Origin of the sequence: Devosia sp. YIM 151766 (assembly GCF_030285925.1) — a bacterium.
GTDB lineage: Bacteria > Pseudomonadota > Alphaproteobacteria > Rhizobiales > Devosiaceae > Devosia.
In genome coordinates this window covers 964106-1079448 of record NZ_CP127251.1, presented here as the reverse complement: position 1 = coordinate 1079448, position 115343 = coordinate 964106, and the positions used below count along the sequence as shown (strand labels likewise).

The 115343-nt window shown below is 61.0% G+C and carries 100 protein-coding genes and 8 pseudogenes (1 of these 108 cut by a window edge); 54 read left to right on the top strand and 54 right to left on the bottom strand.

The window, feature by feature from the left end; all coding sequences use genetic code 11:
• The 12 genes from O9Z70_RS05155 to O9Z70_RS05100 form a co-directional block, all read right to left on the bottom strand.
• A protein-coding gene (locus tag O9Z70_RS05155) for a DUF6538 domain-containing protein (RefSeq protein ID WP_286021416.1) crosses the window boundary here: on the bottom strand, positions 1-798 show its 5' portion. Its footprint begins 615 nt before the window's first position; only the first 798 of its 1413 coding nucleotides appear in the window; its start codon is at positions 796-798; its stop codon lies beyond the left edge, outside the window.
• A 382-nt stretch (positions 799-1180) separates the two neighbouring features.
• The gene (locus O9Z70_RS05150; RefSeq protein ID WP_286021415.1) at positions 1181-4120 is read right to left on the bottom strand and encodes a type I restriction endonuclease subunit R; all 2940 of its coding nucleotides are present in this window, start codon (positions 4118-4120) and stop codon (positions 1181-1183) included.
• Positions 4120-5184: a type II toxin-antitoxin system antitoxin DNA ADP-ribosyl glycohydrolase DarG gene (gene darG, locus O9Z70_RS05145; protein WP_286021414.1), complete on the bottom strand. Its 1065-nt coding sequence runs from the start codon at positions 5182-5184 to the stop codon at positions 4120-4122. The genes O9Z70_RS05150 and darG overlap by 1 nt, the downstream gene beginning before the upstream one ends.
• A 17-nt stretch (positions 5185-5201) precedes the next feature.
• Positions 5202-5873, bottom strand: a complete 672-nt coding sequence (darT, locus tag O9Z70_RS05140; protein ID WP_286021413.1) for a type II toxin-antitoxin system toxin DNA ADP-ribosyl transferase DarT — start codon at positions 5871-5873, stop codon at positions 5202-5204.
• 2 nt (positions 5874-5875) lie between these two features.
• Positions 5876-7294, bottom strand: coding sequence for a restriction endonuclease subunit S (locus O9Z70_RS05135; protein ID WP_286021412.1), 1419 nt, complete (start codon positions 7292-7294; stop codon positions 5876-5878).
• Complete coding sequence (locus O9Z70_RS05130; RefSeq protein ID WP_286021411.1) at positions 7291-9429, bottom strand: type I restriction-modification system subunit M; 2139 nt, start codon at positions 9427-9429, stop codon at positions 7291-7293. Before O9Z70_RS05130 ends, O9Z70_RS05135 begins: the two co-directional genes overlap by 4 nt.
• On the bottom strand, positions 9426-9629 hold the full coding sequence (locus O9Z70_RS05125; protein WP_286021410.1) for a helix-turn-helix domain-containing protein: 204 nt from the start codon (positions 9627-9629) through the stop codon (positions 9426-9428). The genes O9Z70_RS05130 and O9Z70_RS05125 overlap by 4 nt, the downstream gene beginning before the upstream one ends.
• An 83-nt stretch (positions 9630-9712) precedes the next feature.
• Entirely contained in the window at positions 9713-10102 is a 390-nt protein-coding gene (locus O9Z70_RS05120; RefSeq protein WP_286021409.1) for a hypothetical protein, read from the bottom strand.
• Complete coding sequence (locus O9Z70_RS05115) at positions 10099-11421, bottom strand: recombinase family protein (RefSeq protein WP_286021408.1); 1323 nt, start codon at positions 11419-11421, stop codon at positions 10099-10101. Before O9Z70_RS05115 ends, O9Z70_RS05120 begins: the two co-directional genes overlap by 4 nt.
• Positions 11418-11867, bottom strand: coding sequence for a DUF2924 domain-containing protein (locus O9Z70_RS05110; protein ID WP_502870184.1), 450 nt, complete (start codon positions 11865-11867; stop codon positions 11418-11420). The genes O9Z70_RS05115 and O9Z70_RS05110 overlap by 4 nt, the downstream gene beginning before the upstream one ends.
• A 477-nt stretch (positions 11868-12344) precedes the next feature.
• Complete coding sequence (locus O9Z70_RS05105; RefSeq protein WP_286021406.1) at positions 12345-13073, bottom strand: helix-turn-helix domain-containing protein; 729 nt, start codon at positions 13071-13073, stop codon at positions 12345-12347.
• Positions 13070-13261: a helix-turn-helix transcriptional regulator gene (locus tag O9Z70_RS05100; protein ID WP_286019241.1), complete on the bottom strand. Its 192-nt coding sequence runs from the start codon at positions 13259-13261 to the stop codon at positions 13070-13072. The genes O9Z70_RS05105 and O9Z70_RS05100 overlap by 4 nt, the downstream gene beginning before the upstream one ends.
• Positions 13262-13478: 217 nt before the next feature.
• Here O9Z70_RS05100 and O9Z70_RS05095 point away from each other — a divergent pair.
• The 9 genes and pseudogenes from O9Z70_RS05095 to O9Z70_RS16315 form a co-directional block, all read left to right on the top strand.
• Positions 13479-13742: pseudogene (locus tag O9Z70_RS05095) on the top strand (transposase); the annotation flags it as partial.
• A gap of 110 nt (positions 13743-13852) precedes the next feature.
• Positions 13853-15355 (top strand): annotated as a pseudogene (istA, locus tag O9Z70_RS05090) (IS21 family transposase).
• A complete protein-coding gene (istB, locus tag O9Z70_RS05085) occupies positions 15355-16083 on the top strand; it encodes an IS21-like element helper ATPase IstB (protein WP_286021957.1) in 729 nt (242 codons plus the stop codon). The pseudogene istA (O9Z70_RS05090) and the gene istB (O9Z70_RS05085) overlap by 1 nt, the downstream one beginning before the upstream one ends.
• Before the next feature lie 124 nt (positions 16084-16207).
• Complete coding sequence (folE, locus tag O9Z70_RS05080) at positions 16208-16909, top strand: GTP cyclohydrolase I (RefSeq protein ID WP_286021405.1); 702 nt, start codon at positions 16208-16210, stop codon at positions 16907-16909.
• Positions 16910-17034: 125 nt separating this feature from the next.
• Positions 17035-17748: an RNA polymerase sigma factor gene (locus O9Z70_RS05075; RefSeq protein WP_286021404.1), complete on the top strand. Its 714-nt coding sequence runs from the start codon at positions 17035-17037 to the stop codon at positions 17746-17748.
• 59 nt (positions 17749-17807) lie between these two features.
• Complete coding sequence (locus O9Z70_RS05070) at positions 17808-19331, top strand: FAD-dependent oxidoreductase (protein WP_286021403.1); 1524 nt, start codon at positions 17808-17810, stop codon at positions 19329-19331.
• Complete coding sequence (locus O9Z70_RS05065; protein WP_286021402.1) at positions 19328-19738, top strand: hypothetical protein; 411 nt, start codon at positions 19328-19330, stop codon at positions 19736-19738. The genes O9Z70_RS05070 and O9Z70_RS05065 overlap by 4 nt, the downstream gene beginning before the upstream one ends.
• A 657-nt stretch (positions 19739-20395) precedes the next feature.
• A pseudogene (locus O9Z70_RS05060) lies at positions 20396-20693 on the top strand (transposase); the annotation flags it as partial.
• A 67-nt stretch (positions 20694-20760) separates the two neighbouring features.
• Positions 20761-20856 (top strand): annotated as a pseudogene (locus tag O9Z70_RS16315) (transposase); the annotation flags it as partial.
• A 278-nt stretch (positions 20857-21134) separates the two neighbouring features.
• Here the strand turns inward: O9Z70_RS16315 and O9Z70_RS05050 are convergent.
• The 6 genes from O9Z70_RS05050 to O9Z70_RS05025 form a co-directional block, all read right to left on the bottom strand.
• Positions 21135-21887, bottom strand: coding sequence for an HpcH/HpaI aldolase family protein (locus O9Z70_RS05050; RefSeq protein WP_286021399.1), 753 nt, complete (start codon positions 21885-21887; stop codon positions 21135-21137).
• A gap of 83 nt (positions 21888-21970) precedes the next feature.
• Complete coding sequence (locus O9Z70_RS05045; protein WP_286021398.1) at positions 21971-22771, bottom strand: HpcH/HpaI aldolase family protein; 801 nt, start codon at positions 22769-22771, stop codon at positions 21971-21973.
• A gap of 29 nt (positions 22772-22800) precedes the next feature.
• Positions 22801-23568: an ABC transporter ATP-binding protein gene (locus tag O9Z70_RS05040; protein WP_286021397.1), complete on the bottom strand. Its 768-nt coding sequence runs from the start codon at positions 23566-23568 to the stop codon at positions 22801-22803.
• A 49-nt stretch (positions 23569-23617) separates the two neighbouring features.
• Positions 23618-24445: an ABC transporter permease gene (locus tag O9Z70_RS05035; protein WP_286021396.1), complete on the bottom strand. Its 828-nt coding sequence runs from the start codon at positions 24443-24445 to the stop codon at positions 23618-23620.
• Positions 24442-25257, bottom strand: a complete 816-nt coding sequence (locus tag O9Z70_RS05030) for an ABC transporter permease (protein ID WP_286021395.1) — start codon at positions 25255-25257, stop codon at positions 24442-24444. Before O9Z70_RS05030 ends, O9Z70_RS05035 begins: the two co-directional genes overlap by 4 nt.
• A gap of 84 nt (positions 25258-25341) precedes the next feature.
• Positions 25342-26337, bottom strand: coding sequence for an ABC transporter substrate-binding protein (locus tag O9Z70_RS05025; RefSeq protein WP_286021394.1), 996 nt, complete (start codon positions 26335-26337; stop codon positions 25342-25344).
• A 167-nt stretch (positions 26338-26504) separates the two neighbouring features.
• Between O9Z70_RS05025 and O9Z70_RS05020 the strand changes: the two genes are divergently transcribed.
• From O9Z70_RS05020 to O9Z70_RS05010, 3 genes are read left to right on the top strand one after another with little or no spacing between them, the layout of a single operon-like run.
• On the top strand, positions 26505-27317 hold the full coding sequence (locus O9Z70_RS05020; RefSeq protein WP_286021393.1) for an SDR family oxidoreductase: 813 nt from the start codon (positions 26505-26507) through the stop codon (positions 27315-27317).
• Between the two features lie 18 nt (positions 27318-27335).
• Positions 27336-28067 carry a transcriptional regulator NanR gene (gene nanR, locus O9Z70_RS05015; RefSeq protein WP_286021392.1) on the top strand — a complete coding sequence of 244 codons (732 nt, stop codon included), beginning with the start codon at positions 27336-27338 and terminating at the stop codon, positions 28065-28067.
• Positions 28068-28088: 21 nt separating this feature from the next.
• Positions 28089-28976: an N-acetylneuraminate lyase gene (locus tag O9Z70_RS05010; protein ID WP_286021391.1), complete on the top strand. Its 888-nt coding sequence runs from the start codon at positions 28089-28091 to the stop codon at positions 28974-28976.
• A gap of 276 nt (positions 28977-29252) precedes the next feature.
• Here O9Z70_RS05010 and O9Z70_RS16260 read toward each other — a convergent pair whose 3' ends face one another.
• The 8 genes and pseudogenes from O9Z70_RS16260 to O9Z70_RS04970 all read right to left on the bottom strand — a co-directional run bounded on the left by O9Z70_RS16260 (position 29253) and on the right by O9Z70_RS04970 (position 38296).
• The gene (locus tag O9Z70_RS16260) at positions 29253-29450 is read right to left on the bottom strand and encodes a hypothetical protein (RefSeq protein ID WP_353057814.1); all 198 of its coding nucleotides are present in this window, start codon (positions 29448-29450) and stop codon (positions 29253-29255) included.
• A 552-nt stretch (positions 29451-30002) separates the two neighbouring features.
• Positions 30003-30974: a LysR family transcriptional regulator gene (locus O9Z70_RS05000; RefSeq protein WP_286021390.1), complete on the bottom strand. Its 972-nt coding sequence runs from the start codon at positions 30972-30974 to the stop codon at positions 30003-30005.
• 54 nt (positions 30975-31028) lie between these two features.
• Positions 31029-32363 carry a class-II fumarase/aspartase family protein gene (locus O9Z70_RS04995; protein ID WP_286021389.1) on the bottom strand — a complete coding sequence of 445 codons (1335 nt, stop codon included), beginning with the start codon at positions 32361-32363 and terminating at the stop codon, positions 31029-31031.
• 30 nt (positions 32364-32393) lie between these two features.
• Complete coding sequence (locus O9Z70_RS04990; protein WP_286021388.1) at positions 32394-33242, bottom strand: carbohydrate ABC transporter permease; 849 nt, start codon at positions 33240-33242, stop codon at positions 32394-32396.
• Positions 33235-34098 carry a carbohydrate ABC transporter permease gene (locus O9Z70_RS04985; RefSeq protein ID WP_286021387.1) on the bottom strand — a complete coding sequence of 288 codons (864 nt, stop codon included), beginning with the start codon at positions 34096-34098 and terminating at the stop codon, positions 33235-33237. Before O9Z70_RS04985 ends, O9Z70_RS04990 begins: the two co-directional genes overlap by 8 nt.
• A gap of 82 nt (positions 34099-34180) precedes the next feature.
• Complete coding sequence (locus tag O9Z70_RS04980) at positions 34181-35449, bottom strand: extracellular solute-binding protein (RefSeq protein WP_286021386.1); 1269 nt, start codon at positions 35447-35449, stop codon at positions 34181-34183.
• Positions 35450-35496: 47 nt separating this feature from the next.
• Positions 35497-36543 (bottom strand): ABC transporter ATP-binding protein, encoded by a 1047-nt coding sequence (locus O9Z70_RS04975; RefSeq protein WP_286021385.1) that lies wholly within the window; start codon positions 36541-36543, stop codon positions 35497-35499.
• Positions 36544-36945: 402 nt separating this feature from the next.
• Positions 36946-38296, bottom strand: a pseudogene (locus O9Z70_RS04970) (IS3 family transposase).
• 114 nt (positions 38297-38410) lie between these two features.
• Here O9Z70_RS04970 and O9Z70_RS16310 point away from each other — a divergent pair.
• Positions 38411-38500: pseudogene (locus O9Z70_RS16310) on the top strand (glutathione S-transferase family protein); the annotation flags it as partial.
• 191 nt (positions 38501-38691) lie between these two features.
• A pseudogene (locus tag O9Z70_RS04960) lies at positions 38692-39053 on the top strand (integrase core domain-containing protein); the annotation flags it as partial.
• Between the two features lie 164 nt (positions 39054-39217).
• On the opposite strand, the gene hutC reads toward O9Z70_RS04960, so the two are convergent.
• The 4 genes from hutC to O9Z70_RS04940 all read right to left on the bottom strand — a co-directional run bounded on the left by hutC (position 39218) and on the right by O9Z70_RS04940 (position 43190).
• Positions 39218-39988 carry a histidine utilization transcriptional repressor HutC gene (hutC, locus tag O9Z70_RS04955; protein ID WP_286021384.1) on the bottom strand — a complete coding sequence of 257 codons (771 nt, stop codon included), beginning with the start codon at positions 39986-39988 and terminating at the stop codon, positions 39218-39220.
• A gap of 68 nt (positions 39989-40056) precedes the next feature.
• Positions 40057-40395, bottom strand: coding sequence for a GNAT family N-acetyltransferase (locus O9Z70_RS04950; protein WP_502870161.1), 339 nt, complete (start codon positions 40393-40395; stop codon positions 40057-40059).
• 174 nt (positions 40396-40569) lie between these two features.
• Positions 40570-42117, bottom strand: a complete 1548-nt coding sequence (gene hutH, locus O9Z70_RS04945) for a histidine ammonia-lyase (protein ID WP_286021382.1) — start codon at positions 42115-42117, stop codon at positions 40570-40572.
• Positions 42118-42227: 110 nt separating this feature from the next.
• Positions 42228-43190 carry a cucumopine synthase-related protein gene (locus O9Z70_RS04940; RefSeq protein WP_286021381.1) on the bottom strand — a complete coding sequence of 321 codons (963 nt, stop codon included), beginning with the start codon at positions 43188-43190 and terminating at the stop codon, positions 42228-42230.
• A gap of 361 nt (positions 43191-43551) precedes the next feature.
• Here O9Z70_RS04940 and O9Z70_RS04935 point away from each other — a divergent pair, with 361 nt between their 5' ends.
• The 5 genes from O9Z70_RS04935 to O9Z70_RS04915 all read left to right on the top strand — a co-directional run bounded on the left by O9Z70_RS04935 (position 43552) and on the right by O9Z70_RS04915 (position 48543).
• Entirely contained in the window at positions 43552-44505 is a 954-nt protein-coding gene (locus tag O9Z70_RS04935; protein ID WP_286021380.1) for a cucumopine synthase-related protein, read from the top strand.
• Between the two features lie 186 nt (positions 44506-44691).
• On the top strand, positions 44692-45771 hold the full coding sequence (locus O9Z70_RS04930) for an ABC transporter substrate-binding protein (protein ID WP_286021379.1): 1080 nt from the start codon (positions 44692-44694) through the stop codon (positions 45769-45771).
• On the top strand, positions 45771-46847 hold the full coding sequence (locus O9Z70_RS04925; RefSeq protein WP_286021378.1) for an ABC transporter ATP-binding protein: 1077 nt from the start codon (positions 45771-45773) through the stop codon (positions 46845-46847). The genes O9Z70_RS04930 and O9Z70_RS04925 overlap by 1 nt, the downstream gene beginning before the upstream one ends.
• A 55-nt stretch (positions 46848-46902) precedes the next feature.
• The gene (locus tag O9Z70_RS04920; protein WP_286021377.1) at positions 46903-47715 is read left to right on the top strand and encodes an ABC transporter permease; all 813 of its coding nucleotides are present in this window, start codon (positions 46903-46905) and stop codon (positions 47713-47715) included.
• Positions 47716-47721: 6 nt separating this feature from the next.
• Positions 47722-48543 (top strand): ABC transporter permease, encoded by an 822-nt coding sequence (locus tag O9Z70_RS04915; protein WP_286021376.1) that lies wholly within the window; start codon positions 47722-47724, stop codon positions 48541-48543.
• A gap of 66 nt (positions 48544-48609) precedes the next feature.
• On the opposite strand, the gene O9Z70_RS04910 is transcribed toward O9Z70_RS04915, so the two are convergent.
• The gene (locus O9Z70_RS04910) at positions 48610-49953 is read right to left on the bottom strand and encodes a formimidoylglutamate deiminase (protein WP_286021375.1); all 1344 of its coding nucleotides are present in this window, start codon (positions 49951-49953) and stop codon (positions 48610-48612) included.
• A 163-nt stretch (positions 49954-50116) separates the two neighbouring features.
• Here O9Z70_RS04910 and hutI point away from each other — a divergent pair, with 163 nt between their 5' ends.
• The 4 genes from hutI to O9Z70_RS04890 are packed head-to-tail and all read left to right on the top strand — an operon-like array spanning position 50117 to position 54407.
• On the top strand, positions 50117-51334 hold the full coding sequence (gene hutI / locus O9Z70_RS04905; protein WP_286021374.1) for an imidazolonepropionase: 1218 nt from the start codon (positions 50117-50119) through the stop codon (positions 51332-51334).
• Position 51335: 1 nt separating this feature from the next.
• The gene (hutG, locus tag O9Z70_RS04900; RefSeq protein WP_286021373.1) at positions 51336-52136 is read left to right on the top strand and encodes an N-formylglutamate deformylase; all 801 of its coding nucleotides are present in this window, start codon (positions 51336-51338) and stop codon (positions 52134-52136) included.
• A gap of 15 nt (positions 52137-52151) precedes the next feature.
• Positions 52152-53837, top strand: a complete 1686-nt coding sequence (gene hutU, locus O9Z70_RS04895) for a urocanate hydratase (RefSeq protein WP_286021372.1) — start codon at positions 52152-52154, stop codon at positions 53835-53837.
• Positions 53838-53840: 3 nt separating this feature from the next.
• Positions 53841-54407: a HutD/Ves family protein gene (locus tag O9Z70_RS04890; protein ID WP_286021371.1), complete on the top strand. Its 567-nt coding sequence runs from the start codon at positions 53841-53843 to the stop codon at positions 54405-54407.
• A 456-nt stretch (positions 54408-54863) separates the two neighbouring features.
• Here O9Z70_RS04890 and O9Z70_RS04885 read toward each other — a convergent pair.
• Together O9Z70_RS04885 and O9Z70_RS04880 are read right to left on the bottom strand one after the other, a co-directional pair.
• A pseudogene (locus tag O9Z70_RS04885) lies at positions 54864-56036 on the bottom strand (IS91 family transposase); the annotation flags it as partial.
• A 75-nt stretch (positions 56037-56111) separates the two neighbouring features.
• On the bottom strand, positions 56112-56429 hold the full coding sequence (locus O9Z70_RS04880) for a hypothetical protein (RefSeq protein ID WP_286021370.1): 318 nt from the start codon (positions 56427-56429) through the stop codon (positions 56112-56114).
• Between the two features lie 715 nt (positions 56430-57144).
• On the opposite strand from O9Z70_RS04880, the gene O9Z70_RS04875 reads away from it, so the two are divergent.
• Positions 57145-57881, top strand: a protein-coding gene (locus O9Z70_RS04875; protein ID WP_286021369.1) for an IS5 family transposase whose coding sequence is annotated in 2 segments (ribosomal slippage) — positions 57145-57448 and positions 57448-57881 — 738 coding nt in all. Because the reading frame shifts where the segments join, the coding sequence is not laid out codon by codon here.
• A gap of 92 nt (positions 57882-57973) precedes the next feature.
• Here O9Z70_RS04875 and O9Z70_RS04870 read toward each other — a convergent pair.
• Genes O9Z70_RS04870 through O9Z70_RS04855 form a run of 4 tightly spaced genes read right to left on the bottom strand, consistent with a single transcriptional unit; the run spans position 57974 to position 62386 of the window.
• Positions 57974-58918: an ROK family protein gene (locus O9Z70_RS04870; RefSeq protein WP_286021368.1), complete on the bottom strand. Its 945-nt coding sequence runs from the start codon at positions 58916-58918 to the stop codon at positions 57974-57976.
• Positions 58915-60288 carry an allantoinase AllB gene (allB, locus tag O9Z70_RS04865; RefSeq protein WP_286021367.1) on the bottom strand — a complete coding sequence of 458 codons (1374 nt, stop codon included), beginning with the start codon at positions 60286-60288 and terminating at the stop codon, positions 58915-58917. Before allB ends, O9Z70_RS04870 begins: the two co-directional genes overlap by 4 nt.
• Positions 60285-61205 carry a sugar phosphate isomerase/epimerase family protein gene (locus O9Z70_RS04860; protein WP_286021366.1) on the bottom strand — a complete coding sequence of 307 codons (921 nt, stop codon included), beginning with the start codon at positions 61203-61205 and terminating at the stop codon, positions 60285-60287. Before O9Z70_RS04860 ends, allB begins: the two co-directional genes overlap by 4 nt.
• Entirely contained in the window at positions 61202-62386 is a 1185-nt protein-coding gene (locus O9Z70_RS04855; protein WP_286021365.1) for a M24 family metallopeptidase, read from the bottom strand. The genes O9Z70_RS04860 and O9Z70_RS04855 overlap by 4 nt, the downstream gene beginning before the upstream one ends.
• A 73-nt stretch (positions 62387-62459) precedes the next feature.
• On the opposite strand from O9Z70_RS04855, the gene O9Z70_RS04850 reads away from it, so the two are divergent.
• The 9 genes from O9Z70_RS04850 to istB (O9Z70_RS04810) all read left to right on the top strand — a co-directional run bounded on the left by O9Z70_RS04850 (position 62460) and on the right by istB (O9Z70_RS04810) (position 73418).
• On the top strand, positions 62460-63650 hold the full coding sequence (locus O9Z70_RS04850) for an ROK family transcriptional regulator (RefSeq protein ID WP_286021364.1): 1191 nt from the start codon (positions 62460-62462) through the stop codon (positions 63648-63650).
• A 48-nt stretch (positions 63651-63698) separates the two neighbouring features.
• Entirely contained in the window at positions 63699-65405 is a 1707-nt protein-coding gene (locus O9Z70_RS04845; protein WP_286021363.1) for an ABC transporter substrate-binding protein, read from the top strand.
• Positions 65406-65484: 79 nt separating this feature from the next.
• Positions 65485-66471 (top strand): ABC transporter permease, encoded by a 987-nt coding sequence (locus tag O9Z70_RS04840; RefSeq protein WP_286021362.1) that lies wholly within the window; start codon positions 65485-65487, stop codon positions 66469-66471.
• Positions 66472-66473: 2 nt separating this feature from the next.
• Entirely contained in the window at positions 66474-67397 is a 924-nt protein-coding gene (locus O9Z70_RS04835; protein WP_286021361.1) for an ABC transporter permease, read from the top strand.
• Positions 67394-69019 carry an ABC transporter ATP-binding protein gene (locus O9Z70_RS04830; RefSeq protein ID WP_286021360.1) on the top strand — a complete coding sequence of 542 codons (1626 nt, stop codon included), beginning with the start codon at positions 67394-67396 and terminating at the stop codon, positions 69017-69019. Before O9Z70_RS04835 ends, O9Z70_RS04830 begins: the two co-directional genes overlap by 4 nt.
• Entirely contained in the window at positions 69006-70061 is a 1056-nt protein-coding gene (locus O9Z70_RS04825) for a sugar phosphate isomerase/epimerase family protein (protein ID WP_286021359.1), read from the top strand. The genes O9Z70_RS04830 and O9Z70_RS04825 overlap by 14 nt, the downstream gene beginning before the upstream one ends.
• Positions 70062-70083: 22 nt before the next feature.
• Positions 70084-70893 carry a PIG-L deacetylase family protein gene (locus tag O9Z70_RS04820; protein ID WP_286021358.1) on the top strand — a complete coding sequence of 270 codons (810 nt, stop codon included), beginning with the start codon at positions 70084-70086 and terminating at the stop codon, positions 70891-70893.
• Positions 70894-71187: 294 nt separating this feature from the next.
• Complete coding sequence (istA, locus tag O9Z70_RS04815) at positions 71188-72690, top strand: IS21 family transposase (RefSeq protein ID WP_286018323.1); 1503 nt, start codon at positions 71188-71190, stop codon at positions 72688-72690.
• A complete protein-coding gene (istB, locus tag O9Z70_RS04810) occupies positions 72690-73418 on the top strand; it encodes an IS21-like element helper ATPase IstB (protein ID WP_286021956.1) in 729 nt (242 codons plus the stop codon). Before istA (O9Z70_RS04815) ends, istB (O9Z70_RS04810) begins: the two co-directional genes overlap by 1 nt.
• Before the next feature lie 139 nt (positions 73419-73557).
• Here istB (O9Z70_RS04810) and O9Z70_RS04805 read toward each other — a convergent pair whose 3' ends face one another.
• On the bottom strand, positions 73558-74268 hold the full coding sequence (locus O9Z70_RS04805; protein WP_286021357.1) for a sulfite exporter TauE/SafE family protein: 711 nt from the start codon (positions 74266-74268) through the stop codon (positions 73558-73560).
• Between the two features lie 323 nt (positions 74269-74591).
• On the opposite strand from O9Z70_RS04805, the gene O9Z70_RS16255 reads away from it, so the two are divergent.
• From O9Z70_RS16255 to O9Z70_RS04795, 3 genes are all read left to right on the top strand, one after another.
• The gene (locus O9Z70_RS16255; protein ID WP_353057826.1) at positions 74592-74771 is read left to right on the top strand and encodes a cupin domain-containing protein; all 180 of its coding nucleotides are present in this window, start codon (positions 74592-74594) and stop codon (positions 74769-74771) included.
• 518 nt (positions 74772-75289) lie between these two features.
• Positions 75290-75526, top strand: a complete 237-nt coding sequence (locus O9Z70_RS04800) for a ribbon-helix-helix domain-containing protein (protein WP_286021356.1) — start codon at positions 75290-75292, stop codon at positions 75524-75526.
• Positions 75526-75840, top strand: a complete 315-nt coding sequence (locus O9Z70_RS04795; protein WP_286021955.1) for a type II toxin-antitoxin system RelE/ParE family toxin — start codon at positions 75526-75528, stop codon at positions 75838-75840. Before O9Z70_RS04800 ends, O9Z70_RS04795 begins: the two co-directional genes overlap by 1 nt.
• Positions 75841-76397: 557 nt before the next feature.
• Here the strand turns inward: O9Z70_RS04795 and O9Z70_RS04790 are convergent.
• Together O9Z70_RS04790 and O9Z70_RS04785 are read right to left on the bottom strand one after the other, a co-directional pair.
• Positions 76398-77858, bottom strand: a complete 1461-nt coding sequence (locus O9Z70_RS04790) for an N-acyl-D-amino-acid deacylase family protein (RefSeq protein WP_286021355.1) — start codon at positions 77856-77858, stop codon at positions 76398-76400.
• 4 nt (positions 77859-77862) lie between these two features.
• Complete coding sequence (locus tag O9Z70_RS04785; RefSeq protein WP_286021354.1) at positions 77863-78744, bottom strand: MurR/RpiR family transcriptional regulator; 882 nt, start codon at positions 78742-78744, stop codon at positions 77863-77865.
• 350 nt (positions 78745-79094) lie between these two features.
• On the opposite strand from O9Z70_RS04785, the gene O9Z70_RS04780 reads away from it, so the two are divergent.
• The 8 genes from O9Z70_RS04780 to O9Z70_RS04745 all read left to right on the top strand — a co-directional run bounded on the left by O9Z70_RS04780 (position 79095) and on the right by O9Z70_RS04745 (position 86366).
• On the top strand, positions 79095-79892 hold the full coding sequence (locus O9Z70_RS04780; protein ID WP_286021353.1) for an ABC transporter ATP-binding protein: 798 nt from the start codon (positions 79095-79097) through the stop codon (positions 79890-79892).
• A 19-nt stretch (positions 79893-79911) separates the two neighbouring features.
• On the top strand, positions 79912-80760 hold the full coding sequence (locus O9Z70_RS04775; protein WP_286021352.1) for an ABC transporter permease: 849 nt from the start codon (positions 79912-79914) through the stop codon (positions 80758-80760).
• A gap of 61 nt (positions 80761-80821) precedes the next feature.
• On the top strand, positions 80822-81949 hold the full coding sequence (locus O9Z70_RS04770; RefSeq protein WP_286021351.1) for an ABC transporter substrate-binding protein: 1128 nt from the start codon (positions 80822-80824) through the stop codon (positions 81947-81949).
• Positions 81950-82005: 56 nt separating this feature from the next.
• Complete coding sequence (locus tag O9Z70_RS04765) at positions 82006-82344, top strand: hypothetical protein (RefSeq protein WP_286021350.1); 339 nt, start codon at positions 82006-82008, stop codon at positions 82342-82344.
• Positions 82341-83519 (top strand): glycoside hydrolase family protein, encoded by a 1179-nt coding sequence (locus O9Z70_RS04760; protein WP_286021349.1) that lies wholly within the window; start codon positions 82341-82343, stop codon positions 83517-83519. The genes O9Z70_RS04765 and O9Z70_RS04760 overlap by 4 nt, the downstream gene beginning before the upstream one ends.
• Positions 83519-84295 (top strand): SDR family oxidoreductase, encoded by a 777-nt coding sequence (locus tag O9Z70_RS04755; protein ID WP_286021348.1) that lies wholly within the window; start codon positions 83519-83521, stop codon positions 84293-84295. Before O9Z70_RS04760 ends, O9Z70_RS04755 begins: the two co-directional genes overlap by 1 nt.
• A 14-nt stretch (positions 84296-84309) precedes the next feature.
• Positions 84310-85311, top strand: a complete 1002-nt coding sequence (locus O9Z70_RS04750; RefSeq protein ID WP_286021347.1) for a Gfo/Idh/MocA family protein — start codon at positions 84310-84312, stop codon at positions 85309-85311.
• An 11-nt stretch (positions 85312-85322) separates the two neighbouring features.
• Positions 85323-86366: a Gfo/Idh/MocA family protein gene (locus O9Z70_RS04745; protein WP_286021346.1), complete on the top strand. Its 1044-nt coding sequence runs from the start codon at positions 85323-85325 to the stop codon at positions 86364-86366.
• A gap of 79 nt (positions 86367-86445) precedes the next feature.
• Here the strand turns inward: O9Z70_RS04745 and O9Z70_RS04740 are convergent, their stop codons facing one another.
• From O9Z70_RS04740 to O9Z70_RS04730, 3 genes are read right to left on the bottom strand one after another with little or no spacing between them, the layout of a single operon-like run.
• Positions 86446-89073, bottom strand: a complete 2628-nt coding sequence (locus O9Z70_RS04740) for a glycoside hydrolase family 38 N-terminal domain-containing protein (protein WP_286021345.1) — start codon at positions 89071-89073, stop codon at positions 86446-86448.
• 57 nt (positions 89074-89130) lie between these two features.
• Positions 89131-91794: a glycoside hydrolase family 38 N-terminal domain-containing protein gene (locus O9Z70_RS04735; RefSeq protein WP_286021344.1), complete on the bottom strand. Its 2664-nt coding sequence runs from the start codon at positions 91792-91794 to the stop codon at positions 89131-89133.
• Between the two features lie 43 nt (positions 91795-91837).
• Positions 91838-92938, bottom strand: coding sequence for a lactonase family protein (locus tag O9Z70_RS04730; protein WP_286021343.1), 1101 nt, complete (start codon positions 92936-92938; stop codon positions 91838-91840).
• Between the two features lie 85 nt (positions 92939-93023).
• On the opposite strand from O9Z70_RS04730, the gene O9Z70_RS04725 reads away from it, so the two are divergent.
• From O9Z70_RS04725 to O9Z70_RS04690, 8 genes are read left to right on the top strand one after another with little or no spacing between them, the layout of a single operon-like run.
• On the top strand, positions 93024-93803 hold the full coding sequence (locus tag O9Z70_RS04725) for an SDR family NAD(P)-dependent oxidoreductase (protein WP_286021342.1): 780 nt from the start codon (positions 93024-93026) through the stop codon (positions 93801-93803).
• Positions 93800-95029, top strand: a complete 1230-nt coding sequence (locus O9Z70_RS04720) for an enolase C-terminal domain-like protein (RefSeq protein WP_286021341.1) — start codon at positions 93800-93802, stop codon at positions 95027-95029. Before O9Z70_RS04725 ends, O9Z70_RS04720 begins: the two co-directional genes overlap by 4 nt.
• The gene (locus tag O9Z70_RS04715) at positions 95029-96129 is read left to right on the top strand and encodes an ABC transporter ATP-binding protein (protein WP_286021340.1); all 1101 of its coding nucleotides are present in this window, start codon (positions 95029-95031) and stop codon (positions 96127-96129) included. The genes O9Z70_RS04720 and O9Z70_RS04715 overlap by 1 nt, the downstream gene beginning before the upstream one ends.
• 49 nt (positions 96130-96178) lie before the next feature.
• Positions 96179-97414, top strand: coding sequence for an ABC transporter substrate-binding protein (locus O9Z70_RS04710; RefSeq protein ID WP_286021339.1), 1236 nt, complete (start codon positions 96179-96181; stop codon positions 97412-97414).
• A gap of 60 nt (positions 97415-97474) precedes the next feature.
• The gene (locus O9Z70_RS04705; protein ID WP_286021338.1) at positions 97475-98419 is read left to right on the top strand and encodes a carbohydrate ABC transporter permease; all 945 of its coding nucleotides are present in this window, start codon (positions 97475-97477) and stop codon (positions 98417-98419) included.
• A 10-nt stretch (positions 98420-98429) separates the two neighbouring features.
• The gene (locus tag O9Z70_RS04700; protein WP_286021337.1) at positions 98430-99311 is read left to right on the top strand and encodes a carbohydrate ABC transporter permease; all 882 of its coding nucleotides are present in this window, start codon (positions 98430-98432) and stop codon (positions 99309-99311) included.
• A gap of 19 nt (positions 99312-99330) precedes the next feature.
• Positions 99331-100062, top strand: a complete 732-nt coding sequence (locus O9Z70_RS04695) for a GntR family transcriptional regulator (RefSeq protein WP_286021336.1) — start codon at positions 99331-99333, stop codon at positions 100060-100062.
• Positions 100059-101069, top strand: a complete 1011-nt coding sequence (locus tag O9Z70_RS04690; RefSeq protein WP_286021335.1) for an aldose epimerase family protein — start codon at positions 100059-100061, stop codon at positions 101067-101069. The genes O9Z70_RS04695 and O9Z70_RS04690 overlap by 4 nt, the downstream gene beginning before the upstream one ends.
• On the opposite strand, the gene O9Z70_RS04685 is transcribed toward O9Z70_RS04690, so the two are convergent.
• The 8 genes from O9Z70_RS04685 to O9Z70_RS04650 all read right to left on the bottom strand — a co-directional run bounded on the left by O9Z70_RS04685 (position 101070) and on the right by O9Z70_RS04650 (position 108776).
• Positions 101070-101753 (bottom strand): RraA family protein, encoded by a 684-nt coding sequence (locus O9Z70_RS04685; protein WP_286021334.1) that lies wholly within the window; start codon positions 101751-101753, stop codon positions 101070-101072.
• A gap of 10 nt (positions 101754-101763) precedes the next feature.
• The gene (locus O9Z70_RS04680; protein ID WP_286021333.1) at positions 101764-102549 is read right to left on the bottom strand and encodes an SDR family NAD(P)-dependent oxidoreductase; all 786 of its coding nucleotides are present in this window, start codon (positions 102547-102549) and stop codon (positions 101764-101766) included.
• A gap of 2 nt (positions 102550-102551) precedes the next feature.
• Complete coding sequence (locus O9Z70_RS04675; protein WP_286021332.1) at positions 102552-103814, bottom strand: AGE family epimerase/isomerase; 1263 nt, start codon at positions 103812-103814, stop codon at positions 102552-102554.
• Between the two features lie 9 nt (positions 103815-103823).
• The gene (locus O9Z70_RS04670) at positions 103824-104885 is read right to left on the bottom strand and encodes a mannonate dehydratase (protein ID WP_286021954.1); all 1062 of its coding nucleotides are present in this window, start codon (positions 104883-104885) and stop codon (positions 103824-103826) included.
• Between the two features lie 2 nt (positions 104886-104887).
• Entirely contained in the window at positions 104888-105712 is an 825-nt protein-coding gene (locus tag O9Z70_RS04665; protein ID WP_286021331.1) for a FadR/GntR family transcriptional regulator, read from the bottom strand.
• Between the two features lie 282 nt (positions 105713-105994).
• Positions 105995-107203 (bottom strand): MFS transporter, encoded by a 1209-nt coding sequence (locus O9Z70_RS04660; RefSeq protein ID WP_286021330.1) that lies wholly within the window; start codon positions 107201-107203, stop codon positions 105995-105997.
• Between the two features lie 269 nt (positions 107204-107472).
• A complete protein-coding gene (locus O9Z70_RS04655; protein ID WP_286021329.1) occupies positions 107473-108183 on the bottom strand; it encodes a DUF1428 domain-containing protein in 711 nt (236 codons plus the stop codon).
• Between the two features lie 152 nt (positions 108184-108335).
• Complete coding sequence (locus O9Z70_RS04650; RefSeq protein WP_286021328.1) at positions 108336-108776, bottom strand: glyoxalase superfamily protein; 441 nt, start codon at positions 108774-108776, stop codon at positions 108336-108338.
• A gap of 281 nt (positions 108777-109057) precedes the next feature.
• On the opposite strand from O9Z70_RS04650, the gene O9Z70_RS04645 reads away from it, so the two are divergent.
• The gene (locus O9Z70_RS04645) at positions 109058-109825 is read left to right on the top strand and encodes a sulfite exporter TauE/SafE family protein (RefSeq protein ID WP_286021327.1); all 768 of its coding nucleotides are present in this window, start codon (positions 109058-109060) and stop codon (positions 109823-109825) included.
• A gap of 75 nt (positions 109826-109900) precedes the next feature.
• Here O9Z70_RS04645 and O9Z70_RS04640 read toward each other — a convergent pair whose 3' ends face one another.
• The 3 genes from O9Z70_RS04640 to O9Z70_RS04630 all read right to left on the bottom strand — a co-directional run bounded on the left by O9Z70_RS04640 (position 109901) and on the right by O9Z70_RS04630 (position 114556).
• Complete coding sequence (locus O9Z70_RS04640) at positions 109901-111994, bottom strand: molybdopterin-containing oxidoreductase family protein (RefSeq protein WP_286021326.1); 2094 nt, start codon at positions 111992-111994, stop codon at positions 109901-109903.
• A gap of 99 nt (positions 111995-112093) precedes the next feature.
• Positions 112094-112684: a hypothetical protein gene (locus O9Z70_RS04635; RefSeq protein ID WP_286021325.1), complete on the bottom strand. Its 591-nt coding sequence runs from the start codon at positions 112682-112684 to the stop codon at positions 112094-112096.
• A 294-nt stretch (positions 112685-112978) separates the two neighbouring features.
• On the bottom strand, positions 112979-114556 hold the full coding sequence (locus O9Z70_RS04630) for an MDR family MFS transporter (RefSeq protein ID WP_286021324.1): 1578 nt from the start codon (positions 114554-114556) through the stop codon (positions 112979-112981).
• Positions 114557-114696: 140 nt separating this feature from the next.
• Here O9Z70_RS04630 and O9Z70_RS04625 point away from each other — a divergent pair, with 140 nt between their 5' ends.
• Positions 114697-115308 (top strand): MarR family winged helix-turn-helix transcriptional regulator, encoded by a 612-nt coding sequence (locus O9Z70_RS04625; RefSeq protein ID WP_286021323.1) that lies wholly within the window; start codon positions 114697-114699, stop codon positions 115306-115308.
• Positions 115309-115343 lie beyond the last annotated feature (35 nt).

Here is a 115343-nt window from a genome sequence, read left to right as displayed (position 1 = left end):
ATGCTCCTTTGGTGTCCCGCCGAGTAGCTTCCGCATTTCGGCCTCTGCGAAAGCCCGCTTGCCGCCATCAGGCTCAAGAACGATCCCACGACCTGGACCCTTGGCCTCGGGAAGTTTGCCAAGCCACGGGCTGGAGTTGCGCGGGCGATGACCCTGTTCCTCCATCCATCCCCAGTAGGATCGCAGAAAGGATATGTACTTTCCGGCGTTCTTTCGGTCGAGCTGACGCGTAACCACGAGATGACGCATGAAGTCCCCAGCTACCGGCTGGGTTACAGCCTCAAGCGTGAGCGGCAGGTGCTTCTTGGCCATCCAATCGGCCAGCCACTTCATGCCACGCCTGAGGTCCAACACAGACTTCGGCCTATAAGGCTTATCTCCTATGAAGTCTTCTAGGTGGTCGGAGAGAGGGGTGGTGCGTCCGAACGCGGTGTCCGCAAACGCCTTTGCCGTCTCAAGACCCTGAGACCGGACCAATTGCTCAGCCCTTTGGACAATCTCGTACGCCGTATCAACAGTTGGACTTGTGGTGGGAACGCGGTGCCGGGTGCGGAGAACCTTTGCTTCCTCCCACATTGTCGCTCCCGGTTGGACGCTATCTACGGCCTGAGCAATCTGGAGCTTGAAGCGGGATACGTGCTCGCCCTTCAAGACGTTGGCGGTCTTGAGGTTTCCAGTGCCTAGTGACTGCTTGAGGTATCGCTTGCCGCCGAAAAGATGGCGTACGGCATCGGGGACCCGGATACGCACCCGGTACTTCCCCCTATGAAGCTCAAGATACTCCTTGCTCTCCGTCATTGTGCCCCCGCTTTGTGCCCCCATAAGTGGAGGGAGGAGACTGGAAATCAAGAGGTCTGTGCACTTTTATCTCTGAGCCGCGAGTGTCCCTTCCTCTCCGCCACTCGCCCTCGCGAAAGCGTTCTCCCGATCCGGCTCCGGCCGGATTTTCCCGTTGTATTCGAGGGTTATGCAGGAGGGGCTGAGCACTGGCCTCGACGCCAAGAGGCCCGAAAGCGCTCTCTCGGGGTCGATATTCTCCGGACCTGTTGACTGTCCGGTTTCGGTGAACAGCTTATAAGCATCTGTATATTAACGATTATATTTCGTACCGGTGCGGACTCCGATCCCGGTTCCCTTCGCTTCCTGTCGCCCCTCACGTCGAACTTTTTTGGTCGCACCGTTACGATGCGTCGGCGTATGTCGCTGTGAAGATCGTTTCGGACAGCCACTTCTTGAACGACGGATTGTCGGAGAACTGCTTGAACAACTCGGTGTGGTCGGATAGCAGCTCGATCACTGCGCGTTCAAGCGCCTTGTCATGCTCGATCCGGGCGTTCTGCTTGTCGGAATTCTTCATGGCGTTCTGATACGCTCTGTCCGCTGAGACTTTCGCAGGCAGTTCCTCTGCAATCACCTTCCCGATCTTGTCTTTGTCCTTCCACTCGATGTTGCCGAACATCTCGTTGAAGATCTTGAGGATGTTACTCAGCAGGTCGAGCTCTGGCTCTGGCCTGCCGCCGCCCCCGCTTGTTGGCACGGGGCCAATCTCAGCATCCGCATCCGGCAGCACGATGGCCATGGTTGCCTGAGCTTCGACCCGATAGCTGTCCATGTCGATTGCCTCGAGAATGCCCTTCGACAGGTCCTGCTCCTCGGGAGCCGGCAACTTCGGCGTCAGGAAGTTCAGGAAGATCGACAGCTTCTCCCAAGCGGCATTGCTGTAGGGAAGGATCGCGGCCAGGAAGCCGTAGGTCCTCGTGAACGCCTTCGCCTTGCCCTTGAAGTCGACCTGCCCATCCTCGTCGAGATCCGCCTTGTAGACGGCGACGCAGGCGTCGAGAATCGGGTCGAGCTTGTCCCGGTCTGCGCCGCCGAGATAGAGCGCCACCAGGTCTTCCACCTGATCCCACCCGTAGACTTGGTAACCGTCCAGTGCGGCCCTCAGGTCGTGCAGCTTGTCGGGGTCGGTTTCCTCGCTGAGGATCGTGGTGCGATAATACGGCTCGAACGACGTCTTGATCGCGTCAAAGTCATTCATGAAGTCGAGAACAAAGGTGTCGTGCTTCTGCGGATGCGCCCGGTTCAATCGAGACAGGGTCTGCACCGCCTTCACCCCGGACAGCGTCTTGTCCACGTACATGGTGTGCAGCAGCGGCTCGTCGTAGCCGGTCTGGAATTTGTCCGCGACGATCAGGAAGCGGTACGGATCCTTCTGGATCAGTTGCTCGATCTGGCTGCTCGGAAAACCGTTCAGCGTCGCCTCGGTGACCTTGTGGCCGCCATACTCATGTTCGCCCGAAAAGGCGACGATGGCTTGGTGCGGGCTCTTGCGCTCCTTCAGATACGCTTGAAAGGCATGGAAGTACTGGATCGCGCGCTGAATCCCGTTGGTGATGACCATTGCACGGGCTGCTCCGCCGATCTTGCGGTGCGCCATGACCTGGTCGTGGAAGTGATCGACCATAATCTCGGCCTTCTTGCGGATCGCATGGTCATGGGATTCGACATACTTGCGCAGCTTCTTCTGCGCCCGTTTGGTATCGAACCTTGGATCATCCTCGACCGTCTTCATTAGCCGATAGAAGCTGTCGACCGGCGTATAATGCTTCAGCACATCGAGGATGAAGCCCTCCTGGATCGCCTGCTTCATCGTGTAGCTGTGGAACGGCACGTGCTTGACCTTGTCCCCCTGCGGGACCGGGGCGCCGAACACCTCCAGCGTCTTATTCTTGGGCGTCGCGGTGAACGCAAAATAGCTGGCGTTCGGCAGCACCTTCCGCGCTTCCATCAGACGGTTGATGGCGTCCTCAACGGTCTCTTCTTCCTCTTCGGCCCCATTCGCGGCGAGCGCGATGTTCATCTTCGCGGCGGTGCGGCCGCCTTGGCTTGAATGCGCCTCGTCGATGATGATGGCGAAGGTTCGCCCGCGGTGCTCGTCGCCAATTTCGTCGAGGATGAAGGGAAACTTCTGCACCGTTGTGATGATGATCTTCTTGCCGGCCGTGAGGAAAGCCCGCAGGTCACCGGACTTCTCGGCGTGGCCCACCACCGACGACACCTGCGCGAACTGCTTGATCGTGTCGCGGATCTGCTTGTCCAGCACCCGCCGGTCGGTGACCACTATGACCGAGTCGAAGGTCATCCGTCCGCCGGTCTCCAGGCCGATCAACTGATGAGCGAGCCAGGCAATCGAGTTGCTCTTTCCTGATCCGGCCGAGTGCTGGATCAGGTAACGCTTCCCGGCGCCCTTCGCTTCGGCGTCGGCCAGCAGCTTGCGCACCACGTCCAGCTGATGGAATCGCGGGAAGACCTGCTTCGGCGGCTTCTTCTTGCCGCGCTCGTCGACCTCTTCGACCACCTGGGCATAGTTTTCCAGGATGTCGGTGAGGTTCCGCTTCGTCAGGTACTCCTTCCACAGGTAGTCGGTCTTCAGCCCATGGGGGTTCGGTGGGTTGCCTGCGCCATCGTTCCAGCCCTTGTTGAAGGGCAGGAACCAGGACGTCTTGCCCTTCAGCTGCGTGCACATCCGCACCTCGTGATCGTCCACGGCGAAGTGGACGACGCAGCGGCCGAACTGGAACAGTAACTCCTTCGGATTGCGGTCGCGCTTGTATTGCTCGATCGCGTCCTCGACCGTCTGCTTGGTCAGGCTGTTCTTCAACTCGAAGGTGGCCACGGGCAGGCCGTTGATGAAGACGGCTACATCGAGCGACAGCTTGGTCGCGTCCTTGGAATAATGCAGCTGGCGGGTGACGCTGAAGATGTTGGCGGCGAACAGCGCCTCGGCCCTCGCGTTGCCCGGGGTTGGTGTACCGAAGAACAACTCCACGGAGCCGGGGCCGTGCTTCACACCATTGCGCAACACGTCGATGACGCCGCGCTTGGCGATCTCGCCCTGCAGCCGGTGCAGGAACTGCAGCCGCTTCGGTCCATCCTCGCCGATGCCGAGCGCCTCGACAGCCTCGGGCTGTGTCGCGTTGAGGAAGTCGAACAGCTTCGTCAGATCAACGGCGTGGTCCCGGTCGAAATCCTTCGAAGCCCCGGCGACGTAACCCGCCTCGTCAATGAGCGAGCGGACGATGAGGGCTTCGAGGCCTTTCTCGCTGGTGTCCGTCGTCATCAGCCCGCCTGCAATGCACCGGCATCGATCCAGCCCTTCTTCTGAAGGACCTCCGCCGCCAGTGCGACTTGCCTCGGCGAGAACTGTTTCTTGCGATCATTCCACCCGTAGACCTTGGAGACCGCCTCGTTGATCGAGTGCGGGGACTCGTGCGTGATCACCCAGTGGACCGTTGACAAAAGCTCAAGCCCGAATGGCGTCTCGAAGCCTTCGACGAGGCTGGCCACCTTGTCGAAACGGGCCCGCGTGTCCGGATGCTCTCCGAGGAATTCGTCGGCGTCCTTCACCGCTCCCGGCACAAGCTCGAGCTGCTTGTTGGGCGCATCGCCCCCGTCGCGGTAGCCGGAGACGAAATATCCTTCGATCTCGCGCAGGACGTGGGTCAGGTTCTCCGAATACGGGCCGTATGGGCCCTTCACTACCCGGAGCCGCTCCATCGACGGCTCGCCGCTGACTTTCATGAAGTACATGAGCTTGTGCACTTCAAGCAGCGTCACGAACGGGTCCAGCAGCCCGCTGAGGTACCGGTCCATCAGGCCGACCAGCGCCGCACGGCCGGGGGTCATGTTCGGTGCCGTCTGCCGCCTTGCCATCTGGGCCGGTTCCGGTGCGCCATTCGGCTGGTAGATGATGACATGCAGGTCGTTGAAGCCGCGCAGCGCCTCTTCGATCCTTGGCCGGACCTCATTCCAGTCGAGCCCCCCCAGCCCGCTGCCAAGCGGGGGGATGGCGATCGAGCGAATCTTCTTCTCCCGGATCACCCGTTGCAGATCCTTCAGCCCCGCGTCGATGTCCTCCATACGGCTCTTGCCGCGCCAGTGGCGCTTGGTCGGGAAGTTGACGATGTATCGCGGGCTGGTCAGCTGGCCGGTCTCGAAGACGAACATATGGCCGGGCCGGACTTCCTCGCGCTTGCAGGCTTGCTCGTAGGCGCGGAAATTCTCCGGAAACGCGTTCTTGAACTGAAGCGCGATCCCCCGGCCCATCACGCCAACGCAATTCACCGTATTCACCAGGGCGTCAGCATCTGCGGCCAGAATATCGCCCGTCTTGTATTCGAACATCGCTGCCTCCCTCCCCATCAATAGTACCAATCCGGCTTGATTTCGACATGCGGTTTATGGATGGCCGCCTGCAACGCCGCCCTGACTTGCCCGTAGACCTGCTGCGACCTTACCCCGATCCTGGTCACAAGCTGCCATGGAAAAGCCCGTTCCACGAGAAATTCCGCCTGCTTGCCTTCCTTGACCGAGCGCGAGATGCCGTTCCCCGCCCAGCGGTTCGTCTGGACCGCGTCCCAGTTGATCGCATCAAGCTGCCCGAGGTCGGCCCTGTCCTCGAAGTAATAGGCCCCGGCGTTCGACAGGGTGAAGGCCCAGCGGGACCGGTTGCGCTCCGCCCAGGCGACGCTGTCGCGCAGGTCGGCCTCCAGATGGACGATCGGCCCCTGACCGCCGCGATAGGCAAGCTCGGCATGGTTCGCGCAATGGATCAGATAGAGCATGATCGAGCGCGGGCAGAAGTAGAAGGGCACGCAGCCGCCGACCCGCAGGCCGGGGTGGCTGGACAGTTCGAGCTCGTTCAGCCGCCGTTCCTTGATGCTGGTCATCCCGATGGTGGTGCCCATGGCCGGGTTGGCGGCCGCGCGCCGGACGATCTCGGCATCGCACAGCAGACCGCCCGCGGCGATGATCGAGGACAGCCGGTCCACATGCACGATGTGATAGATCTTCGGGGCGGCGGGCGGCGGCATGGTCAGTCCTCGGCCTCCGCCAGGTCTTCCGTGTCCGCGGCGTCCAGGTCCTCGTCCAGCGCGTCGTCCTCGTCGATGGCCGGCTCGTCGCCGGGCGCCGCGATTTCGATGTGGCGCAGGTCCAGCTTGCCGGTGACGACATCGGCAATCAGGCGCTCGCGGTACTCACTAATCAGCGTAATCTCGTTCTCGGTTCTGCTGATTGCAGTGCTGACCGCACGAGTCTCCGACGCAATGGAATCGAGAATTTCAGCCTGTTCCTCCTGGCTGGGCGGATATGCAAAGCGGAGATTGCCGATAAAGCCCCATTCGGCTCGGGGCATCTTGGCCCCGAAGGTCGAGCTGTTCACGATATCGACTATGGTCTTCGAGCGAAGCTTCACCTCAAGGAACTCCGCCATGGGCGCTTCCTTCGTGGACCTTAGCACCAGAAACTCGCCAACACACACACCAGCTTGTTCGGGTCGGGTTACCTTGGCGAGGTAAGGACGGAGTTTGCCGAAGAGTACATCACCAGACGCGAAACGCTTCACTTGGCTATCGAAAGCAATGTCATCGCCCGGAGGGGTAATCTCACCCGTCCAGCTCTTCACATGCTCAAGCGCGATGTAGGTTTCACCCTCGTGCAATGCGTTCGTTTGTTCTGTGACGTTACGGACCAGCGTCTTCAGTCGCTTCACTTCCCAATGCGCCGGAACCTCGGGCATCCAGTCGATGCCGGTGGGCTTCATCGGGGCGTCGAGGTTCACGCCGCGTGTGACGGCGCGGTTGATGATCGCCTGCTTCTGCTCGTTCAACAGCCCGATCAGCCGCCGCTTGTTGCGGATCAGGCGGGCCGTCAGACGGCCATGGGCATCAAGGGAATCCGCGATCCGGGTCTGCTCCCCGGTCGGAGGAAAGGCAGACGGCATCTGCTTGAACTCGTCCCAATAGAGCCGGTTGCGATCCGAGACAATGCCCCGCGAGAACTTGTTCACCTCGCGCATGTAGGCGGGGGTGCGGAAAAGATAGGTGAAGTAGCGCGGATCGACCTCGGGGAACGGTCGCGCGACGACATAGGCCGGGCTGATCAGGCCGTCCTCGGGTGCCACGCCCACCGCGCCCTGCCACATGCGCATCATGTTGTAGGCGATGTCACCTTTGGCGGCACGCTTGTACTTGCTGCGGTCCGCCATCTGCTGTTTCCGCGCGCCATTCTCCATGTCGCGGACCCGGACGCCCGTGCGCAGCGAAACCTCCAGGATCGGCAGATCCTCGAAGCCGGTCTCGACGCGCTCGGCAAACAGGCGGCCGTTGCGCCGCACGTCCCAATGGGACGGGATCGCGCCGAGCCAGGGCAATCCGCTGTCGCGATAGGAGGCGTAGGGGGCAAGCCCCTTACATTCCGCCGACGGTGCCACGGTGAGCGCGCGTGCCGTCATGCGCCCCGGCCTCCGACCAGCACGTCCTCTAGCAGGCCCTCCGTTTCCTGCTCCAGTGCGCGGATATCCGCCTCAATCTGGTCGAGCGTTCGCAGCGGCTGCGGCTTGTAGAAGTGCCGCGTGAAGCTGATCTCGTAGCCGATCACCGTCTTCGATGCGTCGATCCAGGCGTCGGGCGCATGGGGCAGCACCTCGCACCGGACGAAGGCCTCGATCCCGCCATCTTCAAGGAACGGCACCTGCTCGGTGTCCCGCAGCTCCGAATCCGGCTCGTATTCCACCACCACCTGCTTGCCGTCGATGGTGGTGCGATAGCTGCCGTGAAGCGCGTCGTGGTCGACGTCAGTGCCGGGTTTCGGCTTCGAGACCTTCCGGATGACCGGCGCCGCCTCGGCCGCCTTCACCCCCAGCACCGACATCAGCACCTTCTGCCGCTTGGCTGTCATCCGGATGCCAAGCCCGGCGGCCGCCGCCTCGACCTGCTCGGCGAACAGGTTGAAGTCGAGATGCGGGCCGGCGCCCGCATGCTCGGCCACGGCCTCGACAGCGCGCGCCAGATCGGCCTCGCCCACATCGGCGCAGGCCTTGCGGAAGCGGCGCAGCGCGACCTCCGACAGTTCGACCTTCAGGCGCAACGGGCGTTCGATGGTGACCTTCCAGTAGCCGAACGTAGCGTTGGGGAAGATTTTCGACGTCTCGTCCTCACGGCCCTGCATGAAGGCGTCGGTGATCCGGCGAACATCGTCGGGCCCCAGTTCACAGTTCTTCTTGCCAAGGTTCTTGCGCAACGGCCTGAACCAGGAGGTGGCGTCGATGAGCTGCACCTTGCCGCGGCGCTGGTCTGCCTTTCGGTTGCTGAGCACCCAGATGTAGGTCGCAATGCCGGTGTTGTAGAAGATGTTCAGCGGCAGGGCGACGATGGCCTCCAGCCAGTCATTCTCGATGATCCAGCGCCGAACGTTGCTTTCGCCCGATCCGGCGTCGCCGGTGAAGAGCGACGATCCGTTGTGGACTTCGGCAATGCGGCTGCCGAGGGACGAAGTCGTCTTCATCTTGCTGAGCATGTTGGCCAGAAACACCATCTGGCCGTCACTAGAGCGGGTGATAAGGCTGAATTCCGGATCGCCGCCATGTTCGATCAGGAAGCGGGGATCGCGAATGTCCTTCTTCCCGCCCATGCGTTCGAGGTCCGTCTTCCACGATTTGCCGTAGGGCGGGTTCGACAGCATGAAGTCGAACTCGTGGGACGGGAACGCATCCGACGAGAGCGTGGAGCCGAATTTCATGTTCTCGGCTTCGAGCCCTTCGCCCTTCAGGATCAGGTCGGCCTTGCTGATGGCGAAGGTCTCGGGGTTGACCTCCTGGCCATACAGATGAACCGAGACCTCCTTGCCGTGTTCGGTTGCGAGCCTGGTGAATGTTTCCTCCGCCACGGTCAGCATGCCGCCGGTGCCGCATGCCCCGTCATAGACGAGGTATGTGCCCGACTGGATGTCGTCGGCGATCGGCATGAAGATGAGATGGGACATGAGCTCCACCACGTCGCGCGGGGTGAAGTGCTCGCCAGCTTCCTCGTTGTTCTCTTCGTTGAAGCGCCGGATCAGTTCCTCAAAGATCGTGCCCATGGAATGGTTGTCGAGGCCCGGCAGACGAACGGCGCCATCGGCATGCAGCACGGGCTTCGGGCTGAGGTTGACCGACGGATCGAGGAACTTCTCGAGCAGGAACCCGAGCGCATCGGCTTCGACCAAGGTCGGGATCTGATTGCGGAACTTGAACTTTTCCAGGACCTCCTGGACATTCGGGGAGAAACCGTCGAGGTATGCCTCGAAGTCCGCCTTCAGCTGTTGCCGGCGCGCGCGGGATGTGAGGTCTCGCAGGCGGAACTGCGAGGTGTTGTAGAACGCTTCTCCGGAGGCTTGGCACAACGCGGCGTGCTGATTGGCAACGCCGGCCTTGTCGAGCTGGGCCTTCATTGCGAGCACGGCGTCCTTGGTCGGCTCTAGGACGGCGTCGAGACGCCGGATAACCGTCATTGGCAGAATGACGTCACGATACTTTCCCCGGACATAAACGTCGCGCAGGATATCGTCGGCGATGTTCCAGATGAAATTGCTGATGTTCAGTTCGCTCACTGCCCGCCCTCGGAACTATTTTGTGCAACCTGCTTCTGTTGATCGATCCATGCATCCAGATCGGCCCTCTTGAAGCGCCACGAGCCTGCAACCTTGAAGCCTGGCAGTTCACCCCGCTTGGCCAGACGGTAGACGGTCTTTTCGTCGACGTTCAGGTAGCCAGCAACGTCGCGAACAGTCATCGCGGATTCAGTCTGCATAACCCCATCCCTGTCTTCTCGAAGATTTCGGAGATCCTAGCAGGGGAAGCCAGGGTAAGCCAGTCCATCAGTGCCCATTTCGGTCATTGCTTGTCATCACGGGGCACTTGCGCTTCCCACTCCACCGGGAACGGCTCCATCAACCGCGCCAGCGTCACCTCCGGCCCCTGCCGCCCGTCGAGAATGGTCTCCACGATGTCCGGTGCGAGGAGTGTCAGTCGCAGAAGCCGGGTGACGTAGGACACCGCGATTCCTTCACGCTCGGCCAATTCGGCGATGGTGGTAGCCTCGCCCGATTCGAGCATGCGCTTCCATCGGAAGGCGCGGGCGAGCGCCTTGACCAGCGTGTTGTCGTTCTTCCGCTGTTGCGAGACGCCTGCTGGCAACACCATCTCCTTCCGCCCGCCGCGCTTGATGATGCGGAACGGGACATGGATGGTGACGATATCGGGGATCGGGGTGGTGCGGGTCATGCGGCAACTCCAACATCGGTGATGATTTCGCGTGCCAGCCCGACCAGCCCGTCCATGCGCAGGCGAACGTTCAGGTCTTCGGTGCTGATCTGGACGCGCTCGACCAGCAGCCCGACGATGCGCGCCTGTTCGGCGGGGAACAGTTCGTCCCACAGCGGATCGAGCCGGGTCAGCGCCTCACGGGCCTCGGCCTCGGTGATCTCGCCATCCTGCGCGCGCGCCGCCTTCCACGTCCCCGCCACGATTTCCGGCTGGCGGAACACGGCGCGGAGCTGGTCGATGACGGCGGCCTCGATCTCGCCCGCGGGCACCCGGCCGATGGGACACGCCCCGGCGCCATGCTTCAGCACGGTCTGGCTGACATAGTAGCGGTAGAGCCTGCCACCCTTGCGGGTGTGCGTCGGCGAGAAGGCCGCGCCATCGGGGCCGTAGAGCAGCCCCTTCAACAGTGCGGGCGTGTCGGCCCGGGTGCGGGCGGCGCGCTTGCGCGGGCTTTCGGTCAGGATGGCGTGGACCCGGTCCCACATCTCGCGGTCGATGATGGCGTCGTGCTCGCCGGGATAGCTCTCGCCCTTGTGCACCGCCTCGCCGATATAGGCGCGGTTCGACAGCATCCGGTATAGGTATTTCTTGTCGACCCGGTTGCCGCGCGGGGTGCTGATGCCGCGCGTGCCGACCTCCCGCGCCAGTTCCGTGCAGGAGCCGATTTCGAGGAAGCGGGCGAAGATCCATCGCACATGCGCGGCGGCTTCCTCGTCGACCAACAACTTGCGGCTCTCGACGCGGTAGCCGTAGGGCGGTACCCCGCCCATCCACATGCCCTTGCGGCGAGAGGCGGCGACCTTGTCGCGGATGCGCTCCGCCGTGACCTCGCGTTCGAACTGGGCGAAGGAGAGCAGGATGTTTAGCGTCAGTCGCCCCATGGAAGTCGTCGTGTTGAAAGACTGCGTCACCGAAACGAAGGTCACGCCGTTCCGGTCGAACACCTCGACCAGCTTTGCGAAGTCGGCGAGCGAGCGGCTGAGGCGGTCGATCTTGTAGACCACGACCACATCGACCAACCCGTCCTCGATGTCCTCCAGCAACCGCTTCAGGCCCGGCCTTTCCAGCGTGCCGCCCGAGATGCCACCATCGTCATACTGATCGCGCACCAGCACCCAGCCTTCGGACCGCTGGCTGGCGATGTACGCCTCGCAGGCTTCGCGCTGGGCGTGGAGGCTGTTGAACTCCTGCTCCAGCCCTTCCTCGGAGGATTTCCGAGTGTAGACAGCACACCGCAGCTTGCGGACGACCTTCGATTTATCCGGCGGCTTCGTCACTTCCGCCCCCTGTGGTTCTTGAGGCCGAAGAACACCCAGCCGTTCCAGCGCGTGCCGGTGATAGCGCGGGCGATGGCCGACAGCGACTTGTAGGGCCGCCCCTGCCATTCGAAGCCGTCGGCGGTGACGGTGACGATCTGCTCGACGCCCTGCCATTCGCGCAGGAGGCGCGTGCCCGTGATGGGGCGGTCGCGGTCCGCGCGGATGCTCCGCTTCTTTCTGTCGCCGCCGTCCAATTCCTCGCCCAGCCGTTCCAGCCGCCGGATGGTTTCGGGATTCAACCCGCCATAGGCGAGTTCCTGGATGCGGTAGGCCAGGCGGGATTCAAGGTAACGGCGGTTGAAGGGCGGCGGCTCGCTGTCGAACAGATCGCGCCACTGCTGCTTGAGATCGGTAATCGAGGCGGTCTTGAGCGCGGCCAGGCGCACGGGAATGGGGTCATGCATCGTCATGCGGGCCTCCTGTGATCGTCACGATGACGTCCGCATGGTCTCGGGCGAATGTGTAGTCGAAATTTCTCCTCTACCGAATTGTTTTCACTGTGTTTTATTTCTCTTGATCGAAGACGCAGCAGTCCGGCCGCCAATAGTTCGCAAAGCGCCCGCCTGCGCTCGAGGGACGACATGAGGTTCGGTGGCAGTGGATTGGGACCAGCCTTCAACATGGGACCAGCCCATCGCGACCTGACACTGCGTACCCATTGCCGGAACGAGGTGCGTACCCTGCGAACCCGAAGGTGCGCACCTTGGGTGCGAACCCGGAAAAATTCTTTGCTGCTAGCGGTTTAGCGGGCAAAGCCACCCCGCATACGTCCATCGCCCGGAAGGACCCGAAGCGGGGGGGAGAGGCCTTGCGGGCTGACTTGGTGGCAATCGTGGCGCTGCTCACCTGTTCATCAGGACGGAGGGTGCTCGCGCACGACATCACCCCTTGCCCCCCATTTTGGTTTCGATACCGCCGCGAGCCGTAAGTGTCCGCCGGTAATGAGCCTCGGCAATTGCCTTGGTAAAGTAGGCCCAGGTCCTGATTTCCTTTGTCCGTGGCCGGCTCGTCCGCTTCCGCAGCGTCGGGAGAATGTCCTTTTGGAGGCTGTATCCCGCTTTCAGCCAACCGATGACCAGGTCGTTCGTGTCAGTGATCATCCGGCGCGATGCTGTGCACAGGCCTGGGCCACATGCATCGAGGCAATGCGCAACAAACTGGTCGGGATGAAAGATTTCCTTTCTTTCAGTATGATTTCTGAAACTTGCGTCCAATTCCTGCACTGTAGGCGGTACAAATGCTGCACCGTCCGATGTTTTCATGACTCGGCCCACATGGCATGCGCCTCCGAGGACCGCCGGAGGGCGCTTGAAGCGCTCGAATGAGGGTTCGAAGGGAAAGTGATAGCGCGTAGTCTGCATCACGCCTCGCGCCGGTGAACCTCTGCGCTCACGTGCAATAAGCCCCTCACGTTCGAGGACGTTCAGGCAGTTGTTGACGGTGCCCCTCGACACCACCGCTTCATTGGCCAAACGCGCCTGCGAGATGTAACACCCTGTCTCATGGCGGTGATGCAGTGCCAGGCATTCGAGAAGACGTCTGGCGGTTGGCTTGAGCCGCACTTCGCCTTTAGGCAGTCCGTTAAGCCAGATCAACGCTTCCTGACTCATCGATTGCCCTCCTTGCGGACACGGCCCCCCAACCAGTTTTCCACCTCCGAGCGGCGCCAGCCGATGGCGCGTTGGCCAAGCTGCAGGGGAGCGGGGAAACGGCCAGCCGCGACTTCCTCGTAGAGCCAGCTCCGGCTCATCCCGATTACCGCCATGACGCGGCGGAGCCTCCAGATCTCATCGGTCATTGTCGAATTACTTCCACTCGGATCGTTCACCAACGGACGTAGCTGGATCGGACCGGGGCTGTCACACGCAGTAAATCAGGGGGCGTTTCTTGCGTGTCTTGCGGAGCAGGTTCGCACCCTTCAAGAGGGCGAGTTGCTGCCGATACAGCTTGTCATTGGAACGCACCCCATTTTGACCGGACAGGCGGCCTAGCCGATAAGGCATAGGCATGCGCCTATGAGTACGACTATGTCCAAGAGTTCCGATGAGCCGTTTCGACGGGTCGAAGTCATCACCTCCGTGCAGCGCCGCTGGCGCTGGTCAGTCGCCGAGAAGGTGCGGCTGGTGGAGGAAGCCATGCAGCCAGGCATGAGCGTTTCCTATGTGGCCCGCCAGGCCGGCATTTCCCCCTCCCAACTCTTCGCCTGGAAGCGGCGCATGCTCGAAGGCGGCCACGCAGCCGTTCAGGCCGATGAAGATGTTGTTGGCGCTTCCCAGGTGTGTTTCGGCGTGCAAAATTGACCCCGTTATGGGGGTAATCGGCATCTAATTTTGACCCCCTGGATTTGTTGATCAGACTGCCTGTTTTGGATTTGACGGGCGGTTGGGGGATGAAGGGCGTGGATACGATTGCACGGGTTCGTCGGGCATATTTTGTGCAAGGCAAGTCCATCAAGCAGATCGAGCGGGAACTGCATGTTGCGCGTAACACAGTGCGCAAGATCATCCGGTCGGGCGAGACGAGCTTTTCCTATGAACGTGAGAAGCAGCCGCTGCCGCGGATCGGCCCGTGGCAGGCTGAGCTGGACCGGCTGCTGCTGGCCAACGAAGGGAAGGCGGCACGCGAGCGGCTGACGCTGATCCGGGTCTTCGAGGAACTGGCGGGCCTCGGTTACGAGGGGAGCTATGATGCGGTCCGGCGCTATGCCCGGAGCTGGAGCCGGGATCGCTCGGCCAGTGTGGCCTCGGCGTTTGTGCCGCTGAGTTTTGCGCCCGGAGAAGCCTACCAGTTCGACTAGAGCCACGAGATCGTGCTGCTCAACGGCACGACGGTGACGGTCAAGGTTGCCCATGTGCGGCTTTGCCATAGCCGGATGATGTTCGTTCGGGCCTATCCGCGCGAGACCCAGGAGATGGTGTTCGACGCCCACGACCGGGCGTTTGCCTTCTTCAAGGGTGCCTGCACGCGCGGCATCTACGACAACATGAAGACGGCGGTCGAGACCATCTTCGTGGGCAAGGAGCGGGCCTATAATCGGCGCTTCCTGCAGATGTGCGGCCATCATCTGGTTGACCCCGTCGCTTGCACGCCGGCCTCCGGTTGGGAGAAGGGTCAGGTCGAGAACCAGGTCGGCCTGGTGCGGGAACGCTTCTTCACGCCGCGTCTGCGGTTCCGGAGCTATGACGAGCTCAATGCCTGGCTGCTGGACAAGACCATTGCCTATGCCCGGGCACACCGGCATCCCGAGTTCCGCGATCGGACCATCTGGGAGGTGTTCGAAGCCGAACGCCCCAGCCTGGTGCCCTATACCGGCGCCTTCGACGGCTTCCATGCCGTGACCGCCTCGGTCAGCAAGACCTGCCTGGTGCGGTTCGACAACAACAGATACTCGGTCGCGGCTCATGGCGTCGGTCGGCCGGTCGAGATCCGGGCCTATGCTGACCGCATCGAGCTGCGCCAGGATGGCCTCGTGGTGGGTGAGCATGCCCGTTCCTTCGGGCGCGACCAGACCATCTACGATCCCTGGCATTACGTGCCGGTGCTGGCCCGCAAGCCCGGTGCCTGGCGCAATGGCGCTCCGTTCAAGAACTGGGTGCTGCCGGTCAGCATCGAGAAGATCCGGCGCCGGCTGCGCTCTGCAGACGATGGCGACCGGCAGATGGTGAGCATCCTCACCGCCGTGCTCAGCGATGGTCTGCCCGTGGTCGAGGCGGCCTGCGCAGAAGCGGTGCGCGAGGGGGTCTGTTCCGCCGATATCGTGCTCAATATCCTGGCCCGGCAACGCGAACCGCGCAGCCCGGTCACCATCCTCAATACCCCACAGGCCCTCCGGCTCCGCATCGAGCCAACGGCCGATTGTTCCCGCTATGACAGCCTGAGGAGGGCAATATGATGGAACGCTCCGAGATCCTGGCCACGATGAACGCGCTCAAGCTTTACGGCATGAAGAGCGCCTATGACGAGATCATCGCCACAGCCATCAAGCGCGAACATCAACCCGAACGGATCGTCTCGGACCTGCTCACCTCCGAGATCGCCGAGAAGCAGGCGCGGTCCATCAAATACCAGATGACCATCGCCAAGCTGCCCTTGGCCAAGGACGTGGATGACTTCGTGTTCGATGATACCGGCATCAACGAGACCCTGGTGCGCGACCTGGCCGTCGGCAACTTCCTGACCACCCAGCGCAACATCGTGCTGGTCGGGGGTACCGGAACAGGCAAGACCCATCTGGCCATCGCCATTGCTCGGGCCTGTATCCGCAATGGTGCGCGGGGCCGCTTCTTCAACGTCGTCGATCTGGTCAACAGGCTCGAGACCGAGACCCGGGCTGGCAAGCAAGGCCGTCTGGCCGAGTATATGGGCCGCAAGGACTTCATCATCCTCGATGAACTGGGCTATCTGCCCTTCGCCCAGTCAGGCGGCCAACTGCTCTTCCACCTGGTCAGCCGCCTCTATGAGCAGACCTCGGTCATCGTCACCACCAATCTCACCTTCGGGGAATGGCCCTCGGTCTTCGGCGATGCCAAAATGACCACAGCGCTGCTCGACCGACTGACCCACCACTGCGACATCGTCGAGACCGGCAACGACAGCTGGCGCTTCAAGAACAGAGCTTGACCATCGCGCCTCGCGGGCCGAACGCCTGCGCAACCCTGACCAGCTCCGACGTCCGGCCCGCCCCCACAATCATCATCAGGGGGTCAATATTGGATGCCGATAGGGGGTCAATGTTCCGCGCCGATTGACAACTTATCCCCTTGATGACACCTCCACATCGAAACGGATCCGGGCGCGGCTCACCAAGATCGGACAGACGTTCCGGGCCAACGACAATATCGCTGCTTTCATCGAAGAGGGCGAGTTGGACGAGCTGCGTCTTGAGGTCGAGGATCGGATGCGCAAGGTACTGGACGCGCTGGTGATCGACACCGACAATGATCACAACACCGTTGACACGGCGCGCCGCGTCGCGAAGATGTTCATCGACGAGGTGTTTGCAGGGCGGTATCGCGCAGCACCACCGATCACCAGCTTCCCAAACGTGGCGCGGCTCAACGAGTTGATGATCGTCGGTCCGATCACCGTTCGCAGCGCCTGTTCGCATCATTTGTGCCCGATCATGGGAAAAGTATGGGTCGGCGTCCTGCCGAACACTGACGCGGAATTGATCGGGCTGTCGAAATTCGCGCGCCTCTGTGACTGGATCATGAGCCGGCCGCAGATCCAGGAAGAGGCCGTGATCATGCTCGCCGACGAACTGGAACGGCGCATCCGGCCTGACGGGTTAGCCATCGTGATGGAGGCGGATCACTTTTGCATGCGCTGGCGCGGAGTCAAGGATGAACAGCCGGTAATGACCAGTTCGATCATGCGCGGCGCCTTTCTGGAAAACTATGCGTTGCGACGCGAATTCCTTGAACTGCGTAACCGGGGACATCAATGATTCTTGGGAACAGCCTGTCCGAGTGGTGCCGCAAGTCTGCCTGCGCGTTCGGCAGTCGTTGTCCAGCCGGCGGTTGGAGAATGACGCCGCAGCCGGTAGCGCAGTTCAAAGCACAGGAGGTGTAAATGCAACAAGCCGAAGCCCGGATTCGATCTCCGTACTCCTCGGATGTCACGGATGCCGAATTGGCGAGACTCGCGACACAAGGGGACGCTGCCGCCTTCGAGGCGATCATGCGGCGTCATAACCAGCTCCTGTTCCGCACTGCCCGCGGCATCGTCGCGAGCGACGGCGAAGCCGAAGACGTCGCTCAGGAGGCTTGGATGCGAGCCTGGCGGGCACTTTCTAGTTTTCGCGCCGAAAGCAAATTATCCACCTGGCTGGTCCGTATCGCCGTGAACGAAGCGCTTGGTCGTTTGCGCCGAAACAGCGCGCAGATCATTCCCTTGGAGGCAGCCATGAGGTCGACCGATAACGACACGCAGTCGGCACTCACCGAGGCCCCGGACCGTGGGCCGGAGCGATCCGTCCAACGGTTGCAGGTCCGAGTCCTCATCGAGGCGCACATCGATCTGCTGCCGGAGGCGTTCCGCAGTGTGTTCATGCTGCGCGCCATCGAGGAGATGAGCGTCGATGAGGTGGCCGATGTACTGGACATTCCCGCAGCCACGGTGCGGACGCGGTATTTTCGGGCCCGGGCCCTCTTGCGCGAGGGCCTTGCGCAGGAGTTGGACTTTGCAATCGAAGAGGCCTTCAGCTTCGCCGGTGAGCGCTGCGACCGCATCGTCGCCAATGTCATGGCACGCGCCGGGGCGGAGGGCCTCTGCGGGGAGGATTGACCGCGTGCAGGGCGGCATCTGCCGTCTCCCCGATGCAACGAGACACAAGGAGAAATGCCATGGCCGAGCCGCGCGACACGGGCAAGGACCCGGACCTCACCAAGGGGATCAATCTGATTGACTTCGGCGGCCGTCAGATGCTGCGTGGGCATGTGGGCAAGGCCTCCGTGGTGCTTGCGCTAGTCGGCGACGAGGTGCTGGCGGTCGATGCCAGGTGCACACATTATGGCGGCGCGTTGGACGACGGCCTTCTCAGCGGCGACACTGTACGCTGTCCCCTGCATCACGCCTGCTTCTCGCTGCGCACCGGCGAAGCACTTGGCGTGCCGGCCTTCGATTCGCTGTCGTGCTGGTTAGTGGAACGCGACGGCGACCAGATCCGCGTACGCGAGAAGGCTCGGCCGGTGGCGGCCCGGGCCGTCGCAGGAGCAAGTGAGCCGCAGGCCATCGCGATTATCGGCGCCGGGGCAGCTGGCTTCGCCTGTGCCGAAATGCTGCGCCGGCGCGGCTATGCGGGGGCGCTGACCATGCTTAGTGCGGATAAAGACCCGCCCTATGACAGGCCAAACCTGTCCAAGGACTACCTGGCGGGCAATGCTCCTGCCGAATGGATGCCGCTCAAACCGGAGGCATTCTATCGCGAAAAGACAATCGACTTGCGCCTCGGCGTTTCGGTCGCGTCAATCGACGGCACGGCGCGCAAGGTCGTGTTAGACGACGGGCAGGTGTTGGCCTTCGATCGGCTGTTAATCGCGACAGGCGCCGAACCTGTTCGCCCGCCAATCCCCGGGGCCGATCTCGCGCATGTCTTCACGTTGCGCAGCTTTTCCGACGGGCGTGCGCTCGCTGCTGCGACTGAGAAAGCGAAATCCGCAGTCGTCCTGGGGTCGGGTTTCATTGGGCTTGAAACGGCGGCGGCTCTGCGGATGCGCGGGCTCGAGGTGCATGTGGTGTCGCGCGATGCCCGGCCGCTCGAAAAACTGCTGGGACCCGCGCTTGGCGATGTCATCGCTGCACTGCATGAGGACCATGGCGTGAAATTCCATATGCAAACCTCGATCAGAGCCATTGCCGCCGATGCGGTCACGCTCGAGACGGGAGAGAGGATTGCGACCGATCTCGTGATCATCGGTGCCGGGGTTCGCCCGCGCACCGCGCTGGCCGAGGCGGCAAACCTGCCCGTCGCGCACGGGATCCTCGTTGACGCGCGCCTGGAAACGCCGATGCCCGGCATCTACGCCGCTGGCGACGTTGCGCGTTGGTCCGGCGGCGCGGATGGCGAAACACGGCGGGTCGAGCACTGGGTGGTGGCCGAACGTCAGGGCCAGGTCGCAGCCGAGAACATGCTGGGCGCATCCATGCCATTCCGCGACGCGCCGTTCTTCTGGAGCGCGCATTACGACACCGCGATCCGCTACGTCGGTCACGCCGAAACCTGGGACGAATGCGTGGTGGACGGCAACATCGCGGCGCATGATGCCAGTATCAGCTACCGCCGGGGCGGGCGAACATTGGCGGTCGCCACGATTGGTCGCGATATCGAGGCGCTTGCAGCGGGACAACGCCTCGCCGGAGCGGGATGATGGCGCCGTCCGAGCCCCCCGTCGCGCTGGTTCTGGCTGGCGGCGGCCGTCTTGGCGCGGTCCAGGTCGGAATGCTGAGGGCGCTGGTCGAAACCGGGCTGCGGCCAGCGTTCGCGATCGGATCTTCGGTCCTCGAAGGGGATGGCGGCCTCGTCCCGGATTCAATGCCAAGGGGTTACAAGGCGCGCACCGAGCAATTGATCCTGGTTCACCGTCTCTGCCTGGGACTCGAACTGCCCCAACAAATCCCACAGCGGTTCGAGGCTGCGAATGTCGCTGCAGCTCTCGCGGCGCGCGATGCGCAGATTGCCGCGCTTGAAGTCGAGGTCGCGCAACCCAAAGCGGGAGGCCGGGACTTGGCGCCGGACGGCATGGAAGAGCGGTTGTTCCGGTCGATGGCAGAATAAGGCAACTCGACCTGAATATATCTTAAAAAACATTTACTTATAGCTGGAGAAGGTTGGATATCAGGCCCATCCCCTCCGCCACTTGTCCTCGTGAAAACTTTCTCCCGATCCGGCTGCGGCCGGATTTTCTCGTTGTTTTCGAGGGTTATAGCGATGGGGCTGAACACTGACTCAATCGTCAAAAGGCTCGAAAGCAGGCTCTCTAGGCCGATATTCTCTGGACCTGATGACTGAACGATTTTGGTGAATAGCTTCATAAGCTATTGTATTGCATCAGTTTTTAACGCGCGCATTAACGGTGTTTGATTCCGGTCCCGTTAGACAATAATGGAACTGGAGTCGAACTGTCGCCTGCCTTGCTTAGGTGCTGCGCAACGTGTCCCTTCGCGCAGCAAGCTGCTGTTCTGCTCTCGTCCTCATGCACGAACCGGCTTCATGGCGCGGTCTCGGCGCTGCAGTTCCTGTTCGAGTTGACGCTGAAGCGGCGGGATTTGTCGCGGGTCCTGGTGATCAACCGCTAGCAGCGCCAGCTGCCTGACGTACTCAGCATCGAGGAGGCGGCCCGGTTGCTCCAGGCGGCGCCAGGCATCAAGTATAAGGCCGCAATCGGGGTCGCCTATGGCGCCCGCCTGCGCGTCTCCGGGGTGGCATCGGGCGGATGGTCGCTGGCTCCCATCACGCCCGGCCTTCCTGCTACCGGTGCGGGTGCTGGGCGCGCTGTTCCGACGATTATTCGTCACCCGCCTGCTCGCACTCCATGGTGCTGGAAAGCTCGGCTTCTTCGGCAAGATGGCTGAGCTCGCCGACCGCCGGACTTTGTCCGTCACCTTGCAGCGGTCCGCAAGCGCTGGGTGGTCTGCCAGGCCACCCTTTGCCGGGCCAGAAGCGGTGCTCGCTTATTTCTCGCGCTACACCCATCGCGTGGCGATCTCGAACCGCCGCCTGCTCCGGTTCGGCAGATCCGAATTGACCTCCCGCTACAAGGACTATCCCGCGGCGGCGCCGACCGGCAGCGGGTCATGGACGCCGACGAGTTCATCCGCCGCTTCCTGATCCACACCCTGCCGTGCGGCTTCCACCGCATCCGGCACTATGGTCTGCTCGCCGGCTCCGCCCGCAAGGACTTGCCCAGTCCCTGCTTTGACGGCACCGTGGTCATCATCGAGATCTTCGCTGCATGGTGCCAGCTGCGGGCTCCGCCGCCAAAGCGACCACCAACCCGGAAGACCGTTCATGAACGGCATGATCTGCTTGTTCAAACGGCATACCGGCGTTGGCGCGGAGAACCTGGCACGCCCGCAGGTCGAGCTGCCCCAAGGGCCGACGCTGCCGAACGTCGGCCCTGATCTAAGTGCTCAACAAATGCTGTCAATTGAGCTCAGCTCCCGCCGCTCTTTTACGCCGGTAAGCGCAACCCGTTCACGATCACCTCACGCGCGTAGCGGGCCCCCTGATTCATCAGGGCGAGATCCACGCCCACGATCAGCAGGTCCACGCCCATCTTCACCAGACGTTCTGCGTGATCTCCGGTGGCCGGAACGCAGGTGGACATGACCTTGATGTTTCGCGCATGGCATTTTTTGATCAACAATTCCAATGCCGGAAGCACGGTGTCGCCGGTAAAGGACGGGTCGATGTCGACGCCTGCCGAGATGGCGAAATCTAGTGGGCCGAAATTGACGATATCGATGCCCTCGACCGCCAGGATTTCATCTATATTGTCGAAGAAATCAGTGTTTTCGGCAGTCGGTATCACCAAGGTGTTCTCGTTGGATGTGCGCAGATAGGTCGGCCAGTCCAATTTCGGTCCGTTCCAGGTGGCCGAGCGAACGGCGCCATCGCCACCGCGGATGCCGAATGGCGGAAATTTTGAGGTAGCCACGATCTGACGCATTTCGGCAGCGGTGCGGATTTGCGGGGTGATGACTCCATCCGCGCCCATCTCATAGGCCTTGCGGATGTCATGCTCCAAGATGCCGGGTACACGGATCAGCGGCGACACGCCCTTGATCTTTGCTGCCAGGATCATGCGTTCCAAATCGGGGCCTCCGAGGCGGAAATTGGCGTGCTCGGTATCGATGAAAGCGAAGTCCAACCCCCAATTGCCCAGCACTTCGACAGCGAAGGGCAGTCCGGTGTAAAGCGTCATGCCGAAGGTTGGCTCGTTATTGTCGAGGCGCTGCTTGAGCTGGGATTTTTTGATGTCCATGATGGTTGGCGTCCTGAAAAATTTTAGCGGAAACGATCGACGATCTGCTCGCGCGCCAGTCGGGCGCCGGTGTTGACCAAGGCCATGTCGACGCCGACGATCAGCATATCGATGCCCAGATCGATGATGCGGCGCGCCTGATCGAGTTCAATGGGAATGCAAGGCGCCATGATCTTGATGCCCTTGGGCCGGCACCGATCAACCAGCAACTTCAGCGCGTCGCGGAGCTCCTTGGTTTCGAGCGGGTAGTCCACGGCGTAGCCAGCCGACAGGGCATAATCGAGCGGACCGAAATTGACGATATCGATGCCCTCTACCGCCAGAATCTCATCAATATTGTCGAAGAATTCAGTGTTTTCCGCCGTCGGGATGACCAGGGTGTGGGTGTTGGAGGTTTCGGTATAGGTGGGCCAATGCAGGCCCGGGCCGTTGAAATTGGCCGAGCGCGTGGCGCCATCTCCGCCGCGCGTGCCGAAGGGTGGGAACTTGGCGGCATCGACGATAGCCTGCATCTCCTGGGCCGTGCGTACCTGCGGCACGATCACACCTTCGGCGCCAAGTTCAAGCACCTTGCGGATGTGGTACTCGATCACGCCGGCGACGCGGACCAGCGGCGAGATACCGGCATATTTGGCCGCCAGGATCATGCGCTCGATATCGGGTCCTTCGACATTGAGATTGGCGTGTTCGGCTTCGATAAAGGCGAAGTCGAGCCCCCAATTTCCGAGCATTTCAACGGCCGCCGGAACGCCCGTGTAGAGCGTCATGCCGAAAACCGGGCCTGCTTCGAGTTTTTTGACGAGTGGGAATTTTTCAAAGCGCATGTGTTTGGAACCTGTTGATGGAGCAGCAGCTAGTCGTGAAGTAGTTCACGGATTTCCTTGATCATCTCGCGGGCCTCCGGGTCGTTGGGCAGTTCGAGCATGTCGCGCGGTCGAGGAAAGGGAACCTCAAATTCGCGGACGATCTCGCCATGGGCGAAGACCACGATCCGGTCGGCGATGGCGATCGCTTCGCTCAGATCGTGAGTGACGAACACCACGGACTGCTGCTGTTTCTGCCAGCCATCGAGAAATTCTCCATGCAGGGATTCGCGCGTCTGCGCGTCAAGCGCGGCGAACGGCTCGTCCATGAACAGAACCTTTGGCGCCAGCACCCAGGTGCGCGCCAGCGCCACGCGCTGCCGCTGCCCCTGCGACAGCTGGCTGGGAAAATTGCCCTTATAAGCACCCAGCCCCACCATATCGAGGAAGCGTCCCGATTGCTGCCGCCGCTCGGCGGCATTAACGCCTCGCAATTCGAGGCCATATTCCACATTGCGTTCGGCCGAACGCCAGGGCAGCAGGGCATCGCGGGCAAACATGTAGCCAATCTGCTTGCGCACATTGCGCGGATCGTCGCCCAGCACCTCGACCGCGCCGCTGGTTGGCCGTGTCAGGCCGGCCAACACATTGAGCGCAGTGGTTTTGCCCGAGCCGCTGCGCCCGACAAACACCAGCAATTCACCGGCGCGCAGCTCGACCGTGACGTTTTTGAGTGCCTGGGTGTGACCGCCATCGGGCAGGTCGAAGGTCATGTTGACATCGCGCAAGCTGGCGATGGCTGCAGCGGTCTGGGTCATCTCAACGGCCTTCGGAAACGGAATGGGAGAATGATCAGGGGTGGGGAGTTCATTGGTCATCGAATTCACTCCATTTGAGGAACCGCCTTTCGATGACGGTCATGAGCCCGTTCAGTGCGGCCGCAGCGACTGTCATGATCAAGATCACCGCATACATGCCTTCCAGCTGGAAAACGGCGGCAAAACGGGAAATCAGATGCCCAAGTCCGATCCGCGAGGACAGGATTTCAGAGGTGATCACCCCGAACAGCGAATAGACCACTCCCAGCTTGAGCCCGGCAAAGATGGAAGGCGTCGCCGCCGGCAGCAGAATTTTGGTGAACATCTGCGACCGGCTGGTGCCCATGAGACGCGCCATGGTGACGACGTCCCGGTCGACATTCTGGATGCCGGCCCGCGCCGCGATCATCACCATGAAAACCACGATGGAAAAAGCCAGCGCGATCTTGGCTTCCTGGCCGATCCCGAAATACAGCGTAAAAACCGGCGCGAAGGCGATGCGAGGCATGGTGTTGATGGCGTTGATATAGGGGTCGAACAACTCCTCTACACGCGGAAACAGGCCCAAACCGATGCCGACCAGCACGCCCACAACGCTCGCGAGTACGAAGGCCATCAGGGTCGCTTCCATGGTGGCGTAGAAGGACGGCCATAGCGTGCCGTCGCCGATCAGCATGAGCAGCGCCGACCATACTTGTTCAGGGCTGCGCGCAATGATGGGGTCGACCCAGCCTCCGGTCCAGGCGAGCTGCCAGAACAGCAGCAGCGCGATGCCGATGACGACCTGACCGATCAGAACCGAAGCACCGGCCCAGCCGCGACCCTGCTGCGCCGGGCCGGCTGCGGCTGCTGGAGCGGGGGATTGAAACTGGCTCATGGCTCGCCCTTCCAGCGCAACAAGCGCTTTTCAATCAGGTTCATGCCGATGTTGAGAATGGTGGCCAGCAGCGCCATGATCAGCACCACCGCATACATGCCCTCAAGCCGGAAGATGCCGGCATACATGGCGATCAACTGGCCCAGACCCAGCCGCGACGACAGGATTTCTGAGGTGATGACGCCCAGAAACGAATAGATGACCGCCAGCCGCAGGCCGGCGAAAATTGATGGCACCGCCGTTGGCAGCAGGATTTTGGTGAACATCTGCAGGCGCGAGCTATCCATCATCCGCGCCATCACCAGGCAGTCCCGGTCCACGGTACGGATGCCGGCGCGGGCATTGACCATGACGATGAAGAACACGATCGAGGTGGCCAGCGCGATCTTGGCACCCTGATCAATACCGAAATAGATCAGCAACACCGGCGCCAGCGCGATGCGCGGCATGGCATTGATGGCGTTTAGATAAGGTTCCAGCAGGGCCTCGGCCTTGGGGAAAAGTCCCAGCCCAACCCCGGCCACGATACCCAGCCCACCGGCCAGCACAAAGGTAATGGCGATGGCTTCGAGCGTGGAATAGAGCGATGGCCACAACAGGCCGCTGCGCACCATCTCAACAAGTATCGCCCAAACCTGCGCCGGGCTGCGGGCCACCAGCGGATCGACGAAGCGCAGTTCCGATACCACCTGCCATATTCCAAGAAAGACCAGGCCGACGATAAGCTGTCCGACCAGCCGTTTGCGACGGCGGGCGATGGCCGGGTTCAAGCGCCGCCCTGGCGGGCGGGCTGTTTCGGTAATGTGAGACATGGCCTATCCATTGAGGGGCGCCCGAGCGAAACACTCGGGCGCCTGTTTCGACCGGCGCGAGGGAGGCGGCCGGTCGGGGAGGTGTTACTCGGAGGCGATGGTGGCGCAGGGCTCGTAGACCGCCGACGCCCACTCCGGCACTTCGTCGGAGAATTCCTTCATGCCTTCCCACATTTCCGGCGTCAGTTCGGCACGGAAATTATTGCGGTAGCGCTCGACGATATCGCTGGCCTGTTCGATCGGCAGGTTGAGATATTCGGCGAAAAAAGCGCTGACCGGCTCGGTATTGGCAGGATCGCGGATATATTCGATGGACTGCCGCGTAGCGCGGCAGAAATCCTGTGCCAGCTCGGGATCACGATCGAGGAAATCGGTGCCAGCCGAGAAGGTGGTGAACAGGAAGTTCGGATTATAGACCTGCGTCTGGGTAGTTTCGAGGCTCACCATATCCTTGAAATTGTCATCGCCAAGCAAGGTCGGCACCGGCGGCAAGGCCACCAGAGCCTCAACCTGCTTATTCTGGAATGCGGCCACGGCGCTAACGCCCGTACCCACAACCACAAAGGTCACTTCTTCCGGCGCATAGCCCGCATCCTCAACCATCTTGTTGACGTAGCGCTCGCTGCCGCCGCCACGCCCACCGACGCCGATGGTTAGGCCCTTGAGGTCGGTGAGCGATTGTGGGTAGCCAGCCGCAGCGTTGGGCAATTCGATTTCCGGCTGCACGATCAGTTGGTAGTCGATGTCGTAATTATACATCAGGAAGCGGATCCCAGCGCCCTGCTGCAGGACCGGGAAAATGGTGGCAGCCGAAGTGTGGGTGACGTCGGCAGAATCGGACACCAGCGCTGCTGCCGATGCCGTGCCGCCAGCAACCAGAATGTTGTCGAGCACGATATTGTGCTCGCTGTAAATGCCCACATGCTCACCCAGTAACGGCACGATCGCGTCAGCGACGCCGCCAATATAAGCATAACGCACGGTGCGCTGCTCGTCTTGACCGGCCACTCCAGCGGTTAGCGCGGTGGTGGCCAGAGCAGCCAGCACTACGCGCTTCATAATCATCATCTTCGATTTCATCCATCTCTCCTCTGCGCAGGAGGCAATCGCCGCCTGATCATTAACCGCCTCTGCCGTTCGACGCCTGAGGCGCCCGAGCATGTTTGCTTGGTATGTTGGTATAACACCTTGATTGGATGACCGTGTCAATATATGAATCGGCTGTAGTCAGATAGGAAGCCGACAAAATGCATCAGCAAGTTGAAGCCATGTTCGATCTCTCGGGACGCTGCGCGCTCATTACGGGCGGGGCATCCAAGCTCGGATATGATGCCGCAAGCGTGCTGGCAGCAGCTGGCGCCAATGTCATCGTCACCTCGCGCGATGCGAGCAAAGCCGAGCAATCAGCCCAGCGTCTGGCGGCGGATTTCGGCGTCAAAGCGCTGGGTCTGGCGCTGGATCAATCGCGCTACGCAGCGGTTGCCGCGATGGCCGAGCGCGCCCTGGAGTGGTCGAAAGGCGAAATCGACGTGCTGGTGAATAATGGTGGCGGCGGCTCGGGTGGCAGCATCGCCAAACTGTTCGAGCGCGACCCCGCCGATATCGACGCCATGCTGCAGACCAATCTCAACGGTGTGCTCTATTGCTGCCGCGAAATCGGCAAGGCCATGCGCGCTCGCGGCTCGGGTTCGATCATCAATATCGCCTCGATCGCCGCCCTGATCGGGCGCGACCGGCGCGACTACGACGCCAATGGCCTGCTGGGTCAGCCGGTCGACTATGCCGCCTCCAAGGCGGGCGTGCTGGGGCTGACGCGCGACATGGCCGCCTATGTAGCGCCGATGGGAGTGCGGGTGAACGCCATCTCGCCGGGCGGCTTTGAGCGCCCGGACATGGTGCCGGGCTTTGTCAGAGCCTATTCGAACAAGACCCCGATGGGACGCATGGGCAAGGATGGCGAAGACCTCAAGGGCGCTATCCTGTTCCTCGCCAGCCCGGCATCTGGCTATATCACGGGTCAGAACATCGTCGTCGACGGTGGTTTCTCGATCTTCCGGTAATTGAAAGGGGGAATACCGATGTCGCAGAACGAGCCAGACAGACGGGAGCCCCGGGCAAAGGCCGCGGCAGGCGAGCCGATCAAGCGGCGCAAGCTGTCCGACGAAGTCGTGCAGCGGCTGGAGGCGGCGATTCGTGATGGCGTCTATCCACCTGGCGACACGCTGCCCCCCGAACGCGACCTGATGCAGCTCTACGGCGTTGGCCGCCCCTCCATTCGCGAGGCGCTCTATGCCTTGCAGCGCATCGGCCTGGTGCGGCTGGTCAGCGGTGAGCGTCCGCGCGTCATCGAGCCATCGCCCAAGCACCTGCTCAACGAATTGGGCAGCACGGCCCGCCATCTGCTGGATCAGGCCGACGGCCCCATGCATTTCGAGCAGGCCCGCCTGTTTCTGGAGCTGTCGTTGGTCCGCTATGCCTGTCTCACGGCCACAGATGCCCAACTCGACACTTTGGGTGAGGCGCTGCTCGCCAACGCTGCGGCCCTGGACGATCCAGAGGCGTTCCGCCGAACCGACGTGGCCTTTCACCGGGTGCTGGTGGAAATGTCGGGCAATCCAATCTTCGTCGGCATGTATGACGCCATCGTTGAGTGGCTGATTCTGCAGCGACCGCTAATGCGCCGCTCCAGTGACAGCTATTCCGATCACCAGCGCATCTATGCCGCCATACGCGCTCGCGACGTCATCGCCGCAACCAATGCCATCGAACAGCATCTGAACGAAGCCAACAAACACTACAGCCGTAGTTGAATACCACTTATCGGAAATAATATGACCAATGCTAGCCTGGCCGGAATCTACTCGGCGCTTATCACCCCTTTCCACGCCGATGGCGCCATCAACGACGCCATGCTGGGCCCATTGCTGAACTTCGAAATCGCTCAGGGTATTGACGGCTTCTATGTCGGTGGCTCGACCGGCGAGGCTTTCCTGCAGTCTGTAGACGAGCGCTGCGCCTTTTTGGGGCAGGTGGCCAAAGCCAATGCCGGTCGTAGCAAGCTCATCGCCCATGTCGGCGCTATTGCCACCGCAGACTGCATCAAACTTGGACAGGTGGCCAAGGACGCCGGCTACCAAGCGTTCTCGGCAATTCCGCCTTTCTATTTCGACTTCTCGCGAGAGGAGCTGTTGGCGCATTACCGCGCACTCGTCGACGCCGTTGATCTGCCGTTCATCGTCTATAACTTTGCCGGTCGCAGCGGTCGCCTCACCGCCGACGACATTCTGGAGCTACTCGACCACCCGCGGATCGTGGGCGTCAAGCACACCTCACAGGACCTGTTCCAGCTGGAACGTTTCAAGCGCGCCAAGCCTGATGCCATTATTTACAACGGTTTCGATGAAGTGTGTCTGGCCGGTCTCAGCATGGGTGCAGATGGCGCCATCGGCACGACGTTCAACTTTATGGGTGGGCTGTTCGTCGCGCTGCGCGCCGCCCATGCGCGCAGTGACCATGCGCGGGCCCAGCAGCTTCAAGTCCGAGCAAACCGCATTATCGACGTGCTGATCGAGGTTGGCGTGTTCCCAGGAACCAAGGGCATTCTCAAGCTGTTGGGTTTTGACTGCGGCGCATGCCGGGCGCCCTTCAAGTCGCTGACGGCTGAGGATTGGAAAAAGCTGGAAGGCTGCGTCGAGCTGCTGGCGTCAATAACCGACTAAACGAACGGCTGCGCCCAGTGGGCGCAGCCGATCTGCTTCAGTATTTTCTACCGGTACGGTTCAAGGGCCGGCGGAGCCGCACGACTGAACTCGATGGTGACAAATGAATCAGCGGCAAGACCAATAGTACGAAAGATATCGGCGACCTCAATAGCGTCGCGCACCGCTCACGGGTCGGGGTGGCGCCTCCGCCGGACGAAGATACCCAGCTTGGCGAGCGGGCTGATGACGGGCCGCACCGTGCGCGTGGCCACCCTGGTATAGAGCGCCGTGGTCTCAAACTTGCTGTGCTCCGAGCAGCACCTGGATGACACGGACATCGACGCCGTCTTCCAGAAGATGAGTGGTAAAGCTGTGCCGCATCGCACCCTCGGTCGTCGCTATATCCGGCGGTCGACGCAGGAAACTGGCGAAGCGCCCAGTGTCGCGAATGTAATTGCGGTGGGTCGCCATCGAGAAATGGCGCATGTTCATGTCGTCGATAAGCTTCTGGCGCAGCGGGCTGATAGGGGTAGCGGAAATGGATCGTGGTCACTACTTAGCTCCTGGGTTAAAAGAGCCAAAAAGGAACGCCCGAACGTGGCGACGCTCAATCAGACAATGACTTCAGGGCCGAGCCGCCATCCCACCTCCAGCGCTAGCGGGCTCGTTCGCTGCCCCTTTGTCGCCATTCTCAAAGCGGGGTCGCCAGAAGTGGCTGGAGCCGACCCATTGTCGCCGTTTCGTGTGGTTTCCCCGCCGCCTGGAACTTGCCATTCATTTACTACTCTACGAACGGCAGATTCGGGGCCGCTAGCGGACCGACAACTATTCGGAAGCATTGACGGTACGCAGTCAGTCCGCGAGGCGAATCCGACGATTAGCGCCAATGCCGCGATGCCGTCCCCACCGCGAGGCACTCCGCCGGCCTGGGCTTCCTCGCGAGGGACGTCGCCCGCCTCTCTATTCCACGATCTAAAATACGACATGCTCCGGAAAAAGTAATTCGTTAGATACTTTCAGGATGTGCACATAGCGCGGAAATTGTTATTTGGCGCGCCAGGAATATTCATCATCGGCAGGCTGATTGGCCTTGATGAACTCGACATAGCGTAAGGCCAACGGATTTAGACGGTCGCCTTGGGAGAGAAAGATGTCCAGGCGACCGTGAATTGGCGGCTCGAATGGCCGAAGCACGATCCCCTTATGGGGCACTAGCGCCACCGGGAATGGATTGAAGATCAGAACGCCGATACCCTGCGCTACAAAGGTTAGGCCAGATATGGCGGCCGAGGTCTCCACCACAACATTCGGCGTGCTGCCCTGACGGCTTAGCGAACGGTCGATCATGGCGCGAGCCGCATTGCGACGAACCAGGCCGATCATTGGCACACCGTCCAGATCTGCGGCAGTGATCACAGCCTTGCCGGCCAGCGCGTGACCCTCGGGGAGCGCACAGATATAGCGTGACTGCCGATAAGGCATGCGCCTTACCTGCAAAGGCAGATCGCTATCGGGCAAGTCGGCGATACCGACGTCGGAACGGCCATCGGCGATATGTTCGAGCACTTGAGGCGTCGTCACGACATCAACGGTTACCCGAACAGCCGGATTCTGGAGCATGAATTTGGCTGTAATCTCATCAATGATGCCCTGTGCAACAGACGGCGGCGCGGCAATCCGAAGACGGGCATCGGTGTCGGCGCCTGCGCTGAATTTCTCAATGCGCTCCAGCGATTTTTGTATCGTGTTGATCTCGGCATAGATGGCAAGCGCATCGGCCGTCGGGGACAGCCCGGCCCCCTCCCGGCTGAACAGCGGTCGCCCAGCGCGCGCTTCCAGTTGCGCTATCGCTCGGCTGACCGCCGGCTGGCTGATACCAAGGCGTTCAGCTGCCAAGGTTGTCTTGCCGGTTTCGATCGCCGCGTGCAGAATTTCGAAGTCACGCAGTGTCGCCCAGCCGCCAGTCCATGTGGCGCGCTTCGGACTACCATCGCTCCCAGATTTTTCCTGCCCCATGGACGCTCCGAATACACGTTCCGGCCATCCTCTATGCGGAAGACCTGCAAATAGCTAGCGAGCGCTTTCTTCGTCGGCGCATGCCGCAGCCTCACCGACATAATAGGCGGGGGCAAGCAGCCGATCCAAGTCCAACGTTTCGGAGGCGGCTGCCACCTTTTCATGCTGCAGGATAGCTTCAGAGAAGCTACCACCCTCTTCAACCGTGCGCATGGCCGCTTCATAGAGAACTTCATGGGCGTGGTGGCGTCCCAGCGTGTCGGCGAGTTGCATCATCACCGCCTCGGACAGTATCATGCCTCCGGACAGCTCCAGGTTGCGCGCCATGGCTGCAGGGTAAACCACAAGGCCCTCGACGAGCTGGGCAAGGTTGCCGGCAATCGAGCAGCCCAGGACCGACGTTTCAGGAACCAGCACATCGGCAACATTGCTGGCCGAGGCGTCGCCTTCATTTTCGCGCACCATGGATTCCTGCGCCAAGGGAACACGCGACCGCAGCAAGCGGCAGAGTCCGATAATATTCTGCGACCGTGACGGATTACGCTTCTGCGCCATCGTCGAACTGCCCACCTTGCCCATGTGGAAGGCCTCTTCCACTTCGCCGATTTCGGTCCGCTGCAGGAACACCACTTCCTGCGCAATCTTTTGCGCGGTGCCGGCCATCAGGCCCAGGATCGATATGTAGTGGGCGAAGCGATCAAAGGCTGTGCGAACCGGCACTTCCTCGCTTCCCAGCCCCAACAGGTCCGCAACGCGATCCTGAACAGCGCGTCCCTTGCCGCCCATGGCGGCGAATGTCCCCACGGCGCCACCCAGCCGGACCACCAATGCGTCTTGGCCGGCCGCTGCCAACAGTGCGCGCTCGCGGCGCAACTCGGCATGCCAGCCTGCGACTTTGAAGCCAAAGGTAATCGGCAATGCATGCTGGCCATGAGTGCGGCCAGCCTGCAAGACCTCACTGTTATCCTGCGCAAGCGTCGCCAAAGCGGCCAGCGCGCGGTCTAGCTCGGTCAGCAGTAATTCATGGCTGCGCCTGAGCTGCAGCACCGCGCCGGTCTCGAATATATTCTGCGTCGTGACGCCCCAGTGAATAAAGCCCGCGGCGTCCTCGCCGCAAAGCTTTTCGAATTCGCGCAACACAGGAACGAGGGGGTGCATCGTGCTCGCGATACCGGCCGAAAGATGGTCCAGATCGAACAGCTCCGCCTTTCCCATTTCCTCGATACGCGTGGCAGCCGACCTTGGGATGAGCCCGAGATCGGCCTGCGCCGACGCCAGCGCCACTTCTGTGTCGAGCCAAGCCTGAAGCGTTGACGTATCGGCCCATTGCTCCAGCGCCTGGGAGGAGAACCAGTGCCGCGTAAAGTGGGATTGGAACATAGGAAACATGCGATTGTATTCCGATAGGGAGGTGGCCGATCAGCCTTTGACCGACCCGGCGGTGAGGCCGGCAACGATGTGTTTCTGGCAGGCCAGGAAGAACAGCACGGTGGGGAGCATTGTCAGCGTGATGAAAGCCAGAATGACGTTCCACTCCTGCAAATATTCCCCCTGAAACTGCATGATCCCGAGTGGCCACGGGTACTTCGCTTCGGAGTTCAGCAGTACCAGCGGCAGGATGTAGTTGTTCCAGGACTGCACGAACTGGATCGTCGCTACGGTGGCGATGATCGGGGCCGATAACGGCAGGATGATCTTGCGGAAGAAGAAAAAGTAGCTCGCTCCATCCACCAGTGCCGCTTCGCGCAGTTCATCAGGGATTTCCTTGAAGAAACGGCGGAACAGAATGATGCTCATGGCCAGGCCGAATGCGGCCTTGGGCATGATCACCCCCAGATGGGTGTCGAGCAGGCCCATGTCGCGAACCTTGATGAAGATGGGCAAGGCCGCGCTGGCTGCCGGGAACATGAGGCCCAAAGTGAAATAATTGAGCACCATATCCCGGCCACGGAAGTTGATGAACGCGAACACAAACCCTGCCAGGGCCGACAGGATGATCGTCGCGCCGACGGCAAAGAAAGTGATGATGGCCGAGTTGCCGAGATAGCGCCAAAACCGCGTATCGGACAAAATGCCCCTATAGGCCGAGGTATCCCAGGTCTGCGGAAGACCGAAGGCATTCGATTGCAGCTCCGAGAGGGACTTGAACCCTCCCAGTGCGGCCGCACAAAGCGGCGTGAGCACGATGAGCGCAACGGCTGTCAGGATGAGGTATTTGAAGAAGGCGAAGGGGTCGACCCGCTTCTCGCCGATGGTCGAATTACTCATCGCGCAGGATCCACTTCTTGTAGGTGAATGCGAAGACAACACAGGCCAGGAACAGGACCACGCCGATAGCGCTGCCGTAACCAATGCGCATGCGGGTAATGCCATGCGTGTAAAGGTAAGTGACGAGCGTCTGGGTAGCGTCGAGCGGCCCGCCCCCTGTGAGCGGCATGATCAGGTCGAAATATTGCAGCGCTCCAAGCACGGCGAAGAAGATGCACAGCTTCAATACCGGCGATAGAAGCGGCACGACGATGAAACGGGTGACTTGCCAGCGGCTAGCGCCGTCGATCGTTGCAGCCTCGATGAGCGATTTGTCGATGGACTGAAGCCCAGCGATCATGAGCATCATGTGAAAGCCGAAATACTTCCAGACGGTCACAAACAGGATCGCAAACAGCGCCTTGTCAGGCTCGGCCAGCGGATAGGGCGCAGCCATTCCAAACAGTTCAAAGATGGGGCGAAGCAGACCGTAATCGCCATCATAGACGAAGCTGAAAATCAGACCGGCGGCAACCTGTGCCAGCACATACGGCAGGAAGAACACCAGGCGGAAAAAGACCGCGCCGCCCAGCTTGTTGGCCAGCAGCAGCGCCATGCCCAGGCCAAGCGGGATCTGGATGAAGACCGCAGCGGCGATCAACCAGCAGACGTTGATGACGGCAATCTTGAAAGCCGGAGTACCGAAGGCTTCGACGAAATTGCCAAACCCCACGAAACTCTCCGGCCTGCCATAGCCGCTCCAGTTGAAGAAGCTGTACCAGCCAGCTTCGCCCATGGGCATGACGACAAAAAGCGTGAAGACGATGACGGCTGGGGCCAGAAAAAGAACTGCATTGAAGAGCGCACTCTTCTTCATTGGGTCAGCCTGGGGCGAAGCGGACATGAGGTACCTGCGCTACTGTGGGCGTGGCAAAGCCACGCCCTTGGAGACAAGAAATCTAGTTGAGTTGCTCATCTACTTGACGGGCGTTTTCCAGCTGCCGGGCAGCGTCTGCCGGACTGAGCTGGCCGGCAACAATGGCGACGGCGATATCGTTGGCCGTGGCGCCGGCATTGGGGCCGAGCTGGGTATCGTAGTTGAGCTGCAGGAAGTCGAGTTCGGACAACTCGCCCGCCACCCGCTTCATGATCGGGTTCGACACCTCGTCCTGCGCTGCACGCACTGCCGGGATGATGAAGCCACCTGTTGCCAACTGGGACTGGTACTTTTCCCCCAGGAAATGCTCCAGGAAGCGAACGGACTCGTCCGAGGCGCCTTGCGTGAAGAGCCAGCCGTTCAGTTGACCGATGGATTCCTTGTCGCTATTCACGCCGCCATCAACACCCGGAAAGCCGATGAATTCCATCTGTTCGGTGGGAAGGCCGATCTTGTCTGCGGCCAGTGTCGGATTGAGGCGGAAGAACCATGTGCCGTACATGAGCATGGCCGCCTTGCCGTCCGAGAACTGGCTGCCCGAGGTCTGTGCCTTGGCTGCGAGATAGCCAGGCTGGAAGGGCTGGGCGTCGGCCAACTCACGGAGGAGTTCACCGGCACGAACGAAGGTCGGCGCGTCGAAACCACCTTCTTCACCTGCCCAAGCGGCTGATAGGGCTGCCTCGCCGCCAACCTTGAGGGCGAGCGTGCTATACATGGCTCCAAGCTGCCACTTGTCCTGACCACCAACGGCGATCGGCGTAATATTGGCAGCCTTCAACTTGGCCACGGCCTCAAGAAAGCCCGACCAGGTGTCGAGGTCTTCGATGGCAACGCCAGCCTCATCCAGCAGCGCCTTGTTTACGAGCAGGCCCATTTCGCTGGTGAGATAAGGGAGGCCATAGAGGCGACCTTCGCGGGTATAGGCCGAGACACCGGCAGGCACGAGCGTCTCGATAACGCCGGGATCCACGCGCTCCGTGACATCGTCAAGCACGCCGGCCTTGACGCGCGCGTCGACCAAACCGCCACCCCAGCTATAGATGATGTCGGGCTTGGAATTCGACTGCAGCAGCGTGGTCAGGCGCGACTTGAAGGCCTGGGTTTCCATGCCCTCATATTCGACGGTGACGCCAGGATTGGCGCTCTCGAAATCATCGGCGGCCTGCTGCCAGATTTCCAGCACAACCGGATTTGTTTCGATGTGCAGCATGCGCACGACGGCGTCGGCCCAGGCAGGTGTCACGACCAGGCAGCTCGCTGCAACAGTCAGGGCAAATTTAGACAAAGACATGAGTTCCTCCAGTTTAGCTCAATTGGTTCACGGCAGGGCCGCAAAGATCAGAGACGCAGGCCGCTCTCGGCATCGAAAAGATGCGTTTGGCTGGCATCGGCGCGAAGATGGACACGATCGCCAACCCTGAGCGTCGTGCGGTCTCGCAAGACAAAGGCGAGCGTCCGCTCACCTAAATTCAACAGCATGTGGGTTTCGGAGCCGGTCGGCTTGACCACGCTGACCACCGCCTCGGCGCCAGCGTCGACAAGCTGCAGATGCTCTGGACGAACGCCATAGACCACGGCGCGACCGTTCAGCTCCGGACGCCCAAGTGCCCAGGACGATCCGGTGTGATCGACGAAGTCACCATTCTCTACGGTGCCTGTGATGAGGTTCATCGCCGGTGATCCGATGAAGCTGGCGACAAAGACATTTGCTGGGTAATCGAAAAGTTCGAGCGGCGTGCCGACCTGCTCGACCCTGCCGTCGTTCAAAACGACAATTTTGTCAGCCATGGTCATTGCTTCGATCTGATCATGGGTCACGTAGATCGTCGTGGTTTTCAGGCGCTGATGCAGATCCTTGATTTCGGCGCGCATATGCACGCGCAATTTGGCGTCCAGGTTGGACAGCGGCTCATCGAACAAAAACACCTGCGGGTTACGGACAATCGCACGCCCCATCGCCACGCGTTGGCGCTGACCGCCAGAAAGCTGCTTTGGATAGCGCTGCAGAAGCGGCGTCAGCGCCAATATCTCTGCTGCTGCTGCCACTTTCTGGTCGATTTCTTCGCGAGAAGCTTTGCGTAGCATCAGCGAGAACGCCATGTTCTCAGCAACAGTTAGATGCGGATAGAGCGCATAGCTCTGGAACACCATGGCGATATCGCGTTCTTTGGGCAGCAAGTTGTTGACCACGCGATCGCCAATCCGCAGTTCGCCACTTGTGATGGCCTCGAGGCCAGCGATCATGCGCAGCAAGGTGGATTTGCCGCAGCCCGATGGGCCGACCAAGGTAACGAACTCACCCTCATCGATCTGGATATCAACACCCCTGATGACCTCGCTTTGGCCAAACGCTTTCCGGACATTTGTTAGGTTTACCGGTGCCACGCGTTCCTCCGTTGTGCTGGTTTTTTGACGATGTACTATAACATGTGTATTATAGAAAGTATGCGTTTTCGGTGAGATGTGTGGTCGGCCATGGCGGGGCGGCCAGTACCGCCGTTCGTATTCTTGGACGATGTGGCTGTGTCTTCGGTGATGAATTCGCCGGGTGTCGACATGCGCGAGGCAATCGTCAAAGTGGGTGCTACTACGAATGCAAAAACGCTCTGGAGCAGGACGCAGACGCGCCCTGGAAATCCAACATCACCCTAGACCGAACTTGCCATGTTTCGCATCGAGGGGTGTCTACGCTGGGTTGCTGACAGCGAGTTGCTGTCCGTGGTCAGATCATTTGGCTCAGTTTTGGTGTCGGATTAGCGGAGTATCGGCCTCGTCGTTGGGTTGAGGTTATGCGGCGAGCTTGCGGTGCTGCAAGCGCCGATGCTGGATGGTCTGGCGTTTGATCCTTTCGCGTTGTTTGATGATAGCTGCGGCCCTGCCGAAGTAGGCGTCTGCCGGTGTCACGTTGTCCGGGCTCTCATGGTAGCGCCGGTGGTTGTAGTGCTCGACGAAGGCGCTGATCTGGGCTTCGAGATCGCCGGGCAGGAAGTAGTTCTCCAACAGGATGCGGTTCTTCATAGTCTGGTGCCAGCGCTCGATCTTGCCCTGCGTCTGGGATGCATCGGCGCACCCCGAACATGGCTCATGCGATTGGTCTGGATATAGTCTGCAAGTTCGCTGGCGATGTAGCACGGGCCATTGTCGCTGAGCAGGCGGGGCTTGTGATGCACATGGGCCTGATCGCACCCTGAGGCAGCGAGCGCCCTGTCCAGCGTGTCGGTCACGTCCTCGGCCCGCATGGTGCTGCACAGCTTCCAGGCGATGATGTAGCGCGAGAAGTCGTCGAGCACGGTGGACAGATACATCCAGCCCCAGCCGATGATCTTGAAGTAGGTGAAGTCGGTTTGCCACATCTGGTTGGGCCGCACCGTCTTGGTGTGGAACTCGTTTGCCGCCTTGATCACCACATAAGCCGGGCTGGTGATCAGGTCGTGGGCCTTGAGAAGCCTGTAAACGCTGGCTTCGGAGACGAAGTAGCGCTTCTGGTCGGTGAAGCGTACGGCCAGTTCCCGAGGCGAGAGTTCGGACTGCTCCAGCGCCATCTCGATGATCTGGTCATGGATGGCAGGCGGGATTCGGTTCCACACCCGGCTGGGCGCCGATGGCCGATCTTCCAGCGCCTCAGGACCGCCACCGAGATAGCGATCATACCAGCGATAGAAGGTCCGTCGTGGGATCCCCAGTCGGTCCAGGCTGCGTTTCGCCGGCAGGTGCGACTGCTCGACCAGTCTGATGATCTCGAGCTTTTCGGATGCGGGATACCTCATTCTGGCTCGTCCCCATCCGCGATCATGCTTTTTTTGAGCAGACGGTTTTCTAGCGTCAGATCGGCAACGCATTCCTTCAGCGCGCTGGCCTCGCGGCGCAGATCCTTGACCTCATCACTGGTGGCAGCGCGCGCCGTATCACCAGCCAGGCGCCGCTTGCCCGCCTCCATGAACTCCTTCGACCAGGTGTAATACGGGCTCTGAGCGATCCCTTCTTTGCGGCAAAGCTCGGCAATACTGTCTTCGCCGCGCAGGCCGTCCAGCACGACCCTGATCTTGTCTTCAGCTGAAAAGTGCCGCCGGGTCGCCCGGCGAATGTCCTTCACCACCTGCTCGCCAGGCTTCTTCGTGTTCGAGGATTTGGTCGTCATCTTGGTTCCTTCGTCATGCGACGAGACCAAAACACTCCTTAATTCTCAACCCTAATTCTGGGACATATGTGCTGACGGCGGACAGAACAAACCGATGCCGTCGAGTTTCACAAGATCGATATTACCGAACCGCGTCCGCAATGGCTTCTGGATCTGACGCACGACACCACGGCGCTGCCCATCCTCGTCACGCCGGACGGCAAGGTGATCAAGGAGAGCCTTGTCATCCTTCAATACCTTGAGCAGACGTTCGCCGATCCGCCGATCGCGCGCACCGACACTTACGAACGAGCCGTCGAGGCCGTGATGGTTGCCATGGAGGGGCCGTTCACGGTCACCGGCTACACCTTCGTCATGAATCGCGATCCAGACGTGCGCACCCGGTTCGAGCGAGACATGCTGGGCTATTATGGTCGAAGGATCGCCGTGTGGAATGGCACTACATCGCGCCCGGAAAGCCGATGCAGAACGGCTATGTCGAGTCCTTCAACGGCCGCATGCGCGATGAACTGCTGAACGAGAGCCTGTTCTTCGGCATCGACCATGCGCGCAGCGCCATCGCCGAATGGCGGCAGGATTCAACACCGCGAGGCCACACTCCTCGCTTGGCCACCAGACCCCGGCGGCCTTCGCCGGAACCCTCACCGAAACCGTCTCCGTCGCTTCGCTCGATAAGGGCTTCGCGTCTTCATCGGTTGCTCAACCCGCGCCCTACGGCGTAACAGAAACGGTCGAGACTCTAACCGCCACTCGATGAAAGTTCAGGGGCAGGTCAAAAGCGCCCCATTCAGCTCGCTTAAACTCAATCCTTAAAGTCCTTGCGGTTGACGGGGCATTTGCCTCAAATTTTTAGAGGCACGTTGCTAATTTGATCGATGTCCAAAGGTCAAATGCGGACAGCATCATTGCTGCGTTCCAATCCTAGCTCAGTGAAGAGCCCGGAGAGAAGCGCACGACAAAGCGGTGACGGTCGCCAGGATAGACAAGGCGCACGAAGGTGATGAGCTTATCCATCCGCCAGGTGCGCCGGGCAATAGAAATACATGCGGCGTTCTCGATCACCTGCAGGCGCCTTGCTAGGATTGGATCAGCGGAGATTGCTCGGATAGAGTGCTCCCCCTCGCTGAACGGCACATTGTTCAGGAGCCAGCTACCGGGCGATTCGTTCTTGAAATCCATGTGCTCCATTTCTGGAACCGCATCGATATTGATCTGCCGCGTTTCCATAGTGAAAGGCAGATTGTCGGCGTAATGCATGACTTCGAACAACTGCAAACGCGTCCCCACCGGCACCCCCACGTGACGTGCATCGATGCCATCCACCACCTTGCGCAGGCTGCGCTCGGTAATTTCGAACCGATAGGCGCGATCGGTCGCCAGGACCTCCGTGCGGATATCCTGAATCTGCATTAGGGGCTCGTCAAGGCGCGGCGGCGCCACATAAGAACCCGCTCGGCGCTTGCGGGTGATCATTCCGGCGGCAGCAAGGCTCGACAACGCCTTGTTGACCGTCATGCGCGAGCAGCCATATGTCTGGAGCAGTTCGAGCTCGGACGGAATGCGTGTGCCCGGCCCCCATTCGCCAGTCATTATTTTGGCTTCTATGTCACGCTGTATTTCCACGTAAAGCGGGGAGGTACTATTTGACTCCGCCCGATCAGCCATTGTTGTCGCTTCTTCGAATTCGGTCACGGGAAGCTCACTTCAAATTGAACTCAAAACATATTGTACTGCGTTGCGTCGGCTCGCGCACACGAAATTTATACTCGCCACTCCGAGCATTTGGCCTCCGGAGGAAGGTCGAACCCGTAAAGCGTTTCCGCCTGGATGTCATCGGCCATACAAGGGATGGGGCCAACCGCCACAAGGCGCGTGTTGCAGGCAAAGGCACATCCCTCGAACAACCGTCGGGAGACGAGATTATCCTCGGCAATGGTGACGAGAACGCGCCTGCCGCCCTGCTGGCGGATGCCTCGGATCAGGGCTGCGGCGAGACTCTTTCCGTGGCCCTGCCCCCGATGCGACCCGGCAATGCCGATCTGCCAGAACAGGGCTTCGCCCGCCGCGTTTGGACCCATGCCCATTGCAAAACCTTGCACCCGTCCCACGCTTTCGAGCACAAGAAAAAGTGGGCCGAAAACTAGGCAATTTGCCCAATAGGTGTAGGATGTGTGTCGATCCAGCGCATCATTCTCGCGAACGATGCGCTGAATGGAACCAAAATCATCTGGCCGGAACGGCCGGATGAAAATGTGCTCATTAGCCGAAATGGATTACAACCTCGCACAAAGAGCAATTTCGGCCGTGATTGTGGCGGGCGTTGCCGCGACCAGTCGACCCGACTCCACCAAGTCGGCTGCCATATGCAGATCGTCGGCCATATAGCGATCGTCGCCCAACATTGGCACTGCGGACCGGACCACATCGTGCAAACTGGCCAAAGCAGGGCTTGTTTTTAGAGGGGCACGTAGATCGATCCCCTGTGCGGCGCTCAGGGTTTCGATGCCTATAATGGCGAAGAGGTTGGACGTCATTTGTATCAGACGCCGAGCGCCATGGCAGGCCATCGAGACGTGGTCCTCCTGATTGGCGGAGGTTGGCGTCGAATCAACGGATGCCGGATGCGACATCTGCTTATTCTCGGACATCAGCGCGGCAGAGGTCACTTCGGCAATCATGAAACCGGAATTTAGGCCCGGCCTGGGCGTCAGGAAGGCTGGCAAGCCATAGCTTAACGTCGGATCGACCAGCAGCGCGATACGACGCTGCGCGATGGCTCCGATTTCGCACACGGCGATGGCGATTTGGTCGGCGGCGAAAGCCACCGGCTCGGCATGGAAATTGCCACCAGAGACAACCGACCCGTCCGAGAGCACCAGCGGATTGTCAGTGGCTGCATTGGCCTCAATGGTCAGTGTATGGGCTGCCTGCCGCAAGAGGTCTAAGCAGGCGCCCGCGACCTGGGGCTGGCAGCGCAGACAATAAGGATCCTGAACACGGTCGTCGTTCTTTGCATGGCTCTCGCGGATTGCTGATCCTTCCATCAGCGCCCGTAGGACCGAGGCGGTGTCTGCCTGTCCGGCATGGCCGCGCAATGCATGAATTTCGTGTGAAAACGGCGAAGTCGAACCCATGGCCGCGTCAGTCGACAAGGCACCCGAGATCAGTGAAGCAGCCAATCCGCGATGCGCGCGGAACAGCCCGGCCAACGCCAGCGCGGTGGAGGTCTGGGTACCATTGATCATGGCTAGGCCTTCTTTGGCGGCCAGCACGATTGGCTGAATACCGCTCTTGGCCAGGCCGATCGTGGCAGGCAGGATATCGCCGTCAAACTTGACCATGCCCTCGCCGATCATGGCCGCCGTCATATGGGCTAGCGGCGCCAGGTCCCCCGAGGCCCCGACCGAGCCCTGCCCCGGAATGATCGGCAGCAAGTTTTTTTCTAGCATCGCTGCAAGCACCTTGATGACCTGAGGTCGGACGCCCGAAGCCCCGCGTCCGAGCGAAATCAACTTCAGTGTCATGATCAGCCGAACGACATTGTCGGGCAGCGGTGTGCCGACGCCACAACAATGGGAGAGGATCAGATTGCGCTGCAGCGTCTCGACGTCTTCAGTGGGAATGCGCACGCTGGCAAGCTTACCGAAACCGGTATTGATGCCGTAGTGGGCTTCGTTCCCGCTCAATATCTCGGCGATCCGCCGGGCCGATTGCTCCACCTTGTCCATGCAGACCGTATCCAGCTTTGGAATGATCCTGCCATCATAGACGGCTTGAAGAGTTTCGAGCGAGACCTGGCCGGGAACGAGCGTGTTGAGCATTGGAAAAAACCTTTGGCGACAAACGCGAAGCGATCAGGACCGACCTGACCGGCAGATTGGAACATGGGAGAATGGCGGACAGCGGGACGTGCCCGCCGCCCGCACGGCGATCAGCCTTGGGAAGTGAGGTTGAAGCGGCCGGGCAGTTCCTGTCCCCGCACCTCTCGGCCGAAGAATACGCCGATATGGTGGGGGAAATAATGATAGGACCAGGCGCAGAGGCGATTACCATACATGACAAAGGTACGCAGCAGCGTCCGCAGTTCGTCCTTGTCTTCGGTTTCCCGGATTGCCGCCCGAAGTTTGAGAGAAAAATCGCGCAGGGTCACGAGACCGGAAAAGCCCAGATACTCGGAATAGGGCTCGTCTTCGGTATCGATGACCGCCACCAGGTCCTTGTGGGAGAGCATGTCCACATACTTCACCCAGTTGAAGGCGGTGTACATGATGTGGTCGCGCACCATGCCGTTGGCGAAGTCCCAGGCGGTGAAATATTGACCATAATTACCGGTCTCGCCGATCTGGCCGAGGCGGATGCGGCGGAGATCTTCGGGCTCGATCGTCTGGATGCGCTTGGCTTCGGCATAGAATTCGGCCGCCACCCCAGTCAGGTCGTCAAAACGCCCCTTGCCCGTATAGGCTTGCGAGGCGTCGCGGGGGCTTACCTCGACAAAGATGTGTTCCTTGGCAAAAAAGAGATTGTTCCAGATCGCCTTGCCCACGACTGGGAGCAGGTGGTGATATTCGGGCAGCACTTTGCCCAGGATCGGCTGGGCAAGCGTTTCGGTGCTCTTGCCGTAATTGATCGAGAACTTGTTGCCGGTTTTCTGCGAATAGCGCAGGTCGCCCAGCTTGCAGTCGGACAGTTTGATGGTCTGCTGCACAGGCGCTGTGCTGATGGTCGGCGTCCAGGCATAGAGCGATTCACCGGACACGACTGGATGGGCCTGCATGACCTTGAAAGGCAGATCGCGCCAGAATTCCTCGCACATCTCCGGGTTCAGCTCGTCCGCTAGTTCGGCGACGACGCCCATATCGAGTTCCGGCCACTTGATGTCGATGAGTCTACCCATCTGCAATTTCCTTCCACGTACTGACTGTGACTACCCGCAGCATTTGTATATACATATATGCCTACGAAGCAGCCGCTTAACCGCATCATTCCCCAACTAAATGCAAAAAGCCATACATATTTCGCATTATGTATGCTTTGTATCGGCATGGACAGGATCGCCTCACCCGCTTGATGCCCGAACAAATCATCCAAAAACAATTCTAAGTCATTGATTTTGCCTGATTTAGGGCACTTCTCAGGGATTGCACCGACGTCCCGCCGCTCTCCCCTGCAGAAAAATATGTATATACAATTAGGGATTGCTTGTTATGGTTGCCGTGACGGATGGTCCGTCGCAAAGCCAACCATAGGAAGAGGTCATGTCGTATAATAGCTTGCGGGAAGTCATCGAAATCGTCGGGCGCGAACTTGATGAAATGCGAAAATCGGAACCCCTCGAAATCCGCAAGATGCGGACCGGAACGCTCGAAAATCAGGCTGGAACCAACGGGCAGTACTTCACCACCTGGGATTTTGCCAATGGCATGATCCGCGATCACTCGATGTATACTTGGTATCATTTGGTCGGGCTGGCCGAGAACGAGGACTTCTCGCTCAAACAGCTCTGTCACCTGATTGACACGTTCGACCATCCCTACAGCAATTACCTGCGCTATAGCGGCTTTCCACGGCTGGGCGAGCTGGCCCTGGCCGTGCGCAAGCACCTCCCCAACGCAGCCTCTCGCGCAGAGGCCATCGAGGCGGTGCGGATCTTCTGCGCCTATACCAATCAGCTGGCCGCATGGTCCTTCCACTACTTTGAATGGGAGCAAGGCGAGCGCTACAAATATGCCGACATCCAGCCTGTCGCTCCTGTGCAGCCAGATCTCAGCCGGCGCGTCCATATTCGTGACGGGCGCAAGATCAAAATGACCTGGGAACCGCTCGGGATCAGTGTGGACGCCTATCTGGCGGTCAACGAAAATCCCGAATTGTGCGAAGACCTCATCGAGGCCTTGCCCTTTGCCATCATTCAGGATCATGCCGTGGTGAGCGGAGAATCCATGTATGCCTGGGCACCGGTGGTCAGCACCGCGCCCGTGCATGTCAAAGAGCGCCAGTGCGACGCACCGCAGGGCCGTATCCGCTATTCGCAGGGCACGGGCAACAAGATCATCGTCCAATATGGCGACGTCACCGAGGACATCGCCACTCCGGTGCTGGGCGAGATCGTTCCCGAGCATGTCGATCGCCTCGCCGAGGTCGGCCGCCAGGTGCTGGAGAGCACCTTCGATACCAAGAAACTGATCTGGCTCAAGGTCGAACTGGCCTAGTTCTTGCATAATCCGGTTGCATGACCTGCCAGTCATAATGGCATGCTCAATTTTCATGCAGCCGGGCAATTTGCACCTTGCACACTCAAGGGTCGTGTGACTTATATGTATATACCAATCCATAAGCTTCCATGGAGGGAGCGAGGGGCTCCCGTCGAACATGGCGGCGTGGAACGGGCAGGAAGGGTGGCGCCGCTCGCTGTTGAGGCGCCGCAAGCACACTCACTAAGGGAGTATCCAAAAATGAAGCGACTGAATGAGGGCCTCCGTCTCGGTGCCCTGATCACCACCGCGCTCGTTGTCTTCGGCAGCGCAGCTCAGGCCCAGCAGACCGAACTGATCCTCAGCGGCTTTGGCGGCGCATATGACGAAGCCATGACCGAAAGCGTCAAGGCGTTCGAAGAGGAATATGGCGTCACCGTCACCATAATTCCGGGCTCCGGCGCCAACAATATCGCTCGTGTGCGCAACAAGGAGATCGACGTCATCGTGTCCGATCCGGTCTTTGCGCTGCGCATGGAGGCAGAAGGCTCCTTTGCCGCATTCGATCCGGAACTGGTGCCAAACCTGGCCAATATCCACCCCAAGGCCATCTATTCCGACTTCGTGATTGCCGCCAATTTCGGCGCCTATGTCATCGCCTATGATTCCGATGACGTTACCCCCCCAGAATCCTGGTACGACCTTTCCAATCCTGAATATGCAGGCCGCATCGCGCTGCGTGGCTTCCGCCCGGAAAATATCGAGCTGATCACCCTGTTCGCCAAGCTGGCCGGTGGTGATGAACGTAATCCTGATGCGGGCTTCGAAGAGCTCAAGAAGATCGCAGCCAATATCGACGTGTGGATTGCGGCCCATGCCGAACACCTCGAACTCTATCGCAACGACCAGATCTCGATGAGCATGTGGACCGATGGTCGCATTGCCTGGGCGCGCGAAGATGAAGGCGTCAATGTTCAGGGTTCGATCCCCAAGGAAGGTTTCTTCCCGCTGTCCTCCACGCTCAGCATTGTAGCCGGTCGGCCTAACGAAGAACTGGCGCAGCGCCTGGTCAATCAGCTTCTGAGCCCCGAGGCGGGTGTCAACATGGCCGAAGATCTCGGCTATTTCCCCGCCAACACCACTGCTGTCGTGCCGCCGGAAATACAGGCAAACCTGCTGCTGAATGCCGACAATATCGATGACCTGCAAAGTGCCGACTGGAAATATATCGTCACTGTCTATGACGAATGGCAGGCACGTTGGGAAAGGGAAATCCAGCGCTGATGTCTGAGAATTTCGATATCGAGCTGGTCAATTGCAGCAAGCAATATGGAAACTTGCCCATCCTGAGCGATGTTTCCCTCCAGATCCAGAACGGTGAGTTCATCACCGTTCTGGGCCCGAGCGGCTGCGGCAAGACCACCACTCTGCGCATGATCGGGGGATTTATCTTCCCCGATCAGGGCAGCGTGTTCATCCGCAGGCGGGAGGTGACAAATCTCCCGCCTTATCGGCGCAATATCGGGGTGGTGTTCCAGAACTACGCCCTTTGGCCACACATGACGGTGTTCGACATCCTCGCCTTCGGCCTGCGTATCCGCAAATTGCCAAGGGAAGAAATTGCCAAGCGCGTCACCCGCTCGCTTGAGATGGTTCGACTGACCGGCATGCAGGATCGCTATCCCAGCGAGCTAAGCGGTGGCCAGCAGCAACGTGTCGCCATGGCCCGTGCCCTGGCAATCGATCCCGATGTGATCATTCTGGACGAGCCATTGTCCAATCTCGATCGCCGCCTGCGCGAAGACATGCGCATCGAGCTCAAGCGCCTTCAGCGCTCGCTCGGCGTGACCATGCTGTTCGTGACGCATGATCAGGAAGAAGCGCTCTCCATGTCCGACAAGGTCGTGGTGATGCAGTCTGGACGTATCCAGCAGGTCGCAGACCCGCGCACTGTCTATTCCCGTCCCACAAACAGCTTCGTGGCCGGTTTCCTTGGCAGCGCCAACTTCTTCCCCGCCAAGATCGTCGAGCCGGGCGCCGCACAGTCATGGGTCGAGCTTTCGGGCGGCACCAAGGTTCTGGCCCATGGCGCGACAGCGGTGGCCGGTTCAGAGGTGCAATTGGTGATACGCCCCGAATGGATGGTGCTTCAACCAGGGGCTTCCAGCGGCACTGCCAATGAAATGGGCGGCGTCGTGCGCGAGGTCATCTATGAAGGCTCATCAGTACGCTACGGCATCGCTTTGGAACATGACCCCGATGGATTGGTGTTCCTGCAAGAGCGCTCCAATGAGACAATCTTAAACCCTGGAGACGAGGTCAGGATCAATGTCGCTAACGCCGTCATTACCCAGGACTGATAACGACAGTCTGTTGAGCAAATTGGGCGCCCTTCTAGCGAAGAGCTCCCTCTATGTGCCGTTCCTCTTTGTTATTCTGTTCTTTTTCGTCCCCATGGGCTGGCTTATCGGGACCAGCCTGTCCACCCACGAAATCGGCCAGGCCCCGGAAGTAACCGGGACGCTCGAGCATTACGCCCGTTTTTGGCTCGACCTCTTCTATCTGGAGACCGCCGTATGGACGACAGTGAAACTGTCGGTGATGTCCGCCGTTCTGGCGCTGATTATCGGCTATGTTCTGGCCTATTACATCGCCGAAATGCCGGCGAAATACCGAGGCGTACTGACCAGTGTCGTCGTCGTCTCGCTGTCGGTGAACACGGTTATCCGCGTCTTCGGGCTCAATGTCCTGTTGATGAATGGAGGCCCGGTCAGCAGTGCTTTCGCCATGTTTGGCATCCCCAATGTGCGGATCATGTATACCGAGCTCGGTGTCCTGATCGGCCTCACCCAGATCGCGGTGCCCTATGTGGTTCTGCCTCTAATCGGGGTGATTGCCGGCATCGATCCGGCCCTCAAGGAAGCGGCAGCCAGCGTCGGTGCCAGCAAGACACGCACTTTCCTCTCCATCACATTCCCGCTCTCGCTGCCCGGTGTCATTGCCGGAACGCTGATCGCTTTCACCCTCAATGCTGCGGCTTTCGCCATTCCCTCGCTGATGGGCGGTGGCCGGGTGAGAATGATGGGGATGATGGCCTATGAGCAGGCAGCCATTCAGGGCAATTTCCCATTCGCTGCAACCATCGGGATCAGTCTGACAGCTATAAGCATAGTGATTACAGGGATTTACCTGTTCGTCGTCAGCAAGATTTTCCGCAAGCTCAGGTAGCCGGCCATGTCCATTACACAAACCAGGAAATCCTGGCTCCGTCTGCCCACTGGCTTCGAAGTCGCGGCATTGCTCTGCCTGATCATCGTGGTGGCGCCACTCATTGTGGTGGCCGGGGCTGCACTCAATGCCGAAACCATGACCTTCCCGCCAAGGTCGATTACCCTCCACTGGATGCTGGCGGCACTCGCCGACAGGGAATTCATGTCGGGAGCCTTGGTCAGTTTTGTCGTGGCCGCCATTTCGGCAACCTTCTCGACCATCTTCGCCCTGCCCGTCGCGCTGATGCTGCGCCGCGCGCCGCCTGTGGTGGCGCGTCTGCTGACCCTGTCCTTCCTCGGGCCATTGCTTGTGCCATCGGTTATCTTTGCGCTGGCGCTGTATCAGGTGATGCTGAATTTCTTCGGCGTCAGCAGCATCGCGGCCCTCGTTATCGGCCATATCATCATCACCATGCCCTATCCGGTGCGCACCATCACGGCCGTGACCGAGGGGCTCAATCCCGCCCTTGAGGATGCAGCCAGCAGTGTCGGGGCGACGCCCTGGCGCACTTTCCTGTCCATCACCTTGCCACTCATAAAATCCGGCGTGATTGCGGGCTTCCTATTCGCCTTCATTACCTCCTGGAACGACTTCAATGTCTCGATCTTCCTGACACCGCGCGAGATGCAGCCGCTGTCGATCAAGATCTATGAATATCTGCTGTTCCAGTACCGCCCCATTATTGCTGCCGTTGCGACCTGGTCGATCATCGGCTCGGCCGTCATCGTCATCCTGATCGACCGGCTGGTGGGCCTCAACGTGTTCTCGGGACAGCGCGGCAAATAGCCGGACTGCTCTGCGCAAACAAAAAAGGGGGCCCGATGGCCCCTTTTTCATTGGTCTGTCTTCCGCTTATGCCGTCAACGCCTGCATGGCCGCTGAAAAAGCGCGCTCGATCTCCTGCCGCCGCACGTGGCGACCATTTTCGACCAGCTTGCGGCCCCGCGCCCAAACCGTTTTCGGCCTTGCCTGTTCGGCGAATATCCAGCTGTCGAGAAGGCGGTCCTTTGCCAGATAGGGCACGGCATTCTGATCGAGCGCGACCATGTCGGCCGGACAGCCCGGGGCAATTCCCGCCTGGACGCCCAGAGCCTGTGCGCCCCCCACCAGAGCCGCGTCAAAAAGATTGCGGCCAGTTGACCCCTCGGGCCTGGCAAGAACATTTCGCGCCCGCAGGCTCAGACGCTGGGAATATTCAAGCATGCGTAATTCACCGGACAGCGAGATTTGCACGTTTGAATCAGACCCGACGCCGAAACGCCCGCCCAGGCTCGTGAAACTGTCGCACGGAAAAATGCCGTCTCCCAGATTGGCTTCGGTGATTGGGCACAATCCGGCGACGGCACCGGCCTGCACCATGTCGCGCGTTTCGGTCTCGGTCATATGGGTTGCATGGATCAGGCACCAGCGCTGGTCCACCGGCATATTGGCGAGCAGCCATTGCACCGGCCTGGCGCCGGAATGGGCCAGGCTGTCTTCCACCTCCTGGGTTTGCTCGGCGACATGGATATGGACCGGGCCGTCCTCGCAAACCGCAAGCAGATGAAGCAGTTCGACCGCGGTAACGGCGCGGAGGCTATGTGGCGCGACGCCGAGAACGAAGCCATCCAGATGAGATGTAAATGACCTGCACTGCGCCATCAGGCGCTCGAAACTGTCTAGTGAGTTGATGAAGCGGCGCTGCCCCTCGATGGGCGCCATGCCGCCAAAACCAGCATGGGCATAAAACACCGGCAGCAAGGTCAGCCCGATGCCGGCAACCTCACTGGCTGCGGCAATCCGCTCGGCCAATTCGGCGATATTGTCATAGGGCCGGCCATCCATGTCGTGATGCAGATAATGGAATTCCCCCACACGGCAGAAGCCGGCCTCCAGCATTTCCATATAGAGCAGCGCCGCCACCGCCTCCACGCTCTCTGGGGTCATGCGCAGTGACATGTCGTACATGATCGTGCGCCAGCTCCAGAACGTATCATTGGTCGGGCCCCTGAATTCGGTTAGGCCCGCCATGGCCCGCTGGAAAGCATGGCTGTGCAGATTGGCCATGCCCGGCACGATGACCTCATGGCATTCGTCATCGCCTTGCGGCTGAGCCGAAGGCTCGATTGAGGCGATCCGTCCCTTGGCGAGGGTAATGCGGACATTGTCATACCAGCCGTCGTCGAGCAGGGCTGAGGTCGCAAAGATCGTAGTCAAGAATATCTCCTTTTGGGCAGGCATGGCCCTTTCCACAACGGGAAAGTTTTCCAACAAGCCGGTTGCCCTACCCGCCAATATGTATATACATTTAAATCCAAGAGATAGACAAGTCAGTGGGGCCTTCGTGCAAGAGGCGCAAGAGAAAGCAACGCAGAAAGCAGTGACCTGGCACAATGCGCGGCTGATCACGCTCGATCCGCAACAACCCGGACTGGGCATTATCGAGAATGGGGCCTTGGTGACCCAGGGCGGACGGATCGTTTATTCCGGTCCCGAAGCAGACATGCCCGAGAGCAGCGGCGAAACCGTAGACTGCGGTGGCCGCTGCATTACGCCGGCGCTGGTGGATTGCCACACACATCTGGTCTTTGGCGGTGACCGGGCGCGCGAATTCGAAATGCGTCTATCCGGCGCCACTTACGAAGACATTGCCCGGGCCGGCGGGGGCATCGTCGCCTCGGTCGAAGCCACTCGTGCCTTGCACGTGGATGGGCTTGTTGAAGCGGCTCTGCCGCGCCTTGATCATCTTCTCGCAGAAGGCGTTTCGACCGTCGAAATCAAGTCCGGTTATGGGCTGGATATCGAGACAGAACTGCGCATGCTGCGCGCAGCGCGGACGCTGGCCGTTCGCAGGCCGGTGCGCATCCGCACCTCCTATCTTGCCGCCCATGCCGTGCCGCGGGCCTATCGAGGCCGCCCTGACGATTATATCGGTGAGATCGTGCTGCCGGGCATGGATCTGGCGGCTGCCGAGGGTCTTGTCGACGCGGTCGACGGTTTTTGCGAGACAATTGCCTTTTCTCCGGCCCAGATCGAGCCTGTCTTCCGCCATGCGCGCTCCCTCGGCTTGCCGGTCAAGCTGCATGCGGAACAATTGTCCAATCTGGGCGGCGCAAAATTGGCCGCACAGCATCAGGCATTGTCCGCAGATCACCTTGAATATCTCGACGCAGAGGGAGCGCGCGCCATGGCGGAGGCGGATACCGTTGCCGTCCTCTTGCCCGGCGCATTCTATACCTTGCGCGAAACACAGGCGCCGCCGGTCGACTCTTTGCGACAGGCGGGAACCCGCATCGCCATCGCCACCGATTGCAATCCGGGAACCTCCCCGCTCACCTCGATGCTGCTGACCATGAATATGGCGGCGACGCTGTTTCACCTGACGGTTGAGGAATGCCTTGCCGGGGCGACGCGCGAAGCCGCACGCGCCCTTGGCCTGCACCATGAAATCGGCACGCTCGAAGCCGGCAAGGCCGCCGACTTCGCCATCTGGAACATCAGCCAACCGTCCGAGCTGGTCTACCGGATCGGGTTCAATCCGCTTCACGCAAGGGTCTTTGCCGGACGCTGCGTTGCCTTCACAGGCAAGGCAGGCTGAAATGACGGCATTTGAAGTCACGCGCGGGGACTCCCCGATCATTCTGGGATTGCCCCATACCGGCACGGATGTACCGCCGGACATCCGCGGGCGGCTAAACGGAAATGGCCTTAAGCTAGCCGATACCGACTGGCACATCCACCGCCTCTATGATGGCCTGCTGCCGGACGCAACGAGCGTTCGTGCACTGTTTCATCGCTATGTGATCGACGCCAATCGCGATCCGGCAGGCGGTAGTCTCTATCCTGGCCAGAACACGACCGGGTTGGTACCCGAAACCGATTTCGATGGACAGCCGATCTGGAACCCGGGAGCTGCGCCCGACAGCGCCGAAATCACCGACCGCATTGCGCGCTTCCACGCGCCTTATCACGCGGCGCTCAATGCGGAAATCGAACGTGTTCGCGCCCAGCATGGCATTGCCATTGTCTATGATTGCCATTCGATCCGCTCGCACATTCCCTTCCTGTTCGAAGACACGCTGCCCGATTTCAATATCGGCACCAATGGAACGACCAGCTGCGACCCGCGTGTCGAACAGGCTGTGGTGGACGTGGTGAGGGCAGCGCCAGGCTATTCCAGCATCGTCAATGGCCGCTTTAAGGGCGGCTGGACGACCCGACATTACGGCCGGCCCGAGGCGGGCATCCACGCCATCCAGATGGAACTAGCGCAGAGCACTCATCTCGCCACTGAGCTCCCGCCCTTCGACTACGCGCCGCAACACGCCGAGCAGCTGCGAGGTCACCTGAAAGACATTCTCGAGCGCCTGTCGGCGCTCGCCACAACGATCAAACACTGAATTCCGGAGTATTCCATGGACGAGTTGCGTCACAATTTCAGAGAAGTACGCGCCCCACGCGGCAATGTGCTCAATGCCAAGAGCTGGCTGACGGAGGCGCCGCTGCGCATGCTCATGAACAATCTCGACCCCGACGTGGCCGAAAACCCCAATGAATTGGTTGTATATGGTGGCATCGGGCGCGCGGCACGCACCTGGAAGGATTTCGACCTCATCGTCGCCACGCTCAAGGATCTTGAGGAAGACGAAACACTGCTGGTGCAGTCGGGCAAGCCGGTCGGCGTCTTCCGCACCAATAAGGACGCCCCTCGCGTGCTGATCGCCAATTCCAATCTCGTGCCGCATTGGGCGACCTGGGATCATTTCAACGAGCTCGATGCCAAGGGTCTGGCCATGTACGGCCAGATGACCGCCGGCTCCTGGATCTATATCGGCACGCAGGGCATCGTTCAGGGCACGTTCGAAACCTTTGCCGAAGCGGGTCGCCAGCATTATGGCGGCAGTCTCAAGGGCAAATGGATCCTGACCGGTGGGCTGGGTGGCATGGGTGGCGCCCAGCCGCTCGCCGCCGTCATGGCTGGCGCGTCCTGCCTTGCCGTGGAATGCGACGAAACCCGCATCGATTTCCGCCTGCGCACCCGCTATGTCGACGAAAAGGCCAAATCGCTGGATGAAGCGCTGGCCCTGATCGAAAAATGGAATGCGGCCGGGGATGCCAAGTCCGTCGGCCTCCTCGGAAATGCCGCCGAGATATTTCCGCAGATTTTCGAGCGCATGCAGGCCGGAGGCCTGCGCCCTGATATCGTCACCGATCAAACCTCGGCCCATGATCCCCGCAATGGCTATCTGCCACTGGGCTGGAGCGTGAATGAGGCCAAGGCAAAGCGCGAAAGCGATCCCAAATCGGTAGAGGCGGCGGCGCGCCAATCCATGCGCAAACATGTCGAGGCCATGGCTGCCTTTCATGAGGCAGGCGTACCCACGCTCGATTATGGCAACAATATCCGCCAGGTGGCCAAGGACGAAGGCTTCGAAAACGCCTTTGCCTTCCCCGGTTTCGTACCGGCCTATATCCGCCCGCTCTTCTGCCGCGGCATCGGCCCCTTCCGCTGGGCGGCTTTGTCGGGCGATCCAGAGGACATCTACAAGACAGACGCCAAGGTTAAGGAACTGCTGCCCGACAATGTCCACCTGCACAATTGGCTGGACATGGCACGCAAGCGCATCGCCTTCCAGGGCCTTCCCGCCCGCATCTGCTGGGTGGGACTGGGCGACCGCCACCGGCTGGGCCTCGCCTTCAACGAGATGGTGCGCAATGGCGAACTCTCCGCGCCCATCGTCATCGGCCGCGACCATCTCGATTCCGGCTCCGTCGCCTCCCCAAATCGTGAGACCGAAGCGATGCAGGATGGCTCGGACGCCGTTTCCGACTGGCCTTTGCTCAACGCGCTTCTCAATACCGCCTCGGGCGCTACCTGGGTGTCGCTGCACCACGGTGGCGGCGTCGGCATGGGCTTTTCACAACATTCGGGCATGGTCATCTGCTGCGACGGCACCGAAGAGGCTGATCGGCGCATCGAGCGCGTGCTCTGGAACGATCCGGCCACCGGGGTCATGCGTCATGCCGATGCCGGATACGACATCGCGCGCGATTGCGCGACCAAAAATGGCCTCAGGTTGCCCGGCATTCTGGGCGCCTGACGCATGCGGATTGTTCGAGCAAGCGAGTATCGTCGGATGCCTTGGAAGAATGGCGGAGGAGAGACGTATGAGATCGCCGTCTTTCCTCCGGAGGCCTCGCTTCAGGATTTTGGCTGGCGCATCAGCATGGCAAGGGTCGCATCCGATGGACCGTTCTCGATCTTTCCGGGCGTGGACCGTACACTGAGCATTGTCGAAGGCGCTGGTTTCCACCTTGCTGTCGAGGGCTTCGATCCAGTTGAGTTAAGGCCTGACACAGCGCCATACCTGTTCAGTGCCGGGCTTGCCGCGCATGCCCGGCTGATTTCCGGCCCGATCCAGGCCCTGAACGTCATGACGCGCAGGGGGCGTTTCGATCACGCCGTGCAGATAATGCATGTCCAGGAGAGCTTTGATTTTAACCACCAAAAAGATGTTGGCATATTAATCTCCGGAGGGGATTTTACATTAAACAATACTAACAAAATCAACAAAAATGATGCCGTAATATTAAATTGTAGAGAAAAATGTGTTATAGAATCAATTGATTCTATAAATTTGATTTCTATTTCAATCTCATCTTCTGGCTGACGACGCCTAGCTCGCTCACTGCCCTCAGTTTGCCATCGCCACAACCGCGCGGCCTCGAATGAGCCCTTGATAATATCACACCCCAAATGGCTGCGTTCCATCAGGCCGCAACCAAAAGCGGCCTGTCCGCCTTGCTGAAGAGTTTCGGATGCCGATAGGCGCTCGAAAAAGTCCGGGTGACCCAACCCGCGATCCGCAGGCTCAGCGCTATGGGTAATTCTGGATTTGGCCGGCTTTTGGACTGCCTGGATTGTGTGATGGAGCCGCGCTGTCTCGGTCGCGTGGTGCGATAGATCGGCCGGTGAGGCAGAGCTTGTCGCGACAGATGGGACCAAGCTGTAAGGTGATGGCGATCCCCGCATCGATTGGCGCAAGATGCTTGGCAGACCGCGATGGTGATGTCTCGGTCTGGGCTGGCATTGGTTCATGCCGGGTCATGGGCGGTCTCCCGGTTCGTCGTTGGGGCGGCGGGCGGTGCGCGAGGCCGGCACCCCGGGAGAAGGTCTCGCTGATGATCATGGCGCCGCCACAACATGGACATGGCGGGCACGGGTCTGCAGGCTCCTGGATATGAAGGTCGTCCGGCGCCGGCGCGACCTCGAGCAGATCGCGGGCCTGGCCGAGGCAGTCCTTGCGGGCCGAGCTGGCGAGCAGATCGTAGTGCCGGATGCGGTGGAACCCGCGCGGCAGGGTTTGAAGCAGGAAGCGGCGGATGAACTCATTGGCGGCCAGGGTCATGACCTGCTGTCGGTCGGCGCCGCTGCGGCGATAATCCTAGCGGAAGGTGATCTCGCTCCCGTCGAACCGGAGAAGACGGCTGTTTGAGATGGCGACGCGATGGGTATAGCGCGCGAGATAGGCGAGCACCGCCTCAGGTCCGGCAAAGGGCGCCTTGGCATAGACCACCCAACGCTTTCTTCGGACCGGCGCAAGATGGCGCTTGAAAGCGCGATGGTCGCTGAGCCCCGCCATCTTGCCGAAGAAGCCGAGCCGCCGGGCATCATGAAGTTCCAGCAGCCGGGTCAGGAACAGATGGCAGAACACTGCGCCGAGCACCCGCACTGGCAGAAGGTTGGCCGCGATGAGATCCATTGCCCATCCGGCGTGATGCCGCCGCCGGGTACGATCATGTGGATATGGGGATGGTGGGTCATGGCCGAGCCCCCGGTGTGGAGTACGGCGGTGATGCCGATGCGGGCACCCAGGTGCTTCGGATTCGCTGCGATCGTCAGCATGGCCTACGATGCCGCCTTGAACAGCAGATCGTAGACCAGCGCCTTGTTGCGGAAGGCGGTATCGGCGACCTCGGCGGGCAGCGTGAACAGCACATGGAAGTAGCCGACCGGTGGGAGATTGGCCTGCTGAGCTTCGAGCCAGGCGCGTCCCCGCCGCGCCCTGGCACCGGGGACGATGCCGGTTGCGACAAGAGTTATAGGCGATGCGCTGGTGCCCGCAGTCCGTGCAGGCTTCCACATGACCGCCCAGCGCCGCGGTGCGGCAGCTCTCAATCGCCGATATGACCTTGAGCTGATCCAGGCTCAGATGCCCGGCATACTCCCGACCGTTTCCAGCACCAGCCGCAGTGCCCGGGTCCGCACCTCGGGGGAACTTGTTCGTTGTCTTGCTCATCAGGCTCTATCCTACTTGGGAGTTAGAGCCTCCGGCAAACCCGGCCGGCTTCGACGAACTCAAAGCCGGACTCCCTCAGATTCGGACGTCCTTGAGCTCGTCGAGAAGGGCTAATCGTCCCATCTGGCTTCGGCTTGCGCCAGTTCGGGAAGCATTCCAGCGCACGTCACACCCGTTATTTTTGGTTATATTGAATACACCGCGAAGCCCGTCCCCGCGGAGTTCGCTGTAGAGGGATATTTCTTCCAATACGAACGGCATTTTGTCTATTGGCGCCGTCTCTCGAACGGAGATATCGGCATCGTTACTATCCTCCACCAGCGCATGCACCAGATTGATCGATTCCGCGAGGAATTCGGCTTGTAATGGGCCGTCCTGCTTGCGAACCCCCAATAAATCCGCGTTTTCGCCTGTCTTTGACAGTCTTTGTGGCTGCGACCCTTGTTTGTGCGCTGGTCGGCTGAGAGATTCATCGGCGGGCTCTCACTCTTTCGACATCCGAGGCCGGTCGCATTTTTTAGACCAGAGAAGGTTGGATATCAGACCCCTCCCCTCCGTCACTTGTCCTCGTGAAAACTTTCTCCCGATCCGCCTCCGGCCGGATTTTCTCGTTGTTTTCGGGGGTTGTCGAGATGGGCCGAGCACTACTCCATCGTCAAAAGGCGCGAAAGCAGGCTCTCTAGGTCGATATTCTCTGGACCTGATGACTGGGCCATTTTAGTGAATAGCCGTGTAGGCCATTGAAATATAATGGTTCTTGAGGCGCATTTCCGATATTCGATCCCGGTCGCGTTCGGTTGCTGATGGAGCTGGCGTCGAACTATCGCTGGTCTTTGCTTGGGTGCTTGTGAAACGTGTCGTTTTGATCGGTTTGCTGTCCCGATGCTGTTCTGCTTTCGACCCATTGTCGCCGTTTCGTGTGGTTTCCCCGCCGCCTGAAACTTGCCATTCATTCACTACTAACGAACGGCAGATTCGGGGCCGCTGGCGGACTGACCGGTTTTGGTAGCGGGAGGGCCAAAGCAGCCATTCGGCGTCGGTCGCGCCTAGGGTCAGGACCTATTAATCTGGATTGATCTGTGATTCAGATTGCTCATTGGAGGTTCCGATGGGTGATTTGTTCTTGCTGAGCGCGGCTCAGATGGCGCGGTTGTCGCCGCATTTTCCGTTGGCGCATGGCGTGCCGCGGGTCGATGACCGGCGGGTGGTGAGCGGCATCGTCTACGTCATCCGCAATGGTCTGCAGTGGAAGGGCGCTCCCGTTGCCTATGGCCCGCACAAGACGCTGTACAACCGCTTCATGCGCTGGAGCCGGCTGGTCAGTCAGGGCGGCCCCAGACCGGAGCGGATCATGATCGACGCGACCCACCTCAAGGCTCATCGCACGGCGGCGAGCCTGCTAAAAAAGGGGAAGTTCCCCGCCATATCGGACGGACCAAGGGCGGGTTGAACGCCAAGCTCCATGCCGTCTGCGATCAGGCCGGACGGCCCATCATCCTCAAGCTCAGCGCCGGTCAGGTCAGCGACCACAAGGGCGCCGCCATGGTGCTCGAGGCGTTGCCAGCTGCGTCCCATCTGATCGCCGACCGGGGCTACAACAGCGCCTGGTTCCGCCAGGCGCTCGCTGACAGGGGCATCACCCCCTGCATCCCCTCAAGCCGCAGCCGCAAGCTCCCCTTCTTCTACGACAAGGATATCTACCGGCAGCGCCACAAGGTCGAGAACCTGTTCGCCAAGCTCAAGGACTGGCGCCGCATCGCAACTCGATACGACCGATGCGCCCACACCTTCTTCTCAGCAATCTGCATCGCCGCAACGATCATCTTCTGGATCAATGAGTCCTGACCCTAGTCTCATCGGGCCGGCAACAGCGCGAGAGCTTATGCTATTGACGCATGGGGCTCGGCCTCCAGCAAATGTCAGTTCCAGATGCCACATTAGGTGTCCACACTGGACGCTATCTCTGCTGCAAAGGTCAAGGCACCCACCAAGCCTGCCGACGCGCCGAGGCGAGCCTGCAACATGTTGGCGCTAACCGGGAGCAGTGCGTTGGCGTGCCGACACAGCGGACCATAGAACTCGGCGCGCGCTCCTATGCTGCCGCCAATGACAATATGATCGGGATCCAGGATAGATTGCAGGGCCGCAATACCGAGGGCGGCCCGTCTGGCGGTGGTCTCGATTGCAGCGACAGCTTGCGCGTCGCCCTGGTTGGCACGATCAAATATCGTACGGCCATCTGCGGGCCCAGCGCCCGCGGCATAGAGGTCAACAAGCGCATGGCTGCCGGCCAGATCTTCGAACTGCCCCGCCTTGGTCAGTCGGCAGTCCTCGGCCAAACTGCCCACCGGGAGATAGCTGATTTCGCCGGCACGTCCGGCGGCGCCGCTCAAAATGCTGCCATTGGCGACGATGCCGAGACCAATGCCGGTGCCGAAAGAAACCAGGCACATCAGCGCGCCGGATGCTTCGGTATTGTGCCGCGCTTCACCAAGCGCGGCGAGGTTGACGTCATTTTCGATCGTGACGCGGGCGCCCACCGCAGCGCTGAGTTCAGCTCTCAAATCGCCGCCGGGTGCCAGGGGAATATTGGGGGCAAGATCAATATGGCCGGTCCTGGGCGAGACAGCGCCGGGCACGCCGAGCACAACCATAGAGCTTTTGGCACCATCCTGGAGTTCGATGATCGTATCGCGCAGCTGGTTGAAGAGGGCGGACGCCGACGATGTGTCGGTGGCAAGCAGCTTTTCGGCCGCGACCCGTCCGTCAGCTCCGGTCGCGGCAGCATGCAGCTTGGTGCCACCGAGGTCCAGACCAATAAGTCTGGTCTCTGGGTCGCTCGAGAACCGGGTGGAAGCATAGGTGCTGATCGGCTGGTTCATGGGAATGTCACTTCTTTTCTGACACCTTCTAGGAAGCGGCCTGCGGGCGGATCCGAGGCAAACTGCCCAGCATCGAACACGACAGAACCGCGCAGGATGGTCTGCTTCACCACCCCGGTTAGCTGCTGTCCGACATAGGCGCTGTGGCGGTTCTTGTAGTGGAGGTGGTCGGCGGCCAGCGTCGCGCGTTTCTTGGTGTCGATAATCACAAGGTCTGCATCCAAGCTTGGGGCAATGCTGCCTTTTCGGCTATCGAAGCCGAAGAGCCGGGCCGGGTTGGTAGAGGTCATGCGCACGAGGTCGACCCATGGCAGGCCACGCGCTTCAATCCCGCAGGTGATCATGGCTGGCAGGGTGGATTGCAGGCCGGAAATTCCACCCCAGGCGGCGAAGATGTCGTCATCGCCGGCGCGCTTTTCCTCAATGAGACAGGGAGAATGATCGGAGGCGATCACGTCGACCTGTCCGGCTAGCACGCGATCCCATAGGGCATCCCTTTCGCTGGCTGCGCGCAGGGGTGGGGCGCACTTGGCTTCCGGACCGATCGTGTCAAGATCGTCTTCGGTGAAAAACAGGTAGTGCGGGCAGGTTTCCGAAGAGACGGGAAGCCCGCGCTGCTTTGCGGCAGAGATGAGATCTATGCCGGCTGCGGAGGAGACGTGGACGATGTGCAGCCGGACGCCTGTCGCCTCGGCAAGGGCAATGGCGCTGGTGATGGCGCTAAGTTCGGCGGCAATGGGCCGTGACTTACCCCATGCCCGCCGATCCTTGCGGCCCGATTGCCGCAATTTCAGCGTCAGACTTTGGGTGATCTCGTCGTCTTCGGCATGGACAGCGAGGAAGCTGCCGAGCCCAGCAATGATGCCCATGCCCCGCCGCAACATGAGGTCGTCGGCGCGGGGAAAGTCATATGATGCGGCGCACATGAAGGCCTTGAAACCGGCGACATGTTGCGCTGAAAGCGCCGCAAGATCGGCGGTGTTGTCGGTGACCAGCCCGCCCCAGAGCGCATAGTCGATGATGCTCTGCTGGGCAGCGAGACGCTTTTGCTCAAATGCGCTGACATTGATCGTGGGTGGAGAGGCGTTGAGCGGCATGTCGACGATTGTAGTAATGCCGCCCGCTGCGGCGGCGCGACTGCCGGTGGCAAAGCCTTCCCAATGCGCTCGTCCGGGTTCGGAGAAATGGACATGCGCATCCACCAGCCCAGGCAGGAGCAGGTTCTGCTCTGCGTCGATGAGCGTCTGGGCTTCAAGATCGGGATTGCCCTCGACTATCCCTGCAATGCGTTCACCCTCGACCAGCACACCGCCGTACACCACGCCAGCGGTCGTCACAACCTGAGCGTTGCGGACGTAGAGCCGTTTCATTGGTCGGCTCGCTTTTCGGGAGGCGCGGCGAGCTGTTGTGCGGCCACAGCCAGCCGGCCTTCGAGATCGAGAGGGTTCCAGTCGATTTCACGAATCCGGGCATCGACAAAGTCGTCAAAGACGTCCCGTTCGCCTGTGTCGCTGGGGGAAATATCGAACTGGCCACGGTGCAACTCGATGAACGGGCGCGCATGAGGGATCTCGGCGAAAAGGCCGTTCCAGTCTATGAACCCTCGCCCAAGCGGCGCCAGGTGGCGGATAAGCCGATCGCCATTGCGCTCGATTGCGGCATCGTCGACATGAAGCTGGTCGACAATTGCCGACAGCTTCCTTGCAGCGTCGAGCGGGTCCTCACGGCGTATAATAAGGTTTGCCGGATCGAGCGCCACGCCAAGTATCTGGTGGTCCGTCGCCTCGACCAGCCAGAGCGCGTCGTCCGAGGACAGTTCCTCGTGCGTTTTGACGAGGAGCCGCATATTGGCGGCACGCAAGGTCGGCGCCATGGCTGAGATGAGCTGCGCAACAGCCTCAAGCTGGCTCTGCCAGGGCTCGGCTTTGCTGGCCCGGTCTTCGAGCGTTCCAATGCTAAAAAACAGGCGATCGATGCCGCAATCGGCGGCGCGACCGACAGCGAGTTCCAGCCCGCGCTGGAAGTCGCCATTTGCAAGGGCGGCGTAATCGGCACAGCGGTCGGGCCGGTTCGGATGCAGCCAGTTGATTCCGCCTCGGAGCGTGAGCCCAAGCCGCTCTGCCTCGCGTGCAGTTACTGCCAATTTTCTAGGCGACAGATTCTTGTCGATGGCTAGCAGATTTGCAAATACGCAGCTATCGAAACCCAATCCCGCCACGGAATTCAGAACCGCGATCGGGTCAGCGTTCTCGATCAGAACGCTGCCATCGAGAATGCCCGACATCATGCAATCTCCAGGATAGTACGGGGCAACTTGCCCAGCCATTTGCCGCCCGTGGGCGTGGCGACAGCGACGTCACCCAGGCAAACGTGACCTAGCCCGGGCAGATTGAAATTGGGGTGGATTTCCATGACCATATTTTCTAGCACGAGCTGCGGATTTGTGTCGCCATTGCGCAGTGGCGACAGGGCGGGCGCCATTCCCGGATCGACATAATCCAGCCCCAGACCGTGGCAGGACTGGAAGCGGAAAGGGTCATTCTCCCGGGTGAATGGGCAGAAGGCGTCGATAGCATTTTCGAGCGTGTCAACGACGTCATGCAAAGCTGCGCCGACGCGGAACGCCCCAACCGCGACATCCTGCATATGCTGCAATGCCTCGTTGGCCTCTACCAGCGCATCGCTTGGCGCTCCGAGCGAAATAGTTCGGAGCGTCTGGGCATAATAGCCCTCGCAGGTGACCACTGTGCCCAATTGGATGCGGTCTCCCATGTCGAGCGTCTCGGGCAGCTCGAACATTTCAAAATATGTCACCGGCGGATTGGGGCCGGTGGAAAGCCACAGACGGGAAATGTCGGCGCCTTGACGTCGCCCTTCAAACTCCACCTCAGCCATGATCTGCGCCGGACTAACGCGCCTGCGGACCGCATCAATGGCCGCTTCCACCATGGCTTCCGAAATCCCGACGGCCGCCTCATGCAGCGCCAGTTCTGCTGGCGATTTCCGCATCCGCATGGCGGCCAGATCGGCATCGAGAGGCACGAGCCGGTCATTGGGCTGTGCCCAGGCGCCGAAATTGCCCAAAGTCATTTCACGCGCGCCAGCCAGCCCCAGGGAGCCTGATATGGAAAGGTCGGCGCAGGCCGCGTCGATAGCCTCAGTCCAGCTTCTTCCAGCCAATTGAACGATGTCGAACTGGCCCCCGCAACGATGACGCATCAGCCGGTCTTCGTTCTTTCCGGGCACCACAATTATGGGGCGTCCCGCCAAGGGAACTACCAGAACTGTCGGCGTTCCCATCACGCTCCAGCCCGAGAAGTACTGCACGACGCCGGCTGTCTGTGTCGCGGGTCCAAGGATGCGGGGTGACGCGAACAGCACAGCGCCATCCAGGGTTTTCTGCTCGAGTAGGCCGCGTAGGCGACTTAGTCTTTCGCTTTTCTCATGATTGCTGATCGGGCTGTTCATGGGATCATTCCAGGCCTTGACAAAGATCGATAGCTGTCGTCGTATCAAACTGTAAGGAAAGTTACCAGACAGTATGACAGCACCAATCTTATCCGGCAGCCCAAGGCTCCTGCGCAATCTCAACGAGAAGGCGGTGCTGGCGTGTTTGTTGTCGGAAGGCTCGCTCACCAGAATGGAGCTGGAGGCCTTTACCGGCCTCTCGAAGCCAGCAATGTCCGACCTGCTTCGACGTCTTGAAGGTGCTGAGTTGATCCGCAAGGACGGCGAAAAGGCAGGCGCCCACGGGCCAAAGGCAGGGCTTTGGGCTCTGCGCGGAGATGCGGGCTATGTTGCCGGCGTTGATGTCACCGCCCATGGCATCGACATTGCCATTACCGACATTTGTGGGAGTATCATCTCGAGCTATTTCGAGCCGCATGTGCCCGGTGAAAATTATGATGCCGGAGAGCGGATCAAGGCCGCGCTGCATGCTGTTGTCGCCGATGCCGCTATCGAGGTGTCGGATATAGGCCAGGTGGTCGTCGGGCTGCCCGGCATAGTGGACATTTTCACCGGCCACCTCAGTGCGGGCTGGCAGCTCCGAAACTGGGAGGGCTTTCATGTCGCGGACGCACTGGCTGATGCCCTCGGTCACCGCAATGTGCTGGTTGAAAACGATGTGAATCTCGTTGCCCTGGAAGAGCGCAACGTTGGCGCTGCCACGGGCGTAAACTCTTTCATTCTCGTCTGGATCGGCGAAGGCATCGGTGGTGCGATGATCCAGGGCGGCAAGCTGGTGCGCGGCTCAACGGGTAGCGCTGGTGAGCTTGCGGACGTCATCGTTCCAGTGCCTGCTTCAGGTGGCGGTTATTCCATCCTGCCGATTGGCACGATTTTCGATGAGCCACATCTTCTCGAGGCTGCCAAGGAATGTGGTGTATCCGTATCTTCTGCGAATGACCTGTTCGCCTTCCTCGCCACCGCTCAGGCGGACCATCCGTTGTGCCGCAGGCTTGGTGAGGCGCTGGCCTATATGCTGACCGGTCCGATCGGCATGGTCGATCCGCATATGGTCATTCTGGGTGGGCCGCTCGGCATCGTCGCTGGCAAACAACTCGCCGTCTCGGTGCTCCGCGTCCTTTCCGGCTTGCGGATCACCGTTCCACAAATCGTTTCTGCTCAGGTGCGCAGCCATGCCGCGCGCGCCGGCGCCATAGAACTCGCGCTCGAACATATTCGCGAACGCGTGTTCACGGGAGGCAGCGCCGCACGCGGCCTCCCGTGAGAGAGTAGGACTACTTTCGTTGAGCACCCTAATCCCGGAGCATCCATTATGAAGTTGGGACAAATAAGCAAGTCGGGCCGTCCCGCCCGACATACAGTTTCTCGCCGCAACCTCATGGCCCTTGCGCTGGCCAGTACAATTGCCTCGACTATCGGCCTCCCCGCTATTGCTCAGGAAGTGCCGGTCGAGAAGCTGGTGACAATCGTCGCTGAAAACGGACGCAGCTTTACGCGCACCTTCAACCCCTTCTCGCCCACCTCACGCTGGGTGGCGAAGCGGACGATCTACGAACCGCTGATGATCCAGAACTTTGCCACCGGCGAACTGGAGCCCTGGCTGGCCACCGATTATGCATGGTCAGACGACAATCTTTCGCTCGATGTCACGCTGCGCGACGGCGTTCTTTGGTCGGACGGCGAAGCCTTCTCAGCCGATGACGTTATCTTCACCTTCAACCTGATGCGCGACAATGCCGGTCTGATCGGCCCGGCTACCGGTGTGTTCTCCGACTATCTTGCCGGTGTTGAAGCCGTCGACGACAAAACAGTGCGCTTCACCTTCACCAAGCCATACAGCCCTGGTCTCTATACCCTTGTCGATCAGTTCATCGTGCCCGAACATGCCTGGTCCGATGTCGCTGATCCTGTCAGCTATGCTGACGAAGAGCCGGTGGGCACCGGTCCCTTTACGACAATTGCGGCATTCGGCAGCCAGCAGTATCAAGTGACGCAGAACCCGCATTATTGGCAGGAGCTGAACATCGAAGGCGTGAACGTGCCGGCGTTCAATGGCAATGATCACATCAGCGCCTCGGTTCTGTCAGGTCAGATCGATTGGGGTGGCCTGGTTCCTGACCCGGACATTACCTTTGTGCCTCTCGATCCCGAACATTTCGGCTATTGGTGGCCGCGGACGTCTGTCGTCTATCTCGAGCCTAACACCACCCTTGGCGCACTTGCCGATGTGAACGTGCGTAAGGCCATGAGCATGGCGCTCGACCGTCAGCGCATGATCAACACTGGCGTCTGGGGCAAATCGGTGCCGGCCAATGCGACCGGTCTGCCGCTGGGCCCGTACCAGAGCTGGGTCGACCAGTCCGTCGTCGACAATGGTACCTGGCTGGACTTGAACATCGAAGCATCCAATGCCCTGCTTGACGAGGCGGGATATCCCCTCGGCAGTGACGGCGTGCGCGTGGATGCCGAAGGCAAGCCGCTAGCTTTCGACATCATCGTTCCCAATGGCTGGAATGACTGGGTCTCCGCCTCGCAGATCGTCTCGGAAAACCTCCAGGAAATCGGCCTCAAGGTGACGCTGCGGACGCCGACCAGCGACAGCTGGACCAATTCCACCTTTACGGGCCAGTTCGAACTGTCGCTGGCGTCGGTGAAGGCGACGGCCACTCCGTTCGATTTCTACAAGAATAACATTACCACGCGCTCCGTGGCTCCAGTTGGTACGGCATCGGCGATCAACCAGCAGCGCTACGGCGATCCTGTAGCGGACGAGCTAATCGAGGCATTTGCGGCCAGCACGGACGAAGCAACCCAGAAGGAAAAACTGGTGGAACTCCAGGCCCTGTTCTCCGAGGCCGCTCCGCTCATTCCGCTCTACGAGCAGCCGGATTGGGGACTTTACAACACCCGACGCATCAGCGGTTTCCCCAACGAGGCAAACCCCTATGCGCCACTTACCCTACAGATGAACAATACACCGCTTCTGGTGTGGCCGCATCTGACCTACACCGCCGAGTAGTACTCGGCGTTCACCGGCTCCTGACTTCACTCCCAGGCCAGGAGCCGGCCCCGATTCAAATTCATCCAGGAATTGGCGAATGCATTTCATCCTGAAAAGGCTGGGATTTTACCTGCTCGCCGCCTTTGTGGCGGTATCGGTAAATTTCTTCATCCCGCGCCTGGCGCCGGGCGATCCGGCTTCGACCGTCATTTCGACATATTCCGGCACGCTTACCCCCGAAGCGCTAACGTCCCTGCGCGCCGCCTATGGGCTGTCCGACGCTCCCATGCACGAGCAATACCTGGCCTATCTAGGGAACATCCTGCGGGGTGACTTCGGCCTGTCTCTATCCCAGTTCCCGACCCCGGTGACCGACGTCGTCGCGATGGCGATCGGCTGGTCGCTTCTGCTCGGTCTGACCTCGGTGTCCATAGGCTTCATTATCGGCTGCACCTTGGGCGCTTTAGCCGCCTGGCGCCGTGGCGGCTTTATCGACCGCGTTGTGCCGCCCGTTCTGCTGTTCCTGGGCAGCTTCCCGTATTTCTTCCTTGCGCTCCTTCTCTTCTACCTGCTCTCGTTTCGTCTGGGCTGGTTTCCCATGGGGCGCGCCTATTCGACCATTAACCCGCCCGGTTTCACGCTCACCGGCATCGGCGATATTCTGCGTCATCTGGCGCTGCCCGTTTTCACTGTCGTGCTGGTCTCGCTCGGCTCCTGGACGCTCAATATGCGCAACGCCATGATTGGCGTATTGAGCGAGGACTATCTCACACTGGCCGAGGCCAAGGGGCTGACACCGCGCCGTGTCGCGCTTGCACACGCCGTGCGCACAGCACTGCTGCCCAATGTCACGATGCTGGGCGCGGCCATCGGTGGCGTATTTTCCGGGCAATTGTTGACGGAGATCGTCTTCTCATATCCCGGACTTGGTTTCCTTTTGCTGCAGGCCGTCGGCTCAGTGGACTACCCGCTTATGCAGGCCCTGTTCCTGATCATCACACTATCTGTGCTCACCGCGAACTTCCTTGTCGACACACTCTACGCGTTTCTCGATCCGCGCGTTCGTACCGGTCAGGAGGTTTGACTATGAAACGCTTCCACATGTTCTTCGACACGTTACGGCGCAACGGCTTGGGCAGCGTTCCCGTCATGCTGGGCAGCATAATCCTGGCTGTACTGGTCGGATCGTGCCTGTTGGCTCCGCTGATCGCGCCATATGATCCGCGTCGCGCCACGGGCGGCATCAACGAACCACCATCGCTTGCTCATCTGTTCGGCACAACCGGGCAAGGCCAGGATGTGCTGTCGCAATTTTTGTATGGTGGCCTCAATGCACTGACCGTGAGCTTTATCATCGCCATCCTCACCACGATCCTCGCCTTGATCGTGGCGCTTGCAAGCGCCTATTTCCGCGGCTGGGTGGATGACGTGCTGACCTTGGTCACCAATGTGTTCCTGGTCATTCCCGGCCTGCCTCTGGTCGTGGTGCTAGCAGCTTTCCTACCGCCGGGCTCGGTCACCATCGTCGCCGTACTGACCCTGACCGGATGGGCTTTCGGTGCGCGCTTGTTCCGCTCACAGGCCCTCAGTCTGCGGGAACGGGAGTTCATCGCTGCTGCCGAAGACGTTGGCGAAAGCCGTTGGCGCATCGTCATGATCGAACTCCTGCCCAATATGGGTTCGGTTGTCGCGGCGTACTTCGTCAACCAGGTGGTGTTCGCCATCACGGCACAGGCTTCGCTTGAGTTCCTCGGGTTGGGCGACGGCGGCCAGGTGACCTGGGGCACCATGCTCTATTGGGCGCAGAACTCTTCCGCATTGGTGCGAGGGGCCTGGTGGACCTTCGTGGTGCCCGGCATGGCCATAGCTCTCACCGCCTTCTCCTTGGCGTTGCTCAACAACGCCGTCGACGAGCTGGGCAATCCGCGCCTCAAGGCCGACCGGCAGCTGGCCAAAGTCGGCGCCCGCCGCAAGAGCGCATCCCTGATTACGCCGGTGCTGAAAAAATGACGACACCTGCTCTTGAGATCACTAATCTCGACATCGCCTATGCCGGTGACGACAGACTGATCCCTGCTGTCCGAAACGTATCCCTGTCGATAGCGCCCGGCGAGTTTGTCGGCCTGGCGGGGGAATCGGGCTGCGGAAAGTCGACGATTGCACAATCTATACTGCGCCTGCTCAAGGCGCCCGGCATCATAACCGGGGGCACCATCAAAATCGATGGCAGGGATATTCTCACCCTGTCCGATGATGAGGTGAGGGCCACAAGGTGGAACCTGGCTGCTATCGTTCTGCAAAACGCCCTGACCGCGCTCACCCCCGTCCACACCGTTGGCTGGCAGTTGCAGGAGGTTCTTGATCGCGCCGACAGGATGGGTGTCGAAAAGGTCAAGCCGACGCCCGCCGACTTGCTCACCATGGTGGGCATCGATCCATCCCGCATCATGTCCTTCCCGCACGAATTGTCCGGTGGCATGCGTCAGCGTGTCGTCATTGCCATGGCGCTCGCCCTCCGCCCGAAGCTGCTCATCCTCGATGAGCCGACCACCGCGCTCGATGTGATCGTCCAGCAGGAGATTTTTGAGACAATCAAGCGTCTGAAGGGCGAACTCGGCTTTGCCGTTCTCCTTATAACGCACGATCTGCCGCTGCTGCTGGACCTCTCCGACCGGATTGCCATCATGAAGGACGGCCAATTGGTGGAGCTGGCGGACGCCAGGCTCTTCCGCACCGAACAGCAGCATCCCTATTCGCGCCAGTTGATCGCCTCGACGCCAAGACTGGACCGGCTGGTTCCACGTCACGGCAACAGCTTGCCGACAGCGGAAGCAGCGCCCATTCTTTTCGCGCGCGGCCTCCGCAAGACATACCGAAACTTTCATGCCGTCGGCGGCATCGACTTCGACATGCGTTCCAACGAGATCGTGGCCGTGGTCGGCGAGTCCGGCTCCGGCAAATCGACTTTTGGTCGCATGATTAACGGCCTGATCCAGCCTTCCGGCGGCGAGCTTCTCGTGGCGGGAGCTAAACCCATCCCCCTCTCGATCAGGGGTTGGAAAGATCCGCGCCCAGCGCAAATGGTTTTTCAGGACGTCTATGGTTCGCTCAATCCCCTGCACACGATTGAGCACCATCTGCGCCGCAGTGTCATTCGCTCCGGGAAATTTCCGCGACATGAGACCGATAAAAGAGTTCACGCTCTCCTCGAGCTTGTGGGGCTCTTGCCCGTCGCCGACTATTTGAAGCGTCGGCCGCACGAATTGTCCGGCGGGCAACGCCAGCGTGTTGGCCTGGCCCGAGCACTGGCGTCGGAGCCGCAATTGCTGGTGGCCGATGAGCCCATCTCCATGCTGGACGTTTCCATCCGGCTCGACATCCTCAATCTGATTGCCCGCCTTCGTGATGAGAAGGGCGTCGCCATCCTCTACATCACCCATGACATCGTCAGTGCCGGCTACATCGCCGACCGCATCGTGGTGATGAATTCGGGGCGCATCGTCGAGCAGGGTCCAACGCGCGCGCTCATCGCCAACCCATCCCAAGACTATACCCGCAGGCTCCTCGCCGCCATTCCCGGCGGAGCCGATCTGCTCAGACCTGCGGACGAGGACCACCATGACCAAGTATAATATTCGCGTCGGCCTGGATGGCCGCAAATATCCTGGCACTGTTGAGCTGGGTGCCTTTGGACTGCTGGACAAGGCGAAAGAGACCGGCACCGATGGCGTGTTCTTCAGAACCGTGTTGGACATCGCCCCAACGCTCGATGCAGGGTTTCTGGGCGAAGTTGCCGCACACGCCAAGAGCCTTGGCCTCTATCTCGAAATGGGACTGGGCAAGGTCAATCCATACAACACCGCCGAAGCGCCCGAGGTCAGGGCCATTGGCGATGGTGACTACCTGTTGGGCATGACGCGGATGATCGAGGCTGTGACAGCGATCGGCTGCACGGCGCTCTGGGCGGACACCGCCAATTTTCAGCGTTTCGAATGGGGCCGCTTCGCCATCGACCGGTTCCGCACCGATGTCCCCTGGGAAGAGCAGTTGCTGGCGACGCAGCGTTTTATCGAGAAACTGCGCCCGGTGCTGACCGAGCGGGGCGCCGCTATTGCCTTGGAAACCCACGAAGAGATCACGACCTACGAAATCGTCCGCATGATCGAAGCCGCCGGTTCCGACATTCTCGGCGTCACGCTGGATCTCGCCAATGTCGTGGTGCGGGGTGAGGAGCCGATGGCCGCCACGCGTCGCGTTGCCCCCTATGTGCTCAAGACGCATATGCGCGACCTGGTGCTTTACCCCGGTCCTAACGGTTTACAGCGTCAGATACGGGCAATCGGCGACGGCTCGATAGACTGGCATGCCGTGCTGGGCGCCATTCGGGATGCCGGCGCGACGCCAAATATGACCATCGAAAATTCCTGGCACGACCGCAACGAAATAGCTCTCGACGACCCTCAGTGGCGCTTGGGACATCCCGATCTGAGCCTTGAGGAAGTCGATGCGCTTAAGGCGATGTCGGCGCGCTTTGCCGACGATGTCGCCAAGGGCCTCAAACCGGCACCTGATCACTATTACGGCTCGTCGGCACTTCCGACTCCCGAAAGCTTTATTCCGCGCAGCGCTGCGACGCTGCGGGACGTGGCCGCGGCACTTTCCCAAGCCGCCTGAAACTCACCAAAAGGAAACGAAAATGACCAAGCAACTCAAGGTTCTCGTGATTGAGGCGCACCCGGACGAAGCCGAAATGTATGCAGGCGGCACGGCAGCTCTGCTGGCCGATCGGGGCGCCGCCGTCAAATTCATGTCGCTTACCAATGGCGATGCCGGCCATCATGAAATGAGCCGCGAGGCGCTAAAACGCCGCCGCGCCCGCGAAGCCTTCAAGGCCGCCGACCTGCTCAGCGTTCTCGACTATGAAATCCTCGACAATCACGACGGCGAACTGTTTTCCGACCTGCCATTGCGAAAGGCCGTCTTGCGGGCAATCTGCCGCTGGCGCGCCGATATCGTTATCACCTTTCACGACGAATGCGAAGGGCACTTCGATAATCGAGTCGCGGCGCGAGTTGTGCGGGAAGCGGTGGATTTCTGCACCAATGACAACGTTGTCGACCTGGTGCCAGCCCTCACGCAGGCTCCGATCTGCCTGCGGATGACCGACTACGGTGCAATCCCCACGCATAAGCACGATATCGTGGTTGATGTGACAGACTCCATCGAGCGCAAGCTCCGGGCCTGTGCGGCGCATGCAACCCAGTTCCTCGAATTTTCTCCTTACGAGCGTGGCTTTCTGAACGAAGCGCCCAAGGAAGGTGACTGGGCCAGTGAGCGCCCCTTTGTTCTCAAGCATTGGCCGGAGTTCATGTATGCGGTCGACGGCATGAAACCTGCGCTTCAGGCCAAATATGGCCGGACCGCAGAATTTGCGGAAAGCTTTGACCTGGCGGGCTACGGCCGCGCGGTGTCGATCGAGGACGTCAACGCTCTCCTAGCTGTTTAGCAAAGTGAATTAGCGGCTCAAACCTGATTGCATCTTGGTATTTTTTGGAGCCGTCGCCACGCCTGCAAATTCAGGCGTGGCTGGCCATCTGCAAACGTGTAGCAGCATAGGGACTTGAAGCCATCGGACAGTCCGCCGAAGCTCTGCTTGAGCCCTCACGTCCGTGGCGGCTTTGTTGTGTTTCGGCATGCAAATTTGACCCCTTACCGGGGGTAATCGGCGTCCAATATTGACCCCCCATTTTGTGTTTTAGGCAGACTGTCCGTCCTTTGGTTTGGGATAGGCGGTTGGGGGATGAAGTGCGTGGATACGATTGCACGGGTTCGTCGGGCATATTTTGTGCAGGGCAAGTCCATCAAGCAGATTGAGCGGGAGTTGCATGTTGCGCGCAACACGGTGCGCAAGATCATCCGGTCGGGTGAGACGAGCTTTTCCTATGAGCGTGAGAAGCAGCCGCTGCCCCGGATCGGTCCGTGGCAGGGGGATCTGGATAAGCTATTGCTGGCCAATGAAGGGAAGGCTGCGCGTGAGCGGCTGACGCTGATCCGGGTGTTCGAGGAACTCACGGGACTGGGCTATTCGGGCAGCTACGATGCAGTTCGTCGCTATGCCCGGAACTGGGATCAGGATCGCTCCGCTACGGTTGCATCCGCCTTCGTGCCGCTGAGCTTTGCGCCGGGCGAGGCCTACCAGTTCGACTGGAGCCACGACGTGGTGCTGATCAACGGCACCACGGTGACGGTCAAGGTCGCCCATGTCCGGCTCTGCCATAGCCGGATGCTGTTCGTGCGGGCCTATCCACGCGAGACCCAGGAGATGGTGTTCGACGCTCATGATCGGGCCTTCGCCTTCTTCAAGGGCACCTGCACGCGCGGCATCTACGACAACATGAAGACGGCGGTCGATACGATCCTGGTGGGCAAGGATCGAGTCTACAATCGCCGGTTCCTGCAGATGTGCGGGCATTATCTGATCGACCCTGTGGCCTGCACACCCGCCTCAGGTTGGGAGAAGGGCCAGGTCGAGAACCAGGTCGGGCTGGTGCGGGAGCGCTTCTTCACGCCCCGCCTGCGCGTGAGCAGCTATGACGAGCTCAATGCCCTGCTGCTGGACAAGACCATTGCCTATGCCCGGGCGCATCGCCATCCCGAGTTCCGCGACCAGACCATCTGGGAAGCCTTCGAGGCAGAGCGCGGCAGTCTGGTGCCTTATGCCGGCCGGTTCGACGGCTTCCATGCGGTGACGGCCTCGGTCTCCAAGACCTGCCTGGTTCGGTTCGATAACAACAAGTACTCGGTGATGGCCAGTGCGGTGGGGCGACCGGTCGAGATCCGGGCCTATGCCGATCGGATCGAGCTGCGTCAGGACGGCAGGCCAGTGGGTGAACATCCCCGCATCTTCGGTCGCGACCAGACCGTCTATGACCCCTGGCATTACGTGCCGGTGCTGGCGCGCAAGCCCGGCGCCTGGCGCAATGGCGCGCCCTTCAAGGACTGGGTGCTGCCGGCCAGCATCGAGAAGATCCGGCGCCGGTTGGGCTCGGCAACCGATGGGGGCCGGCAGATGGTCACCATCCTGACCGCCGTGCTCAGCGATGGCTTGCCGGCGGTCGAGGCGGCCTGTGCCGAGGCGCTGCGTGAAGGGGTCTGCTCCGCCGATATCGTGCTCAACATCCTGGCCCGGCAGCGCGAACCCCGCAGCCCGGTCACCATCCTCAATACCCCACAGGCCCTCCGGCTCCGCGTCGAGCCCATGGCCGACTGTTCCCGCTACGACAGCCTGAGGAGGGCAATATGATGGAACGCTCCGAGATCCTGACCACCATGAACACGCTCAAGCTCTATGGCATGAAGAGCGCCTATGACGAGATCATCGCCACGGCGATCAAACGCGAGCATCAGCCCGCTCGCATCGTCTCGGACCTGCTCACCTCCGAGATCGCCGAGAAGCAGGCCCGCTCGATCAAGTACCAGATGACCATCGCCAAGCTGCCCCTGGCCAAGGACATCGACGACTTCACCTTCGAAGGCACTGGCATCAACGAGACCCTGGTGCGCGATCTGGCCGCCGGCAACTTCCTGGCCATGCAGCGTAACCTGGTGCTGGTCGGTGGTACCGGAACTGGCAAGACCCATCTGGCGATCGCCATTGCCCGGGCCTGCATCCGCAACGGCGCGCGAGGCCGCTTCTTCAACGTCGTCGATCTGGTCAACCGGCTCGAGGCAGAGACCCGCGCCGGTCGGCAGGGGCGCCTGGCCGACTATATGGGCCGCAAGGACGTCGTCGTGCTCGATGAACTGGGCTATCTGCCCTTCGCCCAGTCAGGAGGCCAGTTGCTGTTCCACCTGATCAGCCGCCTCTACGAGCAGACCTCGGTCATCGTCACCACCAACCTCACCTTCGGGGAATGGCCGTCCGTCTTCGGCGACGCCAAGATGACCACGGCGCTGCTCGACCGGCTCACCCATCACTGCGATATCGTCGAAACCGGCAACGACAGCTGGCGCTTCAAAAACCGTATCTGACATCCTGCCCCCGCGGGCCGGATAGCGCCGCAACCCTGACCAGCTCTGCCATCCGCCCCGCTCCACAGCCATCCAATAAGGGGGTCAATATTGGGCGCCGATAAGGGGTCAAAGTTCGGTGCCGATTGACACCCAGGCGCTAGCCCTTCAGGACTAAGAATAGTCCGCTGGCAATTGAGAAGACCAACACTGCAAGTCTCACTGCCCCACCATTGAGCCGGGCGTGGGCCAAACGCGACAAGGCGCTGCCGAAAAAGACTGCTGGCACGAGATATGCTGCGGCCAGCAACTGATCCGAGCGCACCTGGTCTGCGATTGCCAAAACCGCGAGCGAAATTATCTCACCGACCAAAAAGCAAACTGCGACCGTTGAGCGCAACACCGGGCCTGGCGCATGTTGATAGAGCAGTGCAAGCGGTGGCCCGCCAATTCCGGTTGCGGTTTCAGTAACGCCGGTGAAAAGGCCAACTCCCATGGAAGACGTTCGGGCCGGCGAAAATGGTGGCGCCACCAACGCAACGATAGCGGCCAGAACTGTGAATACACCGACCGCAATCTCAAGCTGACGTACCGTGATAGCCACAAGGACTGCCATGCCGATGAACGTGCCGACAAAGCGGCCAACAGTGATCCATTTTGCTCCTGAAAAGTCGATAGCCTCCCGTTCGCGCCACGCGACCAGAAAATTCAGCGGCAACATCAAAATGAGAAGCGTGACCGGCAGATATTGTGCGTCGACCAGCGCAAAAATCGGGGCCATGATCAAGGCGAAGCCGATACCAACGGAGCCCTGTACGAAAGCAGCGGCGGCGACCGCGATTGTCAGCAGAACAAAGACGAAAAATGACAAACGAGCCTGACCTGAACCGGCGAATTCGTTGGAGGCACTCGTTTGTCAGCAATCAGTGGCTACCGCAAGTCTGGGCGCCGACTTGATCTGTTGCCGGAGCCATTTGATATCTTTTGATTGTTTTTCAGTGGGGGAGCCATGCACGGAGCGGTTTCAACGAGAGTTGTAACCTCAGCCGAAGACGAAGCCGTAAACTTGGCGAATTTTGGTGCGTGCTTTCTGCTCGAAGCAAAAGCGTCAGATGGCCGGCTCTCCATTGTCGAGCACTGGGTCCCTCCCCGGACGCTGGCCGCACCGCTTCACCGCCACTCAAGGGAAGATGAATACAGTGTGGTTTTATCGGGCCGCATGGCGCAAAACTTGGTGACCTCGTAATTGAGGCCGGACCGGGCGATTTTGTTTTCAAGCCACCAAACGAATGGCATACGCTCTGGAACGTAGGCGATGATGAATGCCGGCTGCTCGAAATCATTTCTCCAGGTGGATTCGAAGCGACGTTTTGAGAGATTGCTTTGAAACCCGAGGCAATGACCGGCGAAGCGGCAGTGGGTGCAAAGTACGGCCTAGACGTCAATTGCGACAGCATTGAGCGCTTGTGCCAGCAATACGGGCTTCAGTTCGGCTAACGAGTTCCCGCCGGCAGGGCCTCATGGCGTTTTCCTATTAGCTGCCCGCGGCCTCCCGCGCTGCCGGCCATGACAAACCACAGCTTGAAGCGCAGGAGGCCAACTCCTGCCGGTCGGTTAACCACGACGATGGTTGATACCGTCGTCCCAATGTCGGTCGCCGCGAATAGGGCTCGGCCGGCCAGGTGTCGCCGGCTTGCCGATCAGCCAGGCAAGGCTCACCCCCGCCTAGCTATGGCTTGCGCCAGTTCGGGAAGCATTCCAGCGCACGTCACACTCATCGAAAAAATCTTGGAGCCGGCCGCGGGAGGCGGCAACAGATTGAAGTGTGTGCATTTTTGGTTATATTGAATACGCCGCACAAAAGGAGCGCTGCAATGTCTCGAACGACAACTATGACGGTCCGCATCAGTGGAGCGCTGAGCGATTTCGTTGCCGCCAATGTCAGTGAGAACGGATCTTACGAAAATATCAGCGAGTACGTCCGAGATCTAATCCGTCGCGACAAGGAGCGGGCAGAGTTGGAAGCGTTTGATCGGCTGAAGGGTGAACTGACACTCGCCTTCGCGGCGCCCGAGGCGTCCTACAAGCCGCTCACTGCGCCCGAGGTAATCGCGCGAAATCGGGCTTGATGGTTGCTGTGCGTGTTCAGGAGGCAGCCTCTCACCGTCTCGATGAGATCTACCGCTACACGCAGGAAAGATGGGGTACCGATCAGGCGGATCGGTACATCACCGGACTGTTCGATGCTTTCGGCAAGATCGAAACTCACAGCGTCATGTCGAAGCCCGTCCCCGCGGAGTTCGCTGTAGAGGGATATTTCTTCCAATACGAACGGCATTTTGTCTATTGGCGCCGTCTCTCGAACGAAGATATCGGCATCGTTACTATCCTCCACCAGCGCATGCACCAGATTGATCGATTCCGCGAGGAATTCGGCTTGTAATGGGCCGTCCTGCTTGCGAACCCCCAATAAATCCGCGTTTTCGCCTGTCTTTGACAGTCTTTGTGGCTGCGACCCTTGTTTGTGCGCTGGTCGGCTGAGAGATTCATCGGCGGGCTCTCACTCTTTCGACATCCGAGGCCGGTCGCATTTTTTAGACCAGAGAAGGTTGGATATCAGACCCCTCCCCTCCGTCACTTGTCCTCGTGAAAACTTTCTCCCGATCCGCCTCCGGCCGGATTTTCTCGTTGTTTTCGGGGGTTGTCGAGATGGGCCGAGCACTACTCCATCGTCAAAAGGCGCGAAAGCAGGCTCTCTAGGTCGATATTCTCTGGACCTGATGACTGGGCCATTTTAGTGAATAGCCGTGTAGGCCATTGAAATATAATGGTTCTTGACGGCGCATTTCCGATATTCGATCCCGGTCGCGTTCGGTTGCTGATGGAGCTGCAGAGTCGGGGCCGGTAGCGGAAAGGCAGCTATCGGGACAGCTTTGCAGAGAACCGGACGTGCAACGCGATGTCCCACAGAAAAGTACTGGTCGCATGCCGGACCGAAGGCTAGCGATCCCGATAAACGAGGCGCCCCGCTCGTCCCGAAATCGGCCCTGTAGCGGCAAAAGACATAGCGCCATTGACCATGACCCATTCGATACCGACTGACTGTGTCAGCGGGACTTCGTAGGTTGCTCTGTCAGCGATGGTGGAAGGCTGGAAGGCGACGATGTCCGCGAAGTAGCCGGGCCTGAGCTGCCCTCGCCGCGAAAGACCGAAAACCTCAGCGGTGAGTCCGGTCATCTTGTGGACAGCGGCTTCCAGCGTGAAAAGCCCTATTTCCCGGCAATAGTGACCGAGCACGCGCGGGAATGTGCCCCAAAGCCGGGGATGGGGATGCACATCATGCGGCAGGCCATCTGAACCGATCATAGACAGGGGTGACGCCAAAACGCGGCGGACATCGGCTTCGTCCATCTGGAAGTAAATCGCTCCGGCAGGCTGAAGGCGGACGGTCGCTTCGTGGATATCAACACCCCATTCTTTGGCGATGTCGACGATATAGCGCCCTGTCATCTCTGGATGCGGCTCCGACCAGGAGATCATGATCGGATAGGTGTCGGTCATCAGGTCGGCCCGCAGATTGGTGGAGCCGGCAGAATAAGGATAGACATCGAAATTGATTGGATGCCCTTGCGCCAAGGCGGCGATCTTGGGCAGTGTCTGCTTGGTGCGCCCCCAGTTCTCGACACCGGCGCATTTATGGTGCGAGATGATCAGGGGTGTTCCGGCGTTGCGGGCTGTGGCCACAGATTCGTCGATACTGTCGAGGACATTTTCGAACTCATTCCGCATATGGGTGGCATAGACACCCCCGTGCTCGGCAACATAGCGGCCTAGGCTGGCAACTTCCTCGGCGTCAGCACCAGCATTGGTGGGATAGAAAAGCCCGGTTGACCAGCCAACGGCGCCACTTTCCATGGCTTCGGAGAGCATAGCGCCCATCCGGGCGATTTCGTCGTCATTGGCCCTGCGGTTGATATCACTCATGACGGCCAGGCGCAGGGCGGAATGGCCCACCAGCGCCGCCACATTGACGGCCGGGCTGGCCCGGCCAACGGCGGCGGCGTAGGCCGCAAAGGTCGGGAACTGATAAGATCCCCTTCCCCCAAGGAGGTTCATAGGGGGCGGAGGTTCACCGGCAAACTGCACCGGCGCGAGCGAAATCCCGCAATTGCCGACGACGACGGTCGTCACTCCCTGGCTGATCTTGGGCAGCATGTCCGGAGCATCGAGCACGATGCGGTCGTCATGGGTATGGGCATCGATGAAGCCGGGAGCAAGCGCGGCGCCGGCGAGATCAAGCTCATTGGCGCCAGTTGCTGTAACCGTGCCGACGGGCCCGACTGAGGTGATGACATCGTCCGTTACGGCCACCTCACCCAGATAAGATGCGCCCCCACTGCCATCGATAATACGGGCATTGCGGAAGACCCAGCCGGGCTTTTGTTCCTGGGGAAAGGCCATTCAATCACTCGTGAGGTTTGATGGTTTTCATGAGGATGGTCGGGTCGGTCGATGGCGCCGGAATAGCGATGCCGATACTGGCGACGGTGTATCGGACGCGGCGCAGGGTCTCGCGCGCCTTGGCTCCGCGCGCCGCAGCAACCCCGGCAGCGATTGTGTCCAGCACCATCATGTGGGCGTAGCGCGACGGGGTCGGCGCAAGGACGTTTTCGTCTTCGGCGATGACGACGGGGATGAGAATATTGGCGCCTTCGGCCACCGGCATGTCCGGGCGAGAGAGCGCGATCGTGGTTGCCCCGAAGGAAGTGGCAATCTGCACAGCTTCGGCCACAGCTTTTGAGCGTCCGGAATTGGAGATCGCGATAACGACATCACCCTTGCCAAGCGTCGCCGCGGACATGCGCTGCTGGTGACCGTCGATGTAGGCGCTGACCGGCAGACCGATGCGGAAAAGACGCAGTTTGGCATCCTCGACCAGGCTCGCCGAACCACCGCCCTGTCCATAAATGTCTACGCGCTTTGCTTCAGATAACGCTGAAATGGCCCGCGCCACCGCATCGGTATTTAGGCCGTTGAGAACATCGCGCATTGCATTTATGGCGCGCGCCATGATCGATTGTGCAAGCTGGCCGGCATCGTCATCAAACCGACGGTCCGGCTGGAGATAGGCGGCAGCGACCGTCAGCGTTGTGGCCAGATTGATCTTGAAATCAGCAAAGGACGCGCAGCCGATGGATCGGCAGAACCGCGTCACTGTCGGCTGGCTGACATCGGCCGCCTTGGCCAGTTCGGCAATGGTCATGCGCGTCGTCGCCTCGAAGTCTACGCGCACCGCCTTGAGCACCTGCTGCTCGGCGGGAGACAACTCGCCTTCGACGCGCTGCATGCGCGACACAATGTCGATCACGTTCGATTGGACAGCGCTTTCCGGCCTGCTGGTCATGCGGCGGGGACCTCACTCACGATTGTGAAATTGAATTACAGCGTTTGCTGCTTTGTGCAAGGGCTTTTTATTCCGCCGTCCGGACCGGCCTTCTCAGCTCGCCGGCGCCTTCGGTCCTCCTACCTGCTTCTCCTTGTAAACTAGGATTTGCGCCGCTCCCTAACCCAGGCATACGACTAAAGTATTATTCGCACCCATCTGAAATTCTGTTTCAGTCTCTCAGGGAGGACGGACGCGCTGCCTGAGGGGGCCCGCGCCCGCTGCAAGACAGGTGGACTAAGGGAGGGCGCTGCATGAATGGTGCAGCCGGGGCGGTATCTGACGCCCATATTCCAGCCAAGATGAGGGTGGAGCAGGCGACAAAGGTCTACCAGACCCGGTCTGGTGGCGTGCATGCGCTGGACAATGTCTCGATCGACGTGCGCGAGGGCGAATTCCTCTGCCTGCTGGGGCCTTCCGGCTGTGGCAAGTCCACCCTGCTGTGGTCGATGGCGGGGCTGCACGGCCTGACCAGCGGGCAAATCCGCCTTGGCCCGGACGTTATCAACAAGCCGCACCCTGAGATAGCGATGATCTTTCAGGAAGCAAACCTGCTGCCCTGGCGCAATCTGGGCCGCAATATCGAGCTGCCCTTTGAAATCAAGAAGCAGCAGCCAAACCGCGAGCGCATCCAGAAGCTGCTCAAGCGCGTCGGCCTAGAGGGCTTCGAGAACAAATACCCACGCGAATTGTCCGGCGGCATGCAGCAGCGCGCTTCAATTGTGCGCAGCCTGGCCGTCGATCCGTCGGTCCTGCTCATGGACGAGCCCTTTGGGGCGCTCGATGCCTTTACCCGCGACGAGATGAACCTGCTGATCCAGGAAATTTGGATGGAGACTGGCAAGACCATCGTCTTCATTACCCATTCCATCACCGAGGCCGTGTTCCTGGCCGACCGGATCGTCGTCATGTCTGCCCGTCCTGGCCGTATCGCCAACATCGTCGATGTCGACCTACCGCGCCCGCGCCCGGTGAAACTCCAGACAACCCCCGACTTTTTGGAACGGGTCGAGGCCATCAAGGCCATGATCGACCACCGTCCGAACACTTGAGCCGGCAAGGAGATTTTCAATGAACGATGCCTTGCAAGACAAGATCCCAACCTTCGGAGGCAAGGGACAGAAGGCCGAAGTCGGTATTGGTGGCGGAGCCGATGCACTGATCGGCGGACCAGGCCGAAGCACCTTCGAAACTGCTATCATCGCGCTTGTCGCGATCGTCATCATTGGCGGCGCCGAACTCCTCATCAGGCTCTTTGAAGTGCCCCTTTATATCTTGCCGCCGCCTAGCGCCATTGGCGCGGCTCTGATCTCGGAATGGCCCTTCCTTTGGCCGCATCTGGTGACGACGATCTGCGAATTGCTGATCGGTTTCACCATCGGCGCTTCGGTCGGTTTTGTCCTGGCTGCGGTGATCACCCAGTTCCCCTTCGCGGAAAAGATCATCACGCCTTATATCCTGTTGCTGGTGACGACGCCCATGCTGGCCCTTGTGCCGCTGCTGGTGCTGCGCTTCGGTTTTGGCTGGGAGCCGCGCATCATCGCCGTTGCGCTGGCCTCTGGTCCGATGGTGATGATCAACTCGGCCACTGGCTTCCGGCGCGTGGACCTTGCCAAGATCGCGCTAGCCAAATCCTTCGGCGCTTCGACGCTGCAGATCTTCACCAAAATTCGCATTCCGATGGCCATGCCGATGATCATGGTGGGCATGATGATCGGCTCGATCTTCGGCCTGCTCACCACTGTCGGCGCCGAAATGGTCGGCGGCGCGGAGGGTCTTGGCAACCGCCTTAATTACTATTCGTCGATGATCCGCATGCCGCAATTCTTCGCGGTGATCGTCCTGCTCGCGACCATCGGCATCAGCATCTACGTCATCTTTTTCCAGATCGGAAAAAAGTGGACCAGCTGGGAATCCTAGTGATGCCAGCCTGCCGTCCAGCCCCTGGCATGGCGTCAACCGGACATATGGGAGGAAATCTATGTCCAATCCGCTGACTACACCAACTATCACGCGTCGCCGCATGCTTCAGTTCACCGCTGCGGGTGTTGCGATGTCCGCAATCGGTGTGAACACCCGCGCCTTTGCACAGGATGGCGGCGCCGTCCGCTGGGTCTCGCCACGCGGCTCGCTCGAGGTGGTTGACGACTTTGGATACTGGGTAGCCAAGCGCATGGGCTATTTCGGCGATCTGGAAACCTCGGTGGAAGCCGGCCCGCAGGACGCGACCGCCGCCATCAAGCTGGTAGACCAAAACCAGGCCGATTTCGGCTACCCTTCGCCTGGTGTGCTTTCGCTCGGTCTTGAGCAGGGCATGAAGCTAAAGTCCGTCTTCCACATCATGGCGGGTGACGTATTCGACTTCGCTTTCCAGAAAGGCAAGGCACCGGCAGACCTGAAGGGCATGGAAGGGATGACCATCGTTCTGGGTTCGGCCGGTTGGCAATCCATCGCCGACCCGATGCTGGCGGCAGCGGGCGTGGACCTCAGCACCATCAAATATGTCGAAGTGGCGGCCTGGGCCCAATCCCTCGCCCAAGGCCAGGCCGACGCTGCTCTGACCTGGGAGGGCCTGAGGGCGCAGTGGCGTGGCCAGGGCTTTGATTTCGACTATTTGCTGGGCAAGAACGCGTCGGTGTTCCCTGCCAACAGCTTTGTGGTCCGCGCCTCCGATCTCGAGGATCCGGCACTCAAGGACCTCTACACCCGTTATCTGCGCGGATGGGCAATGGGTCTTGAATTCGGCTGGCTAAATCCGGCGGCTGCCACCCAGATCGCCATGGACGAATTCCCCGGCCTGGGAACCCAGATGGACCCGGAAACCGCCGTTGAATCGCTGATGCAGCAGAGCGGCTTGATGCATGCGCATTGGGACAAGCGCGGCAAGTGGGGTCTGCACCTGGAAGACAGCTGGCAGACCTATTTTGATGCCATTCACGAAATCGGCCAGATCTCGCAGCCTCTCGTGGCCAGCGAGGTCGTCACCAACGAGCTGATCGACGGGGCCAACGACTTCGACCAGGCCAAAGTCAAGGCCGATGCCGAGGCTTTCGAGCTGCGTGACGAATACAAGGCCGTCGATATCGCCGCCATCGAAGCCACTCTCTGATCAAGCCTGCGGCGGGGATTATCCCCGCCGCTTCTTTTTGCTGAAGAGGCAATGCCGTGTTCGAATTTGACCACGTGGGCATCACCACGACCGTTAAACAGCCGCAGGAAGACTGGGTCGAGCAATCGCGACTGTGGGTCACCAATCCGCGCAATCATCCTGAGCATATCGAATTTCTGCGCTATGAGCCTGACAGCTCGACGCCGGAAATCGTCAAGAGCAATCCCCATGTCGCCTATCGCATCGATGACATGGAAAAGCGTCTGGCCGAAGCCGATCAGGTGCTGATCCCCCCCTTCATCGTGGGGGACTTTCTAGAAGTCGCTTTCGTGCTCAAGCACGGCATGGTCTTTGAATATATGCGCTATCTCAAGGACGGCTGGTTCGGACAATGAGCTACAGAGCCATCCTAAGCTATGCGTGGGATCTGGCCGACCATGGCGTCGGTGAGTCCATTTCAGCCTTCAAGGACATGGGGCTCGATACCGTCTCGCTGGCGGGGACCTATCATGCGGGGAAATTCCTGCGCCCCCAGGGCAAGTCCGGCAAGGTCTATTTCCCGGAAGACGGCACCGCCTATTTCCGCCATACCCAAAGCCGGTTTGGCGCCATCAAGCCGCTGCCCAATTCGATCCTAGCTGAGCGCGATATTCTCGGTGAGCTCTGCGATGACGGGCGGATGAAGATCAATGTGTGGCTGGTGCTGTTGCACAATACCGCGCTCGGGATGAAGCATCCCGATGCCGTCGTCCGCAATGCCTTCGGCGACCCCTATTTCTACAATCTCTGCCCTAGCTCGCCGGCCGCCCGCGACTACGCCATCGGCCTTTGTGTGGATGTCACCGAAAGCTATCCGGTCGCTGGCCTTTCGCTCGAAGCCCCCGGCTACACGCCATATGCGCATGGCTATCACCACGAGATGAGCTTTGTGCGCCAGGATCCTATGTTTGAGGGCCTGATGGGGCTCTGCTTCTGCGATCATTGCGTCAGTGCCGCCACCAAAAGCGGCACCGATGCGGAACGCCTCAAGGCTTATGTCGCAGGCCGCATAAAGAGCTTTCTCGACAGCGAAGTCGATATTCCCGACGATATGGGGCGCGCTTTCTGGCTGGCCGAAGTCGCGACCAATCATGACTTGCGGGCCTATCTCGATTTCCGCGCCGAACAGGTGACGAGCCTTGTCGGGGAAATTCGCGCCCGCGTCCGCAAAGATGCCGAGGTGGCAGTCATTCCGTCGGTCGCGCGGCCCACTGGCGGCGCCTGGTATGAAGGGACGAACCTTAGGGCCATCGCAGAAACATCCGGCATCATCGAAGCGTGCTTCTACGAGCCGAGTGCTGCCCGCATCGCGGCCGACGTCTTCGATCTCAAGCACCGCCTGCCATCCGACACTACCATCCGCGGCATTTTTCGGCCGAGCTATCCGGACATCGAGAGCAAGGCAGAGTTCCTTTCGGCCGTCGACACTGTGGTCAAAGCCGGGGTGACCGACATTGCCTTCTATAATTGGGGCCACCAGCGCCGCCGCAACCTTGAATGGATCGGCGAAGCTCTGGCGCGGGTGTCGTGATGCAGGAGTTTACCGGCAAGACTGTTGCTGTCACCGGAGCCGCAGGAGGCATCGGGCTTTGCCTCGCGCACTGGTTCGGTGCGCGAGGCGCCGAGATCATCGGGCTGGATAAGTCCGTCACCTCGGGTGGCGCCATGAGCACGCTGGAGGATGCAGGGGTGAAAGCCCGGTTTCTGCGGCTCGACATCGGGGACGCCGAGGCCGTTGAAGCAGCCTTTGATGAGATCGAACAAGTCGATGTTCTCATCAACAATGCCGGCTACTCCAATCACCACGTACTGCGCCTCACCACTCCCGAGAGCTGGGTCGAGGAGATCAATGGCAATCTCAACGGCGCCTTCTTCTGCGCCCATGCTGCCGCCGAGCGCATGAAGCCGAAAAAATCCGGGGTCATCATCAACATCGCCTCGGTCAATGGCCAAAGCGCGCTGGGCGACCCCGCCTATTCCGCCGCAAAGGCGGGGATGATCTCCATGACCCGCACGCTCGCCCAAGAGTTGGGCAAATACGGCATCCGCAGCAATTGCGTTATGCCCGGAACCGTGCGCACGCCACTCTGGCGCGAGCGGGCGCAGAAGGACCCCAATGTCCTCAAAACCCTAGAGCGCTGGTACCCGCTCGGCCGCATCGTTGAACCCGAAGAAGTGGCGTCCGTCGTTGGCTTTCTCGCCTCGAACGCATCGAGCGCCGTTTCGGGCGCCGTCATACCGGTCGATTGCGGCCTCAGTTCTGGAAATATCGTGATGACCCGCGAGCTTACGCTCGAGGATCTGTGAGGGGAGAACAAAGAATGTCGCAGTTGCGAATTGGCATCGTTGGGCTCGGCTGGTTTGGGGAGATCCACGCCGAAACCATCATAGGAATTCCCAATCTGAAGCTGGATGCGCTGTGCACGCGCACGCCCGAGCGCCTTGCCGAACAAGGCCAGAAGTTTGGCGTCAGCAAGCTCTATACCGACTATAACGACATGCTTGCGGACCCGGACATCGACGCGGTCTCCATCTGCACCATGTGGGATCAGCACACCGAGCCGGCCATCGCCGCGCTCAAGGCGGGCAAGCATGTCTTTCTCGAAAAGCCGATCGCCTCCACCGTTGAAGATGCGCGGAAAATCGTTGAGGCCGCGCAGACCTCAAAAGGCATTCTCTTCATTGGACACGTGGTACGCTTCAATCCGCGCTATCGCATGGCCAAGCAGGCTATCGATGAAGGCCGTATCGGCAACATCGTCGCCCTCTCCTCGCGCCGTAACATTCCGGCCGCCTGGACGCCGACCATATTGCAGAAGATCGGGCCGATCGTGGGCGACGCCATCCACGACACCGACATCATGCTCTGGCTGACCGGCGACAAGATCGTTTCGGCCTATGCCCAGACGACGTCGATCCGCAATCTCAAGCACCCCGACATCGGCCAGACCATGTTCCGCTTCGCCAAGGGCGCAACGGCAACGCTGGAGACGGTCTGGTGCATGCCGGAAAAGACCCCGTTCGACATTGATGAGCGCATGTCCATCATCGGCACGGAAGGCATCATCCATATCCAGGATACCTTCCCCAACCTCGCCATTGTCGACAACAACAAGCTGCATAGCCCCGACACGACCTACTGGCCCATGTTCGACGGCGTCCGCGGCGGCGCCCTGCGCGATGAATTCGTCTACTTCACGCGCAAGGCTCTGGCAGGCGAGCGCCCCGATCTCGGTCGTCCGGAAGACGCGGCGGGCGCCTTGCAGGCCTGTCTGGCGTCAGAAGAATCCGCGCGCACCGGCACCATCATTCACATCAACTGAGGAGGAACGACATGAGCGCTTTGCGTGTTCTGGTCGTGGGTCTAGGTAATATGGGCATGAGCCATGCCCTGGCCTATACACGCATCGATGGCTTCGAAGTGGCGGGGGTCTGCACTCGCCACATCGAGAGCGTCAACTTGCCGGAGGCGCTGACGGGTGCGGCGCGCTACAACGACTTCGAGACGGCTTTGGCAGAACTCAAGCCCGACGTCGTTTCCATCAACACCCTCCCCGACACTCATGCGCCCTATGCCATCAAGGCCATGGAAGCTGGCGCCCATGTCTTTGTCGAAAAGCCGATGGCCCTGACGACGGAAGACGCCGAGCGGGTGGTCGAAACCGCCAAGCGCACCGGCAAGAAACTCGTCATCGGCTATATCCTTCGCCAACACCCGAGCTGGACCAAGTTCATCGAAATCGCCCGCGAGCTCGGGACGCCTCTGGTCTTCCGCATGAACCTCAACCAGCAATCGAACGGGGAAACCTGGTCCTGGCACAAGCGCCTGATGGACAGCTTCCCGCCCATCGTCGATTGCGGCGTGCACTATGTCGACGTCATGTGTCAGATGACCGACGCCAAGCCCGTCAAGGTGCACGCGATCGGCGCCAGGCTCACCGATGAAGTCGCCAAGCAGAACTATGGCATGCTGCAGGTGCAATTCGATGACGGCTCGGTCGGCTGGTATGAAGCCGGCTGGGGCCCGATGGTCAGCGAAACTGCCTTCTTCGTGAAGGACGTTTTCGGCCCCAAGGGTTCGGTTTCCATAGTCATGGCGGAAAACGCGTCTGGCGTGAAGTCGGACGACATCAACGCTCATACCAAGACCAACCAGATCCTACGCCATTACGCCGACATGTCGCGCCCTGACGAGCGCATCGACATGACCGACGAGCCGGATCACGACGACCTCTGTGAGCGTGAGCAGCGTTATCTGCTGAAGGCCATCAAGGAAGATCTCGATCTTACCGCGCATATGAATGACGGGGTCAACAGCCTTCGCATCGTGCTGGCCGCCGACGAGTCGATCCATACCGGCGAAGTCGTCCGACTCTAGACTGGGTTCGGCCCGGATGACACCGGGCCGTCTCCTTAATTTCGGCCCGTTCCTCGATCCGCCGACACCAGCGCGAGGATCAATCGAGCAGGACGGTCAGCCTCTTCGTCGATCGCGGTTGCAAGCTCAGCGAGGCGCCATCGCCGATATCATCGCCCATCGGCAATCCGACCGGATTGACGCGTTGCAGCGACTTGATGGTTTTTCCGGCGATTGACAATGTCGTCATTATTTCGCGGTCCTCTGGGTTGATCAGTGTGATCATGAACCTTCCCGGCTTATCGGAAGGCTGAATGCGCATGTCGAGGGCCGGATCGCTGAGGGTCAGCAGGGGCGTGGCGGCCCTGGGTGCGGCATCGTAGGCCCGCACGATGATCGGCCGCATGCTGGCCTGTTCGGCGAGCAGACGGGCGGCGGCCGGGTCGTGCCGGTCGCTCAATTGCAGCGCGAAGCGGAAAGTGAGCTTCTGGGCAGTCTGGGCGGCAGCGAAATTGACGTCCCAATGATTGTTGAAAAGCCAGAAAGCGAGGGCCGGCTGCGACAGATCGGGCCGGGTCGCCCGATCGGTGTGGATGCCGCCAGGCTGCACCAAGGGCACGTCGGGCGATGCCACGACCAGCGCCGATTGCTTCGTCGCGACCGCCGCGTATTTCTGCAACGTCACCCAGGCGCGGCTCGATTCGGGAATCTGTTCGCTGTCGACGGCGATGGCCTGATCGCCCACATCCACCTCGAATTGCGGATCGGTCCCCGGAACGTGGAACAGCAGATGCATGGATTCGGGATCGACGACGGCAATCTTGTCGACGCTGACGCGCATGTCGACACGATCGGTATCCGGGGCAAGCCGGTAGGTGATCCGTGCCTTGTCACCATGCGGCCAGGCGAGATCGACATCGATCTCGGGTCCGAACATGGTCTGCCGTCCCTGCCCGACGACCACGTCCGGCGCGGTGCGGCGATTGAATTTCGGCGCCGTGTCGGGCCAGGCGATGGTTTCGAGACGTGACCAGTCATATTGCCATTCCCCGGTCTCGCCGAAAATGCTGGCCCGGCCACGCGAAGGGTCAACCAGATCCTCGTAGACCAGCCGTCCCAGCCCTTCCGAGCCGGCGAGCCAGTCACGGCCATCGCTGCGCCGGACCAGCCTGGCAATGCTGCCATCGCGGGGATCGATCTCGAGCCGGGTCTGGGCCGTTTCGATCCAGCCCGCTCCGCCTGCGCCCTGCGGGCTTGCGGCGGTCGGCTTGATGATCGCCTCGCCAAAGGGTGGCAGATCGGCGCTCAGCAGATGGGTTTCCGAACTGGCAAAGCCGGATTGATCCACCTTCATGTCCTGATGATATTCATCGCTCAGATAGGCGTGAAGGATGGTTTGGGGCGCCGCCCCGCCATAATCCCAAGTGACCGGCCAGCGCAGGCGCATGGGTTTGGACGTGGGGTTCAGCACCCAATAGGACTGCTCCTCGACCGGCATCTTTCCGGTCGTTCCGCGACGGATGGGAATGTCGTTTTCCACCGCCACGCCGGTCCGCTCGCGGGCCAGATCGCGGGCTTCATCGGCCAGCACTTCCTGCGTCAGCGCAAAGCTTTCGAAGGCTCTGCCGGTCTTCCAGCTCAAATGCGAGCGGCTGAAGGGGGAATCGGGCACGATCACCGAGCAGAACGCGCCCCAGGTGTGCTCGTCGTAGAATTGCAGGGCGGTCATCGCCTTGTCGAGAAGGCTGTGTTCGCCCTTTTCACGCAAGGCCGCGATGAGGTCGAGGGCCGGCAGATGCCGTTCGGTTTCCCGCGCCAATGCGGTTTCGAACGCGGTGGAGCCGACGCCGTCGGCCCAGTAATCGGTCCAGTCGCCGGTCCAGGTGGGGGCCCGTTCCATGGTCGGATCGGCCAGCAGGCCGTCAAAGGCCTGGTCGAGCGTCGACAGGCGCAGGAAGGGCTGGCGCCCTTCGGCGTTCCAGCGCTCGACAAAGGCCGAAATATTGGTGGGAAAGCCATTGTCGATAGCCGCGGGATTGGTCACCTGACACAGGATGGTCTCGTGTTCATATCCGCCTCGGGCCTTGAGATTGGCCAGCATGCGGTCGATGGCGGCCTGGGTCTTGTTCATGTCGTCATCGCCGAGGAAAAATCCCCAGGCGCCGACCGAATAGTGCCAGCCATGCAGCGCCGGGAGTGTCCGGCCGGAGGGCGCCTGCCAGTTGAACATGCGCTGCTGGGTCTCGAATGGCATGCCGCGATGCGGATTGGGCGCCAGCACCATGCCCTTCATGCCCATGTCGAGCAGCAGGTCCACCCAATGCCAGCCCAGCCCGTTGACGTCGCACTGCCAGGCCACGTCCACGGTCAGGCCATATTCGCGCCGCAAGCGATCGATGGCGCGCATGGATCGAGCCGCATTGGCCGGGCTGACCAGGGGCGTCCAATGCACCAGCATACCGCCAACGCCCATCTTGCCCTGCTGGTGCAGGGCCAGGAAGCGGTCGATCTGGCGGCTGCTGGCCGTGCGCAGCCAGTTTTCGGTGATGGCCGCAACTTCGCTGGTCCAGCGGAATTGGGCGGCATCATCGCGGCCAGCCTCGGCTTCGCAAACCTCGATCGCCCGGTCGATGATCCGGTTGTGGTGCCGGAAAACGGTATCCGGGTAGTCGGTAAATCCGAAATCGGTATGGGTATGACTGACGAGTCGGATTTCACGAATGGTCATGCTGGCTCTCACTTTTCGGATAGAATGGCTGGCACCCGTGGGCGCCAGCCGTCGCGATCAGCGCGCGAAGCGCAGATAGGTGGTGCCGCCCGCGGCCATTGTGAGACGCACGGCACTGCCCTCACGCTTGAGGTCCTGATCGGACACGACCTGCTCCATGGGATCGACCAGTTGCACCTGGGCAAAGTCATGCCCGGGCAGTTCCAGCGCCAAATCCGTCGACCGGTCACTCTGGTTGACCAGGGTCACCACGATGCCATCCCCGTCCCAGGCCTTGCGGATCCGGGTAATTACCTCGTCATTGCCGTCCACGCGCAGCAGCGGCGCCGCCTCGCGTGTCTGCGAATTATAGGCACGGACGATCACCGGCGCGGTGCCGGTGGTTTCGGCAAAGCTGCGGGCCTCCTTGATATCGAGCGTCGCTTGCGGCAGCAGCCGGAACCGGGCGGGGATGCCGCCGCTCTGGGTCAGGGCGAAGTTGGTGTCCCAGTGATTGTTCAACACCCAGAACGCCAGGCTCGGATCATTGCCCTTGCGGCCGGAGCCGGCATTTTCCGTCTGGATGCCAAAGGGCTGCACCAATGGCGCGTCGGGCGATGCCACGACCAGCGCCCCGGCATCGGTGCCCAATGCGGCAAAGCCCTGAATGCCGATCCAGGCTTCGCAGGACAGCGGCACCTGCTGGGTTGCCGGATCGATGATCCGGTCGCCCACGTCGAGCCGGATCTGGGGCGAACCACCCGGGGCGCCGAAGCACACATATAGCGATTCCGGGGTGGTCACGGGCAGCTTGTGGATCATGGTATCCATTTCGATGCCCTGGCCCTGATGCGGCAGGCGATAGGTGACGGTCATGGTGTCGCCATGCGACCAGGCGAGCGTCAAGCCGATCTCAATGCCCATGCTGTTCTGCCGCACGGCATCAACCACGACCTTGTCCGCGGAGCGGCGCGAGAATTCCGTCTTTTCCGGCCAAACCACGGTTTCCATGTGGCTCCAGTCGTAATCGCCGCCGAAGGTGGCGAAACGGCCCGCGCCCGGCTTTTGCAGGGTCTCGTAGAGCACCTGGCCCAGCGGATATTCGCCCGAGACGCATTCACGGCTGGCCTGCTTGTCGAACAGCGATTTGAGCGAGCCATCGCGCGGATCGATTTCGAGCCGGTAGCGATCGTTCTCGATCCAGGTCGCGCCCGAGGAGATGCCGCCGGCCGGACGGACCGGCACCGGCTTGACCACCGCTTCGCCGAAGGGCGGCAGGTCGACGGCGATCACATGGGTTTCGGAAGGCAGATCGCCGTCCCGGACCTGCATGCCGGTGAGATATTTCTCCGACACATAGGCGTCGAGAATGGTCTGCGGCGAGGAGCCGGCATGGTCGTGCAGAACCGGCCAATAGACCGATCGCGCCACCGAGGACGGATTCATCACGTAATAGGACTGTTCGGACACCGGCATGGGCAGGCCACGCGAGGTCGGCCCCTTGTCGCCATGACGGTCGATGCGGCGCAGGCGGAAATCGCCTTCCACATTGCCATCCACCACTTCGCGCACCCGCTTCTGCGCTTCCTTGCGCACCGTTTCCTGGGCCAGCGCGAAGCCGTTATGGGCGCGTGCGGTCTTCCAGCTCAACTGAATGCGGGTGAAGGGGGAATCCGGCCGGTGCACCGAGCAGAAGGCGCCCCAGGTGTGTTCATCATAGTACTGGATTTCTTCGGCCGCCTTGTCCAGCAGCGTCGTGTCGCCCTTCTCGGCAAAGCCGGCCAGAAGATCGATGACCGGCAGCAGGCGCTCGGCCGAGCGGGCCAGCATGGTTTCATAGGCGGTGGAAGCGACCCCATCGACCCAGAAGTCTGACCAGTCGCCGGCATGGCTGTCGAGCGTGACGCCGCTCTTGGCCACGCTATCGCGAACTTCCGACATTGCCTGTTCAACCGTCGCCATGCGCAGGCGCGGCGTACGGCCTTCGGCATTCCAGCGCTCGATGAAATCGGAAATGCCGCGCGTGGCGAAACCATTGTCCGGGGCTGCCGGGTTGGTGACCGGGAGGATGGCTTTATCGAAAGGATACTGGCCGCGCTTGTCGAGTTCGCCCAGAACGCGGTCGATCGTGCTCTGCGTGCGCTCCATGTCATCGTCGCCGAAGAAGAAGGTGTTGACGCCGACCGAGTAGTGCCAGCCATGCACGGTGAACAATTCACGGCCGCTCGGCGTCTTCCAGTTGAAAATGCGCATCATGTCGTTGAAACGCATCCCGCGGTGCGGATTGGGCTCGAGCAGGAAGCCCTCGACGCCCAGATCGAGCAGGATATCTGACCAGAACCAGCCAAGGCCGTTGACGTCGCACTGCATGGCGATCTTGGCCTCGACCCCTTCCTGCTTAAGCAGATGCAAATGCTTGAGTGAACGAATGGCATTGGCCGGGCTGATCAGCGGGGTCCAATGGACAGGCATGGCGCCGACGCCGACCAGGCCCTTGCCATAAAGATCGCGAAACCGGTCCTTCTGGGCGTCCGAGGCATGGCGGAACCAGTCGGCGGTGATAGCGCTGACTTCGCAGGTCCACTTGAATTGCGAATCGGGGTCCCGGCCCTGCTCATGATCCACCAGGTCAAGCGCATCGTCGATGATGTCGCGCTGATGGCGGAACAGCGTGTCCGCGTAGTCTGTATACCCGAAATCGGTATGGGTATGGTTGATAACGAGCAGTTCCTTGATAGTCATGACAAATCCTTGGCCGGATAGACGGCGCGTTACAGGCTGAAGGTCAGTTGAATTCGGCTAGGGCCACCGCCATGGGGGTGCCGATGGCAAGCGAGGAACTGGGCTTTGGGCCCAGCTCTCCCCGCGAAACGGGCCAGATGGTGATGCAGTCAGCATCCTGGTTGGACACCAGCAGGAACCGGCCCGAAGGCGAAAGCGCAAGATCGCGCGGCGTCCGGCCGCCGCTGGGATAACGTCCGACGATCTGCGGAAGAGAAGTCTGCTGGTCGATGGCCAATACCGCGATTTCGTCGGTCAGGCGCAAGGCGACGAACAGGTGGACGCCATCGGGATGCAGAACGATGCCCGAAGGCTGCACATTCTGCCCTTCGACAGCGACCAGCGATATGCTGGCCTCGACCGCCAGCCGCCCGGTCGCGGCCTCATAGGACAGGGTCGTCACCGCAGGCGTCAGTTCGCTGACCAGATAAAGGTGAGCGCCATCCGCAGCGAAAACGAAGTGGCGGGGGCCCAGGCCCGGCGGCAAGGTCACATCGAGTTCGGGGCGCGGCCGGGGAGCAAGAGCGCCGCCGGACAGCTCATATGCAACCAGCTTATCGATGCCGAGGTCGGCGACGAATAGAAACCGGCCGTCCGGCGATTGCAGGACACAATGGGCATGCGGCGATTCCTGACGCGCGGCATTGGGGCCATGCCCTTCGTGCTCGAAGGTTGCAATGGTCGGACGGGGCCCATCCGAGCCGACAGGAACGATCGCCAGCCCGGCCTGGATGCCGCCGGCGCGATGCCCGCCATAATTGGCGACGAAAACGGCGCCGCCATCTGCCGACAGCACTGCGTGGCATCCTTCGTGACCACCGGCCGGCACGCTGCCAAGCGAGGTCAATGCCTCTGTCTCGCGCGCCAATTGCAGGCTGGCCAGCGCGCTCTGCCGGCCATCGTCGCAATCGGTGACCACATGAAACTGGCGGCGCGCCGGGTCGGCGACAAGCCAGGTCGAATCCTCGACCCGCACGGGCGCGGCGCAGGGGGTCAATATGCCCGCCTCGTCGTCGAAACGGCACAGCGTCACCCCTGCCCCATTCGCCTGGGCAAACTGAGGCGCCGAACGCGTCAGACTCCCCGCCGCAGCATAAAGCGCCAATGATGCCTCCCGTCGCTCATTAAGCGTTGACAGTGGTAGTATGGTAGAACTACAAACTGCATGCAAGAGGTTTTCGAGATTGAATATGACCGCACGCACAATTCTGATCACCGGCGCAGCAATGGGCATCGGTCGCGCCGTGGCCGAGCTGCACGCCGCTCGCGGACACCGGCTCGTCCTGATGGACGTCAATGCCGATGCGCTTGAGGCCGCCGCGCGCGAACTGGGCGACAATGTCGCTGCCAGCGCCGGATCCGTTGCCAGCCTGGAAGATTGCGACAGGGCCGTCTCAATGGCGGTCGACCGTTTCGGCGGGCTCGACGGGGTGTCCCATAATGCCGGCATCCAGCGGTATGGCGATGTGGTGCAGACCAGCCTGGCGCTGTGGAATGAAGTGCTGGACGTCAACCTGACCGGCGCCTTCCTGGTGGCCAAGGCTGCGATGCCGGCATTGCGCAAAAGCCGCGGCGCACTGGTTCTGACGGCTTCGATCCAGGGCATGGCTGCGCAACCGGGCGCCCTCGCCTATGTCGCCGCCAAGCACGGCCTGCTGGGTCTGGTGAACGGCATGGCCATGGATGAGGCCAGGCATGGTGTACGCGTCAATGGCGTGGCGCCGGGCTCGGTCGACACCCCGATGCTGCGAGATGCCATTGCCCTCGACCCCAATCCCGCCGCACTCAATCGCGCGGTCGATGAGATGCATCCGCTCGGCCGCCGCGCCCGCCCCGAAGAAGTGGCCAGCGTGATCGCGTTCCTGCTGTCGGAAGAGGCTTCGTTCATGACCGGCGAAACTGTGCGCGTCGATGGCGGGGTTCTGTCGCGGATCGGCGGCGCCCCCCAGACCGAGGAGAGCGGCGCATGAAGATCGTCGATCTGAAGGCAACGACCATTGCCCTGCCGCTCGAGGCGCCGCTGCGTCATGCGCATGGCGCCCATTGGGGGCGTTTCGTGCGCACCATCGTCGAAGTTGTGACCGACGACGGCCTTTCGGGTTGGGGCGAAATGGGCGGTGGGGGCGAATCCGCCGAACAAAGCGTGCGCGCCCTGCTGCCCTATCTGAAGGGGCACGATCCGCTGCAGCTCGAGCAGTTGCGCTGGAAAATAATGAATCCCGTCGCCGGCCTTTACAACAACCGCATGCAATTGCATGCCGCGATCGAAATGGCCTGCATGGACGTGGCCGGCAAAGCGCTGGGCATCCGCGCTTGCGATCTGATCGGCGGCGCCCTGCGCGAAACCATCCCCTTTGCCAGCTACCTGTTCTATCGCTATCCGGGCGAAAGCCATGGAGGCGAGGTAAGTCCGGACGAAATCGTCGCCGAGGCGCGCCGGCAGAAGGCCGCCAACGGCTTTACCACCCACAAGCTCAAGGGCGGTGTTTTCAGCCCGGACCATGACATCGAAGTCTATCGCGCGCTGGCGGACGCCTTTCCCGGCGACAGCTTCAGGCTCGATCCCAACAATGCCTGGACGGTAGAAGAAGCCATTCGGGTCGCCGAGGCCGTGGCCGATATCCGCAACGATTATCTCGAAGATTTCTGCTTCGGCCTCGAAGGCATGCGCCGCTTGCGCCAGCGCATCAGCATTCCAACAGCCACCAATGTGGTGGTGGTGAACTTCGAGCACCTCGCCGCCAATATCCGCCTCGAGGCGGTGGACGTCGTCTTGCTCGATACCACCTTCTGGGGCGGCCTGCGCCAGGCCTATCGCGCCGGTCAGATCCTGGAAGCCTTCCAGTTCGGTGCCAGCGTGCACTCTTCGGGGGAAGCGGGCATCCAGCTCGCCTCCATGCTGCATCTGGGCGCGGCCCTGCCCAATCTGGGCTTTGCCGCAGACGCGCATTACCATCACCTGGTCGACGACATCATCGTGGGTGGCAAGCTGCGTTACGAGAACGGCGCCATTCGCCTGCCGGAGGGGCCGGGACTGGGCGTCGAAGTCGACCGGGCCAAGCTCGATCAATATGCCGAATATTTCCGCGAGGTCGGTGGCTACGCCTATGATCGCGACCCGCAACGTCCCGATTGGTACGCCATCCATCCCGAGATGCGCTTCGCCACGCCCGAATCCCTATCCGGAGGTGCCTGATGGTCTCGGTAAAACTGCGTGACATGGTCAAGCTCTATGGCGATTATCTGGCCATCAAGGGCGTTGACCTGGATATCGAGGACGGCACTTTCTGCGTTTTCGTGGGTCCCTCGGGCTGCGGCAAGTCCACCTTGCTGCGCATGATCGCAGGACTGGAAACCATTTCGCATGGCAGCCTCACCATTGGCGACCGCGTCGTCAACGACGTGCCCTCGCGGGACCGCGGCATTGCCATGGTGTTTCAGTCCTACGCGCTTTATCCGCACATGTCGGTGCGCGACAATCTCGGTTTCGGCCTCAAGATCAGCGGCGCCAGCAATGAAGAAATTGCGCGTCGCTGCGATGCGGCGGCGGACATGCTGGGCTTGGGCCCCTATATGGAGCGGCGCCCCAGCCAGTTGTCCGGCGGACAGCGCCAACGCGTCGCCATCGGCCGCGCCATGGTGCGCGAACCCGACGTGTTCCTGTTCGACGAACCCCTGTCGAACCTGGACGCTAAATTGCGTAACCAGACACGCGTCGAGATCAAGCGCCTGCAGCAACAATTGGCCGCCACGGTCATCTTCGTTACCCACGACCAGGTCGAGGCCATGACCCTGGCCGACAAGATCGTCGTGTTGCGCGATGGCCTGGTCGAGCAGACGGGTACGCCGCTCGATGTGTTCGAGCGCCCGCGCAACAAGTTCGTTGCCGGCTTTATCGGCGCGCCGTCGATGAATTTCATCGACGGGACCATCGTGCGCGGGCCGGGCGGCGTGGCCGTCCGTGCGGGCAATGTCGATATTCCCATCAATGCCGAACATTTCGACCTGCCCGCCGAAGGAGAAGCGATCACGATCGGGCTGCGCCCGGAGGATATCGTTCCGGAAGGTCACGGCCAGGCGCCGGAAATGGGCGCCGATACCGAAGGCCAGGTCGGCTTCGCGGAAATGCTCGGCAATGAAAGTCTTCTATTCCTCACCGTCGCAGGAACAGAACTCGTCGCCAGGATGCAGCGGCCGCGCATTGTCGAGACGGGCGAAACCATTCGCCTGCGCCTCGACGGCAGCCGCGTCCACCTGTTCGACGCGAAAACGGAGGAATCGGTCCGCAAGCAATAGGACCGGGCCTGCGCCCTATGGAAGTAAGCTCAACTGGGAGAGAGAGAGCATGAAGTATAGAACTTTGCTTGCCTCGGCGGCGATTTTCGCCGCTACAGGCACTGCCGTTACGGCACAAGACATCAGCTTCAGTTACGACAAGAACGGCTGGGAGACCGGTTTTCAGGCCCTTTCCGATGGTGCGTCCGAAGCATCGGGGTTGAATATCAGCCCGCAATTGCAGACGCCGACGGATCGGTATCAGGCCTTCGTGCAATCCTCCATTGCCGGTGGCAATACCCCGCCGCTGTTCACCTGGTGGAACGGCAAGCAGCTCGACAGCCTGGTCGAAACCGGGCAGGTGGCTGACCTTTCCGCAGCATGGGACAAGGCCATCGCCGAAGGATATTTCTCCGAGGCGGAAAAGGCTCAGGTCTCGGTGGACGGCGTTCCCTATGCCGTGCCCCTCAATGTCGCCCGTTGGCCGGTGCTCTACAGCAAGGAAGCCTTCGAGGCCGCCGGCATCGACAATCCTCCCCAAACCTGGGAAGAACTGACCGCGGCAGCCGAGGCGCTGAAGGCCGCCGGATATACTCCCTTCAACGCCCCCAATGTCGGCGGCTGGATGGGCCTGATCTGGTTCTCCGAACTGATGATCCGCACCGATCCCGACGCCTTTGTAGGCCTCACTGATGGCACCGTTCCCTATAACGGCCCCGAGGTGAAGGCGGCATTCGACATCTGGGTCGACTTCTACGAACGCGGCTATTTCACTGATCCGCGCGAGCAGGACGATACCCGCTTCTTCGTCAATGGCGAGGCCGCCATGTGGCTGATCGGCGAATGGGCCGCCGGCGTGCTCGAAACCAAGGGCATGGAGCCCGGCGAGGATTTCGGGGCCTTCATCATGCCCACCGTCACCCCCGAGGTCGAGAATTCCATCATCGTGGAAACGGCGCCGATCGTGGTGTCCAGACAGGCTCTCGAGCAGCAGCCCGAGCTTTCGGCTGCGGTCGATTACCTGATGTCGCCCGCGGCCGGCAACGCCCTTGGCGAAGCCAATGGCATCTATAACGGCAATATCCAGTCCGATGCTCCCAACGCCATCGTGGCCGAGGTCAACGAACTGATGGCTGCCCAGCAGCCGCGCGGCATCGTCCGCTGGTGGGAAGCCGTGCCGCCCGATCTACAGGGTGATCTGGTGTCCCAATTGGGCGCTTTCATGCTCAACCCCACGGCTGACAATGCCCAGCGGATCATGGATGACATGCAGACGCTCAATGCCGATTACTGGGCCTATCAGTAAAACGATATGGGGTGGCCGGCACTTGCCGGCCGCCCTCCCGCTTTTGCGCGAGGTAGTTTGATGTCCATTCCAGCCACGCCCATCATGGCACCGGCCATTCTCGAAGAGGCCAAAAGGCGCGAGACGGCCGCCATGCGCCGATCGGGACGCGTTGCCCTGCTCTTCATGGCGCCGGCTTTGCTGATGGTGGGCGTTTTCCTGCTCGCGCCGGTGGTCTTCAATATCATCCTGAGCTTTACGCGCTGGCAGCGCTTTTCCGGCCTGGACGAATTTGCCGGCCTGCTCAACTACCAGCGTCTGATCGGTATCCCTTACTTTTCCGAGGCGATGATCAATACCGGCATGTGGGTTGTCGGAGCGCTGGTGCTCCCGCTGGCCTTCGGCCTGGGTTTGGCCATGCTGCTGCGCGGCATCCCTTTCGAGGAAACCTTCAAGAGCCTGTTCTTCCTGCCGCGCGTCCTGGCGCCGACGGCGGTTGGCACGCTCTGGTATTATGTTTATGCGCCACATGGCGTCATCAACACCATTTCCAGCGCCGTGACCGGCCAGCCCAATGACTTCGGCTGGCTGTTCGAGGCAAACACCATAACGCCGGCCATCATTTTCACCTTCGCCTGGCAGACCCTGGGCATCAACATGGTGCTGCTGCTGCTCGGTCTCGCCGCCATCCCTCGTGACCCGATCGAGGCGGCGCGTGTCGACGGGGCATCGAACTGGCAGATCTTCCGCCACATCATCTGGCCGCTGCTGCTGCCCACCGTCTTTGTCGTGACCATTCTCAACGTCGTCGCCGGCTTCACCGCCTTCGACCTGCTCTGGGTCATGGCCACCGGCTATCCGGGACAGCGCACGCTTTCGCTGGCCGTCTACATGTATTACGAAACGTTCGGCAAGAGCAGCTGGGCCTATGGCGCAGCCATCGCCGTGGTCCTGAGCGCCATGGTGGTGATCGTCAGCTGGGCGCTGACCACCATGCAGAGCCGTGTCGAACAACGCATTCGCTGAGGAACCGGCCATGGCAGTCTATGCAAACGACACCGCCTTCATTCAGGCCCTGATAGCAAAGGAGCGGCGCGGTAAAAAACGCAGCGTGCCGCGCCTGGTCATCGCCATCGTGCTGCTGGCCGCCTATCTGGTGCCGTTCTATTATCTGTTCGTCACCATCTTCAAATCCACCGAGGAATATCTCAATTCCAACGTGCTGGAACTTCCCCGTTCGCTTGCGCCGTTTGCGGACAACGTCGTTCAGGCCTGGACCCGCGCCGGCATGGGGCAGGCTTCCTTCAATTCCCTGACCTATGGACTGTTCGGCTCGGCGCTGGCCGTGGCGCTGGCGGCCGGGGCGGCCTATGGCCTTACCCGTCTGCGTGTACGCGGTGCCAATGTCTGGTTCATGGTCATCTTCGCCGGGACCCTGTTCCCGTTCCAGATGTATCTGGTGCCTCTCTTCTTCGGCTATCAGCGCATGAACCTGATGAACAGTTGGCTGGGCATGCTGCTGATCTATACCGCGCTGTGCATCCCCTTTCCGCTGCTGGTGCTGCGCAATTTCTTCGGTGCGATCAGCCGCGAGATCGACGAGGCCGCCCGCATCGACGGCGCCAGCGAATGGCGCATCTTCACGTCCATGATCCTGCCCAATGCCAGGGGGCCGCTGCTGGCGCTGTTTCTGTTGCAATTCACCTTCATCTGGAACGACCTGCTCTTCTCCTCCATCCTGGCCAGCGGGCCAGAGGTACGCTCCATCATGACGGCCTTGCAGTCACTCCAGGGAACTTATGCTTCCTCCGGACCCAATGTGGTGGTTACGGCCAGCTTGATCAGCAGCGTTCCTACCGTTCTTCTCTTTGTGTTGCTCCGGAAATACTTCATGTCCGGCCTGCAATTGTCGAACTGACGAGGCGTTGAGGGTCGTTATGAATCTGACCGGTCTCAGAGATATGCAGGGGCTGCACCGCCAGGATCGCAGTTCCATCGCTTCGCAGGTACACGATCATCTGCTCGAGCGCATTATGGACATGGATCTCAAGCCTTTCGACGAAATGTCCGAGGCGCGTTTGGCGACCGAACTGGGTGTGTCGCGCACTCCGGTGCGCGAAGCCCTGGCAAGATTGGCCCGGCGCAGCCTGGTGGACGTATATCCGCAACGCGGCACGCTGGTGTCCCCAATCAGCATCCAGCGGGTGGCCAAGGCGCGTTTCATCCGCGATGCGTTGGAACGTCCCCTGGCGCGCCTTGCCGCTACCAATTTCACGCCCGAGATCGGCAGCCAGATCGAGCGCGAAATCGCCTTGCAGAAAACGTTTGCCAATCTGGGCGACGATCGCAGTTTCATGCAGTCGGACGATCAGTTCCATGCCTTGATCGCCAAGGCGGCCGGATTTGAATCGATCTGGGAGGATGTCGGGGAAGCCAAGTTCCACATGGACCGCGTCCGTCGCCTGTCGCTTCTGAGCAAGGCCCGCATGCTCCACATCACCGAAGAACATACCGACATCTACCGGTCCATCCGCTCCCGCGACAGCGCGCGAGCGGAGGCCAGCATCGCTGAGCATCTCAAATCGGTCTTCGTGGATATCGAAGCCATCCGCGCCGAGCATCCGGAATATTTCAACGACGGCCAGAGCGGCTTGGAGAGCCGCAGTTGACGACGCCGGCACGCCTCCGCCTGCAGACCGCCAACCTTCGCGGCGAGGTGCAGGCCACGGGAGCGATGCTAGGCCCGGTGGAATTCCATCTGGACGACAGATGGGTTCAACCCTTCGCCGTCGCGCCTTGGTCGGACGATCCCGCCGAGCGCCTGGCCGATCTCCCGCCTCTGCTTCGGCGCCTGCGCGGGGAATGGCCCTGTGTGCCCTTCGGCGGCGCGGCTTCGCCGGCCGGCTTGCCGGAAGACTGGTCGCCGGGTTCGCAGCCCGACTGGCACCGGCACGATCACGGCTATGCTTCGAACCACGATTGGTCGGTCGAAGCAATGTCGGACGATGCCGTCACTCTCGCTATTCGCTATCCTCACGATCATCCCATCGAGCGCCTTGAACGCCGCATCGCGTTTCATCCCAGCGAGCTCCGGATCGAGCTCACTTTGACCGTTCTGGCGCGGCAGGATGTGGAGATGCCGATTGGCCTGCATCCGGTCTTCCGGCTTCCCGCCGAGGCGGGCGCCGCCCGGCTGGAATTGGGGCCGGGAGCGCGGCTCTGGAGTTTCCCGCTCGACGTTGAGCCAGGACGGAGCGCGGCTGCGCCGGACCAGCGGGACGTGGCAGTCGAGCAATTGCTGGGGCGCGATGGCGCGCCTCTCGATATCAGGGCTTTGCCGCTGGCCGGGAACAGCGAGGACCTGCTTTTGGCGACCGGAACCGATGGCCGGGTGACCCTGCGGAACAAGGAAGACCGCTACGCGGTCACGCTGAGCTGGATGGCCGCCGACCTGCCTTCCTGCGGGCTCTGGCTGTCCAATCGCGGCCGCGCCTTCTATCCCTGGAATGGCCGCTTTACCGCGATCGGCATCGAACCGGTCGCGGCCCCCTTTGATCTGGGGCCCGCTTTCGCCCGGGACAATCCCCTGTCCCGGGCCGGGCATAGGACGGGCATCGCGCTGGTGGCCGGCCGTCCCTGGTCCACCAGCTATGCCATCGCCGTCACGGCCTGCTAGCTAGAGGACACCGAACGTATCGAAGGCCTCGCGGGCGCTCATGCCTTGCCGGACGGCCAGCGCCACCCGGTTCTCCGTCGAGGCTTTTTCGAGCGCGGCGGCAATCACCGCCTGCTCCACGGCGCCGGGAATGACCAGCATCCCTTCGCGGTCCCCGAACAGCAGGTCGCCGGGCGTCACCCGCACACCGCCGATTTCCACCGGTATGCGGTAATCGATGACCTTGCCGCGCGGCCCCTGGTCCTGAGCATAGATGCCGCGACAGAAGGTGGGGAAATTCAGCGCCTCTATGCCTGCCGCATCGCGCACGAAGCCATTGAGCACCGCGCCGGCCGCTTGTAGATGGACCGCGCGGGTCGACATGAGTTCGCCCCAAAGCGCATAATTGAACGACGCGCCGGTCGCGATATAGACCTCTCCGGGCTTGAGATCGTCCAGCGCTTCTATCATCAGTCCGAAGGACTTCCTGCCCAGGGGGCCGCGGCTTTGATCGGCTATCTCATCGAACACGTCCGCCTCCAGCACGGGCATGGCCCGACCGGCAATGCGCATATCCGGGCGCAAAGGTGCGATGGCCTGGGGGAGGAATTGGCGGCAATAGCCCATCTTGTCGAGCACGTCGCCGACCACGGCGGTAAACAAGCGTTCCCGAAGGGCACCGATCAGCTCTTGTTCCGTAAACATCTTTTCTCCTTCAGCTGCGACCAGGCCGGTCGTCGTAGCGAACCAGATTTCGCATATAGCCACCGTCGACATAGAGATCGGTGGCCGTCATGTAGCCAGCCTCCTTCGAGCAGACGAAGCGAACCAGTGCCGCTACGTCCTCGACCGTTCCGACACGTCCTGCCGGGATCCAGCCGTCAAATTTTTGCCGCCCGAACGCCTCGATGGCCGACCGGTTCATGTCAGTCTCGATGGCGCCCGGCCCGATATTGACGACGCGAATGCCATATTCCGCCCATTCCAGCGCCAAGGCATGTCCGAGCATGCGCAGTCCGGCCTTTGCGGCGCAGTAATGACTGAGGCCCTTACGCGCGATGCTGTCGTGGATCGAGGTGATGTTGACGATCACCCCACCCGCGCCCTTCATCAGCCGCGCCGCATGCTGGCTGCACTGAAAGGGCGCGGTAAGATTGACCTGGAGGACGCCGTTCCAATCGTCTTGCGGCATATCTTCGGCCGCGTGATTGGTTTCATATCCGGCATTGTTGACCAGTACGCCCAAGGGCCAGCCGATCCGGTCGAGCTGATCGAACAGCTCGTCGACGGCCCCGGGAGCCAGGAAGTCCGCCGTCACCGATCGGGCTTTTACCCCGTAGCGCGCGGCCAGGTGGTCGAGGAATGACTTCAGGTCCGGTCCACCCCCACGCGCATGAACGATTATGTCATGGCCGGCTGACGCCAGGGCTTCGGAAATCGCCCTGCCGATGCCGCGGGCGCCGCCGGTCACCAGGGCCGCTGTTGCAGAATGCTGTGCCATGGTCAGAAATCGTAGTGCAGCAGGCCGTGGACCACGCTGCCATTGGTCGGCAGAAGCGGGATCAGGCAGGCCTGAAACGAATGGTACATGTCCGGCTTGCCATACCACGGATCGGTCTTGGGCTTGAGGTCGTCGCCAAGCTGCGGGTACCAGCCGCCCTCCACATGATCGATCAGATGCGTGTCGGTCCAGCTCCACAGGCGCCGATACCATTCTTCGTAATAGGCATCGCCGGTGATCTTGCCGAGGAAGGCCGCGGCCCCGATCCCTTCGGCACAGGGCCACCAATAGCGATCGCGATCCCGGGGCTGCCCCTGCCAATCCAAGGTGAAATAGAAGCCGCCATTCTTCCGGTCCCAGCCCTCCTGGATCGATTTCTGGAACAGCGTTTGCGCCGCCTCCAGGCTCCAGTCGCCGGGCCGGCCGCTCAATTCCCACAATTGCAGCAGCAGCCGGGACCATTCCAGCCAATGTCCCACCGTGGTGCCGTAGGGGCGGAAAACGTCGCGGTCATAGTCGGCGTCGATCCTCCAGTCCTGGTGGAAATGCTCGGGCAGGCGCCAGTCGTTTTCCCGGGTCTTGCGGTTTATGATGAGGTCGGCAATGGAGCGGGCCATATCGAGATATTGGACAGTCCCCGTCGCCTCATAGGCCGCCATGCAGGCCTCGGTGAGATGCATGTTGGAATTCTGGCCGCGATATCCGGCAATCGGCGTCCAGTCGGCGTTGAATTCTTCGGCCGCCGCGCCATGTTCGGGCTCCCAGAAGCGGTCCAGCAGCACATTGGTGGCATCGTCCAGCAAGCGGTCGGCATCGGGATGGCCCACGCTCTTGGCGCTGGCCGCGGCCAGCAGCACAAAGGCATGGCCATAAGCCTGCTTGCTCGCATCGACCGGCCCGCCATAGCCGGTTCTCCAGTGATAGCCGCCATGCACCGTGTCGCGGTGGCCGTCCCACAGGAACTTCATCCCGTGATCGACGATATCGTCGGCGCCGGGCCGGCCCATCAGATGCGCGATGGCAAAGCAATGCACCATGCGCACGGTGGCGAACAATGCCCGCGCTGGCTCCGGGCCCGGGGGCCAACCTGTCGCCAGGGGCTGCCCCAGCTCATCGAGGTCGTAAAAGCCGCCGCGCGGATCGGGACAGTTTCGCTGGTAGAAGTCGATCAGGTCATAGGCTTGGCCCAGCAGCCAGTCGCGGTGTCCGCGCTGACTGCCCCAGCGCCGGCCGGCAGCGCCTACAAGGCTCGTTGAAAAATTCATGGCTCCTCCTCAGGCCGTGGCCAGCAGGGCGCGCATATAGCCGATCGCATAGGCCATGCCCGCGTGCCAGGGCGCGTTACAATGCAGTTCCGGAGTATGGTCGGGGATCAGCAAGCCCTTGAAATTATTGTGTTTTAGGATGGCCATAACCTTGGCCATGTCGAGGTCGCCCTCATCCACGAAGACCTCGCGATAGTTCGGCACCTTGCCCACGACATTGCGGAAATGAATGTAGCCGATGCGGTTCTCGCGCGAATATTTGTCGACTGCCGCATAAACATCGCTTCCCGGCATTTCCTGCAGGCTGCCCAGGCATAGCTCGAGGCCATTGGCGGGGCGGGGGTCGAGGGCGATCAGTCGGTCGTATTTGTGCTGTTCGTTGACCAGTCTTGCCATGCCGCGCAGCGCGGGCATCGGCGGATCGTCCGGATGGGCCGCCAGCATGACCCCGGCCTCCTCGGCCACCGGCAGGACGGCCTTGAGGAAATAGGCGAAGCGCTCCCACAATTGCTCGGAGCTGACCGGCGCCAGGGTCTTGCCAGCTTCGCCGGGCCGGTAGCGCATGTTCCACACCATGCCGTCGGGAATGGGCTGGTCTATGTCGATATTGTCGGCGTTGAAACCCACGCTAAGCGCCCCGCCGCGCGCGAACGGACCACGATCCCAGCCCCAGACCCCGGCCAGCGAAAAGTTGTAGCCGATACAGGGAATGCCGGCCCGGCCGACATTGCGGATAATCTGCTGCAATTGGGCCAATTGCTCGTCGCGCCGGGGGCCGGCGAGCAGCACGTCGTGCCATTGCCGAACGGCAAAATTTTCTATCGCCGCTATCTTGAGGCCATGGATTCCAAGCTCATCCACCAGACCCCTGAGACGCTCATAGCTCCAGTCGCCATTATCCGCCTCGCCCCAGCCATCATCGTCGCCGCGCGACAGCGCGACGCCCCCTTCATCGGACGAGCCGAGATAATTTTCGAGATGGACAACGATCTGCTCCACACCCATTTGGCGGGCGAAGGTATAATTGTCCGGCGTCAGCAGGTGGCGATAAAGCCCCAATCCGATCTGCATCTTCAATCCTTGTTCCTGCTTTGCTCGGGCAGATATCGGCGCCCATGGGCAAGGTGCCTGGCCAGCAACCGGCCGTAAGCTTCGACGTCGCGCTGGCGGAGCGCCTCGATCAGCGCTTGGTGTTGCCGAAAGGCCGCGTCCGTTCCGCGGGCATTCTTCCCCAGTTCCATCAGCCGCTGAATCGGCTCGCCCAGCACCCGGTAGGTCCGGCTCAGCACGGCATTTCCACCCAGATCGATCAGCAGCGCGTGAAATTGATAATCATGCGCGGCCTGCTCGCGCAGGTCGCCGGCGCTGGCCATGTTCCTGTTGATGGCTTCCAGTTTTTCTATGGTCTCCGGTCCGCAGCGCTCGGCCACGCGGGAAGCGATCCCGCTTTCCAGAACCTGTCGGAATTCCTGGATATCGTCGAATGTCTCACGGGTCAGCGGCATGCTGGAAAAAGCCACACCCATGATGTGATCGAGGTTCGCGCTCTTGATCACGGTGCCAAGACGCGGTGAGCGATCGACCACGCCATAGACCTGCAATACTTTGATGGCCTCCCGCAGCGTATTGCGGCCGATATCGAATTGCTGCGCCAATTCCCGTTCCGGCGGCAGCACATCGCCTTCGTGCAATTCGCCGCGCTCCAGCATGGCCAGGATGGCGCGAACGACATCGTCGCTTTGACGCTGCGCAGCTTTCGGCGCTGGGCTGAACTTACCCTTCAAGACATCACCTCTATGGTAGGACCATACTACCAAGATTGTTGCGTGGGGTGTCAAGGGGCGATTATTCCGCGCGTCGAGCGCGATCCTGGCGCGACGGCCGTCGATACCGTCCACCACAACGGTCAGGTTCTCGCTCAGCTTGTCGGATAGGTGCTTAGTCCATGACGCGCCCGACGACGGGCGTCACGGGCGCTGCGTCAGGGATTGGAAGCTCATGGGATCGCGTTCGCCGCATCCCGATATATCCTGTAGATCAGCGACGGTGAACGGGGCGGTTGGGCTAATGCCGAACACCACGCGGAGTCGAAGCTTGCCGCGTGGCAGCCCCGGGCTTCAAACGGAAATCAGGGAGGACCGAGCTTCCGCCACGCGTCATTCCAAGACGAAGGAGCGGAGCTATTTGCTGAGGTGATCCGGCATCCTGGGGAGGAAGATCGTGAGCAGGCCGGCCAGCGGCAGGAAAGAGCAGAGCCAGAATACGTATGAGATTCCCTGCACGTCGGCGAGAGCGCCCAGGGCAGCCGCAGCGATGCCCGCCGCTCCGAAGGCGAAGCCGAAGAAGATGCCTGCGACCATACCGATCCGTCCGGGCATCAGTTCCTGCGCGAACACCACGATGGCGGAGAAAGCCGACGAGAAGATCAGGCCGATGATGATCGTGAGGATAATCGTCCACTGCAGATTCGCGAACGGCAGGAGAAGTGTGAAAGGCAGCACACCAAGGATCGAGAACCAGATCACGAATTTCGGTCCGAAGCGGTCGCCGATCGGGCCTCCCATGAAGACGCCGATTGCGGACGCTCCCAGATAGGCGAAGAGCATCAACTGGGCGTCCTGTACGCTGACCAGGAACTTATCGATGGCGAAGAAGGTGTAGTAGCTCGACATGCTGGCAATATAGGCGTTTTTGCTGAGCGTAAGAATGGTGAGCACTGCCAGCGCAATATAGGTCGTGCGCTTGTCGAAGATCAGCTCGGTGCCAGCTGCCGCCTTGCCTGCATTGGCGCGCTGGTGCGCAGCATACCAATTGCCCACGCGCCACAGGATAAACATGCCAACGAAGGAGGCAATCGCGAACAGGCTGACGCTCCTTTGCCCATTCCCGATGACGACGAAGGCAGCCAGAAGCGGGCCGATGGCCGAGCCGGCGTTCCCGCCGACCTGGAACAAGGACTGGGCAAAGCCGTGGCGTCCCCCGGAGGCGAGGCGGGCGACGCGACTGGATTCGGGATGGAAGATGGCCGAGCCCAGACCCACGAACGCAGCGCCGAGCAGCAGCAGCCAGTATGTCTGCGCGAAGCCGAGGATGACGAGCCCCACCATGCTGGAGACCATGCCTACCGGCAGCGAGTATGGCAAAGGGTGCCTATCCGTATAGATGCCGATCGCGGGCTGCAGCAGCGAGGCGACGCATTGGAAGGTCAGGGTGAGCAGGCCGATCTGGACATAGTCCAGGCCATAACTGGCCTTGAGGATGGGATAGATGGCCGAGAGCAGCGACTGCATAATGTCGTTGATCATGTGGCAGACGCTGACGGCCACAATGATGGAAAGGGTGGTCTTGCTGGCGATTCGTGTCGCCGATCCGCTTGCTATGGTGCTCACTGCCGCTCCTGCGCAGCCGCGAACGCGACTGCGATCCTGTTGGTGAAAGCAATCGCCGGGAATGTAATTGTTACATCGATGCACTGCTAAATCGCAGCGTATAACGCGCAAAACCGGGGCCTCAAGGCCAAAACCGAGCCTTTCGTCCACACCTCTGGAAGATTGGAATGGGGCGCCATTGCCGTTGGGCAGCTTTCGACGCCAAATCGGCCATTCTAAAGCGCCGGCCCGCCACCTGATGAGGAGCGGGCGCGGGCCCGGTTTTCCTTCTAGAGATCAACGACCGGTTCAAAACCGCCCATGATCGAGCGGGAGGCGTCCCAGATTTTCGGATCGGGGGCAATACGGGGATCTTTCATCAGGATTGCCCAGGCGGCGTCGCGCACTTGCCGAGATGGCCACTCGATGAAGGAAAAGCCGATGGTTTCGTCAGCCTTGGCGGCGACGGCACGCTGGAAGTCGGTCGTTTCGCCAGGAGGCACGTCATCGCCCCAGGTGTCGACGACGCGCAGCGCGCCCTGCTCAATAAGCAGCGGCGCCTGGGCCTGAGCGGCGGCGCGATAAGCCTCCTTATTGGCGAGGGGAACCGGGGAAATCATGCCATCGACATAGCCCGGCCTGGCCTTAGCACCAGTGTCGTTGAGGACTTCGAAGCCGCCATAGATCATGCGCGCGGCGTCGAATGGCATGTCCGACATGTCCTGGGCGTCGGGATCGTTCATCATATCCTCACCGGCCTTCTTGCGGGTGGCGCGGTCGGGATACTCGACCCAGGAAAAGAGCGGCACTTCGCCCTCTTCCAGCTTGGTGGCTCGATAGAAATCGGTCTGCTTGCCGCGGGGCACGTCGTCGGCCCAGGTTTCTACCAGGCGCGTGGCGCCGAGCTTCTTGAACAGGTCCACAGCTGTGCTGGCATGGGCGATGTATTTGTCTTTGTTGGCGGCCGGAACGGCCAACATGAAGCCATCAATATAGGTCATGACGGGTCTCCTATCGGGTTGCGTCTACCTCAACGACGAGTAGGCATGCGGAGTTTCGACAGGATTTGGGCGACCAGCAGGCCGTACGCGACGTCGCTCCTGTCGGAGAGTTCGAACCGAGGTCCGAACTCTCCGGAACCCACAGGAATGGATCAGGCTTTCAGCAGCCGCATTTGTGGCTGGCCGTTGCCGCGCCGGGCGGGTGAGATACCGTGGATGTCCACCGTTGCGGTCACGCGCTGGCGATGGGCGGCGAACATGAAGGTGGGGGTGACGTTGACGGGCTCGTCGAAAAGCACGGTCACCGTGTAGAGTTGCATATTGCCCGATAATTGCACGCCGATCAGCAGACCGGTGAAAGGCTGTTCGAGATAAAAACCCTTTACCCGCATGCCGACCTGGAAGGGGACGGCCACGCGATCCGGCAGGGCGGCGCGGGCAGTGTTCCAATCGCGATAGCCGTGGGCGCGGGCAATCTCTTCGAGAGCGGCGCCATGGGTGATCGGCTGGCCGGCGCGGGCGCGTTCGTCGCGCAAGGTCCTGGCTTCCAGCTTGAGAGTCTGGACAGAGGGGATATCGAGGGAAAAAGACATGTTCGGGTCTCTCCAATCGGAGGCGACTTCTTGCATGGGGCCCGCATTGCCATGATGCGCCTTGGGAGAAAACAACCGAGGGATCATTTCAAGGGCTGGACTTCACCATGGATCGCAACGATCCGCGGGCGGCAGGCGCCAGCAGCCGGAATGGTAGATGCGCCCGGCGATGGGGTAAGTCAAGGGCAGCGCGATCAATTGCGGCAAGGGCCCATCGGACAATTATGCTAGGCGAGCGGCCGGCCCGCAGCTAGGAACGGGCCAGCCGCGACGAGGGAATCATGACAGAGATATTGCTATTGCTGGCCGGCCTGGTGGGCGGGGCGCTCAATTCGCTGGCCGGCGGGGGCTCGTTCATCGTGTTTCCGGCATTGTTATTTGCGGGCGTGCCGCCGGTCTTGGCCAATGCGTCCAACACCTATGCCGCCCTGCCCGGCTATGTGAGCGGCGCGGCGGGCTATTGGAAATCCTTCGCCGCATACAAAAACCGATTGATCGCCTATGGCATCGTCTCGGTGCTGTTCGGCTATGCCGGGGCAGAATTGCTGCTGGTCGTGTCGGATGAGCTATTTTCCAAGAGCGTGCCTTGGCTGATGGCCTTTGCCGTCGCGCTGTTCGTGTTCGGCAATCAGATCAATGCGGCGCTCAGGGCGCGCGGCGGCGAGCGCCGCGGCATGAAGGCGCTGGGCTCGGCGCTATTGCTGGTGCTGCTGGCGGCGGTCTGCGTCTATGGCGGATTCTTCAATGCTGGCCTCGGCATATTGCTGCTGGCCTTCCTGGCCATGGCGGGGATGACCGACATTCATGCCATGAACGGGCTCAAGCTTTACGTTTCGTCCATCGTGGCATTGGTGGCGGTGGTGCGGTTTGCACTCAGCGGGAGCATCGACTGGTATCACGGCTCGATCGCGCTGGCCGGCGTGACCATTGGCGGCTATGTGGCGGCGCGGCTGGCCCATCATATTCCGACGCTCTGGATCCGGATCGGCGTGATCGTCTATGGGGTGGGAATGACGGGGTATTTCTTCTGGGACGCCTATTTCGTCTAACCGGTATTCCCGGAGGTCTATGTAGCGCCGGCGCATGTCGGCAGACACCGCAGGTCAGGTTCGGACACCCCTGCCCTATTCCGCCTTCCTGATCCACACGGCGGCGTCGTGGAAGGCGGCGCCTCCGAAGGGGGGTGCGGGATCGGCGCTGGTGAGGGTGTTGATGCCCCGGCCGCCGCGATGGGCCTTGTTGCGATGCAGGCCCTCGGCGATGAGAACGCCGGTACACAGCCCGGCATGGAGGCGAGCGGTCAGCTCGACCGAGCCCCGACGATTGCCGACGACCACCCCTTCCCCCTCGCCGATATCGAGACGGAGGGCATCTTCGGGATGGATGAAGATAGCGGGCTCGCCTTCGCGCTTCAGGCTCCCCGGGGTCTGGTTGAAGGATGAATTGAGGAAGGCGCGGGCCGGGCTGGTGGCGAGCTTGAACGGATGTTCCTCGTCCGTCGCTTCGTTGATGGCCCAATGGTCGGCGAAAAGCGGCATGATGGCCGGGTCGCAGGACCAGCGATAACCCTTCTTGTCGGCCACGTCCTGCCAGTTCGGCTTGAAGCGGAAGCGGCGGTCGGGCCAACCGAATCCCTGGGCGAAGCGGGCTGCTTCGTCGGGACGTTCGCGGTCGACAAAGCCGGTCTTTTCGACCTCTTCCAGCGCCGGATAGCCGGAGCGCACGAAAGTGTCGGCCACCACGTCCCGGTCATTGGTGTGGAAGGTCGGCTCGTCGTTGCCGAGGCGCAGGGCGATGGCGTTGATGACGGCATGGTTGGAGCGGGCTTCGCCCGGCGCCTCGACCACCGCCGGCCCATAGAGTACGCGGGTATGGCCGCCGCGCGTGTAATAGTCATTGTGTTCGAGGAACATGGTGGCGGGCAGCACGATATCGGCCAATTCCGCCGTTTCGGTCATGAATTGCTCATGGACGACAAGGAACAGGTCCTCGCGCGTCAGTCCCTGGCGCACCAGCGCCTGGTTGGGCGCCACGCAGGCGGGATTGGTGTTCTGCACGATCATGGCGTGGACCGGCGCGCCGCCCTGCAGCGCCTTGGCATCGCCGGTGAGAATGGGCCCGATCTCGGACATGTCGAGCAGGCGCGGCGCGCCCTTTTGCAGATGCCTGCCTTCAAGCTGGGACTTGTCGAGGCCCCAGGTGCCGGAATTGGAGTGAAAAGCGCCACCGCCGCGATGCTGCCAGGCGCCGGTCATGGCTGGGATGCACAAAGCGGCGTGAACGGCGGTGGTGCCATTGCGCTGGCGTGAAAAACCATAGCCGAGGCGGAAGAAGGTGCGGGGCGTCTTGCCGACGAGATGCGCGAAGGCTTCGATCTCGGCGACGGAGAGGCCGGTGATTTCCGAAGCCCATTCCGGCGTGCGCGTAGCCAGATGCGCTGCGAATTCGGGCGAGAAATCGGTATATCTGGCCATATAGGCGCGGTCGGCGAGATTGTCGCGCAGCAGTACATGCATGGCGGCGACGGCAAGCGCCCCATCGCTGCCGGGCCGCAGGACCAGCCCCATATCCGCCTGTTCCATGGTGGCATTGCGGTAGATGTCGATGACCACGATCCTGGCGCCGCGCGTCTTCCTGGCGCGCATGGCATGCGTCATGACATTGACCTGGGTATGCACGGCATTGGTGCCCCAGATAACGACGCAATCGGCCTCGGCCATCTGCTCGGGATTGACGCCGCCCAACAGGCCGGTGCCGGCAATATAGCCCGGCCAGGAGAGGCCGACGCAAATGGTTTCATATTGGTGGGAATAGCCGCGCACGGCGCGCAGGCGCTCGATGCCGTCGCGATGCACATGGCCCATGGTTCCGGCGTAGAAATAGGGCCAGACGGATTCGGGGCCGTGGCTTTGTTCCACCGCCAGAAAACGCGCCGCGATTTCATCCAGTGCCTCGTCCCAGGAGATGCGCTGCCACTGCCCTGCCCCCTTGGGGCCGACACGGCGCATGGGATACAGCAGGCGGTCGGGATGATGGATGCGCTCGGCATAGCGCGCGACCTTCTCGCAGATCACGCCGGCCGTATAGGGGTCGTCCTTGGCGCCGCGGACGCGACCCACCGAGCCGTCGGGCAGGATATCGACATCCAGCGCGCAGACCGATGGACAATCATGCGGGCAGACGGAGCGGATAGTGCGTTGCGGGATGGGCGCGTTCATGCGGAAAGGCTAAAGGAGCCGAGGAAAGGCCGCAATCGTATTGTGATGCTGAACCTCATGGTTCGACAGGCTCACCATGAGGTCCGTGCGGCGAAGGCGCTAAGCCGCGAACGCCCTGGTGGCGGATTCCGCGTTGCGCTTTGCCCTGGTGGCGGCGTGTTTGGCCAGTTGAGCGGCGCCGCCGTGAAATTGCGAGAAGGTGATGCGCCCATTGGTGCCATGGATGGTGATGCCGCGCCAATTGGGCCGCACGGCGCGCACATCCGCCCAGTCGAGACTGGTTTGCCGGCCCATGGCCGAACGATGGCATATTTGGCGATTGTCCCAGCGGGTATGGGTGAAAAGCCCCGCCATGCCGATGCCGACCGATCCGGCGGCAAGAAGCAGCACCGCGATATAGGTGGCGATGAGCTGGGTGCTGTCCGCTACGCTGCCCATGACGATGACGGCAAAGAGCAGCACAGCCGCCAGCGCGGCCGCCCCGTAACAGGCGAAATATTCGACCAGCGAGGGCCGCAGCTCGGCCCAGCCGCCTTCCACCACGATGCCCTCTTCCGGCTGGACCAGACGCAGGGCGAGGAAAGCCGCATAACCGAAGGCCACCACCCCCGCCGCGCGGGCCAGCGGCAGATGCTCGGTAACAGGGACGTGCTTGAGAATGATGAGAAAGCTGATCGTGAACAGTGGCAAAGCCACTTCCTGCCAACGCAAAGGCACTGTTGTTTTCTCCAGATGCAGGCCGGTGACGCAATTCGGCAGAGCTGATGCCGCAAGAAGGCCGCATTGGCGGCGATTTGGCTATTCACATTTCCGCCATATTGCGGCACCGCCAAGAAACAGGAGCTCGAGGGGCTTGAGAAAATGATTCAGCCGCTTGAAAAACTGAATCCGATGCCTCGTCCAAGTTACGGAAAAATCTGCTCTTTCGGCCGCTGCGGCGGGTGACCCCCGCAAAGGCGGGGGCCTTGTTCGGTGTTACCCGGGCTAGCGCGTCGAAACGATAGGGGCGCCGACTGCGGCGGCGGCGGCATCTTCGCCGGCCTCGAATTCGGCCTCCGGCTCCTGGCGCAGCGTGGTGGCAAGGGGCCGCTCCTCCAGCAGGAAGGAAAGGGCGAAGGCAAGGACAGCCGCGCCCGCCGCCGTGTAGAAGACGGGATGCAAGGCGCTGGCAAAGGCTTCCAGAACCATGTTGCGCACGGGTTCGGGCATGGCTGCGACGGCCTGAGCGTTGAAGCTGCTGCTGCCGCCGCCTTCCGGCATGATGGAGCCGAGGCGCGAGGCGAGGCCGCTGGAGAAGATGGCGCCGAAGACCGAGACGCCGATGGAGCCCCCGATCTGCCGAAACAAGGTTGCGCCGGCGGTGGCGACGCCCACCAGGCTGCGGTCGACGGCGTTCTGCGTGGCGGTGACGCTGACGCTGTTGACCGGACCGATGCCTACGCCAACCAGGAACATATAGAGCCCGACCTGCCACGAGGGGGTGTCGAGCTGCATATTGGCGAGCAGCAGCATGCCGATGATCAGCATGAAGGTGGCGAAGATCGGCAAGTTCTTATACCGGCCGGTGCGGGTCATCAGGAAGCCGGCGGCCATCGAGGCGCCGATCAGGCCGAGCATCATGGGCAGCAATTGCAAGGCCGAGTCGGTGGGAGAGATGCCCTTGGCCAATTGCAGATACATGGGCAGGAAGGTGATGGAACCGAACATGGCCATGCCGACCAGAAAACCGATTGCGCCGGTGACCGCGAAAGTATTGTTGCGGAACAGCGCCAGCGGCAGGACCGGCTCGGGGGCGCGGGCCTCGACCCAGAGGAAGGCGGCGAGCGCGGCAATTGCGAAGACCACCAGACCGATGATCTGCACCGAGAACCAGGGCCAGGTATTGCCGCCCAGCGAGGTGGCGAGCACGAAGGCGGTGAGGCCGCCGGAAAGCAGGACGAAACCGGCATAATCGATGCTGTGCTTGACCCGTTCGCCGCGCGGCTTCAGGGCAAAGGCGATAACGACGAGCGCCAGAACGCCCAGCGGCAGGTTGATGAGAAAAATCCACTGCCAGGACAGATGTTCGACGATGAAGCCGCCGGCCAGCGGCCCGACAATGGTGGCAACGCCGAATATGGCGCCGAACAGACCCTGTATCTTGCCGCGCTGGCGTGGGGGAATGATGTCGGCCACCACGGTCATGGCCACCACCATCAGGCCGCCGCCACCAAGCCCCTGGATGGCCCGGGCGATGATGAGGAAGGTCATGGACGTGGCCATGGCGGACAGCATGGCGCCGACGAGAAAGATGAGAATTGCCGCCTGCAACACGATCTTGCGGCCGTAAAGGTCGCCAAGCTTGCCATAAATCGGGGCAACCACGGTGGAGCTCAACAGATAGGCGATAACCACCCAGGTCAGGTGATCGAGACCGCCGAGCTGGCCGACAATGGTGGGCAGCGCGGTGGATACGATGGTCTGACCGACCGAAGCCAATAGCAGCGTGACGGCGACAGCGCCGATGACCAGCTTTACAGACTGGCCCTGCGGCGCTTCGGCCGGTTGAACGGGTTCAGACATTAAGGCAATCCTTGAAAACCAAATGGCCGGCATTGGCGCCGACCCTTGCGAAACAAATTATTCGCGCATATGTGTGCTTCATGCAATTACATGTCAATAGCACGTAATTGCCGGAAGCATGTGAAAATTGCGAGGCTGCCATGCTATTGGGCGACAAGACCGAACTGAGTGCCCTGCTGCGCGAGGCCGGGATAAATAACCAGACCATCGAGGCGGTGATGAATATCGACGCCTTGATGCAGAAGTGGCGGCGGCGTGCCATGAAGCGCGAATTGGGCACGCGCGCGCTGGTCGATCTCAAGGTGGGGCTCGACCTGGCGCAGCTCGATGTCCTCTATGCGATCGAGGGCCCCGCCCCGGAATTCGGCGAGGCGGGCGGCGAAATCATGGTCGCCACTGTGGCCGAGCGCCTCAATATCGATCCGTCGCGGGCCAGCCGGCTGGTAAGCGAAATGGTGGAGCAGGGTTTTGCGCGCCGGGCGGTCAGCCAGGCGGATGCGCGCCGCACCATCATCGAACTGACCGAGCGCGGCCAATCGGTGGTCGACGCGGTGCGCGCCTATAAATTCCTGATCATGGGCGACTTCCTGGGTGAATGGGAGCCGGCGGAATTGGCAGCTTTCGTGCCCCTGCTCAAGCGCTTCGGCAATTGGATGGACAGCATCGACCCGGCGACGGAAAAGCATGCCGCCGGGATCGCCACGCTGGCGCGCAGCATCGGCACGGCGGAAGCGGTACCCGAAACGATTTAAATGGACAGAATGCCGCCGGCGCGCTAGCCCTCCCC

Coding starts and splice junctions, on each gene's coding strand:
- O9Z70_RS05150 (WP_286021415.1), bottom strand. CDS start 4,120: ATGACGACGGACACCAGCGAGAAAGGCCTCGAAGCCCTCATCGTCCGC.
- darG (WP_286021414.1), bottom strand. CDS start 5,184: ATGTTCGAATACAAGACGGGCGATATTCTGGCCGCAGATGCTGACGCC.
- darT (WP_286021413.1), bottom strand. CDS start 5,873: ATGCCGCCGCCCGCCGCCCCGAAGATCTATCACATCGTGCATGTGGAC.
- O9Z70_RS05135 (WP_286021412.1), bottom strand. CDS start 7,294: ATGACGGCACGCGCGCTCACCGTGGCACCGTCGGCGGAATGTAAGGGG.
- O9Z70_RS05125 (WP_286021410.1), bottom strand. CDS start 9,629: ATGCAGACTGAATCCGCGATGACTGTTCGCGACGTTGCTGGCTACCTG.
- O9Z70_RS05120 (WP_286021409.1), bottom strand. CDS start 10,102: ATGACCCGCACCACCCCGATCCCCGATATCGTCACCATCCATGTCCCG.
- O9Z70_RS05110 (WP_502870184.1), bottom strand. CDS start 11,867: ATGCATGACCCCATTCCCGTGCGCCTGGCCGCGCTCAAGACCGCCTCG.
- O9Z70_RS05105 (WP_286021406.1), bottom strand. CDS start 13,073: ATGAGTCAGGAAGCGTTGATCTGGCTTAACGGACTGCCTAAAGGCGAA.
- O9Z70_RS05100 (WP_286019241.1), bottom strand. CDS start 13,261: ATGACCGATGAGATCTGGAGGCTCCGCCGCGTCATGGCGGTAATCGGG.
- istB (WP_286021957.1), top strand. CDS start 15,355: ATGGAACGCTCCGAGATCCTGGCCACGATGAACGCGCTCAAGCTTTAC.
- O9Z70_RS05075 (WP_286021404.1), top strand. CDS start 17,035: ATGCAACAAGCCGAAGCCCGGATTCGATCTCCGTACTCCTCGGATGTC.
- O9Z70_RS05070 (WP_286021403.1), top strand. CDS start 17,808: ATGGCCGAGCCGCGCGACACGGGCAAGGACCCGGACCTCACCAAGGGG.
- O9Z70_RS05065 (WP_286021402.1), top strand. CDS start 19,328: ATGATGGCGCCGTCCGAGCCCCCCGTCGCGCTGGTTCTGGCTGGCGGC.
- O9Z70_RS05050 (WP_286021399.1), bottom strand. CDS start 21,887: ATGACGCTTTACACCGGACTGCCCTTCGCTGTCGAAGTGCTGGGCAAT.
- O9Z70_RS05045 (WP_286021398.1), bottom strand. CDS start 22,771: ATGCGCTTTGAAAAATTCCCACTCGTCAAAAAACTCGAAGCAGGCCCG.
- O9Z70_RS05040 (WP_286021397.1), bottom strand. CDS start 23,568: ATGACCCAGACCGCTGCAGCCATCGCCAGCTTGCGCGATGTCAACATG.
- O9Z70_RS05035 (WP_286021396.1), bottom strand. CDS start 24,445: ATGAGCCAGTTTCAATCCCCCGCTCCAGCAGCCGCAGCCGGCCCGGCG.
- O9Z70_RS05030 (WP_286021395.1), bottom strand. CDS start 25,257: ATGTCTCACATTACCGAAACAGCCCGCCCGCCAGGGCGGCGCTTGAAC.
- O9Z70_RS05025 (WP_286021394.1), bottom strand. CDS start 26,337: ATGAAATCGAAGATGATGATTATGAAGCGCGTAGTGCTGGCTGCTCTG.
- O9Z70_RS05020 (WP_286021393.1), top strand. CDS start 26,505: ATGCATCAGCAAGTTGAAGCCATGTTCGATCTCTCGGGACGCTGCGCG.
- nanR (WP_286021392.1), top strand. CDS start 27,336: ATGTCGCAGAACGAGCCAGACAGACGGGAGCCCCGGGCAAAGGCCGCG.
- O9Z70_RS05010 (WP_286021391.1), top strand. CDS start 28,089: ATGACCAATGCTAGCCTGGCCGGAATCTACTCGGCGCTTATCACCCCT.
- O9Z70_RS16260 (WP_353057814.1), bottom strand. CDS start 29,450: ATGAACATGCGCCATTTCTCGATGGCGACCCACCGCAATTACATTCGC.
- O9Z70_RS05000 (WP_286021390.1), bottom strand. CDS start 30,974: ATGGGGCAGGAAAAATCTGGGAGCGATGGTAGTCCGAAGCGCGCCACA.
- O9Z70_RS04995 (WP_286021389.1), bottom strand. CDS start 32,363: ATGTTTCCTATGTTCCAATCCCACTTTACGCGGCACTGGTTCTCCTCC.
- O9Z70_RS04990 (WP_286021388.1), bottom strand. CDS start 33,242: ATGAGTAATTCGACCATCGGCGAGAAGCGGGTCGACCCCTTCGCCTTC.
- O9Z70_RS04985 (WP_286021387.1), bottom strand. CDS start 34,098: ATGAAGAAGAGTGCGCTCTTCAATGCAGTTCTTTTTCTGGCCCCAGCC.
- O9Z70_RS04980 (WP_286021386.1), bottom strand. CDS start 35,449: ATGTCTTTGTCTAAATTTGCCCTGACTGTTGCAGCGAGCTGCCTGGTC.
- hutH (WP_286021382.1), bottom strand. CDS start 42,117: ATGCTCAACACGCTCGTTCCCGGCCAGGTCTCGCTCGAAACTCTTCAA.
- O9Z70_RS04940 (WP_286021381.1), bottom strand. CDS start 43,190: ATGGGTAGACTCATCGACATCAAGTGGCCGGAACTCGATATGGGCGTC.
- O9Z70_RS04935 (WP_286021380.1), top strand. CDS start 43,552: ATGTCGTATAATAGCTTGCGGGAAGTCATCGAAATCGTCGGGCGCGAA.
- O9Z70_RS04925 (WP_286021378.1), top strand. CDS start 45,771: ATGTCTGAGAATTTCGATATCGAGCTGGTCAATTGCAGCAAGCAATAT.
- O9Z70_RS04915 (WP_286021376.1), top strand. CDS start 47,722: ATGTCCATTACACAAACCAGGAAATCCTGGCTCCGTCTGCCCACTGGC.
- hutG (WP_286021373.1), top strand. CDS start 51,336: ATGACGGCATTTGAAGTCACGCGCGGGGACTCCCCGATCATTCTGGGA.
- hutU (WP_286021372.1), top strand. CDS start 52,152: ATGGACGAGTTGCGTCACAATTTCAGAGAAGTACGCGCCCCACGCGGC.
- O9Z70_RS04890 (WP_286021371.1), top strand. CDS start 53,841: ATGCGGATTGTTCGAGCAAGCGAGTATCGTCGGATGCCTTGGAAGAAT.
- O9Z70_RS04870 (WP_286021368.1), bottom strand. CDS start 58,918: ATGAACCAGCCGATCAGCACCTATGCTTCCACCCGGTTCTCGAGCGAC.
- allB (WP_286021367.1), bottom strand. CDS start 60,288: ATGAAACGGCTCTACGTCCGCAACGCTCAGGTTGTGACGACCGCTGGC.
- O9Z70_RS04860 (WP_286021366.1), bottom strand. CDS start 61,205: ATGATGTCGGGCATTCTCGATGGCAGCGTTCTGATCGAGAACGCTGAC.
- O9Z70_RS04855 (WP_286021365.1), bottom strand. CDS start 62,386: ATGAACAGCCCGATCAGCAATCATGAGAAAAGCGAAAGACTAAGTCGC.
- O9Z70_RS04850 (WP_286021364.1), top strand. CDS start 62,460: ATGACAGCACCAATCTTATCCGGCAGCCCAAGGCTCCTGCGCAATCTC.
- O9Z70_RS04845 (WP_286021363.1), top strand. CDS start 63,699: ATGAAGTTGGGACAAATAAGCAAGTCGGGCCGTCCCGCCCGACATACA.
- O9Z70_RS04840 (WP_286021362.1), top strand. CDS start 65,485: ATGCATTTCATCCTGAAAAGGCTGGGATTTTACCTGCTCGCCGCCTTT.
- O9Z70_RS04835 (WP_286021361.1), top strand. CDS start 66,474: ATGAAACGCTTCCACATGTTCTTCGACACGTTACGGCGCAACGGCTTG.
- O9Z70_RS04830 (WP_286021360.1), top strand. CDS start 67,394: ATGACGACACCTGCTCTTGAGATCACTAATCTCGACATCGCCTATGCC.
- O9Z70_RS04825 (WP_286021359.1), top strand. CDS start 69,006: ATGACCAAGTATAATATTCGCGTCGGCCTGGATGGCCGCAAATATCCT.
- O9Z70_RS04820 (WP_286021358.1), top strand. CDS start 70,084: ATGACCAAGCAACTCAAGGTTCTCGTGATTGAGGCGCACCCGGACGAA.
- istA (WP_286018323.1), top strand. CDS start 71,188: ATGAAGTGCGTGGATACGATTGCACGGGTTCGTCGGGCATATTTTGTG.
- istB (WP_286021956.1), top strand. CDS start 72,690: ATGGAACGCTCCGAGATCCTGACCACCATGAACACGCTCAAGCTCTAT.
- O9Z70_RS04800 (WP_286021356.1), top strand. CDS start 75,290: ATGACGGTCCGCATCAGTGGAGCGCTGAGCGATTTCGTTGCCGCCAAT.
- O9Z70_RS04795 (WP_286021955.1), top strand. CDS start 75,526: ATGGTTGCTGTGCGTGTTCAGGAGGCAGCCTCTCACCGTCTCGATGAG.
- O9Z70_RS04790 (WP_286021355.1), bottom strand. CDS start 77,858: ATGGCCTTTCCCCAGGAACAAAAGCCCGGCTGGGTCTTCCGCAATGCC.
- O9Z70_RS04785 (WP_286021354.1), bottom strand. CDS start 78,744: ATGCAGCGCGTCGAAGGCGAGTTGTCTCCCGCCGAGCAGCAGGTGCTC.
- O9Z70_RS04780 (WP_286021353.1), top strand. CDS start 79,095: ATGAATGGTGCAGCCGGGGCGGTATCTGACGCCCATATTCCAGCCAAG.
- O9Z70_RS04775 (WP_286021352.1), top strand. CDS start 79,912: ATGAACGATGCCTTGCAAGACAAGATCCCAACCTTCGGAGGCAAGGGA.
- O9Z70_RS04770 (WP_286021351.1), top strand. CDS start 80,822: ATGTCCAATCCGCTGACTACACCAACTATCACGCGTCGCCGCATGCTT.
- O9Z70_RS04760 (WP_286021349.1), top strand. CDS start 82,341: ATGAGCTACAGAGCCATCCTAAGCTATGCGTGGGATCTGGCCGACCAT.
- O9Z70_RS04755 (WP_286021348.1), top strand. CDS start 83,519: ATGCAGGAGTTTACCGGCAAGACTGTTGCTGTCACCGGAGCCGCAGGA.
- O9Z70_RS04750 (WP_286021347.1), top strand. CDS start 84,310: ATGTCGCAGTTGCGAATTGGCATCGTTGGGCTCGGCTGGTTTGGGGAG.
- O9Z70_RS04745 (WP_286021346.1), top strand. CDS start 85,323: ATGAGCGCTTTGCGTGTTCTGGTCGTGGGTCTAGGTAATATGGGCATG.
- O9Z70_RS04740 (WP_286021345.1), bottom strand. CDS start 89,073: ATGACCATTCGTGAAATCCGACTCGTCAGTCATACCCATACCGATTTC.
- O9Z70_RS04735 (WP_286021344.1), bottom strand. CDS start 91,794: ATGACTATCAAGGAACTGCTCGTTATCAACCATACCCATACCGATTTC.
- O9Z70_RS04725 (WP_286021342.1), top strand. CDS start 93,024: ATGACCGCACGCACAATTCTGATCACCGGCGCAGCAATGGGCATCGGT.
- O9Z70_RS04720 (WP_286021341.1), top strand. CDS start 93,800: ATGAAGATCGTCGATCTGAAGGCAACGACCATTGCCCTGCCGCTCGAG.
- O9Z70_RS04715 (WP_286021340.1), top strand. CDS start 95,029: ATGGTCTCGGTAAAACTGCGTGACATGGTCAAGCTCTATGGCGATTAT.
- O9Z70_RS04710 (WP_286021339.1), top strand. CDS start 96,179: ATGAAGTATAGAACTTTGCTTGCCTCGGCGGCGATTTTCGCCGCTACA.
- O9Z70_RS04705 (WP_286021338.1), top strand. CDS start 97,475: ATGTCCATTCCAGCCACGCCCATCATGGCACCGGCCATTCTCGAAGAG.
- O9Z70_RS04700 (WP_286021337.1), top strand. CDS start 98,430: ATGGCAGTCTATGCAAACGACACCGCCTTCATTCAGGCCCTGATAGCA.
- O9Z70_RS04695 (WP_286021336.1), top strand. CDS start 99,331: ATGAATCTGACCGGTCTCAGAGATATGCAGGGGCTGCACCGCCAGGAT.
- O9Z70_RS04685 (WP_286021334.1), bottom strand. CDS start 101,753: ATGTTTACGGAACAAGAGCTGATCGGTGCCCTTCGGGAACGCTTGTTT.
- O9Z70_RS04680 (WP_286021333.1), bottom strand. CDS start 102,549: ATGGCACAGCATTCTGCAACAGCGGCCCTGGTGACCGGCGGCGCCCGC.
- O9Z70_RS04675 (WP_286021332.1), bottom strand. CDS start 103,814: ATGAATTTTTCAACGAGCCTTGTAGGCGCTGCCGGCCGGCGCTGGGGC.
- O9Z70_RS04670 (WP_286021954.1), bottom strand. CDS start 104,885: ATGCAGATCGGATTGGGGCTTTATCGCCACCTGCTGACGCCGGACAAT.
- O9Z70_RS04655 (WP_286021329.1), bottom strand. CDS start 108,183: ATGACCTATATTGATGGCTTCATGTTGGCCGTTCCGGCCGCCAACAAA.
- O9Z70_RS04650 (WP_286021328.1), bottom strand. CDS start 108,776: ATGTCTTTTTCCCTCGATATCCCCTCTGTCCAGACTCTCAAGCTGGAA.
- O9Z70_RS04645 (WP_286021327.1), top strand. CDS start 109,058: ATGACAGAGATATTGCTATTGCTGGCCGGCCTGGTGGGCGGGGCGCTC.
- O9Z70_RS04640 (WP_286021326.1), bottom strand. CDS start 111,994: ATGAACGCGCCCATCCCGCAACGCACTATCCGCTCCGTCTGCCCGCAT.
- O9Z70_RS04630 (WP_286021324.1), bottom strand. CDS start 114,556: ATGTCTGAACCCGTTCAACCGGCCGAAGCGCCGCAGGGCCAGTCTGTA.
- O9Z70_RS04625 (WP_286021323.1), top strand. CDS start 114,697: ATGCTATTGGGCGACAAGACCGAACTGAGTGCCCTGCTGCGCGAGGCC.